The organism is Bacillus cereus group sp. BfR-BA-01311, from assembly GCF_022664295.1.
GTDB lineage: Bacteria > Bacillota > Bacilli > Bacillales > Bacillaceae_G > Bacillus_A > Bacillus_A cereus.
This window is the reverse complement of sequence record NZ_JAKUHC010000005.1, coordinates 57,672-173,014: the sequence shown is the minus strand read 5'-3', so window position 1 is coordinate 173,014 and position 115,343 is coordinate 57,672. Positions and strand designations below refer to the sequence as shown.

The following is a 115,343-nucleotide window of genomic DNA, read 5'->3' as shown; positions in this document are numbered from 1 at the left end:
AGGATGAATATCTATATGCTCTCCATTAAAGAATGGGATACTTACATTACCTGTTGCTTCATTCCACATTTTAAAAAATAACTGCGGATCATCAATTCCTTCTGTAATGCATTTTCTTAAATCTTCTGGTAATCGTCGCTGTTCAGTTTCATATTTTGCTAGTGACTCACGACTCACGGGGATTTCTAAGGAGAGTTGTTCTTGGGTGATTCCCTTTCGTTTTCGTGCCATAGCAACTTCTTTTCCTATGGACATCGTTTACTTCCCCCATTCGTACCTAAAGCATTATTTATTTGTGACAACTTACTATGGTAATTTGTTATTAGACGGATTCTTTAAATGTATTGTAATACTCCGTATTGTTTTCTACCCATTCAGTGTGATTCTCCATCCACTTAAAAAGAAGGTGTGTAGGAATAAGAACCCCGGCTTCACGACATACTGGAAAATCAGAACGGTTTAATAACTCAGATGCTTTGGTACGTTTAATATGTAATAGTTCCATTAATTCTGTAATAGTTAAAAATGGTGGTAATTCTTTCATTGGCTGAAGATGTTCTGTTGCTCTTTGTACTTCTTCTCGGATGATTTGACGAAATGATTCGATATCGAAGTTAATCATTGATATCACCTCCTTATAGGATAAATTGTTCCTTTAAGGAACATCATTTCTCAAAAAAAATTGTCCATTTAAAATTTAAATGCATTCCTATTTTTCGAGCTATTTTTACAGACGGTGTTTTTGTCCCATTTTCAATATGTGTATAATAACTTCTAGATATTTCGCATTTATTTGCAATATCTCGATGAGTAAAACCTCTTACACATCTAAATTCTTTTAACCAATTTCTCATTATGATCACCTCCTCGTTCCTTTAAGGAACATCTTAATGAAATTATACGTTACTAAAAGGAACAAATCAACAGAAAGTTTCCTTTAGGAACATTAATTCAAGTTACTATTAGTAACACAAAAATTCGTTTATAATTAAAAGTAAAATTAAAAAACAATGGTGGTGACTACTTTGAATACGTTTGGTCAAAGACTAAAGTGCTTGCGAGAAGAGAAAAAAAAAGAAAACGCTGCATGGACACAAACATATGTAGCTAATCAACTAGGTGTTGCCCGTACTACATATACAGCATATGAAAATGATACTAAACAACCACCTATGGAAACTATCTTAAAGATAGCAAATCTTTTTTCTGTCTCTACTGATTTTTTAATAGGCAGAGGATCTGACTTCAAACAAACTAGCCCCTCAGACATAGATGCTATCATAAATGATCCAGAATTAGGCCTGTGGTTTAAAGATATTAAAGACGCTTCTTCCGAGAAACGTGCAGAACTGAAAAAATTCTGGGAATTCATTAAATTAAAAGAAGAGGATCGTAAGCCTTAAAAATAAGCAAACCTAAAAACATGCAACTTTAGCCTGTTTTCAGGTTTGCTTATTTAGGTTCTATACATAATTAAACCAAAATATTCCTCATAAACCTATGATAAATATTTTGGTTACAATTAAAATTCACACCAATTTGTATAATCTAATAGACCCTTGTTTAAAAATAGAAAATAAAATATAACCTTTAAAACTATTTATACTTTCGAGCTGCAATTTTTATATTTTCTAATAGTTCTTCTATGCTATACATGCAATAATCAGATAAACTCTTCCTTTCACCATCTACTAAATGTCGATACCAAGTATCTAACATATACCTATACATCTCTTCTAAATCACCAGAAGAATATTCTGCTGTATTTCCCACTGAATTAGTTTGTTTGTAAAAAACTTCGCCAACTACAGGATAATTATCTAGTTTAAAGTTATCATCAATAGATTCTATCGAAATCAGTTCAACTGCTCCCTCATGATTTATCACTAATTGGTTTGTTACTCGGTCATTTGCATTAAATATTAATTTTTCTATATCTTGTTGTGTAAATATTGTTGATGGTTTATAAATCCTCTTTAATCTGATAGATGTATACATACTATTTAATATCTCAAATTGATTAATAAAATTACTATAGTCTTCTTTTATTTTACTTACAAATTCCTTTACCTCCTCCCAATTATAAAACTCCAGATAATTTTCAAACTTATTTTCTCGATTTAATAACATTTCAAGTGTTATTGCGCTTTCTTTTTTTATCTCAAAAGTATATCTTTTAGTTGGATATAAAGTAATTGAAGGAACAATACCAATTTCAATATAATATTTACATTTATCCACAGGAATTTGAGTGTAATTTTCACAAAAATTTAAATTGTACTTCTTAGAGTAATTTAAAATTTGTTTTTTTTCTTCTTCATATCTCGCAACATAAGCTTTTCTTTCTAATTCCTTTTCTTGTTGTTTTATTTTTTCTAACATTACCACTTCTTCAGGATGTTTTTTTCTCCATTCAATCTTATCAATAATACTTTCAATAAATCCCCTAAACTTTTCAGGCGTATTATAAAAATTTTGAAGACCATCATATCCATCTATTCCTAAATTATAAAATGAATATTTAGGAAATATTACATAACTTCCTTTTAATCCTAATGTGATTGATCTACTAGAGGATGGCAACGTCTTTCCTTTAAAATGCCCATAATTAGCATGATAAGGCTCTATATATTTCCCTGGTTCTATTTCTAATAAATATTCTTCAGTTGGGTTACTTGAAATGTCATACTCATAAACCCCACTTGGTGCTATTTCTTCAGTCTCCAAGAATAAATGATTCCACTGAGGATCATCAAAAGTCTCTAAGCTAAGCCTTTTAGGTTTTATAACCCTTGTAATATTATTTAAATTTAATTCTATATAGCCCTTCTGATTAGACAGTTGGCACTCTATTAAATCTAAGCCACCCTTATTAGGTAGAAACACATGATTTAAGAAGCCCAATTTACTAATACTACTTAATACATTTACAATTGTGTCTACTTTTCTCCAACTTAGGCTTTCAGCTTGTGAAGGACATATTTCTTGTATAATAAAATCCCATTCTGCTTTCGAACGTTTTTCGAAATCATCTTTAATTTCAATCCAATTTTCCAAATCCTCATAAAACCTTAACGCATCTTGTCTATTTTGGGGCTCATCAGACGTAGCTGAATTTAATAACAGATGTAGAGTTGTTAAATGAGGATTATTTAAATCTTTGCAATAAGTCTCTAGTGAGATAAAAGAATTATTATAGTTATATTGACCATCAAATCCCTTATAATTGTTTGTAAGTATCATCCATAACGTTTTAGCTAATGAATAAATATCTGCAGGAAAAGGCGTTGCATTTTTCGCATTTCTTTTCATTTCTGGTGCCAACGTAGTCCAAGGTCCTACGGCCTCACGCGTTTTAGTAAGTTCTTCTCCTTCAGGATATTTGACTAGTCCAAAATCACTTAAATACCAAGTTCCATCTAACCAATATATGTTTTCTGGTTTAATATCTCGATGAGCAATTCCTCTTTTATGTAGTTCGATTAATGTCTTACACAGCTCAATTATGCAGTATATTTTCTCCTCGATATCATATTCAACTATCTTATCTTTTAAAGATACAGCTATAGGCATTACATAATACGGTTTATTCTTATAAGTAATTTGATCAATTTCATATATACAATCATCAAGTATAGGAAGTACTCCAGGTATTTCATTCTGAACATTTTTTACCACATTGATTTCATTAATAAATCTTTTTATTCGGGTCTGCTCTCTGAAATTTTTCTTTAAATTTTTTATGTTAACTTTAATAGTTTTTAATGCATAAAATTCACCATCATCTTTCTTTTTGACTTTAAAAACTATTCCATTACCACCGGATCCTATTTTACTAATAATCTCATAGTTTCCTATATAATCACCTGGTCTCATAAAATCACCCACCCAACAAATTGTTTAAATATAGTAATTAGACAAACATAATCAAAAATAATATTAGTTATCAAGTTCCGCTATCTCCAAATTCCTGTTTCATCTTCATAAAAAGGTAAACCTTCTTTTCCCATAGAAATCAGTGTCTCTCTACATAAATTGAAATGTTCCATAACTTATTTTGTTTTATGCTTGTTTTCATTTCCGCACTCTCTCAACCCACTTTACCATATATTTCATTCATCCATTACCGTATCTTAACATTTCATTTCTGACAAGTTATTAAGTCGTAAAATATATTATCTTAATTTTTTATTATGTTTTTATTAAATTATAAATGCCAATCCCCTTCCAAACATCCTTTTTTTATTATATTATAATAAAAAGAACATACGTTCTTTTTTTAAATTTGAATGGAGTGAACTATTTTGTTTCAATCGCAACCCTACTACACAACACAACTTGAAGACTATATCCAGCACTTGTACCAATCCTTATCTATTATTGTTCCCGAGCAAATTGATATGATGGAGATTGCGAAAAAGCTAAACATTTGGCTGTACTTCGCTCCGTTTGGAAGTCATGCAATGGAAAGAAATCAAATAGCTAACTTAGTTATTGATAATCGTATCTCTCAGCAAGAACAATGGGAGGATTTTGGCCATGAGACCTGTCACATCCTATTTCATTCTGGTAATCAATTATTAATGCATCAAATGTTTCTAGATTATCAGGAAGCAAAAGCTAAAAATTTCGCACAACAATTTTGTGTACCTACTTTTATGTTACGAAAGCTTCCTCCCCTACAGTTAAAAGCAAATATAATCTCAGAAAAATTCAATGTAACAACACAGTTTGCTGAAAAAAGGCTCTTACATTATAAAAATCAATTATTAGCAAGTAAATTACAGAACAAAATATCACAATACTTTAATTTTCAAAGATAACGATTCAGGAGGTTTTGAATATGAAAGGAAGTTTTCGTAAACGTGGAAATACGTGGTCTTTTACAATTGATATCGGTATAGATCCGGCCACAGGAAAACGCCAGCAAAAAAGTAAGAGTGGATTTAGAACAAAAAAAGAAGCCCAAAATGCTGCTGCAACGATGATTACAGAGATAGAGAAAGGAATATATTTTGATGACAAACAATTAACTGTTTTAGATGTATGGGAAAAGTTAAAGCCTCTTCGTAAAGCTGAATTAAAAATTACATCTTATGAAAAAGACATGAGCTTAGTTAAGCTCTATATCCTTCCCCCATTTAGTTATAAAAAAATTAAAAGTATTAAGTCCGTAATGATTCAAAGCTACTATGCTGAACTTAAAGAAAAAGGGCTGTCAAATGGTACAATTAGCAATATCCACCGCTGCCTAAGATGCATTTTCAAACACGCTGTAGAATGGGAAATCATACATGATAATATAATGAATAAGGTTAAAAAACCACGTGAAGAGCAAGGTGAGATGAAAACATGGTCTAGCGAAGAATGTAATCGATTCCTCCAGTATTTAAAAGAAAAAAATACCAAGTACCATATGTTCTTCTTACTCGCAATCTATACAGGTATGAGACGCGGAGAATTACTTGCACTAACATGGAAAGATATTGACTTTGATAATAAACGTATCCTGGTTAATAAATCGCTTGTAAAAACAGAAAAAGGACTTTTTAAAGCTGCTACAAAAACTAAGTCTTCAAATAGAAACATTAGTATCTCTTCTTTTGTTATAGAGAAGTTACAATCTTACTATTCCTATAAAAAGAAAGAATTTTTTCGCTGGGGTATACACTTGAATGAAGAGGCCTATATTTTCACTGGCAATACGATACATTCGCCCTTACATATAGATGCTCCCCATCGCTTTTTGAATGATCACTATAAAAAAGCTGGTGTTCCCCGAATTCGTATACACGACTTACGACATACTCACGCTACACTCATGCTTCAGGCTGGAGAACACCCTAAAATCGTACAAGATCGCTTAGGACACTCATCTATTCAAATGACTTTAGACAAGTATAGCCACATCACACAGAACATGCAGCAACAAGCAGCGGAAAACTTCGAGAGCATAATCAAATCTAATGAAAACACCTGATAAAAAATGAAAAGATTTAATGTGAGCAAAATGTGAGCATCGAGGGAAATCACCACTTAAAAACCTTGATATAATAAGGTTTTCCATACTATATCGTTGAATCTTGGGAGAAGAATGAGCAGTTTTAGGGTTGTTTATTTGATAAAATATAAAAAACACAAAAGTGCCAAACCCCTTATACCACAAGGGTTTTGGCACTTTTTAATATCTAAAACAAATTTTATTGAAATAATTATTTTTATAGATTTTCATACTTTTTTATATAGTACGTGAACATATACAGTACAAAAATACACCTTTGTATACACATTTTTAGAAACATCTTACGTTTATCAAACAATAACCAAAAGACGTACCTGCAACCTCATCATATAAATAATAGATATTAAAAAGAGGACACTATAAGCGCCCTCTTCCTTAGGTTTTAAATATGTTCTCCATGATCCATAAACACTTCAATTGCTTCGTTTTGTGGTATGTCTTTTGCATTAGTAAGACCAAAAGTAAAAACAGCGGATAACATCATCATTAATAAGATTGCTTTTTTCATTTTAGCGCCCTTCTTTCTATGCTCTTTTTGTCTGCATCTAAAGCGATGTGCAAATACTTGCTTGCTTTTCTATGATTTTCTGAACCATAGAATATTTCACCTAAAAGAGAAGCATATTCTTTTACCCAATCATATAATTCTTCTTTTTCAAAATACGAAATACCTTCTATAACCACATTTTCTAATTCTTCTTGCGGTACATAGTTATGTACTGCTTTTAAAATTCGGAAATGATGACGATAACATAAGTCGCTAATCTTATAGCCATTCTCAATATATTCATTAGCGATATGACTATAACCTAACTTAAAATGTTCTCTTGCTAAAAGAAACATAGTTTTAGCGTTATTTTCTAATGAATCCTCTAAGTGTTTAATTGCTAACTCTGGCATGTTTTGACTTGCGTATAAAAGTCCTAAATTATGCTTAACTCGTTTAATAAGAAGTTCATCATTAGATTTTTGGAAGGTACCTAGTGCTGAAAGTAAATATTCCTCTGCACTTTCGAATTCATTTAGTCGAATGTGTGCCATTCCTAAAGTATTTAAGCATGCTGCAGTTTTTAATTCATACCCTGGACTAATTGAAAATACTTCATTCGCCTTTGTAGCAAATTGAACTGCTAGGATCGGTTTTAATACGTGATAGTAATGGACTGCAAGCCAATAATTAAATTCAGCTTTTTCAATTTCATCATGCATGTACTCTAAAAACGTTTCAGCTTTTTCAAATTGCATTCTTGCTTCACTATGGTTTGCTTTATTAATAGCGTAAATTGCTTTAAATAAATGATGATAGTACTCTAAAAATGTCTCTGTAGACTCTGGTAAAGGCTCGATTTTGTCCAGAATATCTTTTGTACTATCCATATCCCGAATTAGCAGTTTATACCGTGCATTCAATAAAGCGTAGTAGACTAATATTGTTTGGTCTTCCTTAATATTATTGATTTTATTTGCAATATCTTCTTTTATTTTCTGAGACTGTAATACACGTTGTGAAATCATAGCTTGATACCAGTCGTTTAATAATTTTGTGATTTCTTCTTTAGAAATAATGTCAACACTCATCTACTTCTACCCCCTTTTGTTAAATGTTATCATGACATGCTTGTTTGCATAAATAAGTTTTTGAATATTCTAACTTGAAAAAATTATTTTTGAATATTCATGTTAACAAAATGGTCCCATTTCAAACCAAAAAAGAACACACGTTTGTTTGTAGTGGAGTTAAAAAAACAAAAGTGAGGTATTACATCATGGAATATAACGGCTTTCCTGTAGTACGTGGAAGAGGTATGGTGAAATGGAATCCGTTTGCTTCAATACCGGAGCAATACGAGGAAATACATAGAATGTTTGAGGAACAATATAAAGTACCTAAACCTTTTTTAACACAAGATACTATGGAACGAATAGAAAGAGCGTTAATGCAATCTTTTCACGAGGAAGAAGAAATACATATCTCATACTATCGTGATGGAATGGTGCAAGACATGTACATAAATGTATTACATATTGAACCGATGACGAAAACTATATATTGTACAGATGCTTTTGGTTTGAATACTAAGTTTAAGTTTGATGAATTGGTGAATATAAATTAAAAGAAGCCGCCCGACAGGACTGAAGTGCACCCCAATTGTTAGACACAGCCTAACAATTGGGGTGCACTTCACATATATAGGTGGCTTTTGTACGACAAAAAAAGAGCTCTGCTATACAGCAGAGCAAAAGAAAAATATATAACCCTATAAAAATAATACAAATTATTGATACTTTCAAAAGACGAAATTTAAATTTCCATCACAATAATACCTATGTTTAAGTATGAAACATTCTACCTTCCCTATAGCTATGAATATTCTTATTTTAGAATTCCATAGTATCCAAATAGCTCTTTGAGAAATACCTCAATACCGAACTTCTTCAAAGAATCTTTTCTTTATTCAAAGAGAAGTTCTAAAACTTTTTTCTTATCTTTGTCTCTTCCATAATGAATCAACCTATGACAGTTCGGACATATACTAACTATATTTCCAACAACATCTAAACTATTTTCAAAATCATGTTGCATTCTTAACGGTATTAGATGATGGGCCTCCATATAATTTTTTCGGCTGGCTCCCGATACAAATGTTTCATGTGTGTCATCTATTTCACATTTAAATTCTGCCTGTTTAATAGCTTGTTTAGCTTTTTTCGGATCACGAGGCCATACTTCCCTACCAGATTCCATTTTAGTTTTTTTCGATTTTCCGATTTCTCTTCTTCTGCAATCTTTACTTTACTAAAATCCGAATCAATATTAGTAAATCCTTGTGGTGTATGGTTCAATTTGTAGCCAAAGAAAGCTGCGAATTCGATTGCTTTAATGTTCACAGGTTTTAGGTCCTTAATAAAATAGATGTATTCCCAAGTTTCATCATTATCGTTTGTTTTCTAAATTTTTCTAGCCACATCTGGGTTATGAGTCTTAGCAAAAATTGTCCCGAAAAACTTAAATTCCCCTTTAGAATATGCTAAAATCCCGTCACCCTCTTTTAACTTTTCCCATCTATCAACATTTGAAGAACCAGGAGTTGCTCCCCACATACATACATTCTCATGTAATTCATTATCTTTAAGTTTAGTTACTGTATCGGCATCTAAATCTGCTAAACATGTAGAAATAGGATATGTTTTTTCAATAGTAGCTTCCAAATTTTTTATAGCACTATCTTTACTTGCAGTAAAAAGATATAACATATTTAATTCCACCTTTTTTAAATTTCATTATATTTCTTTTTAGAGTCTCGAGATTTCTCTACTGGATATTTTTTATTATTTTTTCTATTTTGTTTATAATAATCTCTTCTAAGTCAATATCCAATTGATCTGCCAACTCATCTTTCATGTCTTCTTTTTTTGTTTCTACAGCTTCCTCACTGCTTTTCCACTGAAAATTCTCCAACAACTCACTCGCCTCTAAAGAAAGAGAAATAGCTAAATCTTTAGGATTGTGGAACTGCTTCCAGTTCCTATCATCCCGAAATTTTAGGACTTTCTCTAAAATAGTTTGATTCATTTTTTGAATCCCCCAGTTACTTTTCATTGGTAAACTCTTCTATTTATCAGGTAAACTATCATAAAAACGTTCAATGGCCGCTACTAAAACTAAATCTTCTAAATGAGCAGTTTTAGGGTTGTTTATTTTTAAAAACATCAAAAATGCCAAATCCCTTATATCACAAAGGATTTGGCATTTTTAAGTATCTAGAACACTCGCTAAGTTTAAGGAGAACTTAACAGACATGCGTCCGGCATAATGCCATGTCCACACCCAAGAATCGGTTACATAAAATAACGTATCTAACATGGGAAGTCTATTGGTCTTTTCCCCTTATAGTAACACTCTCTTCTACTAAGACCTTTTCTTTCTAGGGCCTACAATTAATTTAATCGCTGTTCTTTCTTCATTATTGATAGAAATCTCTTGAAATGCTGGTACGAAGGCTAAGTCAATACCACTTGGAGCGACGAACCCTCTTGCAATCGCAATTGCTTTAATCGCTTGATTTATAGCTCCAGCCCCAATCGCTTGAATTTCCACATTACCACTTGTTCTTAGTACACCCGCTATTGCACCCGCGACTGAATTTGGGCTTGATTTTGAAGATACCTTTAATATATTTTCCATGTAAGTTGCTCCCTCTATTATTTAATCTCTCTTTCGTTACAATTTTAAATATTTTAGCGTATCTTTAATTACTATTCACACCAAAAACAAACGATGCTTCATATGTACATTATTCTATATTTTCTGACTTCTTCCTGCTCAGCTACGCAAATAAAAAAATAAACTGAATAACCTAATATACATACAGTTAAATGCCATAACTTCACCAAATGATAACATCCATACAGCGAAAGATAATATTGCTGTTTGTCAGACGAAATTAATATAGTAAAGTGAAACTTTAATGAGTGGGGGTTTTGTTCATCCCCACCTAACTTCTTTGCTTTCGCTGAATTTTGAGATGGGAGTCTTACTGCTCGGAAAATAGCGGGATAAACGGTTCCTCGTTACTTCAATCTATTTAGAAATTCCATTTATTTTTCTATCAAATTATGAACCTTATCATCTTCAAAAGGTGTTACAGGTAATACCCAAATACTACATTTCATCATTTGACCACTTTATATTCCACATCTATCTCCTTTTATACTACAAGCATACACGCCAATTGTGATTCACCTTCATAAACTACTATGTGGTTTAAATTTATTAAGAATAGGAGGTAATATATTGGGTTCATACTATCATTCTTCAAACTCGTATAAAAAATGTTCATGTGACCATTCACATAAACGAAGCTGTCCTGCATACGGAACTTTTTGGCAAACTGAATTTATAACTGTTCCTTTTGGCGATCCTTTTCCATTTAATCACGTTGGACCTTTAGCTGGAGGTGTTTCCTTACTAAATCCCACTACTATACACTTTAGACAAGCTGGTGATTATAGAGTTTCGTTCATTTCCAGTATTAATACTACTTTAAATCCTGTATTTCCACATATCCCAGTCATAACCATATTTTTAAATAACAATCCACTTGCTAATAGTCAAGGTGACTTCGCTATTCAAATGAATACTTCATCAAATAACGAATGTCTTCAACTTGTTGGCGAAACGATTGTTACAGTGCCTGCTAATTCAACTCTTCAACTTAGAAATAATAGTGGTTTTAATCGTCAAAGTATTGCAACTTGTGACAATGGTATAAATTCAGTTGAATTAACAGTTACAAAACTAAGTTAATATTATTTCTTTACATTCAGATGCTATTTCAGCATCTTTTTTTATTGAATAACAGTTTTCTTCGACTTTTATTATCTTTCATCACGCAAAAAAGTGCAGAATTCTTTCTAACACAAGATTTCTGCACTTTTTTATTATACTTATTTATTCTTCCTTATTTCTCTACATAAACCGACTTAACAATCGTACGATTATATGATTTTCCTTCTTTATTCATCCCTTTTATATCCATCGTAACGTTATATACTCCCGGTTGTTTTATATCTTTCAAAGCACCTGTAAATGTATTCGTATTAACATTTTGTAATTCATTAAATTCAGAGACTAACTTACCTTCTTTATTAACGACTCTTACTGTTATGGAAAGATCCCCTTTCATTTCAGGTGCTACAGGTGATTTTTTCAGTTTATACTCAGGTTTATTTACTTTAACTTTTGTAGGCATTTGAAGAACAAATGGCGCGCCATCCTTGTAATCGCTTACAACTAAATATGCATCTTTCGACTGCTTCGCCATCATTTTGATTTTCCATTCGCCTACTTCCAATTTATCAAACTTAAATGTTCTAATTGTCGCCCCATTAAAGAAAGATTCGCCTTCACTAGTAGTTATAGCGCTATCTTTATTTGCATAGATTTTTCCTTTTGGAGATACCATTTGTACTTCAACATCAGAAGAAGCAGTTAGTACAGAAACTATTCCTTCAGCCTTTTTATCAACAGAAATACTTTGCTCTATCCACTGATTTTGTGGTAATTCGCCTCCTAAAATATTTTGATTTGAAGTTGTATTTAATTGTTCTAGATTTTCATTTGAACTAGTGCTGGATGCTACTAAAGCTGGTAATCCCACATTTGTCGTACGTAAATATGGTTCAATTCGTGCAAAAACAGCTGATCCTTTTCTTATATTGTCATGATCAAATCTGAAATCTGTAAATAAATGTGTACCGTACGATAGCTTGGCACTCCATTCATTTACTAGTCCATCATTTGAACCGTACGATGATAAATATACCCCACCCATAGATAATGCAGAAAATGTTGGCCCCCAGCTAGTTCCAGTAGCCGTATAGTAACGGTTTAATTTAGCTGCTGGGTTGTTATCTATTATTGAACGAAACTTTGCCATTTCACCTATTTGTAACGAGTACGTACCATCATCTTTTTGACCTAATATAGAAGCAAGCCACCCTGCCCACCAACTATATGACAAATCTGCTAAATTTGAGCCGTGATGCGGTGTAGCAAGTGTAATAACATTTCCAACAAATCGATTCGCACCATATTCAACTAATGCGGCTTGTGTATCAATACCACCTTTACTATGCGCTACAATATTAACTTTTTTACCGAAATGATTATATATTTCTTCCAGTTTTTGTGCTAACAATTTTCCGTTATCCCACTGACTAGCCGAACCTTTCCCCGCAGCATCATACAATTGTATAAACACTGTTTGATAGCCTGCTTTTAAAGCATAATCATACATATCATTTATATCATGATATACTGTCTTTCCATACCAACTATCAGCATTACCATTTCTTCCTTGTACAAAGAGAATTGGCGGTTTATTCTCATCATAATTAGCAGGTTTTTGGCCTAAAAACCATTCTCCAGGTGTGAATACTTCTGTATCAGGAAACCCCTTTCCAAGCTCTTTTACAACTTCTGCCTGTACATTTGTGCTAATCGTTGGAGCCATGATAAAAAATACAATTAGTAAGGCCACACATCTTCTCATCAGTCGCATATTACTCCCCCTATTTTTTTGAAAGAAGGTGTTCTTTATAATATTTTATATTTTCCCTTCCTTAATAATAGCTAATCTTTTATTTTAAAAAGATGTTAGCCCTATTTTTAGAAGGTTACTAGTTGTATACCCTCTTTCTTAACTCTCGTTATTCTCTTTGTTTCTACCTCTTCCTTTTGATAGAATACGACAAAAAAGTTTCTCAATAATTGTTTACTTAGCTACATCCAGATATTTTTCAAATCAATATTGTTTATATAAAGCATACAAATCTTGAAAAAATTTTAGTAAAAAAACATTTTATTACTAGTTAGTTATTTAAAAATATAATAAAGATCTGTACTTTCTTTTCATTAAATACAAACTAATTTTAAAGGAGCTTATATTATAAGACTTTCCTACGATTAAAAATTAAACTGAAATTTCAGAAAAAACAATCACATTTCCAGAAACATATATTATGATAATTTCCGCGCACTTGAATTAACTTTTTAGAAGTACTAACCTATCGGTGAGCAGAAGAAAATTCTGTAAAAAGAAAGGAGAATACTTTATGATGACCAATTTACAAAAGGAGTTTTTTAAACGCTTAAAAATTCCTGCAAAAGAAATAACATTTGATGATTTAGATGAAATTCTCTTAAAAATGGGAATGATTCTCCCCTATGAAAATCTTGATATTATGGCAGGTACTATTAAAAATATCTCAAAAGATAACTTAATAGAAAAGTTACTTATTCAAAAACGAGGTGGACTTTGTTATGAATTAAACTCCTTATTGTATTATTTTTTAATTGATTGTGGGTTTCAAGTATACAAAGTAGCCGGTACTGTTTATGATCTGTACGATAATAAATGGAAACCCGATGATGGTCATGTCATTATCATATTAAGTCATGAGGATAAAGATTATGTTGTGGATGCAGGTTTTGCATCTCATCTCCCTTTACATCCAGTCCCTTTTAACGGAGAAGTCATCTCCTCTCAAACAGGAGAATATCGAATTCGTAAGCGAAATACTCGAAAAGGTACGCATATTTTAGAAATGAGAAAAGGAGCTAACGGGGAATCTACAAGTTTCTTACAATCTGAACCTTCAAACGAATGGAAAATAGGCTATGCTTTCACTGTAGATCCAATAGATGAGAAAAAAGTGAATAACATTCAAAAAGTGATTGTAGAGCATAAAGAATCTCCTTTTAATAAAGGGGCTATCACTTGTAAATTAACTACTTATGGTCACATATCATTAACAAATAAAAATTATACAGAAACCTTTAAAGGCACTAAAAATAAACGACCAATAGAATCTAAAGATTATGCTCGCATTCTTCGTGAATCTTTTGGAATAACGCAAGAGAAATATGTAGGAAAAACACTAGAAAGAGGTTAGTTGACTACAAGTACTTCATAATAAAGCAGATTCTATATTTAGAATCTGCTTTATTTTATACTTTGTTATAAATTAATTTAATTTTGTTGTTACCCTTTAATTTTCAATTATATATTCATCATCATATTTATCGTATTGTAACCCTTTCCCTATCTTTGATTCTGTAACTTGATCTCTTAAAAACGGTGCAGCATCCATTTTGCTAGTTGCAATTTCAATTCCATATTTTTTCGTTAAATAAGCTAACTCTAGTAAAAACCACTCTCTTCGCAATGTAACTGGAATATCAAATGTTTTTCTTTTCATATATAATAGCACCTCTTTTATTTTCATAACTTAAAAACATCACTGGATGCACTTATTAAAACTACCTTTCACCGCTAACATCCAATGAAACATTATAGTATATGCATGTCCATTTCAAACGTGCTATCACAAATATGATATTTAAGTTTACATAATTATATTATGTAATAGTAGAAAAGGAAGGCATGTCCCTTCCCCTTCTACTATAGAGATTTAAATTAAGAACATCTTGGTACACCTAAAGCTAAAAATAAACCTGCTACTCCCGCAGTAATCGGTACTTTTAACGTAATAACATCGTCTACCTTCGTTACTAAAAAGTAAGCATTACCTTCTTGTAATATACAAGTTACCAACAATTGAAATTCCATTCAAATCTCCTCCTTTCAATCGATATACTATAATTTATGAAATCTCTTTCAAAACGTAATAGGAAATATATCTATTTTTCCTTATATACAAAATAAATGTTTATAAGTCTAGTAAAAATATTAACTTTCTAAATTTATATAAAACGTGTAATATCCAATAAGTTCCTATATAATCAATAAGAAGAATCTTACAAATCGAGGTATGAAAATGACGATTTTAAGTAATATTGGTGCAGCTTTATTTTTTATTGCTTTTATTCTTTTAATCTTATGTATTATTTCATTCTTTAAGAAAAATGGAAAAGCAAAACAATATGGACGTCCTACCGTTATTCTTTTTATGATTTCTATTATATTAATAACGGCCAGTACAACAAAATCGGAACACCCCGTCGTCGAGTTTTTTTCTACTTTAAGTTTCATTCTATTTATATTCTTCCTTGTTCTAGCAATCTTATCTGTTATTAAGAAAACAGGTGTAGCGAAAAAACAATTTATTATTACAGCCGTATTATTTGTCATTTTTGTTGCGCTATCAGGTATTTCAGATTCTTCTTCTGAAAAAACGACAGCAACTAGTACAAAAGTTGCTTCTAACAATGAAGAACAGAAAGATAGCGAAAAGAAAAAAGAGGCGGACGAAAAAACTCAAAAGCAAGAAGATGAGAAGCGTCTAGCCGATGAACAAGCTCGTAAGCAAGAGGATGAAAAACGCCAGGCTGATGAACAAGCTCGTAAACAACAAGAGGAACAAAAACGTCAGGCTGGTGAACAAGCTCGTAAACAACAAAAAGAGCAAAAACGCCTAGCTGATGAGCAAGCTCGTAAGCAAGAGGATGAAAAACGCCAGGCTGATGAACAAGCTCGTAAGCAACAAGAAGAGCAAAAAGCACAGCAAGCTCAAACACAACCTGCTTCAGGAAATACTAGTAGTGCATATTACAAAAATTGTGCCGCAGTTAGAGCTGCCGGGAAAGCTCCTCTATATAAAGGACAACCAGGTTATGACTCACATCTTGATCGTGATGGCGATGGAGTTGCATGTGAAAAATAGTAGTAAAAAAGAAGCTTCTAGTAAGCTTCTTTTTTATTATCAGAAACTATTATGACGAATTCCCTCTCCCTCTTCCTTTTATAAAACTCATTTGATTATCCTTAAAATTGACACATTATAAGTGATTTCAATCACCACATTGTTTTTCATTTATTGCTATTCTTAATTTAGATATTACATTCAAACTTTATGGAGGCATTCATATGGAACATACATTTACTGAAACTTCTATTGTCGGTGAGATTGTTACACAATTTCCAAAAGCTAGTAATCTTTTTAAATCATATAGAATAGACTTTTGTTGTGGTGGTAATAAACCACTTATTGATGCAATTGATGAAAGAAATTTATCAGCAACAGAAGTACTTACAGAATTAAATACGCTTTATCATAATACGAAACGATTAAATGAATCTGAAATTGATTGGAAAAATGCTTCTTATCGTGAATTGATTGATTATGTTATAAATAAGCATCATCGCTATTTAAATGAAGAATTACCACAGTTAAGTCCGTATGTGACGAAAGTATTACGCGTCCACGGAGCAAGTCAGCCTCACTTAGCTCAAATTCATAAGCTATTTCACGAATTAAAGATGGAATTAGAACAGCATTTAATTAAAGAAGAAACAGAAGATTTCCCATTAATTTTAGAATTTGAACAAAATCCAATTGACGAAAACTATGTGAAATTACGTAAAATAGTAGATGAGTTGGAAAATGAACATAACCACGCAGGCAACATTATTAAAGAACTTCGTAAAGTTACAAATGACTTTACTCCTCCAGAAGGAGCTTGCGGTACTTATCGACTTGTTTACCAACGTCTTGAAGCGCTAGAGTCTGATTTATTTGAGCACATTCATTTAGAAAATAATATTTTATTTCCACGTGCCATTACGAGAGCATAAATAAAGAGCAGGACATGAGTATACATACTTATGTCCTGCTCTTTCATTTGGTAAAGACTATACACATCCCTCTCGAATAAATCCGAATTTTAACAATTTGTGAATCATTATAAAAATGTGATAAACATCACATCTCTTCCTTTTTTGATTTTCTATAATAAAAACATAATCCTTTGTTCAACATTTCACAGAAAAAGGGGAAACGAAAATGAAAAAACGTTTAGTTATGATCGGAAATGGTATGGCTGGCATACGCTGTATGGAAGAAATATTAAAACATGATAGTGATTCATATGAGATTACTATTTTTGGAGATGAACCTCATCCAAACTACAACCGTATTATGCTCTCTCATGTTTTACAAGGCAAAACAAATATGCAAGATATCATTATGAATGAATACAGTTGGTATGAAGAAAACGAAATAACTTTGTATACAAATGAAAAAGTTCAAAGTATTAACCGAGAAGAAAAAATTATTATTACAGAAAAGAATCGTACTCTTACATATGACAAACTCATTATCGCAACAGGTTCTAGTGCTTTTATTTTGCCTGTAGAAGGTTCCACTCTCCCTGGTGTAACAGGATTTCGAACAATTGAAGATACACAATTTATGATTGATACCGCTAATGAAAAGAAAAAGGCTGTTGTCATTGGTGGTGGGTTACTTGGTTTAGAAGCCGCAAGAGGTCTTATTGACTTAGGGATGGACGTACATGTTGTTCATTTAATGCCAAACTTAATGGAGCAACAACTAGATACGAAAGCAGCTTCTCTTCTGCGCGAAGATTTAGAAGCGCAAGGCATGAAATTTCTAATGGAAAAGAAAACTGTAAAAATTCTTGGTACAGACCATGTTGAGGGCATTCAATTTGAAGATGGTGAAGTTGTAGATTGTGATTTAATCGTAATGGCTGTCGGAATACGCCCAAATACGCAAATAGCAAAAGATGCTGGTTTAATTGTAAATCGCGGTATTGTAGTCAATGACTATATGCTAACAAATGATGAGTCCATTTATGCAGTTGGAGAATGTGCAGAGCATGACGGTATCGCATATGGACTTGTTGCTCCTCTTTATGAACAAGGTGCGATACTAGCAAAACATATAACAAATTTACAAACTGATGGATATTCGGGCAGTATCGTCGGTACGCAATTAAAAGTTGCAGGTTGTGATTTATTCTCTGCTGGTCAAATTTATGAAGATGATCAAACGAAAGCAATATCAATCTTTGATGAATGTAAACGTTCCTATAAAAAAGTATTAATTCGTGATAATAAAGTCGTCGGTATCGTTTTATATGGTGACACAGCTGACGGTACACGTCTCTTTAGCATGTTAAAGAAGGAAGAAGATATACAAGAATATACACCAGCTTCCCTTCTTCACAAAGCTGGTGAAGAAAGTGAATTTGACGTTGCTACAATGAGTGCGGATGACACGATTTGTGGATGTAATGGTGTTACGAAAGGTTCAATCGTTCACGCCATTTTAGAACAAGAGTTAACGACTTTTGAAGAAGTTAAAGGCTGTACGAAAGCCGCAGGTTCTTGTGGTAAATGTCGTCCACTTGTGGAACAAGTTTTATCTCATACACTTGGAGATGCTTTTGATGCCTCAGCGCAATCTGCCGGTATGTGTGGATGTACACCTTTATCCCGTGATGAAGTCGTAGCAGCCATTCACGAGAAAGGCTTAAAATCTCCAAAAGAAGTACGAAATGTTCTTGGTTTTGCACATGAAGACGGCTGTTCGAAATGCCGCCCTGCTTTAAACTACTATTTACGTATGGCGATTCCAGAAGAATATGAAGATGATAAATCGTCCCGTTTCGTTAATGAAAGAATGAATGGTAACATCCAGCACGATGGTACATTCTCTGTTATTCCACGTATGTACGGAGGCGTTACAACAGCTGATGATTTAATGAAAATTGCTGAAGTTGCGAAAAAGTACGATGTTCCTCTTGTGAAAATTACAGGTGCAAGCCGAATCGGCTTATATGGTGTTAAGAAACAAGATTTACCTAACATATGGGCTGACTTACATATGACTTCGGGATATGCATATTCAAAATCGCTTCGTAATGTAAAATCATGTGTTGGTTCTCGCTTCTGCCGTTTCGGTACGAAAGATTCATTAGGACTTGGTATGCTCCTTGAACAATCATTAGAAATGGTAGATACACCTCATAAAATGAAGATGGGTGTAACGGGCTGTCCGCGTAACTGTGCGGAAGTACTGACGAAAGATTTTGGCGTTGTTTGTGTCGAAAATGGATTCCAACTTTATATTGGCGGAAATGGTGGTACAGAAGTACGTGAAGCTGATTTTGTAATGATTGTCCCTACTGAAGATGATGTCCTTCGCATCGCTGCAGCTTACATGCAATATTATCGTGAAACTGGTATTTACGGAGAGCGTACCGCCTACTGGACAGAACGTTTAGGCTTCGATCACATAAAAGAAATACTACAAGATGCAAGTATGGTTACTACGTTAAATGAACGTTTCCAAACAGCTCGTAGAACATATACGGAAGCATGGGGACAAGCACTAGAAACGAAATCATTAAAAGCGATGTATGAAGTAGAAACTGTGAAATAAGGAGCTGTGATCTAAATGATACACACGAAAGAAAAAATAAAAGTTATGCGTGCGGAAGATCTTGCTATTCAAATCGGTAAAGAAGTGCAAATGAAAGGTATGTCTATCGCCCTATTCCGCCTTTCAAATGGCGATATTCGAGCTGTAGAAAATCGTTGTCCTCATAAAAACGGACCGTTAGCAGAAGGGATTGTGTCTGGAGAATTCGTCTTTTGTCCACTGCATGATTGGAAAATCTCACTACTAACAGGTGAAGTTCAAAAACCTGATGACGGCTGTATTCAAACATACGAAGTAGAAGTTATTGACGGTGACATTTATTTATACATGTAATTTTCGAAAGGAAGCCTCCTCTGGCTTCCTTTTAAATAAAAATTGATGAGGTGCAATTATGAACGGATATGTATATTTAGTTGGTGCAGGACCAGGTGATGAAGGGCTTATTACAAAAAAAGCGATAGAGTGTTTAAAACGTGCAGATATTGTTTTATATGACCGTTTACTAAACCCTTTCTTTCTTAGCTATACAAAACAAACATGTGAACTTATGTATTGCGGAAAAATGCCAAAGAATCATATTATGCGACAAGAAATAATTAACGCACACCTTCTTCAATTTGCGAAAGAGGGCAAAATTATTGTCCGATTAAAAGGCGGAGATCCATCTATTTTTGGCCGTGTTGGTGAAGAAGCAGAAACTTTAGCAGCAGCAAATATTCCATATGAAATTGTACCAGGCATTACATCTAGCATCGCCGCTAGTAGCTATGCAGGTATTCCCCTCACCCACCGTGACTACAGTAATAGTGTCACTTTATTAACCGGACATGCAAAAGGTCCCTTAACCGATCATGGAAAATATAATTCATCTCACAATAGCGACACGATTGCCTACTACATGGGTATAAAAAACTTACCTACAATTTGTGAAAACTTACTACAAGCAGGAAAAAAAGAAGATACGCCAGTAGCAGTCATTGAATGGGGTACAACTGGTAAACAGCGCGTTGTCACAGGGACACTGTCTACCATTGTTTCTATTGTCAAAAACGAAAATATTTCTAATCCTTCTATGACAATTGTTGGTGATGTTGTTACTTTGCGGAATCAAATCTCTTGGAAAGAACGTAAACCATTGCACGGCAAGAAAGTTTTATTTGCAGCTGCAACAAATAAAAAAAGCGCAATAAAGCAAAAGTTACAAGAGTCCGGTGCAGAAATATATCAAATTCCAACTTTCAAAAAGAAAGAATACACAGTAACCTCTGAACAAATCAATAAGATTTTTAACGTTGATCGTCTTGTATTTTGTTCCGCTGACAGTGTAGACATCTTAATGCAATCATGCAGTAAATATCATAAAGATATTCGTTCCTTACAGGCAGAACTTCAGTATATGAACCTTTCTATTCAAGAAAAGCTCATGCAATATGGATTGTTCAGTAAACCTGCGCAATTTTCTTCGAATTCAACGATTTATTTAGGACGAAACATTAACCGAATTGCTGTTATTCAAGAAAAAATTGGTGCTGGTTCCTATATGATGACTCATGAGTACACAATTGATCATCGCTTCGATGAAATTCATTCACGTATTCTTTCTGAATTCTCATGGGATAGCATTGTATTTGAAGGTCGTGCTTCTATTGATACGTTTCTAGCAGAAATAAAACGCCTTGGCTTTATCAATATTCTTACTCTCCCATTCTCGTATACCCGACGTTCCAACTTTACACTATGCAAATAAAGTTGGGTTTCATAACGTAGATCATCAATTACAAGAAACTCTTATGAAGAAAGACATGGTGAGACAATGAAAGGAATTGTATATGTTGGACATGGAAGCCGGCTACAAGAAGGTAATGAACAATTCATTCAATTTATTCAATCTGTTATGAAAGAGCGAAACGAAAGAATTCAAAAAATAGCTTTTCTAGAACTAACGACACCTACTATTTCGGATGCAGTTACAGAAACGATAATAGAGGGAGTAACTGAAATAATGATTGTACCTGTTTTATTATTTGCAGCAGCTCACTATAAACGTGATATTCCTTTGGAGATAGCGAAAATGAAAAATCAATATCCACATATCTCATTTTCAGTTGTACAACCTTTTAGTACGCATCCGCATATGGTTGAACTTGTAGTGAAAAGAATACGTGAAACTATGCCAATGCAAGGTAGTAGTGTTTTACTCGTAGGGAGAGGTAGTAGTGATTTTCAGCCGATACATGAGTTACAACAAATCGGAGCAGCTGTCGAACAAAAACTCAGTCTACCAGTATCATGCTCCTTTTTAACGAAAGGAACGCCCTCTTTTACTGCTGAGCTAAAGACTATAACATCAACTGCATCCCATGTATATGTCATGCCCTACCTTCTCTTTACCGGATTATTGCTTCAAAAAATTAAGTTGTATACAAAAAAATACGATCACGTGACGACTTGTAATTGCCTACAGTTTGATACATATATGAAATTAACATTGTTAGAACGAATGGAGGAATGCATATATGTATAACATGTACCCCCTTATGTTTAATCTGCAAAATAAAGTGGTCGTTATCATTGGTGGAGGTAAAATTGCATATCGAAAAGCGTCTGGATTAAAAGATACAGGCGCTTTCGTCACCGTTATTAGCCCCGAGATTTGCGAGGAAATGAAAGAACTTCCTTATATTACTTGGAAGCAAAAAACTTTTAGTAATGATGATATTAAAGATGCTCATCTAATTTATGCAGCTACAAATCAACATGCTGTAAATATGATGGTCAAACAGGCCGCTCATGATTTCCAGTGGGTTAACGTTGTAAGTGATGGTACAGCATCATCGTTTCACACACCTGGCGTTATACGAAATGATGAATATGTTGTCACTATTTCGACTTCAGGTAAGGACCCATCGTTTACGAAGCGTATGAAACAGGAATTAACTTCTGTCCTTCCTAAACTTATAAAAAGACTTTCTCTTACTCATAAAATGTAATCTATCACTTAGCTAAAATAGGAATTAACTGTGAACAAACGTTTTTTAGAGGCGTTTGTTCTTTTTGCTTTAGTTTCGTTTTTTAGGATCAGACAAACAATTGGACAAGAATCTGTGAAGAAAAATAACGGCAACAATTACGGACAAAAAAGCAGTTGCTTGAGAGCAACTGCTTCAATACAGGTTTTATATTGGATATTCATTCAACCAAATTAGCGCTTGTTCATAATCATCAAAAAATCTCACAGATTCTTTCGTATTAGATTGTTGTAAATAATCCATTATCTCCCCCTCTTCAAGGAGAAATGCAATTGCCTTACTGTTATTCAAAATGATTTCATTGAAGAACTTCTCTTTCCATACTTTTTGAACAGAAAAATGATTTGGCGTGTATCCTTTTCTATCCACCAACAATTTGTATTTCCGCCCTTCAGAAATGAATTGCTGACAAACCTGCTCAAAACCATTAAACCATTCATACACATCATCTGTTTTTATATTGCCAACTAGATGGGTAACAATTATATCTCCTGAAACTGTTGTGCTGATATTCTGTTTACTCAACTTGGAATCCCCCTTAGTTACAATTTTGCGGAAAAACCGCATAAAATCAATAAAGAAAAATTTCTTACTTGACACTCCCACCCCACCGCTATCAAACTAAGCTCATGTAACGTCAATTATAAGCGAAATTGTGTCTTTTTTCGCTAAGCTACTTGATTATCAGACATGGTACAATTGTAAACGATACCCAATATATCATAGACTGTTTTCTTCTCATATCTATGGGATTTCCGCCATCATTTACCGCCTCAAATCTATTCGTTTTAACACGTATATTCAAAACAAAATATATGACAAATAAATAACGACAGTTACTGTAATAATGCTGAAAAGTGTTGAAAATAAAACGATTTGTGCATGTAATTCAGGCTCTATTTGATATTCCATAGCAATGGTTGATGTATTTCTTGAAGTAGGAAAAGAACTTGCAATAAATAACGATTGTGCAACAATACCATCGATGTTTAGTATGTATATTACGGCAAGTGCTAATAATGGTCCCATCAGTAACCTTCCAATTAAAGCCCATGTTATGACTCGATGGAAAAAATTAAGCTTAATGTTGGATAATTGTGCCCCTAGCAATATGAGTGCTATTGCAACAAAACCATTCGCAAGCTGATTAAGAGGAATAAAGATAGAATTAGGTATTTGAATTGTAAAAGATTGAAAGAAAACCCCTAATACGAGTGCATGAAATACAGGCAGTCTTAGAAATGATTGAATAATACCTCCGATTGTTTTTGTTGCTGATAGTAAGTTATATATCCCATATGAATAAGTTAAAAGATTCTGGAAAATAACAATAAAAATTTGAATGGAAACCCCCACTGGATTGTGACTGAAAATCAATTGACTTACTGGTAACCCATAATTACCGGAATTCATTAACGAAATGCTATTTTTTAGAGCTGCACTTTCTCCTTTTTCTAACTTTAATATTTTTGAAATGAAATGACTTACTATGATCAGACTCAGACTATAAAGCATTAAATAGTATATTATCTGGAGCAACAAACCTGTTTCTATACGAATATCATATATATTCACAAATACAGCCGCTGGCATTAAGCAATAAGTAATAAGTGTAGATAGCTGCTTTAAGTTAAATTGGAACTTTCTTTGTAAGATTGCACCAATTAGCATCAATATTAATATCGGTAATATTACGTCTAATATAATAAATACAAACATTTAAAACCTCATTCTAAATATATTTTAGTTGGATTAAACGCTTTACTAAATGTGGACACATTTCATTCATCGGAAAACACCCTTAGTTCTCAATAATCAGAAAACTGAAATCGATAATATGAAAATGCTCATCAAAAATTCTTATTTCATTTCCCTCCCCTCTCTTTTCTTTAACATATCAAATATAACTCATAAAGAAAATTATGGATTATTTATACAAATTCATAATTTTATCTTATTGAACTAAACTGTATTCTTTAGTGTAGTACTTTTTTCACAATATCCGTTAGCCTTACCAAAAAATTTGGCCCTAAAAAAATCTGATACTGCAGTTACTATGCGAAGAATACTTACATCAATCCCATACTTGTCGCTTAAACCACCTAACACACCTGATACTTGTTTATCTTGAGTGGACTTATATTTTTTTCATCTAAACATCCCGATTCAATTAAATATTTGCATTCTAAAAATGAGTTCGATCTTTAGAATAGATTTAAGATTTCCTTCACTAATCTACCCTTTAAATGAATAACTTTTGACTTCTATATTTTAAAATAAAATTCCATAAGCCTTCTGTTTTTCATTTTAAAAACACATTCTTATAGAAAACAAGCGTTTATTGAGATATCAATAAAAACATGTTGAAGCCTATTACTAAAAGAACCATCCCAATATACTTTGGGATGGTTCTTTTTCCTTATTAATGATTCTTTAACATCACTAACAATTTCTCTTGGCTATACATCCATACTGTAATGATTAAACAAGCAAGTGCGACTTCTGATAGCGCCATAAATCCAATTGCATAATGACCTGTTAATTGGAATAGTAATGTTAAAATTAGCGGTGGGAAGAATCCTCCTAGTCCACCTAAAGCTGATACGAGACCATTTACAATACCAGCTTGTTCTGAGAAATACATTGGAACGAGTTTGAAGATTGTACCATTACCAATCCCTGCACAAAATGCTACTAGTAAGCAACCAAATGTATACACGTTCATACTTGGCATAAACGATAAAATAATACCTGAAAGTGTTAAACCGATAAATACGAAGATTAATATTTTAAATGGATTAAACTTATCACCGAGCCAACCACCAATCGGGCGCATAATTGTTGCGAGTACGATGAATCCGGCTGTCCGCATACCTGCATCTACTTTCTCTAATCCGAAGTGAGATACTAGAAAGTTTGGTAAGTATACGGTAAATGCGACAAATGATCCGAATGTTAAAAAGTAAAAGATACATAAAAACCAAAGTTTCTCATTTTTATATACACCTTTTATTTGTTCCATTAGTGGTGTATTCACTTTTTTCTCTTTACGATCACCTAATAAAAAGTTCATAAGTGCAAACGCTGCAAGTAAAACTAAATAACATTGTACTGTCGTTCTCCAGCCAACTGAAGTTGCAATGACAGGTGCTAAAAACGAAGTAATTGCTGTTCCGGCGTTACCGACACCGTAAATACCATTTACAAAACCGTGACTCTCTTTCGGAAAGTATTTTGGTAAAGAAGTTACTCCTACAGAGAATACAGCACCACCGATTCCTACAAATAATCCACCAATAATTAAATCCATCATAGAATTGGCAACACTAATATAAAAAACAGGAAATAATAATAGAATAAAACTAATAAAGAATAATTTTCTTGCTCCGAAACGATTCGTCCAATAACCAATTGGAATACGAAGAATAGAGCCTAAAATAACAGGTACTGCTGTGACCATAGAAATTTGTCCCGCAGTTAATGGAATATCCGCTTTAATATAAGGCATTAATGATGATAAAATGACCCATACCATAAAACCGATAATTAGATTAGAAGTTTGTAAGCTTAATTGAAAATTAGGACTTTTCATCCTGTTCCCTCCTATGTATACATAGTTATATTCATTCTCTCCAGCCCAATCACGTCCTAACATCATTAGGCTGAAAAGAATCAACCACCACTTACTGGCGGAATCATTGCTACGACATCACCAATTTGGATGATGTCATCCTCATTTGCGTATTCTTCATTTATCGCGACCATAATCTCGTTTGAAATTGCTATGTTGTATTTCTTAGTGAGGACTTCCTTTAATTCCGCAACCGTAATATTTTCATAGTCTATATGCAAAGCCGGCTTACTTGCTCCTTCTTGCAAATGTGCAAATAATAGTACTTCAATCATATTCTCATCTCCTTTCCAGGCTCGCCATTACCATATGCTGTTTTCTCTAACTAATCACCAATCCATGATTCACCATCTTCCCAAAACTCTTTTTTCCAAATAGGAACAATTTGTTTTATACGCTCCATAATATATTCGTTCGCCTCATATGCAGCTTTCCGATGTAGTGTAGACACAGCGACAACGACAGCAAGATCAGAAATTTGTAATGTACCAATGCGATGTGTAATAGCGACATATGTCCCCGGCCAATTCTCTCCTACTTCAGTGCCAATTCTCTCAAGCTGTTTCTCCGCCATTGTCTTATAAGCTACATACTCTAAACAAAGTGTACGTCGACCTTTCGTAAATTCTCTAACAGTACCAATAAAAGTAGTAACCGCACCACACTCACGACGAATTACTTTGTTTGTAACTTCTTCAATTGAAATAGGTGTATCAATTACTTCATAATACGTATGTGTCATTTTGCACCTCTTATCTTTATATAAGTTAGCAACCTATTTTTCTATTACTTGTATGATCGAAGCGGTTCTTCCCACGGCCACTCACTTCCGTTGTTTGATTCTAATAACAGTACCGAAACAGTTATTCCTGCTTCAAATCCTCTCGTTCCCCCTGGCAAAACGATAAATGCATTCGCTTCTGCAAGTGAAGAAATTGCGCTAGATTTATCTAAACCAACTGGTGTAACTTGTAATTGCCCATCTACAATTTCCACTCTCCCTCTTACAAAACGAGTAAATGGGTTTGCTTTCGGAAAGTCTTTTTGTAAAATTGCCTCTGCACGATATATGTGCGAATCTTCCCTATGCAAGTATTTTCCAATCACTGGTCTAACATATAATTCACAACCGACATAACAAGCAGAAGGATTACCAGATAAACCAAATAGTAATTTTCCTTCTACCTCAGCTACAGTTGTCACACTTCCTGGTCGCATCGCTATTTTGTCAAAAAGTACATTAGCTCGTAATCTCTCATAGATGGCAGGTAAATAGTCATAGTCTCCTACTGAAACACCACCAGTTGTAATTAATATATCAACTTCTTTTATCGCCTTTTTTACAGTGTTATAACACGTCTCAAAATCGTCAGCGAATTGTCCATAATACCGTACAACTCCGCCTGCTCGTTCAATTTGCGCAGCTATCATATAGGAGTTACTATTTCGAATCTTCCCTGTCTTTAATTGTTCATGTACTTCAAGCAGTTCACTTCCTGTCGTTACAATTCCAATAACCGGCTGTTTTACAACGCGTACGGTACTATAACCAAACGTAGCAAGAAGTGCTGCTACTCCAGGATTAATAACAGTCCCTTTTTTCACCAGAATGCTATTTTGTTTTACATCTTCTCCTTTAAAAGAAATGTTATCCCCAGCAACAAAGGAGCGTTTCAATTTCATATAAGTCTTTTCGTTTTCTTCAAATCCTTCCGTTAGCTCTAACATAACTACTGTATTACACCCCGCAGGAATTGCCGCACCTGTCATAATACGGACAGCTTGAAATGCTTTCACATCTTCTGTAAAAACAAAACCTGCTCCAATTTCACCAATCACTTCAAACAGAATGGGATTACTGCTACTTGCTTCTTTCGTATCTTCTGCTCGAATCGCAAACCCGTCGTACGGAGAGCGATCAAAATGCGGGACATCATGATCTGCAATAACATCTTTTCCAAGCGTTCTACCGTAGCTTTCTATAAGAGAAACCTCTTCTGTTTCACCTTGATGAGCATATTTCATTACTCGTGCAACTGCTTCTGCCACTGGAATCGGTATACGTTTTGCTAACATTCTTTTTCACCTCGCTTTAATAAGGGGGAAACTCTCTCTGTTCATCCTATATATTTTGCGTACAATCGTTTTGCTATTTTCACATCATTTGTCCCATGAATAAATGCCCTACCGTCTGTAAATAAAACGAAACGATATTCATCAATTAGAAATGATAGTAAGTACGGCGTTTTTTGGACATGTACAATTTTTTGTAATCTTTTTTGGATTTCGTTTAAATTTAGAACTCTCTTTATTCCTGAACGGATTTGAACTGTATTCCGTCCGCATAGCACCTCCGTTTTCACCTGTGATTCAAATGTTAAACTTGGGTACGTACGTGTATTTCCGCAAGATGGACATGTACTTTTTTTCTGTTTATTTACTTTTAATGAGAGAAATTGATTGTTCCAAATATCAAATGATAACATTGTTCCTCGCAGCGCCTCGAAATCACCCACCAATATTTTCATTGCTTCTGTCACTTGGTGAGCAACGACCATTTGTACAGCTGGCTGAATAATCCCCGCTGTATCACATGTTGTACCGCCCATAGGATGATCCATTAAGCAGCGAAAACATGGTGTTTTTCCTGGAAGAATTGTATACATTACACCATAACTTCCAATGCATCCACCATATATCCAAGGTATATTTTCTTTTTGTGAAATATCATTTATAAGTAGACGCGTATCAAAGTTGTCAGTCGCATCCAATATGAGATCCACTTCTTTCGTTAACTCTTCCATTTCTTGCATTGTGACGTCCGTTACAACTGGTACAATTTCCACATCAGAATTAATCTTTCTTACATGTTCTGCCGTTGCAATTGCTTTCGGTTTACACTGGTGTGCATCTTCTTCTGTATATAACTGTTGCCGTTGTAAATTACTCCATTCAACGTAGTCACGATCAGCAATTGTCAATTTCCCAATTCCCATTCTAACAAGAGCCTCTGCATTTGCAGCTCCTAGTGCACCCGCACCGATTAGGAGCACATGCTTTTCTCTTATTTTTCTTTGTCCCATTTCACCAATTCCAGAAAACAACACTTGTCTTGAATAACGCTCTTGCATAAGAAATCCTCCTTTCACTATCCACCAATGTAAGACATTTCAACTTTTGGACGTTTACTTGCACTCTCAACCGTTCTTTCATCTGAATATCGATCTGTTCTATATCGCCATGTATGTTGTAAAATTTTTAATAGTGAGGCATCAGAAATATTTTCTCGAAGAAGCGTTCGCAAATCCGTTCCTTTTTCTCCAAATAGGCACGTAAAAAACTTACCATCTGCCGAAATACGTGCTCTCGTACAAGAAGAACAAAATGACTCAGAAACAGAAGTAATAAATCCCACTTCTGCATTACTCCCTACATATCGATACAATTTCGCAACCTCTCCAAAGTAACGAGGCTGAGCGGGCTCAATTGGATATACACGATTAATTTTCTCTATTAATTGTTCCTTCGTAACGACTTGCTCAAAGTTCCATCCGTTCGTACTGCCTACATCCATAAACTCAATGAAACGTAACTGTATTTCTTGTTCTTTAAAATAACGAACCATAGGAAGAATTTGACTATCATTCATCCCTTTTTTTACGACCATATTTACCTTTACTTCTAATCCAGCTTCCTTCGCTGCTTCAATTCCTTTCAGTACAGGTTTCGTACTTACATTTCTTCCATTAATTTTTTGGAAGACATGATCCTCTGTTGCATCTAAACTAATATTCACACGCTTTAATCCTGCTTCTTTTAGCGCCTTAGCTTGTTTTGCTAAATGAATTCCGTTTGTTGTGAGTCCAATATCTTGTAAGCCTTCTAGATTTGTAAGTCTTGCAATTAACGTCGATAAGTCTTTACGCAATAAAGGTTCACCGCCAGTAAGCCTAATTTTATTAACTCCCATACTTATAAATAATCTCGCTAACCTTTCTATTTCATCGAACGTTAATAAAAGCTCTTCCTTTAAAAAAGCGTAATCAGGTCCGAACACTTCAGCAGGCATACAGTATGTACACCTAAAATTACAACGATCAATAACTGAAATACGTAAATCTTGAAGTGGCCGCTTTAAAGAATCTTTTATGTTCTCGTGCATCTCTATCCCTTCTTTTCTGCTGCAATCCTTAGTAAGCTTTCATTTTTTTATTTGCCTTTATTATAAAAAAGAAGCTACATATTCAATGTGACTTTTCTCACATCACTTTCCCCATTCAAAAACTTTTCACAAATCCGTTCGTATTTTGTTCACATCTTCAGGCCATACTCTTTACGGTCATTGAAATTTTACATTATTTTTAAAATAGCTCTTGCATTTTCATCATATTTACACTCAAAATAGGAAATGTATTGCTTATAAGAAGAAAGGTGATTGCTGTGGCAAACAGTATGACATTATCTCAAGATTTAAAAGAATTACTTGCATCTGTTGAATATAAAATGCAAATTAAAAAAGGTAGTTTTATTTTTCAGGAAGGTATGGAGGCAACCGAACTCTATATCATCCACTCAGGAAAAGTACAAATTAGTAAACTTAGTGCTGACGGACAAGAACTAACACTTCGAATTTGTTCGGCATACGACATTATTGGAGAATTAACATTGTTCACGGATAATGCGAAGTATTTATTAAATTCAAAATGCCTTGAAGATGTTGAAGTAGGCGTTATAAAGCGTGAAGCGTTAGAAAAAGAATTACTCCAAAAACCAGCTCTTGTATTTGAATTTATGAAATGGATTAGTGAACATTTAAGAAGAATGCAAACGAAGTTCCGAGATTTAGTATTACATGGCAAAAAAGGTGCCCTATATTCTACCCTCATACGAATGACAAATAGTTATGGTGTTTTAAAGGAAAATGGGATTCTCATCGATTTACCATTAACGAATCAAGAACTTGCTAATTTCTGTGCAACTTCACGTGAAAGTGTAAATCGAATGTTAAATGAATTAAAAAAGCAAGGTACAATTTCTATTCATAAAGGAAAGATTACAATACACGATTTACAATTTTTAAAATGTGAAATTGCTTGTGAAGATTGTTCTGCTTCTGTTTGTAGTATTGATTAGCGTCTTATTTAGATACTTATACCTACAAAGAAAGCCGAGGTCTCCAATTAGATCTCGGCTTTCTTTATAAATTACGAAACATATAAAACTAAATTATTTTTTCAGCTCATTAGGAATACGTCTTCTGTAAATTACATAGCTACGGCTTATATACTTAATCGGGGCACTAAATACGTGTACCAGTCTAGTAAATGGCCATACTGCGAAAAGCCCCATTCCCGCAAGAATATGAATTTTAAACCATACTGGTACTTCCATCATATATTCAACTTTCGGTTGGAAAATAAAGAGACTTCGGAACCAAGGGCCAATTGTTGTACGATAATCAAATCCTTTTGAATCGATATTTAAAAATGTTGAAGAAAGTCCTGCTAGCATTACGATAAGTAATAAAATAAGCGCAATATAATCTCCCTTTGTACTCGTTGCAATGATACGTTTTACAGTTAAGCGGCGGTACGTTAATATAATTAAACCGATGATAGAAGCAACACCTGCCGGAAGCCCAAAACTAATTGCTACTACATGATACATATGCTCAGAAATACCTATTGAACGGTATACAGCTTCTGGAATTAAAATCCCCATAACATGACCGCCAATTACGAACATAATCCCAAAGTGAAATAATAGACTTCCGATTCGGAGCATTTTCTTTTCTAATAGTTCACTAGATTTTGATGTCCATCCAAATTGATCATAGTTGTATCTAAAAATATGTCCACCGATAAAGATTGCAAAAATGCTATAGGGAAACAATACCCATAGAAATTGATCCATCATTTTGACAACTCTCCTTTCTAATTTGTCTGTACACCCCATGTATCGATAGCGAGTAAAACAGCCGCAAGAATTGGTTCATACATACTGTCTGCTTCTTTTAATTGAACTTGTAACGCTTGTATGTTTTCCTTGTATTTACTCATAATTGGTTCACTGTCTTGCTCATTTGCATTTGCAAAAAACTCAAGCAATAGCGGTAAATAATCAGGTAATTCTTTATCTGTTACTTCAAAACCTGATTTTTTATAATGCTGCTTTAACTCTAGTAATTCAATCCCTCTTTCTCTTTGTTCACCAGTGTTCATATACGTTAAATACATATTCGTCTTTTTACCAAAATCAAATGTATATACGTAACCATCAATGAGTTGATCGTTCGTTTTATTTAGCGCTTGTTTTATAAATGCTGTAAGTGAAGCTTTAACATCGTCCTGTTCAATCGCTTCCATCTCTTCTTGTAATTCAGTTAAAGTTTCTCTCCACCCGATTTCTGGGTAGGAGAGAAGAAATGAAGAACATGAAAAAGCAGTTTGTAAACTTTGTTTCATATTTTTCCGCCCCCATTATTTAAGAAATTGTCATACAAGAGCCTGGACCACCTGCGAATGATAAACCACAGCTTCCTTGTTCACTATATAAATCTGCAACTTGTTCTCTGTGAGATGTCGGGATAACAAAACGATCTTTATATTTTGCGATAGCAAGAAGACGATACATATCTTCTACATCCTGTTTCGTTAAGCCAAGTTCTTTTAGTACAGCTTCATTTGGTTCTTTATTAATTTGCATTGCTCTCATATGCGTTCGCATAACAGCCATTTTTTTCAATGTAAGACGAATATGTGATTCATCTCCTGCAGTGAGTAAATTCGCTAAATATTGAATTGGAATACGCATATTATCAATAGCAGGGAAAATCTCTTCTGCTTGCCAGTTACTACCTTTTCCCTCCACCATATTCATAATTGGGCTAAGCGGCGGGATATACCAAACCATTGGCATTGTACGATACTCTGGGTGAAGAGGTAGAGCAATTTTCCAATCAATAATCATTTTATAGATTGGTGACTCTTGTGCCGCTTTAATCCATTCTTCAGGAATGCCTTGTTTTTTCGCTTCAGCTGCCACTTCTGGATCATTTGGATCTAGGAAAACAGTAAGCTGAGATTCATATAAATCTTTTTCGTCTTCAACAGACGCTGCTTCTTTTACTTTATCAGCGTCATATAGCATTACCCCAATATATCTGATACGTCCTACACATGTTTCCGAACAAATTGTTGGCATACCAGCCTCAATACGTGGGAAACACATTGTACATTTTTCAGCTTTATTCGTTTGCCAGTTAAAATACACTTTTTTATATGGACAAGATGATACGCAGAATCTCCAAGCACGACATGCATTTTGATCCACAAGTACAATCCCGTCTTCTTCACGTTTATACATTGCACCAGATGGACAAGATGATACGCACGATGGATTCATACAATGTTCGCATATGCGTGGTAAATACATCATAAAGACGTTTTCAAAATCTGTTTTAATTTCTTCTTCCATTTTCTTTACGTTCGGATCTTGTAATCCTGTTATATGTCCGCCTGCTAAATCGTCCTCCCAGTTTGGACCCCATTCAATTTTGTCGATAAATTCGCCTGTAATTGCTGATTTCGGACGAGCAACTGGTTGATGCTTACGCTGTGGGCTATTTGTTAATGTTTCATAATCATAATTCCAAGGTTCAAAGTAATCATCAATTGTTGGTTGATCTGGATTGTGGAAAATGTTCATAAGACGTTTCATTTTCGAACCAGATTTCAGCTGAATTTCACCATTTTTCAATTCCCAGCCGCCTTTATATTTATCCTGATCTTCCCATTGTTTCGGATAACCAATTCCAGGTTTTGTTTCTACGTTATTAAAGTACATATATTCAGCACCTGGACGATTTGTCCAGGTGTTTTTGCACGTTACGCTACAAGTATGGCAGCCGATGCATTTATCTAGGTTCATTACCATTCCGACTTGTGCTTTAATCTTCAAGCCAATCTACCTCCTTCAGTTTGCGAATTACAACGTTTAAATCGCGCTGGTTCCCAGTCGGACCATAATAGTTAAATCCATAGCTTAATTGGCCATATCCACCAATCATATGTGTTGGTTTAACATGAATACGGGTTGGACTATTATGCGTTCCCCCACGGGTGCTTGTTAATTTCGTACCAGGCACGTTAATGTGACGATCTTGCGCATGGTGCATAAATGCCATTCCTCTCGGTATACGATGCGTTACAACAGCACGCGCTACAACAACACCGTTACGATTAAAGCACTCAATCCAATCATTATCTGCAACACCCGCTTCAGCAGCGTCCTCTTTATTCATCCAAACAGTTGGACCACCTCTAAATAGCGTTAACATCGGTAATGAATCGAAGTACATACTATGAATCGACCACTTATTATGCGGTGTTAAATAGTTTAGTGTAATCTCTTTCCCTTCTACTTCAGGGCGTGACTTACGGAACGGTTTATGTTGCAGAATTGGTTTAAATGTTGCCATCGTTTCACCAAATTCTTTCATCATGTCATGGTCTAAGTAGAAAGATTGTCGACCAGTTATCGTTCTCCAAGGGATAAGACGTTCCACATTTGTTGTAAACGGTGAGTAACGGCGTCCACCTTTTTCAGAACCTGTAAAGGCTGGAGAAGTAATTACTGTTTTTGGCTGCGCTGTAATTTGTTCAAATGTGAAGCATTCTTCTTCACGTTCTTCTGCTAAATCACGTAATTTTAGATCTGTTTGTTTTTCAAGTGCTTCCCATGCTTTTACTGCCATATGACCGTTTGTTGTAGAAGATAGTGTTAATACCGCTTCAGCAGCATTGATTGCTTCTTTGATGTCTGGGCAACCTTTCGCGATAGAATCCGTTCGAACAACTCCTAATTTGCTCTTTAATTGCTCATATTCTTTTTCCGCAGACCAAGAGATCCCTTTCGTACCAATCGGTTGTTTTCCGGCATTTGGTCCAAGCGCAGTCATTTTGTCATAAATCGTTTTATAATCTCTTTCGACAACATGAATTTGTGGCATCGTTTTACCCGGGATTGGTTCACATTCACCTTTACTCCAATCTTTAATCTTGCCAAGTGGTTGCGCTAATTCTTGCGGTGTATCATGAAGAAGTGGTGTTGCAACAACTTCTTTCATTGGTTCAAGATCAATTTTCTTCGCTAAATCTGACACAGCTTTAGAAAGTGAAGTGAAAATATCCCAGTCAGAGCGTGCTTCCCACGGTGAACCGATTGCTGGATTAAAAGGATGCACAAATGGATGCATATCTGTACTACTTAAATCATGTTTTTCGTACCAAGTTGAAGCTGGTAAAACGATATCAGAATACAGTGCTGTTCCAGCCATACGGAAATCTAAATTAATGAGTAAATCAAGCTTCCCTTCTGGTGCTTCTTCATGCCACTTAATTTCTTCTGGTCGTAATGAATCACTATCGTCATTCATTAATCCGTTTGTTGTACCTAGTAAATGTTTTAAGAAATATTCGTGCCCTTTACCGGAACTTGAAATTAAGTTCGCACGCCATACGAATAAGTTGCGCGGGAAGTTATTTTTGTTATCTGGATCTTCAATCGCAAATTTCAGTTCTTTTTCTTTTAATTTTTGTGCAACATATTTTCCGATTTCTTCTTGCGTTGTTGCCCCAGCAGCAACAGCTTCTTTATATAATTCAATTCCATTTTTCTCGAATGTTGGATAAGAAGGTAACCAGCCGAGTCGTGCTGCTAATACATTGTAATCACCGTGATGTTGATAACGTGAGTTACCTTCAATTGGTGATGCTAAATGTCCAACAGGTGTATCTTCATAGCGCCATTGATCTGTTACGAAATAGAAGAAAGATGTACCATTTTGTAATTTTGGTGGCCCTTGCCAATCTTTTGCCATCGCGATTGTTTGCCATCCTTCTGCAGGTCGTAACTTTTCTTGGCCAACATAATGCGCCCATCCCCCGCCATTTACTCCTTGTGCCCCAACGAGAAGAACAAGATTTAAAACTGCGCGATAAATCGTATCAGAATTAAACCAATGGTTAATACCAGCTCCGACAATAATCATTGAGCGACCGTTCGTATCAACAGCATTTTTTGCGAACTCACGAGCGATTTGAATAATAAGCTCACGTTTTACTCCTGTCATTTTCTCTTGCCATGCAGGTGTAAACGGTACATCATCATTGAAGTCTTTCGGCTCTTGTCCGCCAAGCCCTCGGTTCACACCATAATTTGCTAACGTTAAGTCGTATACAGTTGTAACAAACACTTCGCCTTCTTCTGTCATAACCTTTTTCACTGGAATTGTACGTTCTAGTACTTTGTTTCCATCATCAGAGAAGTACGGAATTTGTACAGTTCCAATCGATTCTTCCATTCCAAGTAAAGAAAGACGTGGATCAATCTTTTCACCTGTTTCTTCATCTTCTAAACGCAAGTTCCATTTCTTTTCGTTATCCCAACGTGAGCCCATTGTGCCATGAGGTGTTGCAAAATCATTCGTGTTCTCGTTCCAAAGAACAGGTTTCCATTCTCCTAACTTCGTTTCGCGTCCAATATCAGCAGCGTTTAAGAAACGATCAGCAACGAATTGATCTCCTTTTTGTTTCAATGTGACAAAGAAAGGAAAATCAGTATATTGCTTCGCATACTTTGTGAAATATTCCACTTGATTATCTACGTAAAATTCTTGTAAGATCACATGCCCCATTGCCATCGCAAGTGCACCATCTGTACCTTGTTTCACACTAATCCAATCATCTGCAAACTTTGTAGATTCAGCGAAGTCAGGACTGACAGAAACGACTTTCGTTCCTTTATATCGAACCTCTGCTAAAAAGTGAGCATCTGGTGTTCTCGTCATCGGTACATTTGAACCCCATGTCATAATGTAACCAGAGTTATACCAGTCACTACTTTCTGGTACATCTGTTTGATCGCCCCAAATTTGCGGAGAAGCTGGTGGTAAATCTGCGTACCAATCATAGAAACTAAGCATTGGTCCACCCATAAGTTGCATAAAGCGGCTGCCTGCAGCATGACTTAACATCGACATAGCTGGAATTGGTGAAAAACCAACATTTCGGTCTGGACCGTATTTCATTACTGTATATAATAATGAAGCTGAAACGAGTTGTAACACTTCATCCCAATTCACACGAATGAATCCCCCTTTACCACGTGCCTGCTTATACTTTCGTGCTTTTTCAGGGTTTTCCACAATGCTTTTCCAAGCATCTAATGGTGACTCATTATTTTGTAATTCCTCTTGCCACATACTCCATAGAACACCACGTACATACGGATATTTCACACGAAGTGGACTATAAATGTACCAAGAAAAACTTGCTCCACGTGGGCATCCTCGCGGTTCAAAATCTGGCATATCAGGACCTGTCGTTGGATAGTTAAGCTCTTGCCCTTCCCACGTCACAATTCCATCTTTCACATATATATTCCAGCTACATGAACCAGTACAGTTCACGCCGTGTGTAGAACGAATTACTTTATCATGCTGCCAACGCTTTCTGTACACATTTTCCCATTCGCGATCTTCATATGTTTCTTGTGTATGATTATCGTTATAACGATCTATTGGTGAAAAATATTTTAAACGTCTCATTAGTGCTGAAGTTTTTTTCTTCATACTGTTCACTCCTTTAATACGTCTCTCTTACATACCCTTACTATAAGAGAGGTTGTAAAATACAGATGTGACATTTCGCACAGTTCAAGAGATTGTCAAAAATTCAGTAGAAAATAAGTTTGTGAGAAAATCTTGTGTTCCGTTGTGAAGATTATGGTTAATCTTAATTATTAGGAGAATGGTATTTTGAGGTATGGACTATTTTGCAAAAGAAAAAGAGTTTTGATATTATTTCAAAACTGCCATAAGGAAAAGAGTATAAATTGTATGTAAAAATATTTTTCCCAATGTTATTATTTTATATCGAGTCTTATTTTACATAAAACTACAAATCATTATTTACTGTATTGCCCTTAGTTACGGAAACAATTATACTAGATGTAATCGAAATAAATAATCTGAATATTCTCAGAATTTAAGGTAGAAGTTTTACTATCTACATATAGAATTAGAAATATGTCCACTAAATTGATTAGAAAACGATAATAACATTAGGAGGATTACGATGCCCCAGCTTGATTCATTACATCCCACTGTAGAAAAAATAATCAATAATATTGAAAAAATAATGGTCGGAAAACGAAAAGAAACAATCTTAGCTTTGACAGCTCTCTTAGCTGAAGGTCATGTGCTATTAGAAGATGTTCCTGGTGTCGGGAAAACAATGCTAGTACGTGCTCTTTCTAAATCCATTGATGCTGATTATAAGCGAATTCAATTTACACCTGATTTATTGCCGTCAGATGTAACAGGAGTTTCTATTTATAATCCGAAAGAGCTCCAATTTGAGTTCAAGCCTGGACCAATTATGGGGAATTTTGTACTTGCTGATGAAATTAATCGTACATCTCCAAAGACACAATCTGCTTTACTTGAATGTATGGAAGAAGGCAATATTACAATAGATGGCATTACAAGACCTTTACCAAAACCGTTCTTTGTCATGGCTACACAAAATCCGGTCGAATATGAAGGAACATATTCTCTACCAGAAGCTCAGCTCGATCGTTTCTTATTGAAACTAAAAATGGGATATCCTACACCAGAGGAAGAATTTGAAATTTTAAACCGGATGGAAAAAACAAATCCACTCTCTCAATTACAGACCACTACTACAATAGAAGAATTAATTTATTTACAACAAAGCGTACGGGTAGTAAGTATGGACAAAGCAATTAAGCATTACATTGTAAAGCTTGTTAATCAGACTCGTACGTACAGTTCTATACAGTTAGGTGCAAGTCCACGTGGCTCGATTGCTTTAATGAAAGCTTCACAAGCTTATGCATTTATCCATGGCAGGAATTATGTTATTCCAGACGATGTTAAATTTTTAGCTCCTTACGTTTTAGCACATAGACTCATTCTAAAAATGGAAGCAAAATTTGAAGGAATAACTGGCGAACAAGTTATCGCAAAAATCGTTGCACGAACTACCGTGCCTACTCAAAGGACGATGAATCCTTGATGAAACGAATGCTGCGAGCGCTATATCACGTTATGAAGTTATTGCTACTCCCTTTATGTCTAGTCTTAACATTTGTGTACGCTATGCTTCAAGGAGGGTTTGTCAGTTGGTTTTTGTTTTACAGCATAATTCCCATTGCTCTTTATTCGCTACTACTCCCCTTCTACGCTTTACGGGACGCTGAAGTAAAGCGAATAACAAACCAAAATGGATATGTAGTAGGAGAACAATTTGTAAGCACGATTACAATAAAAAGAAAATTTCCTTTTCCCTTACTTTATTTAGTTATAGAAGATGAACTGCCACCACAATTTATAAGTTGTAAACAAACAAAGATGAATAAGGTAGTACTCTTCCCAGGATTGAAACGAAATATTTCGTTTCAATATGTTATTGACACAATCCCTAGAGGCGAGCACACTTTTTCAAGCGTTCGTGTCAAAACTGGCGATTTATTCGGCATGATAGAGAAAGAAGTAACTTTTTCAGTTCCAGATACATTTTTAGTCTATCCCCAGTATGTAGATATAGCATATCGACAATTGGAAAATCATTTCGAACAAGGAGCGCTTTCAGCAAATATAAATTCAGCAAAAGACTCTACAATCTCTGTCGGTGTCAGAGACTATAAACCTGGTGATCGCTTTTCATGGATTGATTGGAAAGCAACTGCACGAACAAACAATATTATGACAAAAGAGTTTGAACAACAGCGCAGCCATAATGTCATGATATTCATAGACAGAACCGAGTCTCCTCTATTCGAATCAGTCGTCACATTTACTGCCTCTATCGTAAGGGCTGTCTTGAAACAAAATTCACCAGCATCATTCGTGTCTATCGGAAAAGAACAAACTATTTTCCCTTTAGACAATGGAGATACGCAGTTACAACAAATCCTTTGTCATTTAGCAAAAGTGCAAGCAGACAGTGTATTCCCGCTCTCCCAGAGTGTAGACATGGAACTAAGAAAAATTTATGAGCCCGTCACGGTTATACTCGTGACCAGTAATCTTTCTCCCGATATTCAAAAGGCGGCTGATTGTGCTGCTATAAGAAATAGAAAATGTATGGTTTTTGTCGTGAAAGAAAAAGCGAATCAACTTTCACACCGAGAAATCAGTATAATAGAAACTCTAAAAAAACGACAAATATTTGTAAACACGGTTTATGAAAACCGGTATACAAACGTGTTTTTTGAGGTGAGCAAATGATAACATTACAAACAAAATACAAGTGGGATACGAACAGATTCTTTATGCATGCATGTGTATTTCTTCTTTTACTAGAATGGCTAAGACCCCTTATAGGTATTACAAATGTAGGTAGATTAGATATTTTCGTAACATTTATAGGAATTTGCTTCGCTCTCTCTTTTTTTCAAACGAGGTGGCAGATTCCAATAAAAATTGTCACAGTCCTATTTATCATTCATTCCCTATATTATAAAAATGCTTTTATAAATCCATCTTGGCTAACAACATTCTTTTCTGATATGTCTCGAAATTCCTCCCTATTTTTCCAAGGGAATTTACTAGATATTTCTCCAGTTTTTCCGACGGTTTTATTTTTTCTCTCATTTTGGTTTTTGAGTTCTTTCACTTCATTTTGGATTATTCATAAAAAACGTGGGTTTCTATTTCTTGTATTGACTATTATTTATATCGCAACTTTTCATAACTTACATTTATACAATGCAAACTACGCTATTATTCGAACTGTTGTCATCGGATTTTTTATGCTTAGTCTTCTTCAAGTAGAACGAATAAAAGAGCGTGAACACTTACAAAATTATGCTAGGGAAATCTCAAAATTACTTAGACCACTTACAATATTTATTGTGTTATTAGCAACCATCGCATACTTTGCTCCAAAATTTGGCCCTCAATGGCCAAACCCAATGGATTTTTTAAAATTCAACACATCTGAAGCAAGTAAAGAACAAAAAGTTTCTACAATTGGGTATGGTTTAGATGACTCGCGATTAGGTGGTCCTTTTAAGGCGGATCCTACAATTGTTTTCACAGCACGAACGCAAAACAAACACTATTGGAGAGTAGAAACAAAAGATTTCTATACAGGAAAAGGCTGGGAAATTTCTGAAAATCCGAAAAAGATTTCTTTTAAAAATAAAAACGACGTCGTAAGCTGGTACGAACAAAATACAAAAACGGAAACGACTGAGGCAACAATTACCATGCAAAAAAGTTACCCTCACCTTACCTATCCAGCAGGATTAGTATCAGTTGAGGCTTCTTCTGATGTATCATACAGTGTTGACCCGTTTTCAGAAAAAATTTATACAATGAATGAAGACTCTTCTACTACTTTACATTCGTATAAAGTAACATATGAGATCCCTGAGTTTTCCATAGAAAACTTGAAAGCTGTAAAAACAAATGAAGGTCAAGAAACAAACCCTTATTTTATGACAAAGTACACACAACTTCCCGAGTCATTACCACAGCGCGTAAAAGACTTGGCTGTCAATCTTACAAATGATAAAGACAACCGATATGATAAAGTATTAGCTATTGAAAATTACTTCACAGACAACTCTTTTACATACGAATCAACGAATGTCTTATTCCCTGCCAAAAGCCAAGATTATGTAGATCAATTCCTTTTCGATACAAAAAGCGGCTACTGTAATAATTTTTCGACGTCTATGATTGTACTACTTCGTTCTGCCGGGATTCCTGCTCGCTGGGTAAAAGGCTATACAGAAGGAACTCTTGACAATACACTTGCCTCTGCAGAAGGTGCGGATGTTTATACAATCACGAACGATAACGCACACTCTTGGGTCGAAGTATATTTCCCAGGATACGGATGGATTCCATTCGAACCAACAAAAGGATTTACCAATCCCTATAATTTTATAAATAATACGCCTGCTCCTATTTCACAAAATAGCGAAGCAAATAATTCTAATAACGAGCAAATACAACAACGAAATAATGAAGCAAAACTTAAAAGTTTAATAGAAAATACAGAAGAAGCTTCTACTAAAAAGGTCACAAATTCTAAAACTAGTTTTTCTTGGTGGTACGTATTCCTCTCTACGATACTAATTAGTATTATAGGATACATTCTCTTCACCACTAGAATGAACTGGATGACATTTCTTATTATTCATTTCTATAAATACCGAAAAAATGATGCTGTTTATCAAAAAGCTTACGGTGCACTTTTAAAACAATTTGCGAGAATTGGCATACCACGGAGTGAAAGTCAAACATTCCGAGAATACGCTCTCCATATCGATACACTTTACAACTCGGCCGATATGCAACAACTTACTGCCAGTTATGAGAACGCTATGTATAAACAGGAGCAGGCTGCAGAAGAATGGAAGAAATCTGTACACTTATGGGAAGTGCTTATGAAAAAAGCAGCTTCTCTACCTAAATCAGATGGCTTTGATACAGTTATTTAATCTTGAAAATGTGAGTTTAAAGAAAACGTCTCAAAGAACTACATTGTTCTTTGAGACGTTTTTTAATAAAGTGAAACTCCTAATTATTCTCCAAGCACCTTCTCAATCTCAACCTCTAAATCTACCGGCTTCGTCTGCGGAGCAAAACGCCCTACTACTTTCCCGTCTTTTCCGATTAAAAACTTCGTAAAATTCCATTTCACTGCTTTCATACCAAGTAAACCTGGTGCTTGTTCTGTCATGTATGTATATAGAGGGTGAGCCTTATCACCTTTCACATCAACCTTTGCAAACATCGGGAAGTTTACACCGTAGTTTAATTCACAAAAACTAGTAATGTCCGCTTCTGTACCTGGTTCTTGTCCCCCGAATTGGTTACAAGGAAATCCGAGTATTTCGAGTCCTTGGTCTTTATATTTATCATATACCTCTTGTAATCCTTTATATTGTGGTGTGAAACCACATTTGCTAGCTACATTGACAATAAGAAGTGCTTTTCCTTTGTAATCTTTTAACGATTTTTCTTCACCTGTAATTGTTTTAGCTGAAAAATCATAAACTGTCATTGTCTTTGCCCCTCTCTTCACTATCATTCTATGTTTATACTATACTACATTCGTGAATATACAGCTCTTATTACGTACTTATAAGTTGTAATGATAGCGCTTTATTTCTGTTCGAAAATTCGACACAAACTACTAGACTTTTATGATGGAAAGTTTTACAATTGAATTGTGAACAAAATGTGACAGTTTATATTCCATTATAAAAGAAAAGGATGGTGTTCATTATGAAAACTGCACAACATGAAACGATTTCAAATCGCGAGTTTTATTTCGTACTATATATGATGTTATTGTATGTTACTGGCTGGGTAATCGATGTAAATGGTTTATTCTTAAGCTCCTACTTTAATTTAGCAGGAGAGATTATGCTTCCATTAGTAGGCGGGATTGTTGGACTGTTCATTATGTCTGTTAATAAACAACAAACGAAATAATAATATTACAAAAAGGCAGAAGACGAGCTTCGTTTTCTGCCTTTTTTCTATTTTAGCGTATAATAAAAACATGCAGTATATAAGGAGTGGTAACTATGAAAAAAGTAGAGCAATTATCTTCTCACCTATATCTTATTGATGATTTCGATTTACAGCATAATGAACGAACAGGTACGTACGTTTTATTAGGTGACGATATTACTTTAATTGAAACTTGTGCAGCCCCTTCTCTTCCGTATATTTTAGACGGCTTACAACAATTACATATTGATTTAAACGATGTTAAAAACATTATCGTTACACATGTGCATTTAGATCACGCTGGCGCAGCTGGTTTAATGATGGAAAAGTGCCCAAATGCTACGTTATATGTGCATTCTCGTGGTGCTCGTCATATGATTGATCCAACAAAACTTATTTTAGGTGCAAAAGCTGTCTACAAAGAAGATTTCGATAAACTCTTTGACCCAATTCTTCCAATTGAAGAAGAACGTGTTCATATTGTACAACATGGTGATATGTTAAAAATTGCAAAAGACCGCACCCTTACATTTTATGATACACCAGGACATGCGAAGCACCATATTAGCATTCACGATTCATTAACAAACGGGATTTTTACTGGCGATACAATTGGAATTTATTATAGAGAACTCGCAGACGTTGATGTAGAGTTATATCTACCATCAACGTCCCCTTCACAATTCCAACCAGATGCGATGATTGCTTCTAAAAATCACATTCAAAGCATGAATGTAGATACTATTTATTTCGGTCATTACGGCGCATCCCCTCATGTTACAGAAGTATACAATCAATTGGAACATTGGCTACCTATTTTCGTTCAGACTGGTAAGGAAGTCTTTGAAAAGTATAATGATTTCGATGAAGCGACTAAAGCTTTACAAACTTTGTTAATGGATAAAATCTCTTCTCATCTTACAAAGTTAAACGTTCCATCAGATCATTCCGTTTATAATATTTTACATCTAGATATAGAAATTAGCGCAATGGGCATTATTGATTATTTCACGAAGCAAAAAAAAGCAAACTCCACTATTAACTAACAGTAAAAGAAGAGATATACAACAGTAGTTATTGTATATCTCTTCTTTTTTTGAATATATTTTGAGTAAAGGATGGTGGAATATAATGCAAAAATTGATGCTATACCTCTGCTTCACATTATTTATCGTCTTATTATTATTTGTAGGAGTAAAAATTCAATTTTATTTAGATACAGATGCACAAGTGAACTTTAACGTTTATCCAAGATTATTCTACTTTACACTCTTCCCTCTTATAGTTGGCATTTTATTACGATTCCTTCAATCTATTAATCGCGAAACGAGTAAACAAAACTGGAGCTTTCAACCGGATAAATTTATTGCTATTACAGTGCCTACACTATTCATTTCCTTTTCCCCAGCACTACTCTTTTCACCACTTGCCGAATACCTACCTTATTTAGTTAATATTATTCTAATAAATACAACTTTTGTTACGATTATTAGTTTAATAGCTGGTTATTCCCTTTTAGATTGTTTTATACAAAAGGATCATGCAACGATGAAAAAATATAATTGAATACTTTATTTAATCGTGCAAGTCAAGGATTGTACTGCCTTGGCTTGTTTTTAGAATACTTATATTCCTGTATAATACAGTTATCGAATGAAATTCGGAGGAATGATACAATGTTTTTTCAATTTTTTCTACTAGCAGTCATTATGTCTTTTATTAGTGGTCGACTAATTGGTACAAAACTAAATCTTGTCAAACAAGCAAGTGCAGCCACTTTAGGTGTTTCACTTACATCAGCTCTGTATTGGTTTTTATATTTACGCTATCAAGATGAATCTGTTGTCGGTGTTGATAGATATTTTTGGCTAGGAAGCTCATTAATTGTATCGATGCTATGTTACCTAGTTTTTGAATTATTTGATCCTATTAGGCGTGGCGAAATGGATGACGTAGTAACGGAAAGCCGAAATCCTATTTCAAAATTCTTCGCTAAAATTGGTAGACAAAAAAGATATATGCGTGTCTCTTCTATTGCAATAAAACACGGAATGGGTAAATATTTAGCTTTAAAGCGCTCGCCAGAAGCAGATCGTAAGCTCGCCACTTCCCTTCGAAATACACTAGAAGAATGCGGCGGTGTATTCATTAAATTCGGACAAGTTTTATCAACTCGCTCTGATTTATTACCACCTGCTTTTATTCACGAGTTATCAAACCTTCAGGAAAATGTAACGCGTTTATCACAAAAACAAGTTGAAGAAATATTGAAAAAGGAACTACATATACCAAAAGATGAAATTTTCAGCTCCTTTGAAATGGAACCGTTAGCTGCCGCCTCTATTGGCCAAGTACATAAAGCGAAGTTGAAAGAAAACGACCAGGATGTCGTCGTTAAACTACTACGTCCTAATATTTCTGAGACAATTAAACGTGACTTAGATATTTTAATTCACTTTTCTTTATGGATTTCCAACAAATCAACTTGGGCTAAAAATATCGGATTTCTTGATTTAGCACATGGCTTCTCTATCGCAATGAAAGAAGAAATTGATTTCAAAATTGAGGCTCGTAACTTCGAACAAGTGTCTGATTCACTAAAAAATAGCGAAACGAAAGTAAAAATACCGAAAGTATATCAAGAATACAGCAATTCAAAAATACTTGTGCTTGAATTTTTAGATGGAGTAAGCGTTAAAAGTGGGTCAGCATTATTAAATGAATTACAAATTGATACGAAAAAAGTACAACGGCAACTCTTTGATTGTATTTTAGAGCAAATTTTCTTTAAAGGTATTTTCCATGCAGACCCTCATCCAGGTAATGTGTATATTCTTCGTGATGGCACTCCTGCATTACTTGATTTCGGTTCTGTTGGACGATTAGGAACACTACAACAAGATGCATTCAAGCGACTACTTATCGGCTTTGAGCGCAAAAATTCATATGTCTTGCTTGATGGATTGCTTCAATTAGTTGAAAAGAAACCAAATGTTGATAAAGAAGGATTAGAACAATCTATCAGTCAATTATTAATCCAAAGTACGTATGGTTCTACAAATGGTTCTGAAGAATTCATTCAGGGGCTATTTCAAATAATCGCTGAGTTTGAATTAGCATTTTATCCAATGGTTGCAGGGGCTTTCCGCTCTCTAATTACGCTAGAAGGAACGATGTTGCAACTAAATCCTGAATTCAATTTAATGGACGAAGCGAAGCGCTTTGCGAAAGATCATGCAGCTAGCTTCATGCCGGTTAACAATTATTCTAGTTTAAAAGAAGCTGCAACAAACGAATTACTCGCTATGTTACCTGCCATGCGACGCATTCCTAGAAAACTAGATGATTTAAGTTCAAAACTAGAAAACGGAGAATTATCCATAAAGGTCGGCTTTTTCTCTGACGAAACAAATGCATCGTTCATTACTACTTTTATCTCACAATTCCTCATTGCATTTATTGGAACTGCATTTGGTGGGATTTCGGTAGGCGTATTGCATTTAGCAAACAATGCGGAAGAGCCAAATGATCAATTTTTAAGTGTCGTTGGTTACGGTGGTTTATTTATAAGTGCGATATTACTTGTAAGAGTAGCTATTCATGCGGTAAGGAAATTTAAGTAATAATAAAATGAGTATGAAATCACGTAGATTTTATACTCGTTTTTTATTGTGAAAATATTCAATATGCACTAGGAAATTTATGTTAAACTAAAGAAAATCGTGCACTATGTCAAAATACATTTCAATCAAGGGAGAATTATTATGTATAGATTTTTTGGATTCTCGTGTCTAATGTTTCTCGCAAGCATATTTTCTTTCTTTATTCTAAGAGGGCCTAATGCAAATTTAACTTTAATTATTTCGATACTAGATATTCTCTCATTACTCGGCATTATTTTTGCGATAGCATCAAAAAATTGGTTATTCGGAATAGTTGGTACTGCATTAAATGGTGTAATACTAGTATTGGTATATTTCTTATTGCTAGCAAAAGGAATAGGTGGTTAATATATTTCCATTTCAATAAGAAAAGCTCAGAGCTTAGGCTATGAGCTTTTCTACTTATCTCACCTTTTCATCTACATACTCCATAAACTGCTCCGCTTTAATAAATCTTTCTTTGTACGCCTCAGGCACTTCTTCTACCGTTATCCCTCCACTCGATTTCGTTTTTACTAATACGGTTTGATGTGACATTAATGCCTCCATATATTGTTCATACTCTTCAGGAGTTAGTACTTCTTTACTAGATTTATGGCCATTTAATTTATCAAAATACGGATGAAGCTCCATTACTACCTTTTTCAATTCCTCTTTTTTAGCTGGTGATAATTGATCATAATCTATATTACCGTTCGAATCTCCGTACACAAGCTTTGCATTAGTTAATTTTTTCAGTTCTTTTGTAAACTCTTCATATTCCTTCGAACCCATTTCATCTTTCGCTTCTGATAATTTTGCATTAAAACGCATGTACGCCTCTAATGTCATCGTACCGGCATGTTTTTTTAAATTCTCGAAAGATCCGTATATACCATCCGCCATAATAGATTGATACGCAAAACCAGTCGTCGGAATTAAAAAAGCCGCTGCAAGCACTCCGGCAATCAGGCGTTTCTTCACCTTACTTCCCCCGCGATTCATTTTGATTTGAACAATTACTTTTTCTTTTAACTCCGGCGGGGCAACAATTCCCTTCGCTTCTTCTCGTATAGATTCTCTAACTCTACAATCTAAACTCATTTCACATTCCCTACCTCTCCTAAAAAAATTTCTTCTACTTGCTCTTTTTGACGTAGTTTCTTTAATGCCGCATGAATTCTAGATTTCACAGTACCAATTGGAATATGTAATATTTGTGCTACTTCTTCTTGTGAATAATCGTGTAAGTATCTTAAGATAATAACTTGTTTCAATTTATACGGTAATTTATGAATAAGTTCAATTAGTTTTTTGTTTGATATTTTACTTACAACATCGTTAGAAAAATCAATTTGCACTGGCTTTCTTTGCTCTTCTGCTTTTTTTATAATTCTTAGTCGCATCCACCTCTTTCTTCTATAAGAATGAATTTGTTTAATCGCAAGCCCAATTAACCAAGGGCGAAATGGCTTCCCGCTATCATATTTACGAAGCGATTCATATAGCTGTATGTATACTTCCTGAACGACATCATCTACATCCGTTTTATCTTCAATTAAAAAATGTGCTGTTTTATATACTTCTTGAATCGTTACATCATACAATTCGCTATACGCTTCTTTATTGCCTGATAAAGTTAATTGAATTAAATGTGCGTAATCTATTTCACCCTTCATATTCCAGCCCTCCTTTGTCTTACACTATATATTGGCAGGTAATTCATATTTCGTTCGATTTTTCCGAAAAAGTTTTTTATATAAATTAATATAATGATCCACTGAGTTCATAAGCTTCACTTATAACCACACATAACTATTATATAATTTTCCAATTTCTGATAAAGATTTAAAATAATTTATATAGTCAAATTTAGGAGGACATATAATGAAAGCTATCGTTGTAACGTCGTTCGGTGGTCCTGAAGTGATGAAATATACAGATTTTGATATACCGGCTATTTCAGAAGATCAAGTTTTAATTCGCGTAGTTGCTACTAGTGTAAATTTCGCTGATATTAAATCACGTTATGGTAAAAAAGGAAATAAAGCACTACCTTTTATTCCAGGTATAGATGCCACTGGTATTGTAGAACGTGTCGGTTCTCATGTGAAAAATATTCACCCTGGACAACGTGTCATTGCTTTTCCTCAAAATGGATCTTACGCAGAATACGTTGTTGCAAATGAAAATCTTACTTTCGTATTACCCCATGAAGTTGACTTTCAAACTGCAGCCGCTTGTCCAATCGTATCTTTTACAAGCTATAATTTACTCGCAAATGTTGCAAGGCTTCAACAAGGTGAATCTGTACTCATTCATGCAGCTGCTGGCGGAATTGGCACTACTGCTATTCAACTTGCTAAACTATTAGAGGCTGGAACAGTTATAGGCACTGTCGGAAGTGAAGCAAAAAAAGAAATTGCTTTAGATGCTGGAGCTGATTATGTAATTTGTCATCAAACTGAAGATTTTGTAGAGAAAGTCAATGAACTGACAAACGGAGAAGGAGTGAATATTATTTTGGACTCTATTTCTGGAACTGTTTCTGAAAGAAGTTTAAACTGCCTTGCTTTTTACGGTCGCCTCGTTCATTTCGGTAATGCTAGCGGTGAAATTGGTAACTTTCAAACGAAAGATTTACATGCAAGTTGCCGCTCTATACTCGGTTTTAGCTTTGGAACCACACGAAAAAAGCGTCCTGAACTGCTCCAAGAAACTGCAAATGAAGTTTTCCGTTATTTGCGTGACGGACGTTTACAAATTAAGGCTACGAAATCTTTTCCACTTCAAGATGCAGGGAAAGCACATGAATGGGTCGAAAGTAGAAAAAGTACAGGAAAAGTAATACTAACTGTTCAGTCCTCTTCCTGAAATGAATACTGGAAACAGAGGTGGCATTCATGGGATCACGAATTATGCATGTTATTATCGCTAACGGTATTGCTGAGAAACTATCTATTCACGATAAGACTTCTTTCTTACTTGGAGCTGTAGCCCCTGATGCTGTTCATTCAAAAAAAGAAAAAGGAACCTCACATTTTTATGCCGGTACAACGAAGAACTATACGAGAAGAATAGATTATGATTCATTTTTTCATAAATATGAATCACATATAGATTCCCCATTTATTTTAGGCTATTATACCCATCTCATTGCCGATGATAATTGGCTAAGTGGATTTTTTCTACCTTGGCTAAAAAATAGAATAGAGAATGACGAAACTATCGCACCCCTGTACTATAACGATTTTAAATTGTTAAATGCAAAGTTGCTTCATCATTACGATCAAGAACAACAGCTTTTCTCTCTTCTCAATCAAGAGGCCCACATTGTGGATATTGAAGAGGTTTCTAAAGAAAACGTTTTAGCTTTTCGAAAGTATCTTTTTGGAGATATGTTGTATCCAAAGCAACATTTGCATGAAGACTTACAGGTATTTACGTTTGACCAAATCGTTGGCTATATTGAGACAGCGATTGAAAAAGGAGTATTTTTTATTAAACAACTCTCTAATGAAAAATCCACTTCAAAAATTTAATCCCCCTCAAATATATTTGAGGGGGATTTTCACATAGCAATATTATTATTGGTTCTTCTCCATAACCGCAAAATAATTCCCTTCGCTATCAGCAAAGTTAAACACTTTACCAGAAGGCATAGTTACCATTTCTCCAACAGTAACATTTTTGTTTGTTAAATCTGTATATAATTGATCAAGATTTTCTGAGAAGAACATTAAGGACGGTGTACCAAGATTCAATTCTGGGCTCATTTTAGAAATAACTTCTTTATTATGTAATATAATGCTCGTTTCTGCACCGCTTTTCGGAGCGATTTCAATCCATCTCATTCCTTGCTTATTATCTTCCTCTGCAACTACATGAAACCCTACCTTTTCCGTCCAAAAATTTACTGCCTCATCTTGATTATTTACATATAACATAATTTGTCCTACTTTATGGATCATTACATTTCCCCCTAATGGTTTTTATATTCTATGTAGCTTTCTACAAATACTATCGTTATTCCTTTTGAGTTGGTATGTACTTCTTTGCAAAATTTATCGACTGACTCATCCCATCCAGTTCATCAAAATAATCATTTCTTTCAATCATGTTATATCCGTCGAATCCAATTTTATCTAATACTTTGAAGAATATATCGAAATCTACTTCACCATTCCCTGCTGCGACTTCAATATACTTACTTGAACGATCACTTTTCACTTCTTTACAATCTTTAATATGAGTTTGTACTATATAATCTTTTAGTAGTAACAAACCTTCTCCCGGATTTTCATTTACATCACTTATTAAATTTGCTGGGTCAAAGTTAACAGCTAGTCCTTTCGAGTTTGCAGTTTCTAAAAATCGTTTTAATACTATTGCTTTTTCAGATCCCGTCTCAATGGCGAAGAATCCTCCAAATCTGAACGCTAAGTCCCCTATTTCATTACAAACACGTAGCATTTTATCATAGTAGGCACTTTTTTCATCATCTGGAACTTTTCCAATATGAGCTGTTATGATCTTTGCCCCAAGCCCCAAACCTCTGTCAGTAATATATTTAAACTGATCTATTGCACTCTCAGCTTCTATTCCCATAATTCCATTTTCTCCAAAACTAATTGCTAATGATGGAATCTTTATTCCATTAAAAGATAAGCTTTTCTTTAAAGCATTCCATTCTACCATTGAGATATTAGCTAAGTTAAAGTTTTTATTCATAGCATATAATTGAATATATTCTAAATCCCATTCCCTTGCTTTTTGTATTCCTTCGTTTACTTCAATATGTTTCGTATTTAAAAACATTCCTAATTTCCTATCCATATGTGTACCTTCTTTTTATTATTTCGTGTCAGTTTAATATTCGACTTTTTTTATATTATTTCCTCGTATAAACCAAATAAATAAACTACCCTTTTTTCGATACTCCCAGTAGAAGCATATATATGATAGGCACATTAAAAACACTAATACAATTCCCATTATCGCTTGTTTACAAACAAAAAAGACGTAACTACAAATAGTTACGCCTTCCCTATCATTTATCTAGGCTTTTTCTTCCCAGTAAATGCTGGTTTCTTTTTCTTTGGTGCTTTCGGTTTCGTTTCTACAAATGATCCCTTGAACATTTCTTGCTTCGTAAATACGATGCCTAGTTTTTTCGCAAATTGTAGTAATTTACGCTCTTCTTGTGGTGTTACAAGAGACACGACAGTTCCTTCTTTACCCATACGTCCAGTACGTCCTGAGCGGTGAATATATTGGTCTACTGTGTCTGGTAACTCTAAATGAATTACGTGTGTTAAATCGTCAATATCGATACCGCGTGCTGCAATATCAGTAGCAAGTAGAATTTCTACTTTCCCTCCGCGGAAAGCACGCATTGTCGCTTCACGCTCTTGTTTACTTGCTTCTGCATGAAGAGCTGCTGCTTTCATTTTACGGAATTTCAATTTCTCAGTAATTTCATCTAAACGGAATGGGTCGTTTAAAAACGCAACTGCTTTTACATCGCCCATATGCATAATTCTTCTTACGTAATCATTTTTTTCGCGTCGCTCACAAATGATATACGTATGCTCAACTAAGCTTTTTGATTCTGCACGTGTTACACGTACTAATTGTGGTTCCACTGCTAAATCACGTGCCGCATCTTCTGCCGCTTTTGTCATTGTCGCCGAGAAGAATACTAATTGACGATCGCGCATCGTTGATTTAATTACATCTTGCACTGCGCCCATCATTTTTTGCTTTACAATTTGATCAAACTCATCAAATACAATTGTTTTTACTTCATGCATTTTTAGCTTTTTCATACGAATTAATTCTAAAATACGGCCTGGTGAACCGACAATTACTCTTGGGTGTTTCTTTAATTTTTCAACTTGGCGCTTAATATCTGCACCACCAATTAAAGATGCACCTGAAATTTCAGTTCCTGCTGTAAACTTTTGAACCTCTTCATGAATTTGCATTACAAGTTCACGTGTTGGCGCTAAAACAACAACTTGTGGCTGTTTTACTTCAGGATTAATTTTATGTAAAAGGGGTAATAAGTACGCTAATGTTTTTCCTGTTCCAGTTGGAGATTCAGCTATAACGTCTTGTCCTTCTAAAATAGTTGGAATCGCTTGTTTTTGAATTTCAGTTAACTCTTTAAAACCAGCCTTCTCCCAAGCTTGTTGTAAAAATGGTTGCATATCTTTTATCATTTGTTTTTCTCCTTTATCTCTATTTTTGAAGAAAATGCTGTATTGTTCGCACCGTTTCTATCATGTGTGAAATAACAGCTATTAAATCATCAACATGGTCTTCTGTAATCGCTTTTTGAAATAGAACCTCTACCTTATTATGATATGAAATCGCTTGCTTATTATATTCGTATGAAACTTTCTGCATAATCATTCTTTCTTTTCCCCATATAGAACGCATTAATGTTTCAATTTCTTCACATTTTACTTCTGGTTGTTCTAACGGGAATGAAAATGCTAGCTTCATCTCACAACCTGGTGTAAACTGAGGCACTTCTAGTATTTCACCAGACAAGTTCTTTGCATCCACAGATAATGAAAATGTTGCTTCTACTAATGGTTCAAACGGTTCTGTTAATTGAAATGAGATATGATATATACGACTTAATGAAGCAAGATCCATCATATCTTTTCGATCTGTTACAAGAATATCTCCATGTAGATCAAAATCATACACAGCACCTTCTACGATTACTTTTAAATTGTCAAAAGCAGTTGGATCAAACATAATTTCCTCCAAAAAACAGGCGCCTTTCGATGGAAAGGCGCCACATGATGTATATATAGTTTACAGATAAACGAGATGAATTACAACCTTTTAGAATAAACCTACTGCTTTTCCATCTTCATTTACATCCATTTGAAGTGCTGCTGGTTGTTTTGGAAGACCTGGCATTGTTAACATTGTACCTGTTAACGCAACGATAAAGCCTGCACCGATCGATGGTTTTAGCTCACGAATTGTAACGATAAAGTCAGATGGACGACCTAATTTTGTTGCATCATCAGAAAGAGAGTATTGTGTTTTCGCCATACAAACTGGTAGATTACTCCAACCTTCTCCTTCATATTGAGCTAATTGCTTACGTGCTTTCGGAGCAAATTCAATATCTTTTGCGCCATATACTTTTTGAGCAATTGTACGAATTTTTTCTTCTAATGGTAATTCTAATTCATAAAGTGGTGCGTAGTTGTTTTCACCTTTTTCGATTTCTTTTAGTACTTTTTCAGCAAGGTCAACTCCCCCTTGGCCACCTTTCTCCCAAACTTCTGTTAAGGATACTGCATAGCCACGCTCATTACACCACTCTTGTAAGTATGTAACTTCTGCATCTGTATCTGTAATGAATTTATTAATTGCAATTACGAAAGGCACACCGAAGCTTTGAATTGTTTCAACATGCTTCTGTAAGTTTTCCATACCTTTTGCTAATGCATCTACATTTTCTTCTTTTAATTGATCTTTTGCAACGCCGCCATGCATTTTAAGCGCACGAATCGTCGCAACAATAACAACTGCTTCTGGTTTAATGCCAGCTGCACGAGCTTTAATATCTAAAAACTTCTCAGCGCCTAAATCAGCACCGAATCCAGCTTCTGTAATAACATAATCACCTAATTTTGCTGCCATTGTTGTAGCGATAACACTGTTACAACCGTGAGCAATATTCGCAAATGGTCCGCCATGAATAATAGCTGGTGTATTTTCTAACGTTTGTACTAAGTTCGGTTTTAATGCGTCTTTTAATAATAGTGTCAAAGCACCTTCTACACCTAAGTCTTTAACCGTTACAGGTTGATTTGCAAAGTTATAAGCAACTACGATGCGAGATAGACGCGCTTTTAAGTCTTGAATATCTGTTGCAAGGCAGAACACGGCCATAATTTCAGATGCTACTGTAATGTCAAAACCGTCTTCACGTGGTACACCTTGTACAGGTCCACCAAGACCAATTACTACGTTACGAAGGGCACGATCATTTAAGTCAACACAGCGTTTCCAAACGATTTTACGCGTATCAATTCCAAGTGTGTTTCCTTGTTGGATATGATTATCAATAAACGCTGCTAATGCGTTATTGGCAGTTGTGATCGCATGGATATCTCCAGTAAAGTGAAGGTTAATGTCTTCCATTGGTACGACTTGTGAAAAACCGCCACCTGCTGCTCCGCCTTTTAATCCCATCGTTGGTCCAAGAGATGGTTCGCGAAGTGCAATTACTGTTTTCTTACCAATTTTGTTAAAAGCTTGACCTAAACCAACTGTTACTGTTGATTTACCTTCTCCAGCTGGAGTTGGGTTAATCGCTGTTACTAAAACAACTTTACCGTCTTCCACATCTTGTAAGCGCTTAAAAATATCAAGAGATAACTTACCTTTATAATGCCCGTATGGCTCTAATTCATCTTCTAAAATATTTAAATCAGCTGCAATTTCTTGAATCTTCTTCATACTCGCTTCTTGTGCGATTTCAATATCGGATTTCACTGTTGTAGTAGTTGTCATATACCCTAGTCCCCCTTTAATTGGTTCTGATGATATTGTATCAGTTTTTTGTATTTTCTGCACTTATTTACCTCCTAAAAATTCTTTCATTTCTTTATACGTTTTTTAACATAAATACCCATAAGAATGTTAACGATTGTTGTAACTCTGTAGGTAGTTGACCTAACATCTTCTCATTTACTCCGCGCTTATATACGCCGATGCCATCTACAACTTTAAAACCTTGTTCTTTCGCTAACTGTTCAAATTCCCAAGGCATCATCGTATTACAAACAACGTCTTTTCCATACAAGCGAGGATAACTGTTCTCTCGTGGCTTTGCTGTCGGTCCTAAAATTGCAATACATGCATATCCATCTTTCTTTAACACACGCTTTATTTCATTTAACGCTCGTAATGGCTCTTCCGTCCATTCTAAAGAATTAATTGCCATAATTGATTCAAATTGCTCATTTTCAAATGGTAATGCAGAAAGATCTCCTTTTATAAAAGATAAATTCGGTCCTTCTCCGCGCTCCTTACCTTTTTGAATCATCACTTCCGATAAATCTACTCCCACTGCTTTATAGCCTGCGCGACTTAATTTATATGTACCGTACCCATCACCACAACCAACATCGAGCACTTGTGCTTCTTTCTTCACGTATTGTTCAAAAAACGGAATAATTGTACTTCTGCTACCACTGTCCCACATCTCTTGACTATTTTGATTCCAAAACTCTGCGCTACTATCCCATTTCTTTTCTGCTGATTCATGCCAATTAAATTTCGTCATACATTCCCCTACCTTCACGCTTTATCACTCATTTCATTCTACATCATTTTCCAAAATTCCTGTTTTATCTTCATAAGGAGATATACATGCTAATGAAGGAATCTTTATTCTCCAATTTTTGCTTTACTTGGGTTTAACTCATACTCATGTTCTTCTCTTTATGAAAGATACTATAGGTACACCCAATTGAAAGAGAGGGATGTACATGCGAAGAAAGAGAAATCATCATTTTAAAAGTGGTGAAAAAAACGAAGAGTATGCAGCTGAAATATCACCAGCTGGCATTCCAATTAGACATAAGCGTAAAGAAATTGCAAATGAGATAGAAGGTACAAATACCGGTGCAATGGTAGGCTATGTCGCTTTATTTCTTTCGTTATTCTCCATTGCTTTTTATCCAGTTACGCTCGGCTCCCTAGCAATTTTAGTTGGCCTATTAGCTGTCAATTTCGGAGCAAGAACACTTGGATATACAGCCATTGGTTTTGGTAGTTTTTCTGTTTTATTCACTTTATTTTATCCGCTTGCTTTGTCAGCGTTTTAAAAAAACACACCAAGTCATACTTGGTGTGTTCATTCATGATACAACATAATATGGCCGCATCCACAACAATGTTTCGCTGTAATTTCTTGAAACACTGGATAATTTTCTTCATCTCGATGCTCAATAAATACTTTTTCAAATCGATACATGTTTGGTGCATATGCCCAATCTTGTTTCGTACGTGCATATAACGTTGAGGAAAAAAACTCCTCACCGCCGCAAACGATACATGTGTTCTTCATCGCTATCCCTCCTATGCTTGTCTTACTTCATCTATATGAACATAAGCATAAAAAAAAGACCTTCTATTACTAGAAAGTCTTCTCTGAAACAAAAAGAAATGTACCAAACATTCCTACTCCGCTATATTCTTTTGAAACACCAGCTTCTGTTTTAAATGTTTGCTTTACAGTCATAAAGAATACACCATTTCGTGCATCTGTACTTTCAAATTGTAGTTTTTCTTTTTTACCATCTACATTTTGCGTGCATTCAAAACTACTCTCATTACAATTCAACGCATACTTATCCTGTACATACACTTTAAAATCTGATTCTTTCGGACAAGTTATAAGTAATATTGCCACGAGAATAATACTTATAATACCCACAATTGTATAATATTTCTTCATTTGTACTCCTTTCAAATGACAAGAAAACTTGACTTCATACGCCAAGTTTTCTTAGTCAACAACCCATTGCCACTCTTGTTCTTTCTTATCAAAAATGAGCCAACCTGTTTCTGTTGCTTCCTCTTTCAATTCATCGATATTATCTAACACCTCATCCGTACTTTCATACGAACCAACTACATATACCGGAATTTCAAGACCTCTTCTTGACTCAATCTTCCCTGCTAGATCTATGTAAAGACCATCTTCCATGAGTGGAATCAGTCCCATAATCAATTCTTTTGAAATCGCTGGGAAAATTTTTGATTTTTGGAAGAAAGAAAAACGTTTCTTACCGAAAGCACCGAGTTTATACGGAATGACTTTACTTAACATTCCTACAAAATCAGCAATTCTACGATAATACACTTTGTTGTACCATCCGTCATCATGTGAAAAATAAACAAATCTATTTTTCAACAGCGGAAAGAATGTTCTTGCAAGTGGTTCTTTTTTGTGAGCCAAATATAATAATTCTGCAATTTCTTTCGGCTCTAATTCATCTAAATCGCTTGCATCATCAAAATCTACCCAACAAAATTCATCAAATTCATCAATCTCTGCTTGAATTAACTTATGTATATTTTCTTCCTCAACATATTCAAATAAAGTATGATAATGAAAATCCGTCCATTCAAAGTTGTGCTTCAAAAGCAACACTTGATGAAGCGGTGAAGGGATGTTACTCGCAAACTCTTTAAACGTAATTCCTGATGTAATAAAACAATGACCTCGACGATTACCATTAATATATATCATATTCTTTACTTGGTCAGATCCTCCAGACAAAGCACCTAGCCACCTTCGTTTTATATGTTTCAATTCTATAGCATATTTTAACATGAAAAATTTTAGAAACATAGAAAAAACTTCAAAAACTATTTACAATTTCATGTGTTTTATTACATAGTGATTACAAGAAAAAACGCCTGCTCATAAGCAGGCGTTTTTAAAGGATTTCATCAGGGTTTTGAGGATGATGATTTCCCTCTTTCTTTTCTTCTTTTTGGAACATCGATTGAATTTTATCAATTGTTTGTGGAGCTAATTCAATCATTTTTTCTGCTAAATGTGTCGCATTTTGTAGATGCAGAATATTTACTCCATCTTTATTCACCACAAGAAATGCTACTGGTGTAATCGAAACACCACCCGCGCTACCGCCACCAAATGCAGGGTTACCGTTCGCTCTTTGTCCATCATTCGTTTGGAAATCAGAACCTCCTGCTCCAAAACCGAACGCTACTTTAGAAACAGTTAACACCACACCACCGTCAGCCGTTTGAACAGGCTCTCCAACAATCGTATTTACATCGACCATTTCTTTTAAATTTTCCATTGCTGCTTTCATTAACCCTTGAATTGGATGATCCACCGTTCATAACCTCCTTTGTCATATCTTTCCTAGTTTTTCCGAAAGTTTGTGAACTAAACATAAAATTTTATATTGATTTCAAAAAACTTAAGTTGTAATATTTAGAAAAATAAAAAAAGAGGTCGATTCGTTATGATGCGAAAATTAACAAAGAAAGATCATGAACAAGTATTCGCTTACCTAAAAGAAGAAGCAGCCCTTAACTTGTTTATTATTGGAGATATTGAAGCTTTCGGTTATGACACAGATTTTCAAGAACTATGGGGCGTATTTAAAGAGAATGGAACATTAAAATCAATTCTACTCCGATTCCACGATTCATTTATACCCTATAGTAAAGAAGAATTTATTACCACTGATTATGAGGCACTTCTTTCCACATATAAGCCGCTTAAACTCTCTGGTAAGTCAACTATTGTAGAAAATTTTGAAACTGCTCCAAGTCTACAATTAGGCGTCAAAAATGAAATGTATTTTTGTGAATGTCTAAATGACAACAACTTACCTAGCACACCAATTCATGAAACAATTAAACTTGCCTCACTAGATGATGTAGAGCGAATTATGCAATTGCGAGGTAACATTGCTGAATTTCCAGTTGTTAATGAATCAGAGAAAATATTAAGACAAGCTCTCAAAACAAATACAGGACGCACATATTATATTGAAAAAGACGGTGCTATCATCGCATCCGCCTCTACTTCCGCTGAAAATTCATTATCCGCTATGGTAGTTGGTGTATGTACACACCCGAATTATCGCGGAAATGGTTACGCTTCACTCATATTACAAAAAATGATCCAAGACTTTACGAAAGAAGGCCGAACACTTTGTTTATTTTATAACAATCCAGCTGCTGGACGAATTTATAAACGACTAGGATTTAAAGACATTGGAATGTGGACGATGTATCGATAATAAGGGGACTCTATAAGCGGAAATAGTTGTAACCTAGCAGTAAAAGCAGATTATACAAAAACTTTACACCGTTATTATGAAAATGGAAAAACTACTTGCGGAGCAATACTCTAACTAAAACATGTTATGTATTCAAACTAAATTCAGACAGATTAACGGCCCCAATTATTGCATTTACTCCAGTAATCGGGGCGTTTATCCTCAAATTCTTTCCACTATATTTATGAAACATTTATTCCACTTATATCGCTATTATCATTACGTGCAAATGCTCTCCTTAATATTACTGCTTCTTATTATACTGTGCTTTAAAATCAATATATTCCTGTTTCGCATCCTGATTATTACCTTGGTGACTATCAAAAGATGTATGTATTTGTGATATATATTCTACTAACTTACCTTCATCATTTCGCTTCTTATAATTTATTACAATACTTACCTCCAATATCTGCTTTGAACCATTTTTAGAATCAATATGCAATGCGATTGATCCACCACCATATTCATCATATTGTATTTTCAACTTATCATTAATGATACTCTGAAACTCTAATTCAGTTAGTTTATATCCCACAGTACTAGGCTGATCAAACTTTTTTATATCACCTCCTGGCTTCATCTTTAGTTTCCCTATCCCTTTTAAACGATCTACAATTAAGTTCACGTATGAAACATCCAGACTTGAATCCGTACTTTGTACCTGTCCATTCTCATAACTAATATTTGTACTATAATTAACTTCTTCTTTATAATTTTTATTATCTACTTCCGAGGTAATTTCTTGTATTGTATTTCCATATAAACTTTTATCTTTCGTATTATATATGCCTTTCGAAGTTTGATAGATTGTTTTACTGTGCTCTCCATCTTCCTTTTGCTCATATGTACTATATATACCTCTTTGTTTCACATACGCATATCCATCATCACTAGCGGACATTACCTTTTTCATGTCACCTTCATCCAAAGCTTTGACAAATGGCTCATACTCTATCTTCGTCTCCCCAAAACCACATCCACTTAATAAACTTGATACTATTAACAGAACTATCATCATCCTAGCTTTCTTCTTTAACTTCATACTGACACCCCGTTGATTTCTCTAGGCATTTTTAGGTTCATTACATTCCCATTTTGATAGTAATATAGTTCACCTTTACTTACCGGTATTTATTAACTCATACAGATTATGTTGAAGATACTTTAATTTTTAATAGCATCGATTTTTATACAATCCTTAATTGTTTATATATTCCGTTCGAATTTTCAGAAAGCAAGACTTATTTTATTTCTTTGGCTTGCTTTTTTTCCTTTTCTTCATAAAGCTTTAGTCTTTTCTGACGTTCCCTTTCGTGTTCCTCCCATGAAATATAAAATGATGGAAATTTAAATCTACAATAGGCTAATAATTGGAACTCTGCTGCGCCTACGGCTACAGAATATAGTATAAGGGTCAATACGGCATACCAACCTATTTGCCCCATCGTATAATCATTATTAATATAAATTAAGATTAAGAGAGTTACTACATATAGTATAGAGGCAATCATTAATAAATCTTTTGTCTTACTAAAAAATGAAACTGAATTTTCCCACTTACTAAATGCGCCTTTGCTAGCTTGCTTAAAGGTATTAATCGTTGTAAAAATATGAATAATAAAAGCTCCTAACAATAATAAGGCTACATAAGTCAATGTAATACGATTATTTGAATAACCAAAAATACTCGAAACAACTACTGTTACAAATCCTATAGTCGCAAGTTGAAGTGCATATAACAATATAACTATAGCTTGTAACTTTTGAAATTTAAAACGGGCTTTGGGAAATAAATATACAATAAGAAAAATGATTTGTAAGCTATACAAACATAACTCTATTTTAATAATTGTTTCATCTAGTAAACTAGGATATACAGACCAACCAAATTTCACTAAACCATAAATTACACCTAACATTATTAATGAGGTATATATGATTGAACCTAATATAAAACCTATAGCAGCCTCAGGACTTAAACGATTTCTACATATTATTTTAAATGCATCTAAATCTTTTTCTTTTATGTTCCACATATAATGACACCACCTTTTCTAAAAACATGTATTAACTCTATTTTTGTAGACAAACTGAGAGTTAATACATGTTTTTGGTATTTCATATTAAACTAGCTTTTTTACTTTTTCTAATAAACATAAAATACAACAGTAACATTGATATTAACCCTATCCTACCGCCCAATCCCCCTCCATATTCTTCTAGATATATGCAAAGAAATATACTACCAATAAAAAATATTATTCCAAAGATAACAATCCACTTCCCCAGAAACTGTGCTACTTTATATAGAATTAAAAGATAAACATGATCCCGACAATAATAGGTACTATTACACTTTCAAATAAACCTTTTTCTGTTTTTACAGTTTTGGGATCTTTATTCAAGATATTACATCCCTCCCTTTACTAGTTAACTTATGAATAATGCATTTATTCTATATAAGTTTACGATTATCATTTACAACTTTCATTTCAGTTTTTGTTTCGCTTTTGTTCTTTCTCTCTTATTCTTTTTCTATTTGCTATAAATTCGTGGCGTTCCTTTTCATGTTGTTCCCACGTAATATTAAATGCTGGAAATTTAAAGCGACAATACACTAATAGGACGAATTCTGCTGATACTACAGCAAATGTATATAATATTATTGTTTGTACAACATAAATTGCCATTTGGCTAAATGTATAATTAAGATTTAAAAAAATTAATATAAGTAGAACCATTACACCAATTGTCATTCCAATCGATAAATATAATTTTGCGTTAGTAAAAAATGAGACGGCTGGTCCTTCCGATTTATATCCTCCATGTTTTGCCTTTTTAAAAACATCAATTGTAGTTACAATGTGAGTACAAAGCGCCCCTAACATTATTAAACCAATATAAACTAACGTTTCATTATTACTTGGAAAATCAAACATTCCTTCAACCATCATAACGATAAATGGTAATGTTGCTAATTGAAAAGAATAAAATAAAGTCACGATGGCTTGGAGTTTCTGTAATTTAAAAGCAACCTTTGAAGACATGAAAATTATTAAAAAAATCAACTCCAAAATGTATAACTTTACCTCAGATCGTACCAAAAATGTTTCAAATGGTGTTAAAGAAATCTTATCACCGTTCAGCAAAACACCTAAAAACATGATGAGCATTGGTATAGAAGTATATGCAAAAACTCCCCCATAAAAAATTCTTATATAATCCGGACTTAATCGATTTCTATTTTCAATTTCAAAAAGACCCATATCTTCTTCTCTTATATTCCACATTCAGTTTTTCACCTTCTATACAGTTTAAATAATTTTCATTCACTAAAATCCCATTACATTCCTAATTTTTCAAGTACATTCATCTTTGTTTAACTAAATTTAGATAATCTTTTATGTATATCATCACTACATTAATTACCGTACATAATCAGAATGCTTTTGATAGTTCAAATAGCCTTCTTTCTCCTCAAAAGCTCTAAATATTCTTCTCTCTTTCACTTAAGCATATTCCTCATACTCTATTTTTGTTTCCCCCGAAACTGCACTCACTTAGTAAAAACGTTACTGTTATCACAATTGTATCGAGATAATATAGCTTTAATTTTATCTTCAGAAAGGTGATAACCTCCCATCAACAATATGCTAGGAGGTTATTACAGTTATTTAAAATTTGTTTTTTATTTTAATGGATTCGATTTTTGCAAATAATAATGTTATTTAATTTGAGCAGCGAATATTAAAAACATACTGCTTAATAACTCGTAATTAAGTCTTCCCCCTCATATCTAGGGTCTTTCTCAACTTTACCATCTTTTGTTTTGATGACTTTTAGTCTACCTAACCACTCTGCTCCGTTATATGTCTCTTCACTTACCCATACATTATGCTTTTTACCATCTACCTCAACTACTAATGTGGGGTGTGTAAACATGAATTCCTTCTCTACATGCCTACCTACAATTTCTGCATTTAATGATGTACCTTCTTCAACTAATTTACTATTTTGATACCCTTCGATAATAGGTAATCCAATAAATACAAAAAATATCAGTCCAAATACGATTACTTTCTTCTTTGTACTCCATTTATTCTTTTCTTTCAATTCTTTCTGTCTCGCTTCTCTTTCTTCGCGTTCATCCAAACTCTCATTTAAAGCATCTTCCCATGCCTTAATTTCCGCTTCGATTTCTGCTTCAGCTCTTGCTAGTTTTTGTAATTGTTCATCGGTTGCTACCATCTCATATGAGTTATCTCCAACCAAACGAATTTCAGTACCATTTTCTTTTACTTTTCGCAAGTCTTTTTCTGTACAATTAAACTCTCGAATGATTTCCCCTTGTGTGTTTACCAATCTAACGTAAATGTTTTTTTCTCCTTCTTCTTAAACATCTGCACTCCCCCTTATTTGTTTCCTATCATAGATAACCCTATTGCAATTAAGAGAAAGAAAACGATAATAAGGAAAGTCTTCCCTTTGCTTACTTGTGTTGTAGAACCTTCCAAGACAGCCCATATAAAAATTGGGAATTCACATAATCTTGCTTCGCTTTCCTCTTTAACTTCATACTGTCACCAGTTACTCTAGGCATTTTTAGTTTCATTACGTTCCCTTATTGTTTCTATCATAAATCCTAAAGCATCCTCAGGACTCCAACGATGTTTACATATCATCTAGAATTTATCTGAATCTTCTTTTACATTCCGCATTCAAGTGTCCCACCTTTAACTACATTCATTTAAATCATGTAGATTAAATATAAAAACCTTCTCATTTTAATGAAAAGAGAAGGTTTTCTTGCTGTTATACATTCATGCCATATTCAAAACTTTCCCTCTTGAAATAACGTATTATAGTTAATCTTTTTAATTTTATTTTCACTATTAATTTAGGCATTTTTACTTTTCTTAAAAAACACCACATATGCAAATAATGACGAGATTAAGAGAAATACACCTGCCCCTATACCCTCATATATTTTAAAATAAACAGCAGCAATTATCACAAATATTGACATTATTATTATTAGAATCATTGTATATTTCACTATAAATTCTAACGCTTTATAGATAGATACTATTGTCCTTTCAAAAAAACTTTTCTCTGTTTCCGAAATATTCCGATTTTTATCCAAAATAACACCTTTCCCTCTTTCCAAATTGACTTTCGAATAAATTTTCCCTTTCAAAATAAGAACAAAGCGAACTGCAGAACGTAACTACTCCCCATACAGATTGACCCAACTGAAAAATCTCATGTCGAACTATTCAATCAATTGCATATAGATTTTAGAATAAAAAAACCTCCTCATTCTAACGAGAAGAGAAGGTTTTATTTATGTTATTTCCCCAAACCCTATTCAAAACTATCTCTTTTATGATATTTCATGATGTTTCCATATGTTAAAAGTCACAAGCTTAAAATATTATTCTTCATTAAATACAGCAATCTTCACTTCAACATACTGTAAAGACTCATCACCGCTAAACACATGATAAATTGGCGAGGCTAAATTCAGGTTATTATCCTCCATATACTGAAGCATTTCACCATATACCTGCTCTGTTAATTTTTCATAATCTCCCGTATATCGTTTCATGAGCATCTCATCAACATAATAATAGCTCCTAAATTGAAGTGTTTCTGATGTTGGAATTTTATCTTCATTTACTGGCATGAATAATTCAACGTACATATTTTCATCAGATGGTATATTTTTCAAAGCATAAAACATCGGACCTTTTACTGTTAAATTCGCTGTTGCAATTTCTGACATAAAATGTTCAATTGCTTCTTCCATATCTTCGTAATGAAAATAGTACTCTTTCGAAACAACATTTGTATATGCAATACTTTGTCCTTCAATTATCATTTTATTGTTTCACCTACTTCTATAATAGGAGCATAAATATCTAGCCACATGTCACCGTATACGTCTAAACATACGTGATAAAAACCGTTATCTAATTTAATATGATGCTGTTCTGCAAACTCATGTATTAAATTATAAGCCTCCTCAATATCACCATCTTCATCAGTAAATCGAACACTTAATGCCTCTTCAATAATTAATCCATCAACGTATTCATATGCAGAATTCTCTCCTAATTTAACACGCTCATTTACTGGAACAGAATACGTATATTCACCGTACTCTGGTTCATTTTCCAATGGCTGATATTTAAAAAGAACGGGACCTACTGCATATATTCCATTATGAACAACTTGATTTCTCAGTGCGATAGCAGGTAATAACCAATCTTCTTTTTTTACAATTTGAGTAATACTAATTAAATTTAAAAGTGATAATGCTTTATATTGAATTTTCATAATAACTACTCCTTTTACTATACTTTCTCTTGGCTATATTTTTTATGTTTCTTCAAATGTCACTTACGCTCTCCTTCATATTCCTTCCACATTATAGTAAATGACGAACATTTAAATCTACTATACTCATTTCCTTTACGCCTTACGTTTTGATTTACCTTTTTTATTTTTCTTTTGATATCTTGGAGACTCTCTTTTATGTTGCTCCCACGATATGTTAAATGAAGGGAATTTAAATCTGCAATACGCTAATAGCTGAAATTCAGCTGCACCGATGGCTATCGTATACATTAAAACAGTACCTACCACATACATAACTAAAAAATCAATCGTATAATCATGTTGAAAACACAACAAAATAAGAAGTATTAATACGTATATTGTAGCTCCCTTTATCACATTTCCTTTTGTTTTAGTAAAAAACGAACTGGACCTTTCATCGCTACTAAACGCTCCTTCACTTGCCTGTTTAAATGTATCAATCGTTGACACAATATGAACAATAACTGCCCCTAAAAATAATAGCCCTGTATATATCCTACCATTTGAATTATCAGCCATTTCAGAAACAATCGAAACTGCAAATAATATTGTTCCGAGTTGAAACGCATAAAGTAATATGACTAGTGTTTGTAATTTTTGAAGTTTAAAACACGCTTTCGGAAATAGAAATATAATTAAAAATATAATTTGAATACTAAATAACACAATTTCGGTCTTAACAATTGTTCTATCAAAAAAATTGTTATAGTAATCCAAACCTCCTACAAGAATAACAAACATAAATATCGAAATATAAAATATTGTTCCAAGCATAAATCCCACAGCACTTTCAGGGCTTAAACGTTGTCTACATGTCATTCTAAATTTATCTAATTCTTCCTCTTTTATATTCCACATCATCCTATATGCACCTCTCGTGTAGTCTAATTACCAAAATACAGTTTTAAGTTTTTCTGTTACCTTTCCAGTTACATTTTTAATTCCTTTTTTAGTAATATCAATGATATTGTCCTTACCACCAAGTGCTTTCCATTTGTAATTCAGTCCCGCCGTAGCAACCACTGCAACACCAGCCCCAACCACAGTACCAAGCGGCGGAAGGAAAAACGATCCTGCTACAGCACCAGCTGCCATCGCTCCAGCATTTGCTCCAATATCTACAGCTGAATCTGTTGCTATATCTACTACATCTTTTAACTGCCAACCATCTTTTCTATCATCTACACCTTGCTTAGCGTCTACAACATTACCTCCAACTGACACAACCGCTCCAAAAATACCTGCTCCTTTCAATATCCCCCCTGCTTTACCCAGGCCTTTAAACGATTCTTTCCATTTCATAGGGTTAATATCCTTTAAGCCGTCTGCCCAAGCGGCTTTAAATGAACTCAGTCCTTTTTTCCCAATCGCGGTAGGCAATCCTTGGTTCACCCGATCCATCCGAAAATCTGCGTAATTTTGAAACTCTGGTAATTTATAAATATTTCTGCGTGCCTTTTTTATTTGTTCCTTTGTTGTTTTCAAACCCTCGAATTTAAATTCTAATTTATCCTTTAAATATTTGAATAAAACGTCATCTTTATTATCCATTTTAAGTATTCTTTCTGCTAAAACCATATCTTCTTTCTTAAGAGTCGATAATGTATATGCCCCTTTACCTTTTCGGCCTTTAGGATCAAAAAGGACTTCCAAACCCAATTTCTTTGTAACATAATGCATACGTATGTAGGCATTTAAAGTAGCCTTAGCTCCCTTGTTCCCAATATCAAACTTAGTCATGCCATCTGCCAATCCCTTAATGATATTTCCAATTGATGTGTCAGCTAATAACTTCCCTATTGAAGCGATAGACAAATTCCCATTATTCACTTTTATTTGTTTCATTCCCTCATCTATCTTACGCATTAATTCATCAAACTCTTGCAGGTCACTTTGCTTACTATTATAAGTCTCTAATTTTTCTAATGTATCACTGATTTCTTTTTGGCTTTTTACAGCGCCTTCAGTGATGCTTGATGATGATGGATACTGAATTGCGACGATGTCACTAATCGTACCTACTGTTTTTTTCGCCTCTTCATTAGAGTGGCTAAATCCCTCACTATATCCATTAACTTTTTTCTTTACATCATCCAAATAACTTCCATGAATTTTTGCATCTGCATCACTGTCAACCTCATTGTTAAACTCCTCTATTGCTTTTTGAAATTGACTTTTTAACATTTCCGTTGTAACTGTAAATCCAGTGATAACAGCTCCATGAACTGTAGATAAATGATTCTTAATAGTATCAGCAGCTTTCCCTTGAAAAGAGTTAATTTGTGTAAAGTCCTCTATTTTTTGCTGCAATGTTTCCAAATGTTGATTTAACTCTTCAGCACTTGAATTAAACCGCTCTTGCAGTTCTTTTACTTCTTGTAACTCTATGATTTTGCTCATATTTTCCCCCTCCTATCCCTTTACATAGCACGGTGAGCTGAACTGTCTTTCAAATCTTTTCCAAGCTTTTCATCTTGCTGAACCATTTCTTGTCCTGTTTGCTGAATTCTACTAATATCCTTTTGTAGTATTTGTTCATATTGCTGCACTTTTTTTGATAACTTTTCAATCGCTTCACAATATTTTTTCAGTTTACTTAAATTCGTACGATGTAACTGCATACCATTAAATTTAGTCTTACCTAAATCACTAGCACCACTTTTCAAATCACTTACTTTCGCATCAAATACCCCTTTATTTAATTTAATTTCCCCCATTTATCATTTCCCCGCCTTCTGTACTTCTACTTGAATACTAGCGTCAACCATTGAAACACTTCTACTTAAAGAAAGAATACTAGACTCACATGTAGCGATTTCTCTTTCAAGCCGCCGTATAGCTTGATCAATGTCTTCTTGCACTCTCCCTAGTTCTCCGATAAACTTCCCTAAATTCGAAATGACTTGTTGTTCATACGTTTCTTTAAAAGTAGTTGCTCTTTGCCCTTTCCAACTACTCTCGTTTATTTCTAAAGACTTAAACTGCTCTTGATTTTGTTTAATTGCTTCAAGATTATTTACAAATTTCCCCTTAGCAGTTATTAGCCTTCGTAGTTTCATTTGTAATTCAGCCAATTGCCCTTGTTGATGACTTATACTACTTAATAAACCAGATTTTTGACTATTTAATTCCTCTATCCCCATGCAAATCCCCCCTTAAATAGTTGGCACTTTAATTCTAGTAGCAAAACGATTTTCAACAAAATACCCTTCAAATGGGTTTAACTTTGTACTACTTAAATCTTTATTAGATACATCGAAGACCATTTGGCCTGATGATTTTCTAAGTAAAATAACATGAGATTGCGTTTTTATTGTTTTTGAAACTAAGTCGTATCGGCTGTCAATTGAATCGACATCACAGCCAATTATGAAGTGGATGCCCATAAATGCACCATTTGTTATTAATTCCGCTAAACTATATATATCGCTTTCTTCTAAATTACTTAAAATATCATTTACATCTGCAATTACGATTACAATCGGCTTAAATTTCTTAATAAATTCTGCCGGGTTCACTGTTTCACTTGATGCTTCCTGCTCCTCTTTAAACGCCGCTTCTCTCGATTTATAAGCGTTTGTAACTTGTTTAATCGTTTTCTCAATTCCTGTTTTTTCAGCTACATATAAAGCAGCGCTCTCTCTATAGTTTGAGAAATTTCGTGTTCTTGTATCAATTAAACCTAGGTCAAAGTGTCCACTGTCTGCTAACTGTTGAAGGAATTGATGAACTACATTTTCAACTTCATCTTTCTTAATTCCCCCTACAACAATATTAGACGCTTCCGTTAAATCTAATTCGAGAGGCGTAACGTTTTCTGTCTCTACACCAAATGTTAGTTTGCCTGCTTCAATAATTTTTCTTGTTTCTGGCCATGCAATAAATTCCTTGTATTCCAGAACTTCAGGTACCATAGGAATTGCTTTCGGTCTTTCTCCATCCCAGAAGGAATCCATCTCTTTTCCTTCAGCTTGTATATTTTCAATTCGAGTAAGGACATCTTCTCCATTTGTCGGTAAAGCTGTTTGGAAGATTGTTGGTTCGTCAATTTTAACTAAACCACGGCCTGCTAATTCTTCAATTTTTAACTCTGTTCTTCCTACAATAGCTCTAGATTCTGCCTCATCTATCATATATATAGCAATTTGTAGTTTAATATTTGTATTTACTTGTACTCTCAATGCATTTTGACGTGTAGCCGTAAGCATTAAATGAATTCCTACCGCTGCCCCTTCACGTACAATTTGTGCAACAATGCGTTCAAAGTCTTCGACAAATCCAGCTTCTCTAACAGCATCATAGTTATCTAACGTAATTAATATTGTTGGTAATACTTCTTTACTAGCTCTCTCATACATTTCAAGACTCGCAACGCCATATTTACTTAGCAATTGCTTTCTATCTTTTAATAGGTCTTCTATGCGACGAAGAAATTTCTCGCATTTTTCAACTTGATCTAATGTAATGAGGTCTGCCACATGCGGTAATGATTTTAATGGCATTAAACCGTTCGTTCCGAAGTCTAATAAATACACATGCAAATGCTCCGGACTATGCTGACGAGCTACATCCATAATGACTGATTGTAAGAATGTTGATTTTCCGTAGCCTGGACTTGAGAAGACCGCTACGTGTCCGTCTTTACTAATATCTAGTGTTAATGGTGTTTGTGATTGTAATTCAGGCTGATCTAGTAGACCAACTGTTGCTTGTAATGGTTTCTTTTCTTTCGTCCATGCTTCTTTGAACTGAATAGCATGAAAGTCTTGTAAATATACGCTTTCTGGAAGTGGTGGTAACCACGGTCTTGCTAACGCTTCAATTTCATTTATTTCTGCGTAATCGTGAATGTAGTCAATAACAGCATCCAGTTCAGATGGTACGCTTATTACTTCTTTACTGCTACCAAGGCCACTTAAATCTTCACTTAATATTTCATATTGTCCTAGATCATTTATTGCATAGATTGTTGCGTCTAAATGTTCTTTATCCTCTTTGTTTTCTACATAGTCTGCTCCGCTCCAGGCTGATTGGAATAGTTCATAAATTTCATTATTCCCAACTTGTAAGTAAGCACGTCCTGGTAATGTAATTTCAGCAGCATCTGGTGTTTTTAAAATTTCATTACTATCTGACGTATTTTGAACTTTTAATGCTAATTTGAATTTCGAGTTACTCCAAATTTGATCATCTACAACACCACTCGGTTTTTGCGTAGCTAATATTAAATGGATTCCGAGCGAACGACCGATACGCGCTGTTGAAACTAACTCTTTCATAAATTCTGGTTGTTCTGACTTCAGTTCCGCGAATTCATCACTAATTAAAAATAGATGCGGCATCGGCTCACTTACTAAGCCTTCTTTATACAGTTTTTGATACTGATTAATATGGTTTACATCATTTTCACCAAATAATCGTTGTCTTTTCTGTAATTCAGCTTTAATTGATGCGAGCGCTCTCATACTTTGTGCTCCATCTAAGTTCGTAATTGTTCCTAATAAATGCGGTAAGTTTTTGAATAAATTCGCCATTCCGCCGCCTTTATAGTCAATTAGTAAAAAGGCTACTTCGTACGGGTGGAAATTGACTGCTAGAGATAAAATATACGATTGTATAATTTCCGATTTACCTGAACCTGTTGTACCTGCTATTAATCCGTGTGGTCCGTGTGCTTTTTCGTGTAAGTTTAAGTTTACGATATCTTCTTTACCACGTAATCCAAGTGGTACAGCTAAAGATTTATGCGCTGCATTTTTCTCCCAACGACTTGTGATATTCAGTTCTTTTACTTTTTCAACGCCGTACATTTCTAAAAATGTTACGCTTTCTGGAATACTATTTTTTAAGTTTTGCAAATGATTTAATGGTGCTAATGCCCGTGAAATATCTTCTAAATTGAATCCTTTTGGCACATGATTTAGTTTAAATTGACGGTTAACAAGTTCTCCTTGCTCTAAGATGATGTTCCCTTGTTTTGCATCTCTTATATCTATTACCGTTTTCACATGCTCCGGTAAACTTTGCATAACATCTTGTACAAATACAAGTGATACACCTAATTGACTCGGATCATCATTAAAGAATTCCATAACAACATGGTCTAATATTAGTTTTTCATCTGTAATGAGAACGACATAGTGCGGTGCAAAGTACATTTTTTCATTAGTAGAACTTTTTTCATCTAGTTTTAATTTTCGTTCTTTCAATATTTGATACAAACTATTTAACACTTGATCACGGCTACGATCATGGTATACAAATCCACGTACATTTATATCGCGAACACTTCCATGAGGTAACCAGCGCATCCAATCCCATTTTTCTTTTTCTTCTTCCGGAAAAATAGTAATAAACTGCAAGTCATAATAACTATGGAATAAAGCCGTTTGTGCAACTAATAATTGTAATTGCTCTAACACTAAAGAGCGTTGACCAATATAACCGACTGGTCCATTCATTAAATCTGTTACAACTGGTACATCTTCCAACGATAGATAACGCTGTCTTAGTTCACGTGCTATATCAATTAATTCATCTTTCGTTTGACTAAATTCTTCTTCATTAAATTGAATTTCAAAACTCGTATTAGCTTGTCCTGTTCCAACGCTAAATGTTAAGAAATCATGATGTAACATTGTTTTTTCATAAATTCGAGGATTTACTTGAACTGCCATATTACGTATTACTTCTACATTTGGATTGTGATAATGTAATGCGTGACGCTGTTTTTCACTTTCTGCATGTAAATCTTTCGTTTTTTGTTTTATATACTCTCTATAGCTTTTATCTCGTTCAACAATATCGACTTTATATTGCTTTAAATTTTTTATATACGATGTGACAGAAACAATGATTGTTACTAATGTCATCGCAATCGATGCGATAATAAACATTCCATATTTCATGAAAATAGCAAGTAATACGGTTACGACAATCATGACAAGTGAAGGTGCAATGATTCTTGCTAAATGCTCCGTTGGTTTTGATGGCATACTTGAAGGCTTTGCAATTGTCATTTTCTCTTCTGGTTCACGGTAAATAATACGTGGTGAACGATGATAGTCTGGATAACCACTTTGATAATTCGTTTCTGATTCTACTAAAATAGGTAACGCAGATTTCACTTTATCTTCTGAAGAAAGTACTTGAATGTCTTCACTACCAATCTCCAATAAAATACCATCAAAATATAATACGTCTCCTGATTCCAACATAACGCTATCTTTTAACTTCGTATAATTATGAAATACATCCCCGCCATACACGTTCACTTTAAAAGAATCGTACAACGTTTCGCGAGATAGCATTAAATCTACACTAGTCCCGGTAATAGAAATATCATCGTAATCGTTTTGACTCACTGTAAGAGAATGTTTCGTTCCAATATCAAACACTTTAGTTGTGCCAACAATAGATATAAAGATTTTCAAGCTCACATCTCTTGTTTTCCCAATCTCAATTTCCTTATTGAATTCTATTAATTGATCCTGTACCATCCAAGCATTTACTTCATTATTCCACTTTAACTCTACTTCTTGTTCTAAACTTGGATTCGTAATATCATTTGTCCACTCTTTTCCAATCGACACTATTGATTGCTCATTTGGATGTAATGTGCACTTATATATTTTGTCTCCATAAGTCAATACTAATAGTTGCTCCATCCGTGTTCACTGCTCCTTTTCAACTGTCTCATCAAGTGCTTACTCTTTTTTCTCCGTGTCCGACAAATTTTTATCGCTTGATGAATTGCCATATTTCTTTTTATATTCATCTAATTGTTGCTCATATGTTTTTAACTTTTGATCACGTTCTTCCCCTGATAAATCTGGATTATTTTTCAGTGATTCAATTTGTTTAACAAGGCCGTACATAATAAGCTGAGGATCATCAAGTGTCTTAGCTAAATCTAATGATTTATCAAAATTACCTTTTCCGTTATACATCCAATACAGCAAATACTTTTCATCACTTTTCAAACTAATGTTTTTCATAATCGATTTCTTTTGAACTTCACCTAGTTTTTCAGCTGTAATGTATGCAAATGCTAACTCATATTTAGATGCAATCGGTAATGATTCAAACTCCTCTTCATTCAATTGCGTAATGACTTTGTCATAATCAGTTGCTATGAAACTTGCATTTGCTTCTAACAATTTATTTTGATAAGGAAATTTTATAAAAGTGAAATATATTAAAGGAGCAGCTAAAATAACTGTCGCCGCTATGAAGGAAAAAGCTAAGTATTTAAATGATTTATAGCTTTTTTTAGGTACTAACTGCATATTTTTTTCTGTTTTTGTTTGTTCCTTCTCAAAGCTGTCATCAAGAAACTGCAGTAATGCATCTAAGCTTTCCATTTGAGCAACGGTCTGTTCAAATGTTGTTTCTTTTGCATCTTTTAGTAACCCAGCATACAAATCATCAAAGTTATGTTTTTGGGAGAATAAAGCAATAATTAGACACTTATATTGTGTTAAAAATTGCTCTTCTAATAATGGGGTTGGCGGAACAATATCTCGAATTCCTCTATGTATAATACTTGGTATTAAATTAGCATTAAAAACTATATTGTCTGGATGTAAAAAGAACGTGATTCGTTTATTTAAATATTTACGAAACTGCGCAACATTCCGAAGTAGTCTTAATTTCTCATTTCTTCCAAAACGGCTAAGATCGTCCCACTTATATAATTTTTTATCTACTTGATATAGAAACGTAAACATATCATCCGTTTCTTCTATTGTTAATGGTACAAATTCAGATGATTCGCCCGTAATTATATCGAATTGACGGAAGTCTTTTATACGTGTTTGAGATTTGGTCATCTCCAATTTCCAATTTTCTTTTTCTATTTGAAATTGATAGTTCATTGCATCAATTTGAATTATTTTTTCCGTCATGTTTATCCTCTTCTCCTTTTCTTTATAACCCGTAATAACTTATTTTCAAATAACTAAAAGTAAAAAATATTCTTTATAAAACTTGCAAAATATCTCCATCTGTTATTTGGTGATCAATTAAACGATCATTATCTGTTAAAACAATTGACTTATTTTTCACTTTAATTACAAAATGTGAACCTTCATGATTATCAATCTTTAGCGTATCTAATAAGTTTTTTAATAAATATTTAATAGATTGATGATTCGGAATACGCAAATCATATGTATTTCCATTCCATTTACTAAAATCTACTGTCACATTGATATGTGTTTGTATTGCCATCACTTTACCTCCAACTTTTACGAAGAACCGTATAAATACCGATGCAAATAAGTAGAATGCCGCCGCCAAATAATAATATTATTGTTATACTAATTGGCTCTTCATTCATTGTTTCATTACTCGCTACTTCATCTGCACTTTTTCTGACAATGTATTCACTGCTAAACAAACTATTTTTCGTATCTTTAACACTATTATTCTCTTTTGGTTTTGTAAAAAGAGAATCTCGCAAAGCTTCCATATCTTTTTGTTCTTTCTTTTTCTTTTTCTCAATTTCTTCTTCTATATCTTTGTTAAATAACTCAATCGATGCTTTATCTAATTCTGTTTCCTTATGTTCCTTTTTATTTTTTTCTTGGTCGCTTTCTTCAAGTCGATCCACTTTAAACTTAATCTTCCCATCATCACCAAGATAACTGTCAGCCGCGCTCCTTATCGGTAGCGCGACAAACAGTAAAAGGATAGAGAGAAATGATAACTTAGCCACTATGCTCCATTGTTTGATCATTTACTTCTTTTTCCTCCCATTTCTTATGCCATACAAATAGATTACTAACCAATCCAATAATGGCAATTACAAACAATACGACAAAAATAACTTTCCCAGTATCTTTACCACTAATAAAATCATTTAGAAAACTTTCTATATACTGAAGCGGTGAGAATTGACGTATCTTTCCGACAGAGGACATTTGATCTACTTTACTTCCAACTGCCTCAGTTAAAAATAGGTACATGCTTAAAAATACTAATAGTATAAACATACCTACCATTTTTATTTGTCGTAATAAGTAGGTTGAGACCAATACAAACGCCATCATAATAAATGTGATGAACGCAATCCATAGTAAACTTTGATCCTGACCGAACTTTAAAAGACGCCCAGAAATGATACCTATACTAATCCCTTCCACAATTGATATACCGAAAGCTACTACTGTAGTTGGTACATTCATATCAATTAATGAGAATTTCTCTTCAAAATGATCTGATTGCATTCGTTTCTTTTCTTGATTCGCAATTGCGTATGCTGTAAATAATGCAACAATGAAACAAGTTAATACAATTAAGTAAGGTGTAAAAGCATTACCTGCTACAATTACTCCATCATTTTGCTTTTGAACTGGACTAGCTAAAAAGTCATATAGCATTTCATTTTGACGATCTCCAATACGGCTATTCGCTAAAATTTTCGTAAAGTTTTTGGAGAATGATTTATCATCTTCCATTTTCTTCGTAAAGTCGTTTAATAATAAATCAGCTTTTGAAACAATTGTCGTTCCGCTGTCTTGAATTTCTTTTGCTTGTCCATTGATTTGATCAAATGTTTTATATACATCGTCTGAAGTTGCTAAACTATGTTTCGAACTTTCGACCAATGACTGACTTTGCATCATTAATGATTTAATACCAGAATCTAACGATAAAACAGCTGTTTGCTCACCAGCATGATTTGTTGTTAATACTTGCTGCTCTTCAACTAGTTTTAAGCTATTCTCACGCCATTTCGCTAAACCTTTTAAATACTCTCCTAAATTTTCATTCATACTAGTTGCTTGTTGCGTCGTTCCATTTAATTTCTCCGCTAGTAGCATAGAATTTTGATCCGCACTAGTAATAGATTGTTGATAAGAGTTTATTTTTTGTTTTAAACCTGACATATCTTGCTTTATTTCTGTAGTAATACTTGATGAAACAAGATTTGAAATTAAATCAATTAAGCTTTGTTTATTTAATACGTAGTACAAAGATTGGTCCGTCGCAATTGCATCTAAACTTCCCTCTTCTAACTTAGGACCTACATCTTTCGTTCTTAAATCAATCCCATAATACATTTCGTAAAGGCTCATTAAACCTTGATAACTTTCGACTGTATCTACTGCTTCTTTTATTAATAAACTAGATATATTTTTTGTTAATACTTCTGCTTTTTGATGTACAACTTGATTCGTTGTACTTTCAATAGTTTTTGAATTGCTACCGTTATCTGTCCCAGTGTCTGGCTTCTCTCCTGTGTCAGGTTTTCCTCCCGTGTCTGGATTTCCTCCTGTATCAGGTTTTCCTCCTGTGTCTGGATTCCCTCCCGTATCAGGTTTTCCTCCTGCATCAGGATTTACACTGTCACCATTATTACTCTGTTCTGTTTTTTGAATAATAGGCGTTTTAGCATTGTGTACTAACGGCATTATGCCATACTGTGATTTATGAACCACATTTTCCACCTTGCTATTTTCAGTTTGTGTTCCTTTATCCTCTTTATTAGGTTCTTCTTTTTCAGGACTAGTTTCTTTTTTATGAGTCCCGCTCAATTCCCACTGCCATGTTACAGGAGAGAAAACATCTATATTGATGTTTGGATCTTTTAACTTCACATCCAAGCTAATCTTTATATCCCCTTCATTACGAGGAGCTATTGTAATTTCTCCTGCTTCGCTTTGAAGAAAGTCACTTGTACGATCCACATCATCAATATGTAAGAATCCTGTACTTCCATCTAGTTTAAATTCTTCTGGAATCTTTATCTTCAAAATTTGCGGAGATTCCATTTTAATTACTTTCGCAGTATCACTAAATGTAATTCCCTCTGTATAAAGTCTATCCTTTACTTCTTTAATTGCGTTTCCTAAAGATATTTTATTTACAGGATCATAATAAAAATTATTTTCTTTATTATATTTTTGTGTAAATTGAATTACATTTTGCAGTTGTAATTTCGTTGTATCTGGCAAATCACTTTGACCGATTTCTTCCATGTTTAAACTAGGTAATTTCGCAATTAAATTCTCGATTTGTTTCTTTATTCGAGCATCTGGTTGTTTCATTAATGTATTTATGAAGATTTCTTGCTTTCCATCATTCGACATTGATTGCTTTAACTTCTTAATTACCGTCTCTTGAATATCACTTTCTAACTTCCCTGCAAGTTCTGTATCATATTCAGACACTTGTTTTTTTACATCTGCTAAATATTTTTGAATCGCTGCAGCATCAGTTAAAATATTCGGTTCTTTCTCTGAAAACGTAAATTGATTTGAAATAATTTTATTAGCGGATTCCAATGCACTTAATTGCTTTAAAGCATCGCCTGTATTCATATCATTCATATATTGATTGAATTGATTTGTGAAATTATTCGCTAACAAATTGTTATCAGTTTGCATTTTTTGAAAGTTATTAAAACCATCTAAGTACGTACTGTTTGATTTATTCCCTTCATCTAACGCTTGACCGAAACCTTTTAAAACATCCTGAAATCCTTTGAAACTATTAACAGAAACACCTGTATAATCTTGTACTGTTTTAAATTGATTTGTGTAATTTGCTAACGGACTATGTATATCTTTTTTATACATAGTTGTTTGAACGTTTCCTTTTTCAATTATTTTACCTATATTATCTTGTGCACCTTGTAGCTTACCGATAATACTCGCAAAATAAACGTCGATTATTTGCTTATTGAAATCTTCTAAAATAACAGAAGCTGTATTTTCTGCCTCAGCTTTCAAATCCTTATTCCCAGTTGCATTTACTTTGTAGTTTAAAGTTAATTTCTCCGGAATCTCTGAATCAATCGCAACTGCTTTCCTAGAAAAATCATTTGGAATAACAATCATCATATTGTAATTATTATTTTTCAATCCATTTTCTGCTACCCCGCGACTAACTACGTACCATTCTTGTTTCGTATTTTTATTTACATTTTTAACAAATTGATCTCCAAACGCTATTTTATTGCCCTCAAATACAGTGCCCTGATCTTCATTTACCAACGCAACTGTCATTTTTGGTGTAGTATTCTCATTAGCTTTCTTAACATTTTGATTTAATGCTAAATAGGAGACCCCTGTTGATAGTACAAGAGCTAAAATAATAAACAACAAGATGCTCCATTTGAAATTTTTCACTACTTATCACTCCTGCGACTGCGAGTCTATCTAATGAAAGACTTCGTATCTTACTCTAGTTTTAAAGTAATTTAGCCATACAACGTATGGTTGCATGGCTAAATTATATATTTCTTTTTATCTGTCTTATTGTAGACCGAAATTACGAGAAAGATCTTCGTCATGTCTAGCAACAGCTTCTGCAGTTTTATTAAGCTGCATATTGATTTCTTGTAATAGCTGTGCGAAGTTTTGTACTTTTGGCTTTAATTGATTGAACTGTTGGTCAAAACCTTCGAAAGCACGACCTTCCCATTCTCCTCTTAATTCATTTTGTAAGTTTTGTAGTTGACGTAAAATGTCCTCAATTTGATTTGCACCTTGTCCATATCGAGTCGCTTTCGATTTAAGCTCCTCTGGTGACATACGAATTTGTCCTGCCATTATTAAATCCCCCTTAAAATTAAAAAATAGTAAAATTAACCAATAATCAATTCTACAAATTGATTATATCAATAATTTAAAAATTTCTAAACAAAAAAATGATATTTTTCCAAAATTTATCTTTTACTATAATAACGATATATTGTATAATACTAATTTATCTGTTTTTAAGCATACTCTATAAATCTACTAAAAAATAAAGGAAAACCATCTATTTTATATATTTATAAGGACTTATTCACTTTAAATTTCAGCGATAAAGTAGCCACTAAATCATTATTTTCTCCCATTGAGACTATAATACTCACTTCAAAGTCATAATTACCTGCCTTTCAACAAACCCAAACTCTTCGTACATCTCTTTTGCAAAATTCCCAGCAAATACATTCAACCGAATTTCTGAATACTTCTCCTTTAATTCCTTAATACCAGCTTCCATCAGTTCTCGCGATAATCCTCTCCCGCGATATTCTGGGAAAACGTACAATTCATATATAAATCCAAGTTTTTCACGAGAAAAATAGTCTGTATTTTCCCCTATTAATATCCATCCCATTACTTTATTTTCTTCTTTAATAATTAAATAGTATGCTCCTTTTTCTACAATCGGCTTTGTAATCTCAATTGCTTTCTCGGTACTTAATTGACAATTCCCTCTCGTCCCTTCAAAAAGCGATTGAGCCGCATATTTTAATATTTCATTGGTCTCTTCTTGATTCGCCTTAATTATCATTTTTCACAACTCCCCTTGAATAATAGGCATTACTATCGCTTGTTCAAGATTCTCCGCTTCCATAACAATTGCCGTTAATCCGTGTTCTGTACTTGTTTCATGGAGCTCTCCCTTTTCCCAAAACACAGCTTGTCCCGCCTCTATCTTTATCTTTTCTTTATTTACTCCACATACATATCCTGTCCCGTCCACAATAAGAAGCAGTTGAGATACAACTGCTTCTTGATAAAGTGAAACTTTAATCAGTGGGGGTTTTATTCATCCCCCACTGATTATTAGTTGAACCAATCGGGCTTTTACGGGCATTTAATCCCCCACCTAGCTTGTTTGCTTTCGCTGAATTTTGAGGCAGGGTTCTTACTGCCCGTTAATGCGGGATAACCGATGATTCCATTCTCGTGTAAATGCATAGCACCGATATGTATATTTCCTTGATGGTTTAATATTTTTGACATGATGAAATTAGATTGAAATACTGATAGGTGTTTTCCTACTTTTTCACTAAAATCAAAAATTTTTATTACTAGTCCTCCTTATACGTATAAAACCATCCTTACTGTCTGCATCATATGTCCTTCAAAGTCTTCTTCAAATTGCTCTAATTCCGCAAAACCTTTCGCTTCATAAAAGCGTTTTCCTTTTTCATTTGCTGCTTCTACATGTATGTACAATTTCCGTATCCCATTTAATGCTTTAATTCCTTTTTGTAATAAAGCACTTCCGATCCCTTTTCCTTGCTGATCTGGTAACAAATAAATCGCACCTAATTCCGCTTCATTTTGTAGTCTAACAGGTGAAAAGTTCGCAAACCCTATTACTTCTCCTTCTTCTTCCGCAACGAATAAATGCGTATTTTTAAGACGATATTTCATTTTTTCATCAGAATATGCCTCGTCTAAAAAACTGTCTTGAATTTCTCTTGGAATAATGCCTTCATATGTATCATGCCAAGCTATTTTTGCTACTGATTGTACAGCATGAATATCTTCTTGCTTCATTTCTCTAATTATATATGTCATCTCGATGTCTCCATTCTCTTTAAATTATATTCTGCTAATATACTAGAAGAAATGGCAGAACCATTTTCATAATTCACCTTAATTAATTTTAATTTCTCAATTGAAGCTGTTACAAAATCAAATTTCTCATAAATATATTTCATTACACTTAAAAACTGCTTTGTCTGTAATCTATTTGCAATTGTACAATGCGGTACCCATTTTCCCGGTACGTAATATGAATTTGGGTTGTCATGAAAAGTTTTAAAATAATCATGATAAGAATGATGAAGTTTTAACAATTCATTGGTAACAGTCGGCGCTAGAAAGACCGTTCCATTAGTAGGAAAAATTCCAACAGAAGGAAAAGTTACTACATCCATATTTTCTTGAATAGCTATAAACTCCTCTAGTTTCTCCGTATACAAATGAACATCTAACTCATTATAATCAGCTAACGTAATATGAGGTTCTACTCCAGCTAGTTGATTTGTTCCGATTACATTTGTTAATTCATTTTGCAGTTCTGTAATTTTATGAGTAAACACACGATCAAATGTAGCAATAATAGCGTACAATCTTTCTCACCCCTTCGTTACACATAGCGCTTCCCATTCTTCACGAATCATGCCCATTCGAATAGAATCATAGTATGTTCCGTTATAATAACGACACTTTCGCATTCTACCTTCTAAGCTCATTCCTATTTTCTCCGCTACTTTCATCATTCGTTCATTACCAGACCAAGTCGTGAGCCCTACTCTACCAATTTCCATCTTTTCAAATAATAAATCTCGATATAACGTTAACGCTTCTGTACCGTAGCCACCATTCCAGTAAGTTGGATTATAAATAACAATTCCCATCTCCAACCAACGCGTCGGTTTATGCTCCCAATAAAATCCGACCGTCCCTATAATTTGACCGTTATTTTCTATAATTAAATTTGACAGTGGTTCTTCTTGCAAACGAGTTTGCATCTTCTCTTTATAGGAAGAGTATTCTTGCATTGAGAACGGGAAATATGGCGCATCCCATTTCTTCCATTCTGGGCTTTCTTCTTTAAATATGATATTCCATAATGTTTTTATATCCGATTCTTCTATTGTACGAATTGTAACTTTCTTCCCCTTTAATACAACGTTTTGCATAATTCCCTCCTGCATTCCTCTTTATTTCATATATAATTATAATATTTTTTCAGAAAAATCAAAACTAATATCATTTATTATATTGTATAATTTTGTTATTAGATACCAATTATTGATTTAGAAAGCTGGTGATTCAGTGAATAATCGATTTAGTATTGCTTTATTTCTTACTATTATTATGACAAATATTATTCTCTATTTCTTCTTACCATCAAGTATTGTTACGAAATGGGACTTTAATGGAACGCCTACATCAACAATGGATAAAAGCACTTTTGTAATCGTAAATATAATTATATGTTCCTTCTTATTCTTTGTATTTTTAGCTTTATCTAAAGCAGCGAGTAACCAGAAATTTCTCCATTGGATCGGCAACACAATGTTACTATTCTTATTTTTTGTCGATATTGTCATCGCCCTCATCGCTCTTGGCTTTTCACTTCCTCTTGATCATTTCATATTTTTAGCATTAGGGCTTTTATTTATATTAATAGGTTATTTCAGTTCCAAAATTGATACGACTAAATCAACCGTTTCATTAGAATGGAATGATAAGCACCTTGAAAAAAGAGCTTCAAATATTAGTAGTATTTCAATGATGATAGCAGGTATTTTTTTAGCGATACTTCCTTTCATCGTTTCTGCTCCCTATAGAGGTTATGCTATACTAGCAATTCTTTTAGGAATGACGCTTATCATTCTGCCGAGTACGATTTATTTACTTATTAAAGACAGCAAGCAATCTACTCCTTTAAAAAAATAGGAGGTTATATCCCTCCTATTTCAGCTTAATGTTTTATTTTTCACTTTTTCTATCTCAACTAAAATCCCTTTCTCTATCCAACCCTCTACGCCATCTTTTTTAATTAAATCATATCCTGAACAGCTACCATCAATGAGAGAAACGATATCTCCCTTCCTAACGCTTATTTGCGCACAAGAAATATCGGTTTTCACTGTATATTCACCTGACTCAAGTTGTTTCATATATTCATTTTTTACAGTGAGTAAATTATTCGTTTCCTTTTGTTTACATACGGTGTAGTCTTGCATCTTCTCGATAGGCTCTATGTAATAATACGGATATGTCACTCCGCCCTGCATTTCTGAATTCGCATTAAAATCCGCTATTACTTCATACTCTGGAAAATAGTCTACATATGTATAAAAAAACGTATCGCCCGTTTGTTTCCTCTGAATAATAAATACGTTTAATTGCCCTGCTTCTTTAATTGCATTTCCTCCATCAATTGCAATAATTTTTTTCTCCTTATCAATAACTGGATTGTTAGACGGTGCTTCTTCAGAATAGTTCACGACAGGCCAATGACCAACTATTACATACTTATTTGCTTTATGTGATTTATTAAAAAACTGTGGCATTGCTATCGCATTTTTGCGCTCTGTTTCTTTCCAATCTACTCTATCTTCTAGACCGGCATGCACAAAAATATAATCTTCTGTTTCAATCGCTGTTGGCAACTCTGTTAGCCAATATAGTTCTTGTGAAAATTCACTTAACAATGCTTCTTTCACTTCACGAATTGAAGTGCCCTCATGAACTGAAAAACCTAATCGCTCTAGCCATTCATTAAAAATCGAGTGCTTTCTCATACATAAATAATTAATAAGATCAGGATTTTCATTTAGAAGAGCATCAACTAAAACTTCACAATTCCCTTCAACAACGTGAACCTTTGAATTGTTCTTTACAAGATTCATAACGTAGTTTACTACGCCTACGCTATCTCGTCCTTTCTCGCAAAGATCTCCATTAATAATTAAATAATCTTCATCTTTAAAGTTAACTTTATGTAGTGCTTCTTTTAAAAGATTTAATTCTCCATGAATATCAGATATGACGATAACTCTAGCATCATTAGGGATTGATAGTTTCTTTATTTTTTTCAAGTATAAGCGCTCCAATCATTCTCTTTATTAAATTAAAACAATTCGACAAAATACACTATATAACCTTTTCAAATACATATACCATAACTTACAACCTATTTACGGTTTAATAATAACTTAAAAAATAAGAAGAAGCTGTTCCCAATTTTTGCGGGACAACTTCTTCTTATTTTTTATAATTCTTTATGAAAAGAATAACTCACCTTATCATACCCTTCTCTTTCATAAAAACGATGAGCATCAATTCTTGAAAATGCTGACGTGAGGGCGATAGACTCACATTCGTTTTCCTTTCCCCAGTTCTCTATATACGAAAGTAATACTTTCCCATGTCTTTTTGAACGATGTGCTTCTGCTGTTACAAGGTCATATACGAAAACGTGTTTCTTATTATAAAAGTTCGTACAAATTGCTACACCTGCAAGGCTAACAACTTCATCATCCTCATTACGCAACGAAAATAGTTTATAATTTTCTTCTTTCATATTTCGAAATAAAGAGCTTGTTTCCTCTTTTGAAAGTTTCGTTCTTAATTGCTGTAAAACAGGTAACACTTCATGTAATTGCTCTTCTGTTACTACTTCTTTAACATTCATTTTTAACTCTCCCTTAACTATTTAAATAATTTTCTAAATGTTATATCATTATTATAGAAAGCAACTGCCCTTTACTTAAGTGGCAGTTTAAGTGTTTTTTATAAGGCCAGTTTTAAAGGAGAGTTTTATATGGATTTTACTATCCCATTGCAATTACAAAGTAACACACCTATTTACTTGCAAATTTACGAATATATAAAAGCTGAAATTATACAAGGGACTATTTCTGTTGGCACACGTCTACCCTCACACAGAAATTTAGCATCACAACTTAATATTAGCCGCATTACTGTTGAATCAGCTTATCAACAGTTATTAGCTGAAGGTTATGCAGAAAGTAAACCGAAACGTGGTATTTTTGTAGCAAATTTCGATATTGACGTTATCCCAAATAAAAAACGAAATGCAGCAAAGAAGACGAACAATTTGATAGAAGAAAAATTTGAATATGATTGTAGCCAAGGGCTTATTGATCAAAATGCATTTCCGATTACAAATTGGAAACGAGCATTACAAGAATCCATACTTACATACGAAAATGCACTATTTGCTAAAGAAGATCCTCAAGGTGAACTCGCTCTTCGAGAGCATATATCAACATATTTATATCATTCTCGCGGTGTACATTCTTCACCTGATCAAATTGTGATCGGCGCCGGAACACAGCCACTTCTCTGGCTACTACTTCAACTGCTTGGCCCTACAAAAGAATACGGCATTGAAAACCCTGGATTTCACCGTATACACGCAATTATTAAAAGCTGTGATAGACAAATTCATCCCATACCATTGGATGAAAAAGGGATTGATATTTCTAGTTTATACAATACAAATTCCAATGTCGCATACGTTACACCATCACACCAATTTCCACTCGGGATTATTATGCCTTTATCTAGAAGATTAGAATTGTTAAAGTGGGCTAATGATTGCAATGGATACATTATTGAAGATGACTATGACGGAGAGTTTCGCTACGCTGGTAAGCCAATTCCTTCTTTACAAAGTCTTGATTCAAATGAACGCGTTATTTATATGGGAACTTTCTCAAAATCTTTTTTACCTTCTTTACGAATGGGATATATTGTTTTACCACCACATCTTTTAAAAACATATCAAGAACTGCATGGAATTTTCAAACAAACAGTCGCTACAATACAACAACTTGCTTTTGCTAACTTTATACAAAACGGGAATTGGGAACGTCACCTTAATCGGAGTCGTACACTATATAAAAGAAAACATCATACGTTAGTAAAATCCATTACGAAAGAAATGGGGGCTAATGTTCAAATTCTTGGCGAACAGTCCGGACTTCATATTGTTTTATGTGTAAATAACAGTATGAATGAAAATGAACTGATTGAATCCGCTAAAAAACAAAGCGTTAAATTATACCCACTTTCTCCATATGATTTCGTGAATGATTTACGTAAGGAATCATACGTATTACTCGGCTTTGGTAGTATTCCGGAAAATAAAATTGAAACGTTGGCTACATTATTGAAAGATGCTTGGTTTCCTAGTTGCAAGGAAACTTGTTAACAGTGGGTTTAACTTGTAACATGTTAACAATTCAACAAAATAAAAAAGAAGGCTGTTCCAAAATAACTTTTTGGACAGCCTTCTTCTAGTTATTCACCTGACCTAGCTTTCCTTCCCGGACGTTTCACACCAGTCGTTTCTGTTGAATAGGAAGCTTCAATTATAGCCGTTGGATCTACAGAGAGAACGAGATCTTTCATTTTCGGATAAATGAATCGGTTTGTAATGCAATAAATGATTCTCTTATGCTCCCCTAAAAAACCACCTTCTCCATGTAGATACGTAACAGATAGTTGCAATTCTTTCATAAGTAAATCGCCTATTTCTTTATTCTTACTAGAAATAATCATAACGCTCTTACCTTGATTAATACCATCTAGTATAAAATCAATCATCTTCGTAACAATATAGAAAATTGCTAACGAGAACATCGCTTGTTCGATTGAAAATAAAATAGCAACAAAGATGAAAATAACTGCATTTACTGCAAGTAAAAATGTACTAATCGGTACATTAAAGTGTTTATTCATCCAAACTGCTAACATTTCTGAACCGTCAATTGCTCCACCCATTTTAACAACAATCCCAACACCAATTCCAAACAGTACTCCACCATAAAGTACAATTAATAACTCAGAAGTCGTAATTGCTGGAAATGGTTTTAAATAAATTAATCCGAGTGTTGTAACTACATTCGCATAAGATGTACGGATAAAAAACTTCTTTCCCATTACTTTTGCAGTAAATAATAAAATTGGGATATTAATTCCTAAGAACACACCATAAAGCGGCAATCCTGCGACTTTATTTGCCATAATAGCAATAGCCGTTACCCCGCCATCTACTAATCCATTAGGTGCTAAAATAAGCTCTAATGAACCTGCTACTATAATTGAGCCAATTGTTAATAATACGTATTCAAATACTTTCTTCATTCATTACCCCCAAAACTTATATATTTTCTTAGTATTATTTTAACGTAATTTTACTACTAATTCAAAGGTATCGATTTATATACAGAAAAGTTTCACCTTTATCGCTATTTTTATGTAATACATGTAACGCGTAATACTAAAAACACACTTACAAATTAAAAGTAAGTGTGTTTTTAACATCTATTTAATCTTTACGTACGGCTTCATTTTTAATTTGAATATTTCCTCAACTGCCCTTTGATATCCACCAGCATTTCTAAGCGACTCTCCCACTTTACGACTATTTTCCTTAAACGTCACATCATCCATTACTTTCTTTACAGTCTCACGTAACAATTCAGAAGTTAACTCGTTACGATTAAGTGTTATGCCTGCCCCTACTTCAGTCAATCGTTTTGCAACGAATGGCTGATCTCCTGTTACCGGAATTACAACTAATGGAACACCGTAATATAACGCTTCACTCGAACTATTCATACCACCATGTGTCACGAATACATCAGCATGCTGTAAAACTTCTAATTGCGGGACATAATTATACAACTTAAAGTTTTTCGGGATATTTTCAAATTGACTTATATTTATCTTCTTACCAACGACTAATACGACTGTCGCATCAACATCTTTAAACGCTTCAAAACATTTTTCATACAAAGCAGGTTGTTCATTAAAAACTGTTCCCATAGAAATGAAAATCACTTTTTCATTTTTTAAATCTTCGGTAGGAAAACTCCCCACTTCTTTTCGAGTAGCAATTGATGGACCTACAAATTTATACGATTCATCAAATACCTCTGAACGTGGCTGATATTCTTTTGAAGTATATACAATCGTAATATCACCAGGATGGTTCATAATATCATACATACTATTACATTTCATTCCATACTGCTTATTCCACCTTTCCATTCCCGCTAAACAAGATTGATATAATGGATCCATTTCATCTACTTGTCTCGATTCTTGCTCATCATGAAAATTAATGTACTGATTAACAGCAAACGTTGTACAGGATGAAACGCTTGGTAATTGTAAAATATTCGCTATAATACGTCCTACTGGAAAATGATTATCATATATTAAATAATCATATTTTTCCTCTTTTGTTTCTTCTACAATTTGAGTAACAATACGCTCTGATGCTTCAATCATATGAGATAGCATCGTCAAAGGGCTCCCACCTTCATTTACTCGTTCCATAATATTAATTTGAGAGAGAAAATTCTCAAACACTCGGAATTCCGCACCTGTTGCTTCAACCTTCTTTCTATAATCTTCAATACAATAAGAAACAACTGTTTCCCCTCGCTGAATTAACTCACTTACAACAGCTAAAGTCGGATTAATATGACCTTCCCCAGGAAAATTTATTACGAGTACATTTGCCATAACATTCTCTCCTATCCAATTAATATAATAAAATTAACAATTAATTATATTAATTAATTTAAGTCTATTATAAATGAATGCATTCTACTTCTTCATGCTTTTCTCTTCATTTTATTATTGAGAAATATTTTCTATAGTCTACATTATTGTGATTCACAATCTTATAAATGAATGCTTAATTTTACTTTTACTCTTCATAGATTTAAAGATACGAGTCTTACATTCAAGTATTACCACCATTATTTTTAGACAATTCATACAAAAATAGAGAAATATAATATTTTTAATGAGTTTTCACTATAAATGTAAGTATACTGTCTATCTTTTTATCTTTATCCTCATAACACATCATCTGTTATATAATGAATTTATGGAATTTACAGAAAAAGGAGTCTTTTCATGTTACAACAACTATTCAATTCACCTATTCTATCCGTTCAAGCCTTGCACCCAGGTTATGAAGATCATGCAAGTGATGTTTTTCTCGTTCAAACAGAAGATACAGAAGTTATCGTTCGTGCTTCTAAAATGAATGAAGAACCAAATAATGATTTTTGGTGGGGATGTAAAAATCTATTTGGAATTGATCCAAGGAACGTCCATCATTTAGAAACTGTACATACATTGCTGCAAGAACATACGAATCTTCCTATCCCAACAATATTAGAAAAACATGTTTTAAATAGCCGTGAATTTGTGGTGGTCGAAAAGTTAGTAGGTAACACAGTTCAATCTTTTATCGAGCAACCAGATTCTATTTTATTCAGCCTAGGAAAAGGACTTGCAGAAATACATAAATTTAAAGCCGATTTCATAGGAAATCCGTCAGGCACGTTCCAAGTTCCACTAGATGAATTCCAATCACATATTTTAAACGTGAGTAAAGAGCTTGTGAATATGTTTTATTCCGATGATGAAAGCATAAAAAATGCATTCCCTACCTTTGAATCACAACTTTCTTCCCTGTCCGTACCAAAGGAATCTACACTCGTCTTAATTGATATGGATCCTACTCAATTTTTATCTGACGGTACAACTATTACGGGTTTAGTAGATAGTGAAGCTTACGCTGTTGCTCCGCGAGAACTTGATTTTATCGGACTAGAATATGTACTTACCGAAAAAGAAGCACATGCCTTTAAAAGTGGTTACGAAACAATTATGTCTATTCCTCACTTAGAAGAATATAGACAGCCTTATCGTTATTTATACCGACTGTTATCTGTGCAAGGTAATGTGGAATTAAAAAAATGGTTAAGTCACCCATCCTATTTTTAAATACGAATGAGAGGGAGTATACAATGGCTATTCAGAAAAAGCGTTCTGTAACAGAAAGTGAAATACAGCAAATGAAGGATTTGACTTATATTTGTGGGCAACAAGACAATCTTGATTACTCTTCAGATTTACATATCAACTTTTTAAAAAATCGAAATGAAGATTATATAAACGATTTTCTTCTTTATAACGGTACTCAATTAATTGGCGCTTTAAATATGTATGATTTCGAAAGACCAACAAAGCTTGAACTAATAGGCTTTGTACATCCTCATTTTAGAAAACAACGTTTCGGAACTATCCTTTTACAAACTGCAATGAAAGAAATACAAAATAGAGAGACAGATGAAGCTCTTCTTATTATTAATGGGGATTCTATTTCTGGGAATGAATTTGTAAAACATATGAAGTTACCATATTTATATAGTGAATATAGTATGGAGTGCAAAACAAACGAAATTCAAAAAACAACAGATAATAATATACAGCTTACTCTTGCAACTTCAGAATCACTTCTTGATCTTATTAAAATTTCTAGTAAAGCTTTTGGTGATTCAGTAGAAAATACGACTGCATGGTTACAAAAAATGATGAATTCATCTTCCCATCAAGTTTACAGTGCCCTTATTGCTGAAAAAGTGATAGGAACAATTACAGTTTCTAAACAAGAGCAATCTACTACACTATCAGGATTCGCCGTTCATCCTTCTTATCAAGGTAAAGGATACGGAAAAGATATTCTTTGTAATATAGTACATACCCTTATTACAGAAGGAGTTTCAACAATTGAATTAGACGTCGAAACGAAAAATATCCACGCTTTAAAACTATATACACAATGTGGTTTTGAAATTAAAACGAGGCATGACTATTATAATTTAATGAATATTTAGGTGAATATATATGTTAAAAAAACAATTTATTCTAATTATGATATTTTAGCAGACATCTATAATGAACATTGGGGACATTTTGTTGAATCCTCCTACCCAGCCTCGTTTTACAAGATGCTCTTCTCTACTCTCGTATATTAGATCTTTGTTACGGGACTGGTCATCTTACTAGGAAACTACTTGATAATAATTTTGTAGTAACTGGTATAGATGGTTCTACTCAAATGATTGAGTATGCACGTAAAAATGCACCAGATGCAACCTTTATCGTCGATGACGCTCGCTATTTCAATATAAATGAGCAATTCCACTACGTCATCTCTGCCGGTGATAGTTTAATTTAGATGAACTAAAAAGTGTGTTTCACAAAGTTTACTCCGTATTACATAACGAGGGTATATTCGCATTTGATATGAATAAAAAAAATAAAAAAACTGAATCGAAATGATTCAGTTTTTTCTTAATATATTTACAACTGCAGTTGTTTCGTCATTTTCTTTATAGACACGCGGAATTCTTCTATCTAGCATACATGTAACTTCATAGTTTATTGTACCTAACATATCCGCTATTTCTTCTACTGCGATATTTTCTTCACCTTGTTTACCGTAGAATACTACTTCGTCTCCTACTTGTACTGGCATCGCTTTTGAAACATCCAACATTAACTGATCCATACAAACACGGCCAATAACAGGTACTCGAACCCCGTTAATTAACGCATAGCCTTTATTAGATAATTGACGATTATAACCATCAGCATAACCAATTGGTACAGTCGCAATCCATTCTTCACCAGTTGTTACATACGTATTCCCATAACTTACACCACGATTCTTCTTCGCATGTTTAATATGAGCTACTTTTGATTTTAACGACAACGCAGGCTGTAAAGAAACGACTGAATGATCCACTTCTTTTGACGGATACATACCGTACACTCCTATTCCAACGCGTACCATATTTTGAAATGTGTTACTTAATTCCATTGATCCCGCACTATTTGAACTATGAATATATGGTATTTGAATTCCTAATTCTTTCGCTGTATTAACAGCTTTTTCAAATAAACTTGTTTGCATATTCGTATATGATTTATCGATTTCATCTGCCGTAGAGTAATGCGTAAATATCCCTACTACCTCTACATACTCCATACGGTTTAATTCTTCTAAAAATGGTTTAACTTCTTCTTCTTGTAAACCGATACGACTCATTCCTGTATCAATTTTCACTTGAATTTGTACTTTCTTTTGAAGACGGTTTGCAATTTCATTTATACCATGTAAATCTTCTACTCTATAAACAGTCATCATAACGTCATATTGAATTACATCTTCTACAGCCGCTACTGGTGTGTATCCTAAAATTAAAATCGGCACAGTAATTCCTGCTTCTCTTAATTCTATTGCTTCATCTACAAATGCAACTGCAAGTTGATGTATTCCTGCTTCAATTGCAGCTTTGGCAACTTCAACTGCCCCATGGCCATACCCATTCGCTTTTACAGCAGCCATCATCTTAATTTCTTCATCATTTACATGTTTTTTAAATTCTTTTACATTATGTTTTACAGCATTTAAGTCAATTTCTACAATTGTATCTCTTCCATATTTCAAACTCATTGGTCTAACTCCTAACTCAATAATTGCATTCCATTCTATTTCACGTTTCATATGACCTTTTACAATATAATACTTTTCATTATGCTAGTCAAACTACTAGAATTTTCGGAATTTTGAGTATGATATAATATCCTCAAGAAACTATTATATACGGAGACGAGGAGAATTACAATGTTTGTTCAATCTGCATTGCATCAACTAAAAGTTGCTATTGATACTTCTATTGATATGCTTAACCAATATAGTGAAAACGATTTAAAAATACAACCGATTCACTCAAAACGATCATTATTTGAAATGTGTGCACATCTTTCTCTTATTTGTCATGCTGATTTACTCATTTTAAATGGTATTCCAGAAAAAGAATTACATACCTTTTATATAGAACGTACCCCCGTAACAGTTGCTCACATGCAACAAACGATGATTGAAGGTTACAACCTTCTCTCTAAAACATTTCTTTCCTACTCCCAAATAGAATTAGCAGAAGTTATGACTGCCTATTGGGGTATTTCTTATTCGCGCTTTGAATGGTTACTTGAAATCGTTGCACACTTTTATCATCATCGTGGACAAATTCATATTTTATTATGCGAGCATATGAAAGATCCTCGCATTCCTTTATTTGAGTGATTTTCCACTCATTCATTAATTATAAATAGAGAAGCTACAAAACCAATAAAAAGTATCATTCCTAATTTCCCCTCCTAATTGACCTACAAGAGAAACTAAAGACGGAACGGATATAGCAATACCTATTACAAAACAGACACTCATCATTACAAGTAGAGATAGATACGAAACAAAGCCCATTGAACTTAGACTAAAAATAGCAATCAACAATCCTCCTTGAAGAACTTTCCTTACTTCAAACCTCTTTGTTAAACGACCTGCAAGTGGTGACAGCAACATACCAAACAGCCCTGTTAAGCGAAAATAAAGGATTTGTTCTGCAGTTAAATTGTAAGTAGGAGAGCTCAAATAATTCCCTAAAACAGTATACATATTAACAAAAGCCATTAATAAAACAGGATTTTTCACACTGACTAACTATTAGTTTTAAATAATGCGCAACTTCTTTAAGGCATAAGAAATTCCGCCTTCACTCGCCTTCGTTGTAACGAAATCAGCCCTTCTCTTCAACTCCTCTCCACCATTTCCCATCGCAACTCCTAATCCTACATACTGCAACATCTCAATATCATTTCCACCATCGCCAAAAGCAATGGCTTCTAATTTACTAATGTTTAAATGTTCCAATACTTTTTGAATTGCAGTTAGCTTCGATACTTTACTATCTTCCAATACATTTATAACGTAACCATGAAAACGCTCAAACGTAAGTGCTGGATATCTTTCAATGAATTTTTGAGCTTCTGTATCATCAGCATACAGACATATGCAATACATCTCATCTGATAAGTTTCTATCTTTGTCAGGATACTGCTCTAAATTTAAGGTTTCATTTAACGCTCGCATGACACGTTCATCTTTGGAAGCAATATTATTCATTGCAAATTCTTCTGTAAAGTAAGAAACACTGTGACCATGTAATTCAGCAAAATTTGAAATATCATGAACGATTTCGCTTGAAAGTACTGATTTATGTATAACTTCTTTCCCACATTTTATATGTGCACCATTTGCTGAAATAAACGTATTTATACCTAGTTCCTTAAATTGTGAGCATAAACTATATGGTCTTCCAGTTGTAACAACTACGTGAATTCCTTTATCTATTAATCTTTGTACCGCTTCTTTTGTACTTTCGTGCATGCTTCTATCAATCTCACTTAATAACGTACCGTCAACATCGAAAAATACAATTTTGTACATAAGTCTTTACATCCCGTCCAAATGATTCGTATCATTAATGAAATGCACCGTTTTTTGTTCACCCTCAATTTCAATTAAACTTATTCCCGTATCTCCCATTTTGAAATAGTAGTCCATTGAAATTGGCATTTTGAAAAATGCACGTAATAGACTATTAATTACGCCCCCATGGGCAACAATTGCAATTCGGTCATATGTATTCTCTGTCAAGATTTTAGAAAAGATTCCTTCTATTCTCATTCGAAACTCAATAAACGATTCCCCGTTTTCAAAACGATCATGAAGAAACTTTGGCTCTGGATATTTCTTTGCTTCTTCAAATGATAAGCCTGCTTGCACTCCATTATTAAACTCCATTAATTCCTCTTCTAATTGAATTGGACAACCAATTGCTTCTGCTAATGTTTCACCCGTTTCACGAGCGCGTTTTAATGTGCTTGCCCAAATGAAATCTGGTGCAAAATCTTTTTTCACTTTCTGTACAAGTCTTTGTACTTGTTGTCTCCCTTTGTCAGTTAACTCAAAATCAGCTCGACCTTCATGCACATGTAAAATATCAGCTTCTGATTCTCCGTGGCGTATTAGTAGTATTTGCATGTTTCTCTCTCCCTTTATTTAACATTCATAAAATTCCATTATATCACATTTTAAGATTCCAAAATAAAAAAGGAACGGTCTCCCGTCCCTCATCCATTCACTTTTTCCGCATCATTCCAATAATATTTACTAAACGCTTCTGTTAACACATCAATTGTGTTATATAATTCATCTAACGTATTATCAACACCACCAACTTCAATTAACATCGCATTTTTCGATAAATCTTGGTTATAAACGCCATTTCCATCTTTTTTATACTTTGGAAAAATCCCTCTACTTAATCCGTAATAGTTTTCATCTAAATAACTATTGATCGCTCTTGCAATTTTTTCATTTTCAGCACGGCCTTCATTTTCCATCCCAATTATAAAATATAATCTTGCATACGATTTTCCGTTAATTACTTTTGTTGTTACTTTCTTACGCTGATCGTCACGGTGTATATCAATCGGAAACGCAATTTTATTATTTTGTGCTAATGCTTCTTTTACATATTCATGAGACGCTTTATATGACTGATACCATACCCACTTTTTACTCGCTAATAAATCACCCATATTCGTTTTATCATGAACTACCGGAATTCCTTGTCCTTCAAGTTGCTCTTTCATACGTTTCCCTAGTAAAGACACATTTACATCTGGGCTAGATGGATCAGTTGCCCCTGGTAATAATGGAAAGAAGGATTCCCAGCTATGTGTATGATAAATATATACTGCACTTTCACCTTTTTTCGCTCCGTTCTTTTTCTGAACCGGATTATTCTTTTCCGCTTCTGTAACTTTATCTTTTGCTATTTCCCGTTCTTTCGTTACTTCTTCAATCGGTACACTAGATTCATTTGGGATATTTGTCAAGTTTGTCCCTTCCCCAGCTACGATAATATTAGAATAATACTTTGACATACCAGGTACTTCTTTACCGACGAATGTTCTTAAATCTTTAATTTTCAAATCTGTCGCGATAGAGAACATTAAATTCCCAACTGACTCTCTTTTATTCTTCTTAAAATAATCAAATCCGTAATAGCGATTCTCACTTTCTATCATTTGAACAAAACCTTGCATCGATACTTTTCCAAACCATTGATTTGCATAATTCGATTTCATTGTATGTAAAAATGACGTCAAAATCGACGCTATCATAATTACTATTAGCGCATATAAAAGGAGTAACGAAATCAGCTTCTTCCCATGTATTCGAGTTGCATACTTTTTCACTGCATCACCTTCTTTATACATGGATATGTACAAGCTTTTCAGAATATACGCACAAAAAAAAGAGAAATGGTATACCATTTCTCTTCCTCACTTTTATTGTTCTTTTCCTGTATCATTTGAAGGTAGTTTCTTCGCTTGTTTTTCTTTAAATATTTCTCCAATTGCCCCAAGAGTACCAAGTGTTTCAATTGCATTAGACGGAATAAAGACTTTATTTGCTGGTCCTTTTGCAACTTCAGCTAATGACTCAAATGATTTGTAAGCAAGTATACGCTCATCCAAATTCGCTTCACGAAGCAATTCAATACGATTTTGTTCTGCTTTTGCAATTTCTTCAATTGCTCGTGCTTCCCCTTGTGCTTCTAATTCTTTTGCTTCTTTTATACCTTCAGCTTCGCGAATACGTGCTTCTTTATCCCCTTCAGCCATCAAGATTTTACTTTGCTTTTCTCCTTCAGCGCGAAGGACTTTATCTTGTTTTGCTGCTTCAGCTTCTAAAATAATCGCACGTTTATTACGCTCAGCCTTCATTTGTTTTTCCATTGATGCTTGCACATCTTTTGGCGGGTTAATATCAACAACTTCGACACGTTCAATACGTACGCCCCATTTTTCTGTTGCTTCATCAAGCGCTAAGCGGATTTCTGTTGAAATTTTTTCACGACCAGATAACGTTTCATCCAGTTCCATTTTACCGATGATTTGACGCATCGTTGCTGAAGTAATATTACGAACACCATATTCATAGTTTGAAATACCATATGTCGCAAGTTCTGGTTCAACAATTTGATAGAAAATAATTGTATCAATTTCTACTTGAACATTATCTTTCGTAATTACCTTTTGCGGTGGTACATTCGTTTGTTGAATGCGTAAGTCATGATATACACGAACACGATCTACAATTGGTATTAAAATATTTAACCCTGGGTGCATTATACGTTGAAACTTACCAAATCTTTCAACTACCCCAACTTTTTGCTGAGGAATAATTTTAATTGTTAATGCGATAAATGTAACTACAATTAGTGCGAATATAATCGTTAACGTTAATGCTACCATATTTATTCACTCTCCTTTTTCACTTGTAATATAGTACTATGCCTCTTTATAACAACGACTTTTTCTCCAGCATCAATTGAAGAATCTGCAATAGCTGTCCAAGTATCTCCATCCACCTTCACAATACCATTCGCTTCATTTGTAATCGCTTGCATAACAATCCCTCTTTTACCAACAAGCATATCTACTGTATCAGTAAAACCTTTTGCTTCTCGAAAGTTTTTTGAAATTCTTTTCGTAAAGAATGTCAAAGTTAAACTTACAATTGCACCAACAGTAACTTGTAACAGTAGTGCATCAGGAGCAAACAAAGCAATAAGACCTCCGACAACAGCTCCAATTCCAAGCCAAAGCATGTAAAATGTAATCGACAACATTTCCGCGATAAATAAAATACCAGCTATTATAAACCAAATTACCCAAGCAGCCATATGCAACCCTCACTTTCTTTCTCATTTTCTATATGTATATGAAGAAAAGAATGGTTTATCCGCCCTTTCTTACACTTGGGCGTTTGCTACAAGCTATTGTACATATTCACTGTTACAATGATCATTAATATAATACTATATCAATATATTCTTCATTATACATGAAAATCCCTTTCAAAAAGTGACAAAAAATTAAATTCTTTAAAAATTTTAATTTTTAAATTATAATTATTCTAATTACTAAATACTATTTTTTATAGAGGTGATATTCTTATTGAGAAACCTGTCACTAATCTACTATTTAGGTTCCAAAATATGCATTACTCTCGCTGACATCGTATATGTAATGATTATTACAACTCATATTTATATAGCAACTAAATCAGCTACTATTACTGCTCTTTTTCCATTATTACAAGTTATCACAAATTTAATTGCTAACATCTCTGCACCACTTATAATAAATCGTTTTCCATCTTATACGTTGTTATATATGCTCCAATGGCTGAAAACAGTCTTTTTACTATTATTAATGATTTTGTTCCCGGTCTCATCCACAAACATTATAGCTCTATTAACTTTTATTTTTGTCATTTCATTATGTAGTGGGTGGAGTGCTCCATTATTATACGGTATTCTTCCGCACCTTACACCGAAAGAAAAATTAGTAAAAGTAAATAGTATCTTTTCCTTTTCAACACAAATTGTGCAAGCCGTTGCTTATTCATTTACGAGTATTGTCGTTCTTCTCATTGGCGCTACTTCTACACTCATGATTAATAACATTTTGATGATTTTCGGATGCATTGCATTACATTTTTCATTACGTTCCATACATACTGAAAGAATAGCAGATTCCCCCTCTTCCAAAAGTACTGTTTTATTGGAAGGGTGGAAACTCCTATTTCAAAATCCTTCCCTCCGTACCGTTACATATATGGACTTAATTGAAACTTTCGCAGGGACAATATGGATTGGTGCTATTACGATGGCATACGTTACGACTATCCTTCATAAAGGCGAAGAATGGTGGGGATATATTAATACAAGTTATTATGTTGGCACGTTAATTGGTGGTCTATTGGCATGGAAAATGAGTTCCTATATTCAAAACAATTTAATACGATCTATGTCGATTGGCTCTCTTATATTTAGCATTCTTACATTTTTATATGGTATGACAAGCAGCGGATTTATTGCGCTTTTTCTATGTGTTCTAATGGGACCATGTTATCAAATTAGAGATATTTCCCAAACGACTGTTTTACAATCAAGTGTCGCCCCTGCTTTATTATCAAAAATGTATACCGCACATGGCGCACTTCTTTCAACAGCCTCTGGACTATCTATGCTTAGTGTTGGCATTATTACTGATATGTTCGGTGTTCGTACAATTTATATCATCGCTTCTATTCTTATTTTATGTTCCGCTTGTTTATCTTTTAGTTTATTAAAATATCATAAGACAGAGCAGAACGATATTTCACTTTAATCACTAAAACAAAAAGGACAGGGATTCCTGTCCTCTTTGTTTATTCTATTCATGATAAGTTGGGGATTTTTCTATGCTTTGTCGCTTGTTCAAAAGCATAAGCTAATTTAATTAATATCCCTTCACTAAAGGCAGTGCTTGCAATGGTAATTCCAAAAGGTCTCCCGCTTTCCATATACCCTGCTGGTATTGCTATAGACGGATAACCCGCTTTCGCACATATAGTAGAACCTATATAGGAAGGAAACAGTATCGCATCAAGATTATATTTTTCCAATGCAAAATCAATGCCTTGTTCTTGAGAAAAATATATATCTTCTAATCTCGCATTTAAATACTCTGGATTTCGTAACGTATTAGGAAAATCTTTTCTTCCCTCTAACTTAGTTTGTCCATATTTTAAAGCTCTTTCTGCTATGTTTTTATTAAACTCCATTAACTGCGAAATAGAATGTACCGGAATAGTAGAAGGTAATTTAGAAAGATAGTTATCTAAACTGTGCTTCAGTTCATAAAGCGGAACCCCCCAACTCCATTCTCTATGAAAAGAAGGAATATCAATATTTTCTACTACTGTCGCTCCTTCATTACGTAATACTTGGATCGTTTCCTTAAACAAGATTTCATCATACTCACCATTTTCGTAATAATCTTTTGGTGCATCGTTAAACACACCAATCTTCGCTCCATTTAAACCATTTGCATCAAGGTAAGATGTATAATCCCGATATGCCCTATTTTCACTTTTTCGAGTAACTACATCTTTCTCATCCACTCCAGTTAAACTCCCTAGCAAAATAGCAGCATCTGTTACCGTTCTAGCAAACGGTCCAGCTGTATCTTGCGAATAAGTAAATGGAATAATTCCTCTACGACTAATTAAACCAACAGTCGGTTTAATACCTACTACAGAATTTTGAACAGCGGGGCTCAAAATAGAAGCATCGGTTTCTGTCCCAACAGATACTACTGTAAAGTTAGCGGCAACTGCTATCGCAGATCCTGTACTAGATCCGCCAACAAACATATGGTCCTTGCCCGTTCCGTATGGATTGATTGTTTGACCACCTCTTGCACTATATCCAGCCCACATTTCAAAAGACATTGCATTTGCTAATTCTGTCATATTCGTTTTTCCAATTATCACTGTCCCTGCTTCTCGCAGTTTAGTAACGAGAAATGCATCTTCACTGCTTATATTTTGTTCTAGAGCTATTGTACCTGCACTTGTATGCATGGAGTCATTCGTTTCAATATTATCCTTAAGCAAAACAGGTATTCCATGCAATGGTCCCCTTACGCCTCTTGTCTTTCTTTCATAATCTAACGCTTCTGCAATAAAAATAGCATCTGGATTGATTTCTAAAATTGAATTAATTTTCGGTCCATCTTGATCATACTTTGCGATTCTATAGAGATAATACATTACTAGCTCTTTTGAAGTTAGCTTTCCAGATTCCATTTCATTTTGAATATCTTGAATTGTTAATTCCTTTTTTAAGATTGGATTAAACTGAATTTCCATTTATATTCTCCCTTATATGAACTTTTTTAGCGTATAACCCTTACTTTTTCAATTTTTCACCTCAACACATCCTAAATTAATATCCCTTTAAAGAAATTCAATTTCCTTATTTAAACACCTTTAATTTCCCGAAAAATAAAAAAAGTCTGAAACGGATTAACCTTCGCTTCAGACTCTTACATTACTGGGCATATACTTCATCTAACAAATATAAAAACTCACCTTGTTTCCCAGCTAATTCAGGGCATTTTGCAATATCAACCCATTCGTAGCAAAATACTAATCCTTTATCTTCCTCACCAGCACTTACAATATATTCCCAAGTATCCTTTACATCTGTTAGTAAAGTAACATGGAAAAAGTGGCGTTTTTCATATTCCTGTTTTTCTTTCATATGTATAATGTAATCTGCTAAAAAACGTTCTATGCATAAATGACGCAATCCGGATTCTTCCTGTACTTCACGCAATATAGCCGCTTCTAACGTTTCACCTTCATCAACCGTTCCTCCTGGCACTTGAATACCAGCTTCATGTATATCACGATGTTTAAAAACAAGTAATTGCATAACCCCCTCTTTTTCTCTTGTAATATATGCATGTACTTTTTTCTTATATAACATCGTCATTATACGTCTCTCCCCTCAATCATTTACTCTGTTACTTCTTCAAGCGTCAGTTGATTATCATACAAATATGTAGCTTGTGGATTTCCCACATACCTTACGTGCCATGGTTCATACCGATAGCCCGTAATCGTTTCTTTCGCTTTTGTGTATCGAATCACAAAACCAAATTTATGGGCATTTTCAGAAAGCCACTGACCTTCTTTCGTTTCCCCAAAAACCGTCTCTAACTGAAATTTAGCAGATTGAGACGTAATATCCATAGCTAATCCAGTTTGATGCTCACTTGTGCCAGGAACCGCGCTAGACATTGCTGTTTTTGCTTCCCCATCTTGTTTTTTATACATCGTATTTAATGCTTTTTGTCGATCAAAGGATCTAAATCCAGAAACTGCAAAAAGGAAAATATGCTCGTTGTCAGCCTGCTGAAACATATCCTCAAGCGCCCTCGCTGCCTCTTTTCTCATCTTTTTCTTTTCTTGATCACCTTCACTAGAATAGCGCACTTTCGGAATAACTAAATCTGGCGGTCTATACCCATCTGGTAAACGCCTACTTTTATTCACAAGTACAAGCATTGAATTCGGATTATTAATTACCGCAATATCCCCATCCATATTAGCAATCGTTTCTTTCGCTTTTGGAAATATGCTATTTACACTTACTTCCCGCGCCTGCTTATCCTTATACATTTTATAATTGATTCCTGCTACTCCAACAATAATTATTGCAGCTACAATACCAAGTAGTGCCCATCTTTTTTTCATATAACGACCTCTTATTTTAATAATTTGGCCATTTCATACTCATCGATGCACTTTCCATCGATAATAGAGCAGCTTTTTTGACACCTTCTTTCTCAAATCCAGCTTTTTTATATAGTGTCTGAGCTCTTGTATTGTGGGCCATTACTGTTAATTCTAAACGCCATACATCATGTAATTTTGCCCACTTCTCAACCTCTTTAAACAATCTCGTCCCAATACCTCGCCCGTTATACTCTTGCAAAATACCAATTACAATGGTTGCCACATGTCTCTTTCTTTGAATGTTATTTCCATTCACTAATATAAAACCTACTATCCTCTCATCTTCAACTGCTACAAATATTGTTGCATATTCATTTTCTATAAATCGATCGATTATTTTTTCTTGTTGCTCAGCTGTAGTTTTTCTTTCTCCTGGTTCATATAACATAAACTTCGTTTCTTCATCTAATTGCTTACTTAATTGTAAAAATGATGCTGCATCTTCTATTTCGATCTCTCTAATCACTTCAATCACCCTACCAGTTTCATAATAAAAAGTTTTCCTTATAAAAAGATTTTCTCTACTTTCTCGAAAATCCCTTTGTAAATCTCCTACTATAAATTGACAAATTTCGATATTACTATAACAACGACAAATTATGTCTATTCTGTGACATCTCACCATTACAAAGAAAAAACGCAAGCATTACACTTACGTTTTTCCAAGATTGAAGTGAGCTAATAATTATCGATAGATGTCCTGGCTAATTCACGTTTCACTTTATCCATTCACTTTTTCTGCCTGCCAAAAATATTCACCAAATGCTTTAGCAAGTGCATCAATTGATCGATTCAATTCTTCCTCCGTATTATCTACACCGCCAACTTCTATTAATATCGCTTGTCCTGATAGGTCTTGATTATAGATTCCATTTCCTGTCTGGAACCCTTTTTGAATGACCCCACGACTCACTCCTGGATATTTCTTATTAATCGCCTCATGTAAAGCTGTCGCTAATTGTAAGTTTTTTTCATAGTTTTTATTTCCTTTCCCTACTACAAATGCAAGCTTTGCATATGATTTATCTCCAATTGTTTTTGTCGTTACATTCTTTCGGGCACTATCACGATGCAAATCAAAAAAGTATTGAAGATCTTTATTTCCAGCCATAGCTTGCTGCACAATTTCTCGTGACATTTTATACGAACTATTACTATTTAAACCTTTACTTATTAACTTTTGACCAACATCACTCTTATCGTTAGTAGCTCCAATCCCTTCACCTTCTAGTTGTTCACGGAAACGGTCTCCTAATATAGAAATATTCGATACAGAACTCGTTGCTTTATTCGGATTCGGGTCATTCGTTAAGTTAAGTAAAGGTAAATAAGATTCCCAGCTATGTGTATGATAAATAAACGCAACTTGTCTCTTTCCAGTCGTTTGGGACGGCTTTTTTTTCTCTTTATTCGTATCTTGTTTAGGTGCTTGTCCAGTTCCACTAGTCCGTTCCTTCACTACTTCTTCAAGAGGAACACTCGACTCTATCGGTAAGTTAGAATAATTTGTACCCTCACCTGCAATAACAATTTCTGTATCGTACTTACCGAACCCGGGGAGCTCTTTCCCGACAAAACTGCGTACATCATTAAAGCGAATATTTGTAGCCATAGAAAAGAGAAAAGAAGAAATTGAAAAATCTTGATTCAAATTTCGATACTCCTGTGTAAAATAATGATTCTCTTTTCCAAGTACATACATGTAACCATTCATCGATAACTCATTTAACCAATTATATAAATACGTTGACTTTGTCTCTTTCATAGAGGTTACCATCAGACTAATAAGAAAAAAAGTCGCTAGCACTGTAGTAATAACAAATAAAACTAACTTACGCATATTTGTAAACTTCATAAAAAAAAAGCCCCGATTCATACTATCACCTCTCTATTTCAAGTTATGTACAAGCCCTAGAGAATAGACCGTTAAAATTTCGGCTATATTGTTAATGAGGTGAAATGAATTGAAGCTATTAATAGGAATATTACCAATCGCTCTATCATTCATTTTTTATTTGTCCGCTAAGCAACCAAAAATCTCTATTGTGCTACATATTTCTGCGTACTTGGCACTATATGTACTTGGTACAATTATTTCCATTTATATATACGATGTTTTAATACAAGATTTAGTTTTCATGACGAGCATTCATGGAATTTTACTGAATCCATTTTTCCTTATTGCAGGAGCGTATATAGGAACATACACTTTGTACCTACTTTTGTCTCACATTATTATGAAAATAAAAAATGGAGCGTAATGAAATGCAACCACCATTTATCTGTCATACATGCAAAAAAAGAATTGTGAGAAAGAAAGACCTTATTACAGCCACATGGTACTTCCGCTTTTATTTATTCCACAGTGATTGTTTTAAACGACAGCAAGTGTTTATCTCACGATTTCTCCCTGTGAATACACTTTTCAATTTCTTTCTTATTATATATGGACTTATTTTTGGCAGTATTCTTATGATTACAGAACCATCTATTATTTGGCTGACTTTCTTTTTTCCCATTTTTTATCGGTTTCTTTCTTATTATTATGTTGAACGTTTTTTCTCTACATAACGCGCAGACTGACCTCTCGGAATACTTAAACATTCCCACTCATTTTCTTTTAACATCTTCCCAATGTAAATAATCTGACCAATATGCAATGCATAATGAGAAATTTGCCTTTCAATTGCTTGCATGACAGTATGTGCTTCACCGCGAATGTATACCGTCTTCAATAAGTGTTCCGGCGTTAAAGTATTTATCGTATTAAAAACATATTTCCATCCTTCTTGCCAAGCTATAAGGGCTTCTTCTTTTGAATGATAGCATCCCTCAAATTCACCATCTCGATTACGATCTGTTTTTTCACCATCAGACGTTAAAAAATCCGTCCATCTAGAACGCATATTACCGTGCAGATGCTTAATAATAATCGCTATACTATTTGTTTCTTCATGAGAAGACCATTGTATTTGTTCATATGATAATTGAGAAAGTGCCAGTTCTCCTTGTTTCTTTATTGCTTTAAAGTTCGAAATCGCACATTGTAAATATTCTCGTCCGATATCCATATTAGTTCCTACCTTCACCCTAGCTAATTTTCGTTCCATTTGGCAATTCCATATTAGGCTGAAGCAACACAACATCATCAGCTTCAGGAACGCCGCCAAGCACAAGCACTTCTGATTTGAATCCAGCTACACGCTTCGGTGGAAAGTTTACAACAGCAACGATTTGTTGACCGATTAACTCTTCTGGCCTATACCTTTTCGTAATTTGAGCACTTGACTGCTTTATCCCGATTTCTCCAAAATCTATTGCTAGTTTAATCGCTGGTACTCTCGCTTCTTTAAATTCCTCTGCATGTATTACAGTTCCAATTCTCAAATCCAAATTTAAAAAATCTTCAAAATTAGCCATTTATCATTCCTCCCAAGTTATTACTTAGACAAAATACAAAAATCCCCTTCAAAAAAAGAAAGGTGCCTAAGCACCTTTCTTTTGTAATTCACTTGATTCATTTGATTTATAGAAGAAGAAACCGAGAATCCCGCCAATACATGATGGAATTAACCATCCGATTCCTTCGTTATATAACGGTAACATTTGTAGTACATTAGAAATCGCGTCAATTTTAATTTTCGCACTTTCTAAACCGTTAAAGAAACTAATTAACAATGCACCTAAAATAGCTCCAATATAAATTGTATTACGCTTCCCAATCCACTTATGGAAATACGAAAGTACGATTAATACAATTGCAACTGGATAAATGATCATTAACACAGGTAATGTTACTGCGATTAATTGTGTTAAACCTAGGTTAGATACAATTAAACTAAATACACATACCATTGTTACAATCGTTTTATGCGAAAGTTTTGGGAATAAGTTTGTAAAGAAACCTGCACACGCAGATGTTAACCCAACAGAAGTTGTTAAACAAGCGAGTATAATAACAAGCCCTAATAAAATTTTACCACTCGTCCCATATAGCTCATTTACAACATTCGTTAAAATAAGGCCACCGTTTTCTGAGATACCAAGTGATGTACTTGTTGAACCAAGATAAGCAAGTGATAAATAAATTAACGTTAAACCAAGTACAGCAATAATACCTGATACTACTGTTATTTTTGCAATTTGACTACTCTCTTTTATCCCTTTAGAGCGGATAACTTGTACAACGACAATTCCGAATACGAGCGCGCTAATTGCATCCATCGTTAAATATCCTTGAATAAATCCACCAAAGAAAGCATTTTCTTTGTAAGCAGCTAACGGCGCAGCTGGCTCTCCAATTGGATCAATAATTGCCTTTCCGACAATAACAGCGACAATTAATACTAATAATGGTGTAAGAAACTTTCCGAACCAATCTACTAATTTAGATGGATTTAATGATAAATACCACGTTATTCCGAAGAAAACTATCGTGAAAAGAAATAGCATGTACCACTCTGAAACCATTGCCTCTGATAAAAACGGCTTCATACCCATTTCAAACGAAACAGCTCCAGTACGAGGAATCGCGAAAAATGGTCCAATTGCTAAATAACTAATCAATGGGAAAATAAACGCAAATATAGGGTGGACTCTAGAAGATAGCGCTTTCAAGTCCCCCTCTACAAACGCGACAGCTGTTACAGCTAGTAGGGGTAATCCGACTCCCGTTACAAGGAATCCTATTGTAGCAATCCAAACATTCTCTCCTGCTTGTTGACCTAAAACTGGCGGAAAAATTAAATTTCCTGCTCCTAAAAATAATGCAAATAGCATTAAACCAATTGCTACCGTATCACCTGGCCTTAAACGTCCCTTCATGCTCTTTATTTGCATAGCACTTTTTCATTGTTTATCTCTATATTTTACAATATGCTATGCATCCTCCTCTCTGCTCAAGATGATAAAATATGCCCCTTACAAAGCAGTGTCTTTCTCCATAATTTCTCCATTCCCCTTATTTTTACTCTAATCATTAATACAATTGTTATTTTGAATTTTGATTTTTTTGAATTTTTAAATCATTAGAGTGTTATTACGTGGAGTATAGTTGTCAGACCTCTTTGTTTTTATCACACATATAGTAACATATTTAGTTGCAAAATAAAAACATATTTTCAAATTGATTTTTTTGAAAATCAAAATTATCTACATTTTTTATTCTCTTACACAAATATTGTTACAATCTCACTTATTACCCTATCGTTATTTCCAAATAACTTTACACACGTAACATAACAAAAGCCATCCATAAAGATGGCTTTTGTTATGTTACTCTATCGTTTCAACTTCACGTGGATTTTTCATCTCTTCCACATACACAACTCTAAATCCGTGATCTTCTAAATCTTTCAATAATGTCTCTAATTCACCGTCGTTAAACTCTTCTCCTAATGTAAACATAATTCTACGAACTAATAAGGCATCATTATCAAAAGTCATCAAACTTTGAATACCAGTATATTTCTTTAAAACTGTCGATAATTTTTGGATTGCTCCATTATAGTCTTGCGTTCCAATCATGACAGAGTATTTACTAGAGTGAACACCCCATGCATCCTCTAATAACTCAAAAACTTTTTTATGCGTTAAAATTCCAAGGAAAACCCCTTTTTCGTCAACTACTGATAAATAAGGCAATTTTTTTATTGTAAAAAATACTTTAAAGAAAGATGAATCTTCTCTCACAAATCCTTCTTTATCATTTAATAATTGTATTACACTCTCATCAAGTGATCCTTTATATTCTAAAATATCTACTTTATATATATTTCCTAAAAATTTCTCTTTTCTTTCATCTAAAACTGGTACACAACGATACCCGGTTTTATTTAAATGCTCTAACGCTTCCCCAATCGTAATCGAACTTGAGCACAGTAAAACTTCCCTTTTCGGCACGTAATTCCCTTTAATCCTCATAAAAAGCCTCCTTATGTTAAAATACTTTCTGTGCCATAACTATATTATATTTTCAGAAAAAAATAAATAATTTATTTTATTTTTCTGAAAATTATTCATTTTCTTGTCATAATTTATTCATGAATCCTTCACTTGTATATTTTTGCTATCAAATCTTCTCTCTGAATTACTAAATGAAAAATATATTGTAACTTCTTTCAAAAAAAGCTAAAATAAGAATAAGAATTTTCTGAATATTCTAAGAGTAGGTGGTTATATGTCCTTATTACGCTCACATATATGTAAATTTATAATTGGTGTTATTTTTATTTTTGCCATAAGTCCTATTCCAGCTCTTTTTATTACACACAATTACTCTTATCAAAATGGATTTATTAGCATTTTTCAAAACTTCGCACAGCTTTCTTCTATATCAATTCCAAAGGTTGATTGGATGCATGAATCTATCTTTTTCTCAGCAAACCAAATGATACATACTTCTAATCATTCAACTCCATTATTCCCTTACATATGGGAAATATATTTTATATCGATTGTTCGTTTTACTTTTACCCTTGCGATCGGATTTTTCATAAGTTTGGGTATCGGCCATTTATTTTTCAAAGTACCTAACTCGTTTAAAAAGTTTACTACTGTATTGAAATGGATACCTTACTCTTTTTGCACTGTAGTATTACAATGTTCAGTCTTATTACTACTTCTATACATCGCACAATTTATAAACCTTCCTTACTACTCATCATTTATCATCGTATGTAGTACTTCCATGATTATCGTTATGCAAGCAGTAAAAAAATGGATTCCTTTCTTAAAAAACACAAATGAATATGAAATAAAACATGATTCTTTTCTTGTAGACACATTGTTTTTAGCGCTTACTTCAAATCATAAATCAATTTTAGGTTCCATTATTCTTTCATTCGTTTTTATGGAATGCGTTTTTCATGCAAATGGCCTGTTACAATTTATCGTTCAATTTGGCGGAAATTCACCCATAATTGTTACAATCGGCTTATTACTACTCTATATCCCATATAGCATACTTTCTTTCCTTCAAACACTATGGACCACAAACTACTCCAAGCAACAGTCATACACTTTAACGAGAAGTGTTCCAAAACCTTAATTTAAAATAACCCTCTATAATCTAAAAGTAGGGGGTTATTCCTTTTGTATAGCGGACAAAATAACAGCAAATTCAAAAACTATTACAGAAACATACCAATATTTGCCCTTTTCCTTTGACTATTCTTTTCATTTGGATTTATTATAAAAGTATAACATAATTGCAGGAGGTGACATCTTTATTCCAAACCTTGGAATGGAGAACACACTTGGACATATTAAATATTTTTCTCATCTTTGTACTTATTCTTATTTCTGGCTTTTTCGTTGCATCAGAATTCGCTGTTGTAAAAGTACGAAAAAGTCGAATTGACCAACTTGCAAATGAAGGTAATAAACAAGCTTTAGCTGCAAGAAGCGTCCTATCTAATTTAGATGTTTATTTATCAGCTTGTCAGCTCGGAATTACAATCACTTCTTTAGGACTTGGTTGGCTTGGTGAACCGACTGTGGAACATATACTACGACCGCTCTTTGAAAAAATTAATATTACTGGAACAATGGCTAACACTTTATCTTTTGTTATTGCTTTTAGTGTTATTACATTTTTCCACGTTGTATTAGGTGAATTAGTTCCAAAGTCTTTCGCAATTCAAAAAGCAGAAGCAATCACACTCAAATTTGCAAGACCGCTTATTTTATTTGATAAAATTATGTATCCATTCATTTGGCTACTCAATAGTACAGCTATATTTTTCACAAAACTACTCGGATTAGAACCTGCGAAGGAAAGTGAACTTGCTCATTCTGAAGAGGAATTGCGACTCATTTTAGGTGAAAGTTTTAAAAGCGGTGAAATAAACCAAACCGAATATAAATATGTAAATAACATTTTTGAATTTGATGATCGAGTTGCGAAAGAAATTATGGTTCCTCGTACCGAAATGATTTGCTTGTCTACTGAAAATACGTTAGAAGAAAATATGGATATCGTCGCTACTGAAAAATATACACGCTATCCAATCATTGAAAAAGATAAAGATGATATCATTGGGATGATCAATACGAAAGAAGTATTCCATGATCAAACGAAAGGTATTTATAAACCACTTGAATCTTATATACATCCTGTTCTAACTGTATTTGAAACAGTTCCAATTCGTAAAACGTTAGTCCACCTTCAAAAAAATCGCGTTCAGATGGCAATCGTTATGGATGAATATGGTGGTACTGCCGGACTTTTAACGATGGAAGATATTCTTGAAGAAATCATTGGAGAAATTCAAGATGAATTCGATGCTGATGAATCACCTATGATTGAAAAGCGTACACCTAAGCTTACTGTTTTAGATGGAAAGGTGCTTATTTCTGAAGTAAATGATATGTTTGGCCTACATATTGATGATAGTGATTTAGATACAATCGGAGGATGGCTTCTCTCTCAAGCAGTTGACTTAAATATTGAAGCTGGTTATTTCATTGAATATGCTGGTTTTCAATTTAAAGTATTAGAACTTGATGGACATCAAGTCAAAAAAGTTGCTGTACATAAACTAGATATTAAAAAGGAGCTATAAAGTGACTGTTTTATTAACAATTTGTATCATTGCCTGTTTCATTGTTTCATTTCTTGCATTTATTTATCCAATTATCCCTGGCATACTAGCTGTATGGGCTGGATATTTGATTTACCATTTCGGTATAAATGGAGGAGAATTAACAACTTCTTTTTGGATTATTCAAGTCATTTTCACTTTTTTCATTTTCGTTGCTGATTTTATTGCAAATGGATATTTCTTAAAAAAATACGGTAGTTCTAAATGGGGCGAACGTGTCGGAATGATTTCTATCATTGTCGGATCGTTCTTCTTCCCACCATTCGGACTTATTATCATACCGTTCTTATCAGTATTTATAACCGAACTAGTACATAAAAAAGCGCCAAAAGATGCCTTTCTAGTTGGAGTCGCTACTGTAGTTGGTTTTTTAAGCAGTACAGTAGCGAAAGCAATTCTCCAAATCATTATGATTATCATCTTCGTATGTTATATCATCTTTTAACCATCCTGACTTCGGGATGGTTTTTTAATATGCAATACCTACTCGACTATTTTCATATATGTTTTTCTTACATAGATCCCATGCAAAGTGTGCTGTATCACCCACTGTAATTTTCACTCCACCTTCTGGCAGTATATCTCTTTCAGTTCGATATACCTCTGTCACATCACCGTCTATTAAATGTGTCGGACAAACGACGGTCCAATATAGATTACTATTACTAAGTGCCTCATATGCAGCTAAATGATCTTCCGCTGCCGTTGTCGTTTTCCTTTTTGATTCCGTTGATTGAAAACGATATAAATTTAGATCTGTTCTTGCTTGTAAAATACCAGCTGTTCCTATTGTTATGATCCTACGAACCCCTTCTTCTTCCATTTGCTTAATAATTTGTGGCATACTCTTCGCTAATGTTCCATTTTGATCCGTTCCAAGTGCACTAATTACTATATCGCTTCCTTTTATCACTTTATTTATATCATTTTCGTTCAATACATTACCTTCTATCACTCGTAACCTTTCATGTTGTATTTCTATTCTATTTAAATCACGCGCTAATGCAGTCACTTCAGCTGAATCCTTTAATGCTAAATTAATTATGTTTGAACCTACTCGTCCTGTTGCTCCCAATATACATACTTTCATTTGTTTTCCCCCTCTTTCATTCTCTTTCTATTTTTCAATAATCTCAATCAATTTACAACAAAAAAGCTTCCTCATATATAAGAGGAAGCTTTATTATTACTTTATTTCTTTTCTTTAGAATCAGTAGACTTCTCGGTTCCGCTTGTTTCTTTATCCTTTTTGTCTTCTTGTTGTGTTGTTGTGTCGTCTTCTTTCTTCTTGTCCTCACCTTTACTACAACCTACCATTAATAAAGAACTTGCAAGTGCCATAGCAGTTAATGATTTAACCCATTTGTTCATTTGCGTTTCCTCCTTGTGATAGAATATGTACAACCTCATATTACTCTCTATTTTTAAAGGAGAGATTGAAAAACAGTAAATATACGGTAAATTTTTGTAAATTTTCTGATAACAAAAACCTAATTTTAATTTATATATTTCATTTCCAATCGATACACAATAAAACTAGTTTTTTTCTCTCAATGGACGTAAAAAAACTAAGGCGCATACCATTTCGCCTTAGTTTCTCATGCAAACTTTTCATTTTCATATAGATGTGTAATCTTATATTCCTTCTTCATAACATATTGCCACACACTATAAGCATAACGGTTCATTTTCAAGAAACAATTTTCCAAAAATGAGCGAAACTCTGGATTAGCAACTTCCACTGCAACTTGAGCAAACTTTAAAGCTAACCGTTTTAAATGCGAAATATAACAAGTTGCAATATAAATATCTCCTGTATATTTACTATCGGTTTCCTTTTCCATTTCATGAAAATGAAATGCAATCGGTTCACAAGTTATATGCTGTACATTCTCTCCTTCTTGAAAATTCACTTGTTCATTATAAGCTTGCAACATATATGGTAAGTGATGCTGTAATAGCTCCTTTAATTCTCCGTCTCTTACTTCTCCTGTATACTCCCCAACCTTATTTATAAGCATATAACTATACCTCATTAATTCTTTCATACAATCCATGAAAGTGCCCCCCTTCTTTTTGTCTATATGCTATAAATATGATGCTATAACATTTGCTATTCTTGCTAAAAACCAATCCCATTTACTTATTTTCTCAAAATCTTCTTCCGAAAATCTTTTTGATTTATGAAAGTCTTCTTTTAATCGGTTCCATACGTCCGCTGTTACTCCCTTATCATAGATAATACAATTAGACTCCGTATTTAAATAAAAACTTCTATTATCAAAGTTTGCGGTACCAATATCAACAATTTCCCCATCAATGATTGTTACTTTCCCATGAAAAAAACCATTCTGATATTGATAAATCTCCGCTCCAGCATGTAACATATCTTTCAAATATGGATAGGCAGCTTGTTTTAACAATACGGCATCACTTTTAAATGGCACGAGAATTTTTACATTAACACCACGATTTAATGCAGCTTTTAACTCTTTCACCATTTCTTTACTTGGTACAAAATATGGTGTAGCGATAATTAAAGACTTTTTAGACTTTTTTAAAAGTGCCCCATACTTTTCCCATAAGCCTTTTCCATTTGAAAATAAATATTGATATTTCACATTCCCTAATGTAGGTATACTTTCATGTATAGGCATTTTTTCTCCTGTATCTTCTTTCCAATCTTCGGCGAATTTTCTTTCCATATCCGCTGCACCCTCACCATGGATGCGCACGTGATAATCACGCCATGGCCCAAACTTTGGATTTTGTCCAAGGTACTCCTTTCCGATATTAAAGCCACCGACGTATGATACCTTTCCATCTATCGTAACAATACGTCTATGATTCCGTTGATGCAAAGAATAGAACAAATTTTTCAGCTTCGGTTTTTTACTAAATGTAAACTTCACATCGTTTTCCTTTAATCGGCTAATTACCTTTTTCTTCAGCTTATATCCACCTATCCGATCGACTGACAATTTCACTTCTACTCCGCTAGATGCTTTTTTCTCTAATAACTGTAAAAACTCTTCGCTTATTTCATCTTTTCCTACAATATAAAAATGGATATATATATACTTTTCTGCATCGTTTATATCCTCAAATAATTTTCTATATAACTCTTCACCGTTCGTATATAGTTGAAATTCACCTAATCGAACTTTTCCTAATTCATATTCACTAGCCATTTCCTTCCCCATTTCCACATCGATGTTCATCCAAATGAATACACCTATTAAACAAAGGATTATAGCGAAAAAGCGCTTCATGGATAAATTCCTTTCTCCACTTACTGTTATTTCTATATCTTCCCTTTTTTATTACATTATCATTCAAGAAAATATGTCATTGCATGATATATGTCCATATCAAACAATAGCTCATTTGCATATTGTATGTTGTATCTTAAAATAAAAGGAGGAAATAACAATGGGCTTCGCACATGGTAATGGATTTGCGCTATTAGTCGTATTATTTATCCTCTTAATCATCGTCGGTGCTGCTTGCTTCTGCTAAGTAGCTACTGTCATATGATATGTGGATGAAAAAACTATAAAAGCGGACACCTATTTTTAGGTGTCCGCTTTTCATTTTAAAACCATTTCCGACTGCTATAGTAACTTAAATAGCTAAATATTCATCTCAAAAGGTTAACAATGTGGCTACTTTCTT

121 protein-coding genes and 6 pseudogenes (2 of these 127 cut by a window edge) are annotated in these 115,343 nt (G+C 34.0%); 39 read left to right on the top strand and 88 right to left on the bottom strand.

All coding sequences use genetic code 11. The features are described from left to right. The 3 genes from MR136_RS14060 to MR136_RS14050 form a co-directional block, all read right to left on the bottom strand. Positions 1–255 carry the 5' end (the start) of a helix-turn-helix domain-containing protein gene (locus MR136_RS14060; RefSeq protein ID WP_078420693.1) on the bottom strand. Its footprint begins 261 nt before the window's first position, so 255 of the gene's 516 nt are visible here — the first part of the coding sequence; it begins with the start codon at positions 253–255; its stop codon lies beyond the left edge, outside the window. 67 nt (positions 256–322) lie between these two features. Next, positions 323–622, bottom strand: coding sequence for a MerR family transcriptional regulator (locus tag MR136_RS14055; protein ID WP_078420694.1), 300 nt, complete (start codon positions 620–622; stop codon positions 323–325). Positions 623–665: 43 nt separating this feature from the next. Then, entirely contained in the window at positions 666–854 is a 189-nt protein-coding gene (locus tag MR136_RS14050; protein WP_078420695.1) for a helix-turn-helix transcriptional regulator, read from the bottom strand. Between the two features lie 171 nt (positions 855–1,025). Between MR136_RS14050 and MR136_RS14045 the strand changes: the two genes are divergently transcribed. Further along, positions 1,026–1,403 (top strand): helix-turn-helix domain-containing protein, encoded by a 378-nt coding sequence (locus MR136_RS14045; RefSeq protein WP_078420696.1) that lies wholly within the window; start codon positions 1,026–1,028, stop codon positions 1,401–1,403. 193 nt (positions 1,404–1,596) lie between these two features. On the opposite strand, the gene MR136_RS14040 is transcribed toward MR136_RS14045, so the two are convergent. Continuing rightward, the gene (locus MR136_RS14040; RefSeq protein ID WP_078420697.1) at positions 1,597–3,876 is read right to left on the bottom strand and encodes a protein kinase domain-containing protein; all 2,280 of its coding nucleotides are present in this window, start codon (positions 3,874–3,876) and stop codon (positions 1,597–1,599) included. A 428-nt stretch (positions 3,877–4,304) separates the two neighbouring features. Here MR136_RS14040 and MR136_RS14035 point away from each other — a divergent pair, with 428 nt between their 5' ends. Both MR136_RS14035 and MR136_RS14030 read left to right on the top strand, forming a co-directional pair. Continuing rightward, on the top strand, positions 4,305–4,823 hold the full coding sequence (locus MR136_RS14035) for an ImmA/IrrE family metallo-endopeptidase (RefSeq protein ID WP_078420698.1): 519 nt from the start codon (positions 4,305–4,307) through the stop codon (positions 4,821–4,823). Between the two features lie 20 nt (positions 4,824–4,843). Next, positions 4,844–5,980, top strand: a complete 1,137-nt coding sequence (locus tag MR136_RS14030) for a site-specific integrase (protein ID WP_078420699.1) — start codon at positions 4,844–4,846, stop codon at positions 5,978–5,980. A gap of 424 nt (positions 5,981–6,404) precedes the next feature. Here MR136_RS14030 and MR136_RS14025 read toward each other — a convergent pair whose 3' ends face one another. Next, a complete protein-coding gene (locus tag MR136_RS14025; RefSeq protein ID WP_000709201.1) occupies positions 6,405–6,530 on the bottom strand; it encodes an aspartate phosphatase in 126 nt (41 codons plus the stop codon). After that, positions 6,527–7,600 (bottom strand): response regulator aspartate phosphatase, encoded by a 1,074-nt coding sequence (locus tag MR136_RS14020; protein WP_000109855.1) that lies wholly within the window; start codon positions 7,598–7,600, stop codon positions 6,527–6,529. Before MR136_RS14020 ends, MR136_RS14025 begins: the two co-directional genes overlap by 4 nt. A gap of 188 nt (positions 7,601–7,788) precedes the next feature. Between MR136_RS14020 and MR136_RS14015 the strand changes: the two genes are divergently transcribed. After that, positions 7,789–8,136, top strand: a complete 348-nt coding sequence (locus MR136_RS14015) for a YolD-like family protein (protein WP_000456182.1) — start codon at positions 7,789–7,791, stop codon at positions 8,134–8,136. 338 nt (positions 8,137–8,474) lie between these two features. On the opposite strand, the gene MR136_RS14010 is transcribed toward MR136_RS14015, so the two are convergent. From MR136_RS14010 to MR136_RS13990, 5 genes are all read right to left on the bottom strand, one after another. Beyond that, positions 8,475–8,606: a hypothetical protein gene (locus MR136_RS14010; protein ID WP_002197704.1), complete on the bottom strand. Its 132-nt coding sequence runs from the start codon at positions 8,604–8,606 to the stop codon at positions 8,475–8,477. A 77-nt stretch (positions 8,607–8,683) separates the two neighbouring features. Beyond that, on the bottom strand, positions 8,684–8,911 hold the full coding sequence (locus MR136_RS14005; RefSeq protein ID WP_242259518.1) for a hypothetical protein: 228 nt from the start codon (positions 8,909–8,911) through the stop codon (positions 8,684–8,686). A gap of 60 nt (positions 8,912–8,971) precedes the next feature. Then, entirely contained in the window at positions 8,972–9,277 is a 306-nt protein-coding gene (locus MR136_RS14000) for a hypothetical protein (RefSeq protein ID WP_000966109.1), read from the bottom strand. A 58-nt stretch (positions 9,278–9,335) separates the two neighbouring features. Beyond that, entirely contained in the window at positions 9,336–9,623 is a 288-nt protein-coding gene (locus MR136_RS13995; protein ID WP_002025705.1) for a nucleoside triphosphate pyrophosphohydrolase family protein, read from the bottom strand. 309 nt (positions 9,624–9,932) lie between these two features. After that, entirely contained in the window at positions 9,933–10,208 is a 276-nt protein-coding gene (locus MR136_RS13990) for a stage V sporulation protein S (protein WP_000427801.1), read from the bottom strand. 609 nt (positions 10,209–10,817) lie between these two features. On the opposite strand from MR136_RS13990, the gene MR136_RS13985 reads away from it, so the two are divergent. Continuing rightward, positions 10,818–11,330, top strand: coding sequence for a hypothetical protein (locus MR136_RS13985; protein WP_000536147.1), 513 nt, complete (start codon positions 10,818–10,820; stop codon positions 11,328–11,330). A gap of 154 nt (positions 11,331–11,484) precedes the next feature. On the opposite strand, the gene MR136_RS13980 is transcribed toward MR136_RS13985, so the two are convergent. Next, complete coding sequence (locus MR136_RS13980) at positions 11,485–13,086, bottom strand: esterase/lipase family protein (protein WP_242259493.1); 1,602 nt, start codon at positions 13,084–13,086, stop codon at positions 11,485–11,487. Between the two features lie 553 nt (positions 13,087–13,639). Here MR136_RS13980 and MR136_RS13975 point away from each other — a divergent pair. Next, on the top strand, positions 13,640–14,479 hold the full coding sequence (locus MR136_RS13975; protein WP_000988903.1) for an arylamine N-acetyltransferase family protein: 840 nt from the start codon (positions 13,640–13,642) through the stop codon (positions 14,477–14,479). A gap of 96 nt (positions 14,480–14,575) precedes the next feature. On the opposite strand, the gene MR136_RS13970 is transcribed toward MR136_RS13975, so the two are convergent. Both MR136_RS13970 and exsG read right to left on the bottom strand, forming a co-directional pair. Continuing rightward, positions 14,576–14,785, bottom strand: coding sequence for a hypothetical protein (locus MR136_RS13970; protein ID WP_000824197.1), 210 nt, complete (start codon positions 14,783–14,785; stop codon positions 14,576–14,578). 218 nt (positions 14,786–15,003) lie between these two features. Further along, positions 15,004–15,156: an exosporium protein ExsG gene (gene exsG / locus MR136_RS13965; RefSeq protein WP_000395679.1), complete on the bottom strand. Its 153-nt coding sequence runs from the start codon at positions 15,154–15,156 to the stop codon at positions 15,004–15,006. Between the two features lie 208 nt (positions 15,157–15,364). On the opposite strand from exsG, the gene MR136_RS13960 reads away from it, so the two are divergent. From MR136_RS13960 to MR136_RS13930, 7 genes and pseudogenes are all read left to right on the top strand, one after another. After that, positions 15,365–16,210, top strand: coding sequence for an excalibur calcium-binding domain-containing protein (locus MR136_RS13960; RefSeq protein WP_242259492.1), 846 nt, complete (start codon positions 15,365–15,367; stop codon positions 16,208–16,210). Positions 16,211–16,413: 203 nt separating this feature from the next. Then, positions 16,414–17,121, top strand: coding sequence for an iron-sulfur cluster repair di-iron protein (ric, locus tag MR136_RS13955; protein WP_017673375.1), 708 nt, complete (start codon positions 16,414–16,416; stop codon positions 17,119–17,121). A gap of 208 nt (positions 17,122–17,329) precedes the next feature. Next, entirely contained in the window at positions 17,330–19,735 is a 2,406-nt protein-coding gene (gene nirB / locus MR136_RS13950) for an NADPH-nitrite reductase large subunit (RefSeq protein WP_242259491.1), read from the top strand. 15 nt (positions 19,736–19,750) lie between these two features. Beyond that, a complete protein-coding gene (gene nirD / locus MR136_RS13945; RefSeq protein WP_000581982.1) occupies positions 19,751–20,068 on the top strand; it encodes a nitrite reductase small subunit NirD in 318 nt (105 codons plus the stop codon). A gap of 58 nt (positions 20,069–20,126) precedes the next feature. After that, a pseudogene (locus MR136_RS13940) lies at positions 20,127–21,552 on the top strand (uroporphyrin-III C-methyltransferase). Beyond that, entirely contained in the window at positions 21,549–22,259 is a 711-nt protein-coding gene (locus MR136_RS13935) for a sirohydrochlorin chelatase (protein WP_000676478.1), read from the top strand. Before MR136_RS13940 ends, MR136_RS13935 begins: the two are co-directional and overlap by 4 nt. Then, a complete protein-coding gene (locus MR136_RS13930) occupies positions 22,252–22,725 on the top strand; it encodes a precorrin-2 dehydrogenase (RefSeq protein ID WP_242259490.1) in 474 nt (157 codons plus the stop codon). The genes MR136_RS13935 and MR136_RS13930 overlap by 8 nt, the downstream gene beginning before the upstream one ends. 186 nt (positions 22,726–22,911) lie before the next feature. Here MR136_RS13930 and MR136_RS13925 read toward each other — a convergent pair whose 3' ends face one another. From MR136_RS13925 to moaA, 9 genes and pseudogenes are all read right to left on the bottom strand, one after another. Then, on the bottom strand, positions 22,912–23,331 hold the full coding sequence (locus tag MR136_RS13925) for an STAS/SEC14 domain-containing protein (RefSeq protein WP_073339619.1): 420 nt from the start codon (positions 23,329–23,331) through the stop codon (positions 22,912–22,914). Between the two features lie 234 nt (positions 23,332–23,565). Further along, positions 23,566–24,483, bottom strand: coding sequence for an AEC family transporter (locus MR136_RS13920; protein ID WP_000497498.1), 918 nt, complete (start codon positions 24,481–24,483; stop codon positions 23,566–23,568). A 300-nt stretch (positions 24,484–24,783) separates the two neighbouring features. After that, positions 24,784–24,912: pseudogene (locus MR136_RS13915) on the bottom strand (PspC domain-containing protein); the annotation flags it as partial. A 274-nt stretch (positions 24,913–25,186) separates the two neighbouring features. Beyond that, positions 25,187–26,356, bottom strand: a complete 1,170-nt coding sequence (gene narK, locus MR136_RS13910; RefSeq protein ID WP_000841841.1) for a nitrate transporter NarK — start codon at positions 26,354–26,356, stop codon at positions 25,187–25,189. 80 nt (positions 26,357–26,436) lie between these two features. Next, the gene (gene moaD / locus MR136_RS13905) at positions 26,437–26,670 is read right to left on the bottom strand and encodes a molybdopterin converting factor subunit 1 (RefSeq protein ID WP_000573692.1); all 234 of its coding nucleotides are present in this window, start codon (positions 26,668–26,670) and stop codon (positions 26,437–26,439) included. Positions 26,671–26,720: 50 nt separating this feature from the next. After that, positions 26,721–27,137 (bottom strand): molybdenum cofactor biosynthesis protein MoaE, encoded by a 417-nt coding sequence (locus tag MR136_RS13900; RefSeq protein ID WP_242259489.1) that lies wholly within the window; start codon positions 27,135–27,137, stop codon positions 26,721–26,723. Between the two features lie 44 nt (positions 27,138–27,181). After that, entirely contained in the window at positions 27,182–28,471 is a 1,290-nt protein-coding gene (locus MR136_RS13895) for a molybdopterin molybdotransferase MoeA (protein ID WP_242259488.1), read from the bottom strand. A 41-nt stretch (positions 28,472–28,512) separates the two neighbouring features. Then, positions 28,513–29,526: a molybdopterin-synthase adenylyltransferase MoeB gene (locus MR136_RS13890; RefSeq protein ID WP_242259487.1), complete on the bottom strand. Its 1,014-nt coding sequence runs from the start codon at positions 29,524–29,526 to the stop codon at positions 28,513–28,515. A 17-nt stretch (positions 29,527–29,543) separates the two neighbouring features. After that, complete coding sequence (moaA, locus tag MR136_RS13885; RefSeq protein WP_242259486.1) at positions 29,544–30,557, bottom strand: GTP 3',8-cyclase MoaA; 1,014 nt, start codon at positions 30,555–30,557, stop codon at positions 29,544–29,546. A 278-nt stretch (positions 30,558–30,835) separates the two neighbouring features. Between moaA and MR136_RS13880 the strand changes: the two genes are divergently transcribed. After that, positions 30,836–31,528: a Crp/Fnr family transcriptional regulator gene (locus tag MR136_RS13880; protein ID WP_000013859.1), complete on the top strand. Its 693-nt coding sequence runs from the start codon at positions 30,836–30,838 to the stop codon at positions 31,526–31,528. A gap of 93 nt (positions 31,529–31,621) precedes the next feature. On the opposite strand, the gene narI is transcribed toward MR136_RS13880, so the two are convergent. Genes narI through MR136_RS13860 form a run of 4 tightly spaced genes read right to left on the bottom strand, consistent with a single transcriptional unit; the run spans position 31,622 to position 38,027 of the window. After that, positions 31,622–32,311, bottom strand: coding sequence for a respiratory nitrate reductase subunit gamma (gene narI, locus MR136_RS13875; RefSeq protein WP_103622856.1), 690 nt, complete (start codon positions 32,309–32,311; stop codon positions 31,622–31,624). Between the two features lie 17 nt (positions 32,312–32,328). Then, positions 32,329–32,859, bottom strand: coding sequence for a nitrate reductase molybdenum cofactor assembly chaperone (gene narJ / locus MR136_RS13870; protein WP_063536185.1), 531 nt, complete (start codon positions 32,857–32,859; stop codon positions 32,329–32,331). A gap of 19 nt (positions 32,860–32,878) precedes the next feature. Continuing rightward, on the bottom strand, positions 32,879–34,354 hold the full coding sequence (gene narH / locus MR136_RS13865) for a nitrate reductase subunit beta (RefSeq protein WP_061457102.1): 1,476 nt from the start codon (positions 34,352–34,354) through the stop codon (positions 32,879–32,881). Then, complete coding sequence (locus tag MR136_RS13860; protein ID WP_242259485.1) at positions 34,344–38,027, bottom strand: nitrate reductase subunit alpha; 3,684 nt, start codon at positions 38,025–38,027, stop codon at positions 34,344–34,346. Before MR136_RS13860 ends, narH begins: the two co-directional genes overlap by 11 nt. Before the next feature lie 505 nt (positions 38,028–38,532). On the opposite strand from MR136_RS13860, the gene MR136_RS13855 reads away from it, so the two are divergent. From MR136_RS13855 to MR136_RS13845, 3 genes are read left to right on the top strand one after another with little or no spacing between them, the layout of a single operon-like run. Next, the gene (locus tag MR136_RS13855) at positions 38,533–39,495 is read left to right on the top strand and encodes an AAA family ATPase (protein WP_242259484.1); all 963 of its coding nucleotides are present in this window, start codon (positions 38,533–38,535) and stop codon (positions 39,493–39,495) included. Then, positions 39,495–40,709 (top strand): DUF58 domain-containing protein, encoded by a 1,215-nt coding sequence (locus MR136_RS13850; RefSeq protein ID WP_242259483.1) that lies wholly within the window; start codon positions 39,495–39,497, stop codon positions 40,707–40,709. Before MR136_RS13855 ends, MR136_RS13850 begins: the two co-directional genes overlap by 1 nt. Further along, complete coding sequence (locus MR136_RS13845) at positions 40,706–42,934, top strand: transglutaminase TgpA family protein (protein WP_242259482.1); 2,229 nt, start codon at positions 40,706–40,708, stop codon at positions 42,932–42,934. The genes MR136_RS13850 and MR136_RS13845 overlap by 4 nt, the downstream gene beginning before the upstream one ends. Positions 42,935–43,017: 83 nt before the next feature. Here MR136_RS13845 and bsaA read toward each other — a convergent pair whose 3' ends face one another. Next, the gene (gene bsaA, locus MR136_RS13840; protein WP_000219440.1) at positions 43,018–43,500 is read right to left on the bottom strand and encodes a glutathione peroxidase; all 483 of its coding nucleotides are present in this window, start codon (positions 43,498–43,500) and stop codon (positions 43,018–43,020) included. Positions 43,501–43,724: 224 nt separating this feature from the next. On the opposite strand from bsaA, the gene MR136_RS13835 reads away from it, so the two are divergent. The 5 genes from MR136_RS13835 (at position 43,725) to MR136_RS13815 (ending at position 47,965) form a co-directional block, all read left to right on the top strand. Further along, positions 43,725–43,934: a DUF3925 domain-containing protein gene (locus MR136_RS13835; RefSeq protein ID WP_000844985.1), complete on the top strand. Its 210-nt coding sequence runs from the start codon at positions 43,725–43,727 to the stop codon at positions 43,932–43,934. Between the two features lie 95 nt (positions 43,935–44,029). Continuing rightward, a complete protein-coding gene (locus MR136_RS13830; protein WP_242259481.1) occupies positions 44,030–45,001 on the top strand; it encodes an MBL fold metallo-hydrolase in 972 nt (323 codons plus the stop codon). 85 nt (positions 45,002–45,086) lie between these two features. Continuing rightward, a complete protein-coding gene (locus MR136_RS13825; protein ID WP_001170913.1) occupies positions 45,087–45,521 on the top strand; it encodes a hypothetical protein in 435 nt (144 codons plus the stop codon). Positions 45,522–45,631: 110 nt separating this feature from the next. Then, positions 45,632–47,578 (top strand): ABC1 kinase family protein, encoded by a 1,947-nt coding sequence (locus MR136_RS13820; protein WP_000466007.1) that lies wholly within the window; start codon positions 45,632–45,634, stop codon positions 47,576–47,578. Positions 47,579–47,719: 141 nt separating this feature from the next. After that, positions 47,720–47,965 carry a hypothetical protein gene (locus MR136_RS13815; protein ID WP_000285540.1) on the top strand — a complete coding sequence of 82 codons (246 nt, stop codon included), beginning with the start codon at positions 47,720–47,722 and terminating at the stop codon, positions 47,963–47,965. 54 nt (positions 47,966–48,019) lie between these two features. On the opposite strand, the gene MR136_RS13810 is transcribed toward MR136_RS13815, so the two are convergent. Both MR136_RS13810 and MR136_RS13805 read right to left on the bottom strand, forming a co-directional pair. Beyond that, positions 48,020–48,700: a DUF3600 domain-containing protein gene (locus MR136_RS13810; RefSeq protein WP_088352120.1), complete on the bottom strand. Its 681-nt coding sequence runs from the start codon at positions 48,698–48,700 to the stop codon at positions 48,020–48,022. Beyond that, on the bottom strand, positions 48,697–49,275 hold the full coding sequence (locus MR136_RS13805) for a sigma-70 family RNA polymerase sigma factor (RefSeq protein WP_000675557.1): 579 nt from the start codon (positions 49,273–49,275) through the stop codon (positions 48,697–48,699). The genes MR136_RS13810 and MR136_RS13805 overlap by 4 nt, the downstream gene beginning before the upstream one ends. Positions 49,276–49,483: 208 nt before the next feature. Between MR136_RS13805 and MR136_RS13800 the strand changes: the two genes are divergently transcribed. Continuing rightward, positions 49,484–50,470: a quinone oxidoreductase family protein gene (locus tag MR136_RS13800; protein ID WP_242259480.1), complete on the top strand. Its 987-nt coding sequence runs from the start codon at positions 49,484–49,486 to the stop codon at positions 50,468–50,470. A 29-nt stretch (positions 50,471–50,499) separates the two neighbouring features. Next, complete coding sequence (locus tag MR136_RS13795) at positions 50,500–51,138, top strand: zinc dependent phospholipase C family protein (protein ID WP_119683238.1); 639 nt, start codon at positions 50,500–50,502, stop codon at positions 51,136–51,138. Positions 51,139–51,183: 45 nt separating this feature from the next. Here MR136_RS13795 and MR136_RS13790 read toward each other — a convergent pair whose 3' ends face one another. The 6 genes from MR136_RS13790 to MR136_RS13765 form a co-directional block, all read right to left on the bottom strand. Then, positions 51,184–51,567, bottom strand: a complete 384-nt coding sequence (locus tag MR136_RS13790) for a VOC family protein (RefSeq protein WP_000581467.1) — start codon at positions 51,565–51,567, stop codon at positions 51,184–51,186. Between the two features lie 55 nt (positions 51,568–51,622). Next, positions 51,623–52,432 carry a sugar phosphate isomerase/epimerase family protein gene (locus MR136_RS13785; protein WP_119683237.1) on the bottom strand — a complete coding sequence of 270 codons (810 nt, stop codon included), beginning with the start codon at positions 52,430–52,432 and terminating at the stop codon, positions 51,623–51,625. Between the two features lie 218 nt (positions 52,433–52,650). After that, a complete protein-coding gene (locus tag MR136_RS13780) occupies positions 52,651–53,820 on the bottom strand; it encodes a DEAD/DEAH box helicase (protein ID WP_000588614.1) in 1,170 nt (389 codons plus the stop codon). Between the two features lie 19 nt (positions 53,821–53,839). Next, positions 53,840–54,367, bottom strand: a complete 528-nt coding sequence (locus MR136_RS13775; protein WP_000460219.1) for a hypothetical protein — start codon at positions 54,365–54,367, stop codon at positions 53,840–53,842. 90 nt (positions 54,368–54,457) lie between these two features. After that, positions 54,458–56,146, bottom strand: coding sequence for a formate--tetrahydrofolate ligase (locus MR136_RS13770; RefSeq protein WP_255795588.1), 1,689 nt, complete (start codon positions 56,144–56,146; stop codon positions 54,458–54,460). A gap of 94 nt (positions 56,147–56,240) precedes the next feature. Further along, on the bottom strand, positions 56,241–56,921 hold the full coding sequence (locus MR136_RS13765) for a class I SAM-dependent methyltransferase (RefSeq protein ID WP_000160044.1): 681 nt from the start codon (positions 56,919–56,921) through the stop codon (positions 56,241–56,243). Between the two features lie 205 nt (positions 56,922–57,126). On the opposite strand from MR136_RS13765, the gene MR136_RS13760 reads away from it, so the two are divergent. Next, a complete protein-coding gene (locus MR136_RS13760) occupies positions 57,127–57,465 on the top strand; it encodes a hypothetical protein (protein WP_001253200.1) in 339 nt (112 codons plus the stop codon). A gap of 29 nt (positions 57,466–57,494) precedes the next feature. On the opposite strand, the gene MR136_RS13755 is transcribed toward MR136_RS13760, so the two are convergent. From MR136_RS13755 to ytfJ, 4 genes are all read right to left on the bottom strand, one after another. Beyond that, positions 57,495–57,707, bottom strand: a complete 213-nt coding sequence (locus MR136_RS13755) for a hypothetical protein (protein ID WP_000798747.1) — start codon at positions 57,705–57,707, stop codon at positions 57,495–57,497. A gap of 69 nt (positions 57,708–57,776) precedes the next feature. Continuing rightward, on the bottom strand, positions 57,777–58,097 hold the full coding sequence (locus MR136_RS13750; protein WP_000761174.1) for a hypothetical protein: 321 nt from the start codon (positions 58,095–58,097) through the stop codon (positions 57,777–57,779). A gap of 51 nt (positions 58,098–58,148) precedes the next feature. Further along, a complete protein-coding gene (locus MR136_RS13745; protein WP_000014087.1) occupies positions 58,149–58,925 on the bottom strand; it encodes an oxalate:formate antiporter in 777 nt (258 codons plus the stop codon). Positions 58,926–59,085: 160 nt separating this feature from the next. Next, positions 59,086–59,511, bottom strand: a complete 426-nt coding sequence (gene ytfJ / locus MR136_RS13740; protein WP_000349991.1) for a GerW family sporulation protein — start codon at positions 59,509–59,511, stop codon at positions 59,086–59,088. 132 nt (positions 59,512–59,643) lie between these two features. Between ytfJ and MR136_RS13735 the strand changes: the two genes are divergently transcribed. Then, on the top strand, positions 59,644–60,429 hold the full coding sequence (locus MR136_RS13735) for a GNAT family N-acetyltransferase (RefSeq protein ID WP_153582322.1): 786 nt from the start codon (positions 59,644–59,646) through the stop codon (positions 60,427–60,429). Positions 60,430–60,712: 283 nt separating this feature from the next. On the opposite strand, the gene MR136_RS13730 is transcribed toward MR136_RS13735, so the two are convergent. The 23 genes and pseudogenes from MR136_RS13730 to MR136_RS13625 all read right to left on the bottom strand — a co-directional run bounded on the left by MR136_RS13730 (position 60,713) and on the right by MR136_RS13625 (position 83,293). Next, the gene (locus MR136_RS13730) at positions 60,713–61,513 is read right to left on the bottom strand and encodes a DUF3952 domain-containing protein (protein ID WP_370658442.1); all 801 of its coding nucleotides are present in this window, start codon (positions 61,511–61,513) and stop codon (positions 60,713–60,715) included. A 199-nt stretch (positions 61,514–61,712) separates the two neighbouring features. Beyond that, positions 61,713–62,507: a hypothetical protein gene (locus MR136_RS13725; RefSeq protein WP_242259478.1), complete on the bottom strand. Its 795-nt coding sequence runs from the start codon at positions 62,505–62,507 to the stop codon at positions 61,713–61,715. 82 nt (positions 62,508–62,589) lie between these two features. Beyond that, positions 62,590–62,876 (bottom strand): annotated as a pseudogene (locus MR136_RS28585) (hypothetical protein). 87 nt (positions 62,877–62,963) lie between these two features. Continuing rightward, on the bottom strand, positions 62,964–63,761 hold the full coding sequence (locus MR136_RS13720) for a hypothetical protein (RefSeq protein WP_242259477.1): 798 nt from the start codon (positions 63,759–63,761) through the stop codon (positions 62,964–62,966). A gap of 472 nt (positions 63,762–64,233) precedes the next feature. Beyond that, a complete protein-coding gene (locus MR136_RS13715) occupies positions 64,234–64,779 on the bottom strand; it encodes a hypothetical protein (RefSeq protein WP_242259476.1) in 546 nt (181 codons plus the stop codon). 589 nt (positions 64,780–65,368) lie between these two features. Beyond that, positions 65,369–65,614 (bottom strand): hypothetical protein, encoded by a 246-nt coding sequence (locus MR136_RS28580; protein ID WP_025921923.1) that lies wholly within the window; start codon positions 65,612–65,614, stop codon positions 65,369–65,371. A gap of 291 nt (positions 65,615–65,905) precedes the next feature. Beyond that, a complete protein-coding gene (locus MR136_RS13710; protein ID WP_000582718.1) occupies positions 65,906–66,352 on the bottom strand; it encodes a DUF5085 family protein in 447 nt (148 codons plus the stop codon). Continuing rightward, positions 66,349–66,810: a DUF5085 family protein gene (locus MR136_RS13705; RefSeq protein ID WP_000701784.1), complete on the bottom strand. Its 462-nt coding sequence runs from the start codon at positions 66,808–66,810 to the stop codon at positions 66,349–66,351. Before MR136_RS13705 ends, MR136_RS13710 begins: the two co-directional genes overlap by 4 nt. A gap of 135 nt (positions 66,811–66,945) precedes the next feature. Next, complete coding sequence (locus tag MR136_RS13700) at positions 66,946–67,710, bottom strand: hypothetical protein (protein WP_025921922.1); 765 nt, start codon at positions 67,708–67,710, stop codon at positions 66,946–66,948. Positions 67,711–67,740: 30 nt separating this feature from the next. Next, positions 67,741–69,252: a T7SS effector LXG polymorphic toxin gene (locus tag MR136_RS13695; protein WP_000034620.1), complete on the bottom strand. Its 1,512-nt coding sequence runs from the start codon at positions 69,250–69,252 to the stop codon at positions 67,741–67,743. Between the two features lie 20 nt (positions 69,253–69,272). Continuing rightward, positions 69,273–69,569, bottom strand: coding sequence for a TIGR04197 family type VII secretion effector (locus tag MR136_RS13690; protein WP_000503886.1), 297 nt, complete (start codon positions 69,567–69,569; stop codon positions 69,273–69,275). Between the two features lie 3 nt (positions 69,570–69,572). Continuing rightward, complete coding sequence (locus tag MR136_RS13685; RefSeq protein ID WP_000510565.1) at positions 69,573–69,995, bottom strand: YwqH-like family protein; 423 nt, start codon at positions 69,993–69,995, stop codon at positions 69,573–69,575. Positions 69,996–70,007: 12 nt separating this feature from the next. Next, positions 70,008–74,519: a type VII secretion protein EssC gene (gene essC / locus MR136_RS13680; protein WP_242259475.1), complete on the bottom strand. Its 4,512-nt coding sequence runs from the start codon at positions 74,517–74,519 to the stop codon at positions 70,008–70,010. Between the two features lie 39 nt (positions 74,520–74,558). Continuing rightward, positions 74,559–75,758 carry a type VII secretion protein EssB gene (gene essB / locus MR136_RS13675; protein ID WP_242259474.1) on the bottom strand — a complete coding sequence of 400 codons (1,200 nt, stop codon included), beginning with the start codon at positions 75,756–75,758 and terminating at the stop codon, positions 74,559–74,561. 73 nt (positions 75,759–75,831) lie between these two features. Further along, complete coding sequence (locus tag MR136_RS13670) at positions 75,832–76,083, bottom strand: EsaB/YukD family protein (protein WP_001007571.1); 252 nt, start codon at positions 76,081–76,083, stop codon at positions 75,832–75,834. Positions 76,084–76,087: 4 nt separating this feature from the next. Beyond that, positions 76,088–76,591 (bottom strand): type VII secretion protein EssA, encoded by a 504-nt coding sequence (essA, locus tag MR136_RS13665; protein WP_000595655.1) that lies wholly within the window; start codon positions 76,589–76,591, stop codon positions 76,088–76,090. After that, entirely contained in the window at positions 76,563–79,988 is a 3,426-nt protein-coding gene (gene esaA / locus MR136_RS13660) for a type VII secretion protein EsaA (RefSeq protein ID WP_242259473.1), read from the bottom strand. The genes essA and esaA overlap by 29 nt, the downstream gene beginning before the upstream one ends. 126 nt (positions 79,989–80,114) lie before the next feature. Continuing rightward, positions 80,115–80,411: a WXG100 family type VII secretion target gene (locus tag MR136_RS13655; RefSeq protein ID WP_000918601.1), complete on the bottom strand. Its 297-nt coding sequence runs from the start codon at positions 80,409–80,411 to the stop codon at positions 80,115–80,117. A gap of 304 nt (positions 80,412–80,715) precedes the next feature. Further along, positions 80,716–81,144, bottom strand: a complete 429-nt coding sequence (locus MR136_RS13650; protein ID WP_000584253.1) for a GNAT family N-acetyltransferase — start codon at positions 81,142–81,144, stop codon at positions 80,716–80,718. A 3-nt stretch (positions 81,145–81,147) separates the two neighbouring features. Continuing rightward, positions 81,148–81,665, bottom strand: a pseudogene (locus tag MR136_RS28575) (cupin). A 12-nt stretch (positions 81,666–81,677) separates the two neighbouring features. Beyond that, a complete protein-coding gene (locus tag MR136_RS13635; protein WP_000221048.1) occupies positions 81,678–82,163 on the bottom strand; it encodes a GNAT family N-acetyltransferase in 486 nt (161 codons plus the stop codon). After that, positions 82,160–82,720 (bottom strand): 2'-5' RNA ligase family protein, encoded by a 561-nt coding sequence (locus MR136_RS13630; RefSeq protein ID WP_119683226.1) that lies wholly within the window; start codon positions 82,718–82,720, stop codon positions 82,160–82,162. The genes MR136_RS13635 and MR136_RS13630 overlap by 4 nt, the downstream gene beginning before the upstream one ends. Positions 82,721–82,726: 6 nt before the next feature. Continuing rightward, positions 82,727–83,293 (bottom strand): GNAT family N-acetyltransferase, encoded by a 567-nt coding sequence (locus MR136_RS13625; protein WP_001181857.1) that lies wholly within the window; start codon positions 83,291–83,293, stop codon positions 82,727–82,729. A 136-nt stretch (positions 83,294–83,429) separates the two neighbouring features. Between MR136_RS13625 and MR136_RS13620 the strand changes: the two genes are divergently transcribed. After that, positions 83,430–84,056 (top strand): DUF1648 domain-containing protein, encoded by a 627-nt coding sequence (locus tag MR136_RS13620; protein ID WP_088338348.1) that lies wholly within the window; start codon positions 83,430–83,432, stop codon positions 84,054–84,056. A gap of 20 nt (positions 84,057–84,076) precedes the next feature. Here MR136_RS13620 and MR136_RS13615 read toward each other — a convergent pair whose 3' ends face one another. Both MR136_RS13615 and MR136_RS13610 read right to left on the bottom strand, forming a co-directional pair. Further along, positions 84,077–85,204, bottom strand: coding sequence for a metallophosphoesterase (locus MR136_RS13615; RefSeq protein WP_242259472.1), 1,128 nt, complete (start codon positions 85,202–85,204; stop codon positions 84,077–84,079). A gap of 173 nt (positions 85,205–85,377) precedes the next feature. Continuing rightward, a complete protein-coding gene (locus tag MR136_RS13610; RefSeq protein ID WP_017673179.1) occupies positions 85,378–85,800 on the bottom strand; it encodes a GNAT family N-acetyltransferase in 423 nt (140 codons plus the stop codon). Positions 85,801–85,929: 129 nt separating this feature from the next. On the opposite strand from MR136_RS13610, the gene pdxR reads away from it, so the two are divergent. After that, positions 85,930–87,345 carry a MocR-like pyridoxine biosynthesis transcription factor PdxR gene (pdxR, locus tag MR136_RS13605; protein ID WP_242259471.1) on the top strand — a complete coding sequence of 472 codons (1,416 nt, stop codon included), beginning with the start codon at positions 85,930–85,932 and terminating at the stop codon, positions 87,343–87,345. Positions 87,346–87,434: 89 nt separating this feature from the next. Here the strand turns inward: pdxR and MR136_RS13600 are convergent, their stop codons facing one another. Then, entirely contained in the window at positions 87,435–88,280 is an 846-nt protein-coding gene (locus MR136_RS13600; protein WP_000755128.1) for a YitT family protein, read from the bottom strand. A gap of 180 nt (positions 88,281–88,460) precedes the next feature. Then, a complete protein-coding gene (locus MR136_RS13595) occupies positions 88,461–89,669 on the bottom strand; it encodes a macrolide family glycosyltransferase (protein WP_000024494.1) in 1,209 nt (402 codons plus the stop codon). Positions 89,670–90,068: 399 nt separating this feature from the next. Here MR136_RS13595 and MR136_RS13590 point away from each other — a divergent pair, with 399 nt between their 5' ends. From MR136_RS13590 to MR136_RS13580, 3 genes and pseudogenes are all read left to right on the top strand, one after another. Beyond that, complete coding sequence (locus MR136_RS13590; RefSeq protein ID WP_000941374.1) at positions 90,069–90,947, top strand: nitrate reductase; 879 nt, start codon at positions 90,069–90,071, stop codon at positions 90,945–90,947. Positions 90,948–90,970: 23 nt separating this feature from the next. Continuing rightward, on the top strand, positions 90,971–91,840 hold the full coding sequence (locus MR136_RS13585) for a GNAT family N-acetyltransferase (RefSeq protein WP_224201367.1): 870 nt from the start codon (positions 90,971–90,973) through the stop codon (positions 91,838–91,840). Between the two features lie 6 nt (positions 91,841–91,846). Further along, positions 91,847–92,258: pseudogene (locus MR136_RS13580) on the top strand (class I SAM-dependent methyltransferase); the annotation flags it as partial. Positions 92,259–92,289: 31 nt separating this feature from the next. On the opposite strand, the gene alr reads toward MR136_RS13580, so the two are convergent. Continuing rightward, the gene (gene alr / locus MR136_RS13575) at positions 92,290–93,465 is read right to left on the bottom strand and encodes an alanine racemase (protein ID WP_002182683.1); all 1,176 of its coding nucleotides are present in this window, start codon (positions 93,463–93,465) and stop codon (positions 92,290–92,292) included. 171 nt (positions 93,466–93,636) lie between these two features. Between alr and MR136_RS13570 the strand changes: the two genes are divergently transcribed. After that, complete coding sequence (locus MR136_RS13570; RefSeq protein WP_000497990.1) at positions 93,637–94,098, top strand: DinB family protein; 462 nt, start codon at positions 93,637–93,639, stop codon at positions 94,096–94,098. A gap of 15 nt (positions 94,099–94,113) precedes the next feature. Here the strand turns inward: MR136_RS13570 and MR136_RS13565 are convergent, their stop codons facing one another. The 6 genes from MR136_RS13565 to MR136_RS13540 form a co-directional block, all read right to left on the bottom strand. Then, a complete protein-coding gene (locus tag MR136_RS13565; protein ID WP_332283527.1) occupies positions 94,114–94,485 on the bottom strand; it encodes an MFS transporter in 372 nt (123 codons plus the stop codon). A gap of 39 nt (positions 94,486–94,524) precedes the next feature. Continuing rightward, positions 94,525–95,301: a Cof-type HAD-IIB family hydrolase gene (locus tag MR136_RS13560; protein ID WP_242259470.1), complete on the bottom strand. Its 777-nt coding sequence runs from the start codon at positions 95,299–95,301 to the stop codon at positions 94,525–94,527. 6 nt (positions 95,302–95,307) lie between these two features. Then, positions 95,308–95,898 (bottom strand): histidine phosphatase family protein, encoded by a 591-nt coding sequence (locus tag MR136_RS13555; RefSeq protein WP_001166435.1) that lies wholly within the window; start codon positions 95,896–95,898, stop codon positions 95,308–95,310. Between the two features lie 89 nt (positions 95,899–95,987). Then, the gene (spoIIP, locus tag MR136_RS13550) at positions 95,988–97,199 is read right to left on the bottom strand and encodes a stage II sporulation protein P (protein ID WP_319006068.1); all 1,212 of its coding nucleotides are present in this window, start codon (positions 97,197–97,199) and stop codon (positions 95,988–95,990) included. A gap of 15 nt (positions 97,200–97,214) precedes the next feature. Next, on the bottom strand, positions 97,215–98,183 hold the full coding sequence (locus MR136_RS13545) for an SPFH domain-containing protein (protein WP_000226252.1): 969 nt from the start codon (positions 98,181–98,183) through the stop codon (positions 97,215–97,217). Positions 98,184–98,185: 2 nt separating this feature from the next. After that, the gene (locus MR136_RS13540) at positions 98,186–98,614 is read right to left on the bottom strand and encodes an NfeD family protein (protein WP_000741976.1); all 429 of its coding nucleotides are present in this window, start codon (positions 98,612–98,614) and stop codon (positions 98,186–98,188) included. Positions 98,615–98,888: 274 nt separating this feature from the next. Between MR136_RS13540 and MR136_RS13535 the strand changes: the two genes are divergently transcribed. Then, positions 98,889–100,106: an MFS transporter gene (locus MR136_RS13535; protein WP_242259469.1), complete on the top strand. Its 1,218-nt coding sequence runs from the start codon at positions 98,889–98,891 to the stop codon at positions 100,104–100,106. 49 nt (positions 100,107–100,155) lie between these two features. Here the strand turns inward: MR136_RS13535 and MR136_RS13530 are convergent, their stop codons facing one another. From MR136_RS13530 to spoIIP (MR136_RS13510), 5 genes and pseudogenes are all read right to left on the bottom strand, one after another. Then, positions 100,156–101,631, bottom strand: a complete 1,476-nt coding sequence (locus MR136_RS13530; protein WP_242259468.1) for an amidase family protein — start codon at positions 101,629–101,631, stop codon at positions 100,156–100,158. A 181-nt stretch (positions 101,632–101,812) separates the two neighbouring features. Next, the gene (locus MR136_RS13525) at positions 101,813–102,259 is read right to left on the bottom strand and encodes an NUDIX hydrolase (RefSeq protein WP_088351432.1); all 447 of its coding nucleotides are present in this window, start codon (positions 102,257–102,259) and stop codon (positions 101,813–101,815) included. A gap of 23 nt (positions 102,260–102,282) precedes the next feature. Continuing rightward, positions 102,283–103,023, bottom strand: coding sequence for a M15 family metallopeptidase (locus MR136_RS13520; protein ID WP_088351431.1), 741 nt, complete (start codon positions 103,021–103,023; stop codon positions 102,283–102,285). A gap of 11 nt (positions 103,024–103,034) precedes the next feature. Continuing rightward, a pseudogene (locus tag MR136_RS13515) lies at positions 103,035–103,531 on the bottom strand (GNAT family N-acetyltransferase). 255 nt (positions 103,532–103,786) lie between these two features. Further along, positions 103,787–104,941, bottom strand: coding sequence for a stage II sporulation protein P (gene spoIIP, locus MR136_RS13510; protein ID WP_242259467.1), 1,155 nt, complete (start codon positions 104,939–104,941; stop codon positions 103,787–103,789). Positions 104,942–105,029: 88 nt separating this feature from the next. Here spoIIP (MR136_RS13510) and MR136_RS13505 point away from each other — a divergent pair, with 88 nt between their 5' ends. Both MR136_RS13505 and MR136_RS13500 read left to right on the top strand, forming a co-directional pair. Then, the gene (locus MR136_RS13505; RefSeq protein ID WP_242259466.1) at positions 105,030–105,326 is read left to right on the top strand and encodes a hypothetical protein; all 297 of its coding nucleotides are present in this window, start codon (positions 105,030–105,032) and stop codon (positions 105,324–105,326) included. Positions 105,327–105,330: 4 nt separating this feature from the next. Further along, positions 105,331–105,636 carry a hypothetical protein gene (locus MR136_RS13500; protein ID WP_002164560.1) on the top strand — a complete coding sequence of 102 codons (306 nt, stop codon included), beginning with the start codon at positions 105,331–105,333 and terminating at the stop codon, positions 105,634–105,636. Here MR136_RS13500 and MR136_RS13495 read toward each other — a convergent pair. The 4 genes from MR136_RS13495 to cbpA all read right to left on the bottom strand — a co-directional run bounded on the left by MR136_RS13495 (position 105,609) and on the right by cbpA (position 108,987). Next, on the bottom strand, positions 105,609–106,175 hold the full coding sequence (locus MR136_RS13495; protein WP_242259465.1) for a DUF1572 domain-containing protein: 567 nt from the start codon (positions 106,173–106,175) through the stop codon (positions 105,609–105,611). The two genes, MR136_RS13500 and MR136_RS13495, sit on opposite strands and share 28 nt — an antisense overlap. Beyond that, positions 106,156–106,485: a chaperone CsaA gene (csaA, locus tag MR136_RS13490; RefSeq protein ID WP_001263014.1), complete on the bottom strand. Its 330-nt coding sequence runs from the start codon at positions 106,483–106,485 to the stop codon at positions 106,156–106,158. The genes MR136_RS13495 and csaA overlap by 20 nt, the downstream gene beginning before the upstream one ends. 66 nt (positions 106,486–106,551) lie before the next feature. Then, entirely contained in the window at positions 106,552–107,889 is a 1,338-nt protein-coding gene (gene brnQ4, locus MR136_RS13485) for a branched-chain amino acid transport system II carrier protein BrnQ4 (RefSeq protein ID WP_011110049.1), read from the bottom strand. A 450-nt stretch (positions 107,890–108,339) separates the two neighbouring features. Then, a complete protein-coding gene (gene cbpA / locus MR136_RS13480) occupies positions 108,340–108,987 on the bottom strand; it encodes a cyclic di-AMP binding protein CbpA (protein WP_242259463.1) in 648 nt (215 codons plus the stop codon). Positions 108,988–109,243: 256 nt separating this feature from the next. Between cbpA and MR136_RS13475 the strand changes: the two genes are divergently transcribed. The 3 genes from MR136_RS13475 to MR136_RS13465 all read left to right on the top strand — a co-directional run bounded on the left by MR136_RS13475 (position 109,244) and on the right by MR136_RS13465 (position 112,113). Continuing rightward, entirely contained in the window at positions 109,244–110,113 is an 870-nt protein-coding gene (locus tag MR136_RS13475) for a hypothetical protein (RefSeq protein ID WP_000055265.1), read from the top strand. A 208-nt stretch (positions 110,114–110,321) separates the two neighbouring features. After that, a complete protein-coding gene (locus tag MR136_RS13470; protein WP_000353737.1) occupies positions 110,322–111,629 on the top strand; it encodes a hemolysin family protein in 1,308 nt (435 codons plus the stop codon). A gap of 1 nt (position 111,630) precedes the next feature. Then, positions 111,631–112,113 (top strand): DUF456 domain-containing protein, encoded by a 483-nt coding sequence (locus tag MR136_RS13465; RefSeq protein WP_000217332.1) that lies wholly within the window; start codon positions 111,631–111,633, stop codon positions 112,111–112,113. Positions 112,114–112,137: 24 nt separating this feature from the next. Here MR136_RS13465 and MR136_RS13460 read toward each other — a convergent pair whose 3' ends face one another. The 4 genes from MR136_RS13460 to cls form a co-directional block, all read right to left on the bottom strand. Beyond that, positions 112,138–112,758, bottom strand: a complete 621-nt coding sequence (locus MR136_RS13460; protein ID WP_000861657.1) for an NAD(P)-dependent oxidoreductase — start codon at positions 112,756–112,758, stop codon at positions 112,138–112,140. Positions 112,759–112,859: 101 nt separating this feature from the next. Continuing rightward, the gene (locus MR136_RS13455) at positions 112,860–113,039 is read right to left on the bottom strand and encodes a hypothetical protein (RefSeq protein WP_001045960.1); all 180 of its coding nucleotides are present in this window, start codon (positions 113,037–113,039) and stop codon (positions 112,860–112,862) included. 227 nt (positions 113,040–113,266) lie between these two features. Then, positions 113,267–113,725, bottom strand: coding sequence for a spore coat protein (locus tag MR136_RS13450; RefSeq protein WP_061457089.1), 459 nt, complete (start codon positions 113,723–113,725; stop codon positions 113,267–113,269). 30 nt (positions 113,726–113,755) lie between these two features. After that, positions 113,756–114,940: a cardiolipin synthase gene (gene cls / locus MR136_RS13445; protein ID WP_242259462.1), complete on the bottom strand. Its 1,185-nt coding sequence runs from the start codon at positions 114,938–114,940 to the stop codon at positions 113,756–113,758. Positions 114,941–115,100: 160 nt separating this feature from the next. Between cls and MR136_RS13440 the strand changes: the two genes are divergently transcribed. Continuing rightward, positions 115,101–115,187, top strand: a complete 87-nt coding sequence (locus MR136_RS13440; protein WP_000505094.1) for a YjcZ family sporulation protein — start codon at positions 115,101–115,103, stop codon at positions 115,185–115,187. Positions 115,188–115,313: 126 nt separating this feature from the next. Here MR136_RS13440 and MR136_RS13435 read toward each other — a convergent pair whose 3' ends face one another. Next, positions 115,314–115,343: the 3' portion of an acyl-CoA thioesterase gene (locus MR136_RS13435; RefSeq protein ID WP_053564687.1), read on the bottom strand. Its footprint extends 477 nt past the window's final position; only the last 30 of its 507 coding nucleotides appear in the window; its start codon lies beyond the right edge, outside the window; the stop codon is at positions 115,314–115,316.

What these genes read in the sequence shown, in the direction of transcription:
- MR136_RS13805 (WP_000675557.1), bottom strand. Translation starts at nt 49,275, where the DNA reads ATGAAGGGTGAAATAGATTACGCACATTTAATTCAATTAACTTTATCA.
- MR136_RS13500 (WP_002164560.1), top strand. Translation starts at nt 105,331, where the DNA reads ATGCAACCACCATTTATCTGTCATACATGCAAAAAAAGAATTGTGAGA.
- MR136_RS13850 (WP_242259483.1), top strand. Translation starts at nt 39,495, where the DNA reads ATGAAACGAATGCTGCGAGCGCTATATCACGTTATGAAGTTATTGCTA.
- MR136_RS13960 (WP_242259492.1), top strand. Translation starts at nt 15,365, where the DNA reads ATGACGATTTTAAGTAATATTGGTGCAGCTTTATTTTTTATTGCTTTT.
- MR136_RS13495 (WP_242259465.1), bottom strand. Translation starts at nt 106,175, where the DNA reads ATGGAACGAAAATTAGCTAGGGTGAAGGTAGGAACTAATATGGATATC.
- MR136_RS13720 (WP_242259477.1), bottom strand. Translation starts at nt 63,761, where the DNA reads ATGTGGAATATAAGAGAAGAAGATATGGGTCTTTTTGAAATTGAAAAT.
- MR136_RS13690 (WP_000503886.1), bottom strand. Translation starts at nt 69,569, where the DNA reads ATGGGGGAAATTAAATTAAATAAAGGGGTATTTGATGCGAAAGTAAGT.
- MR136_RS13895 (WP_242259488.1), bottom strand. Translation starts at nt 28,471, where the DNA reads ATGTTAGCAAAACGTATACCGATTCCAGTGGCAGAAGCAGTTGCACGA.
- MR136_RS13570 (WP_000497990.1), top strand. Translation starts at nt 93,637, where the DNA reads ATGTTTGTTCAATCTGCATTGCATCAACTAAAAGTTGCTATTGATACT.
- brnQ4 (WP_011110049.1), bottom strand. Translation starts at nt 107,889, where the DNA reads ATGAAGGGACGTTTAAGGCCAGGTGATACGGTAGCAATTGGTTTAATG.
- MR136_RS13925 (WP_073339619.1), bottom strand. Translation starts at nt 23,331, where the DNA reads ATGCGGTTTTTCCGCAAAATTGTAACTAAGGGGGATTCCAAGTTGAGT.
- narI (WP_103622856.1), bottom strand. Translation starts at nt 32,311, where the DNA reads ATGATGGATCAATTTCTATGGGTATTGTTTCCCTATAGCATTTTTGCA.
- MR136_RS13760 (WP_001253200.1), top strand. Translation starts at nt 57,127, where the DNA reads ATGCGAAGAAAGAGAAATCATCATTTTAAAAGTGGTGAAAAAAACGAA.
- MR136_RS13890 (WP_242259487.1), bottom strand. Translation starts at nt 29,526, where the DNA reads ATGCAAGAGCGTTATTCAAGACAAGTGTTGTTTTCTGGAATTGGTGAA.
- narJ (WP_063536185.1), bottom strand. Translation starts at nt 32,859, where the DNA reads ATGAAACAAAGTTTACAAACTGCTTTTTCATGTTCTTCATTTCTTCTC.
- MR136_RS13525 (WP_088351432.1), bottom strand. Translation starts at nt 102,259, where the DNA reads ATGACGATGTTATATAAGAAAAAAGTACATGCATATATTACAAGAGAA.
- MR136_RS13700 (WP_025921922.1), bottom strand. Translation starts at nt 67,710, where the DNA reads ATGTGGAATATAAAAGAGGAAGAATTAGATAAATTTAGAATGACATGT.
- MR136_RS13730 (WP_370658442.1), bottom strand. Translation starts at nt 61,513, where the DNA reads ATGAAGTTAAAGAAGAAAGCTAGGATGATGATAGTTCTGTTAATAGTA.
- MR136_RS13765 (WP_000160044.1), bottom strand. Translation starts at nt 56,921, where the DNA reads ATGACGAAATTTAATTGGCATGAATCAGCAGAAAAGAAATGGGATAGT.
- moaD (WP_000573692.1), bottom strand. Translation starts at nt 26,670, where the DNA reads ATGATTGAAGTACTATTATTTGCACATTTGCAAGAAGGAGCAAGTAAG.
- MR136_RS13750 (WP_000761174.1), bottom strand. Translation starts at nt 58,097, where the DNA reads ATGAAGAAATATTATACAATTGTGGGTATTATAAGTATTATTCTCGTG.
- MR136_RS13455 (WP_001045960.1), bottom strand. Translation starts at nt 113,039, where the DNA reads ATGAACAAATGGGTTAAATCATTAACTGCTATGGCACTTGCAAGTTCT.
- cbpA (WP_242259463.1), bottom strand. Translation starts at nt 108,987, where the DNA reads ATGAGGATTAAAGGGAATTACGTGCCGAAAAGGGAAGTTTTACTGTGC.
- MR136_RS13655 (WP_000918601.1), bottom strand. Translation starts at nt 80,411, where the DNA reads ATGGCAGGACAAATTCGTATGTCACCAGAGGAGCTTAAATCGAAAGCG.
- MR136_RS14040 (WP_078420697.1), bottom strand. Translation starts at nt 3,876, where the DNA reads ATGAGACCAGGTGATTATATAGGAAACTATGAGATTATTAGTAAAATA.
- MR136_RS13460 (WP_000861657.1), bottom strand. Translation starts at nt 112,758, where the DNA reads ATGAAAGTATGTATATTGGGAGCAACAGGACGAGTAGGTTCAAACATA.
- MR136_RS13610 (WP_017673179.1), bottom strand. Translation starts at nt 85,800, where the DNA reads ATGAATGTTAAAGAAGTAGTAACAGAAGAGCAATTACATGAAGTGTTA.
- MR136_RS14025 (WP_000709201.1), bottom strand. Translation starts at nt 6,530, where the DNA reads ATGAAAAAAGCAATCTTATTAATGATGATGTTATCCGCTGTTTTTACT.
- pdxR (WP_242259471.1), top strand. Translation starts at nt 85,930, where the DNA reads ATGGATTTTACTATCCCATTGCAATTACAAAGTAACACACCTATTTAC.
- MR136_RS13530 (WP_242259468.1), bottom strand. Translation starts at nt 101,631, where the DNA reads ATGGAAATTCAGTTTAATCCAATCTTAAAAAAGGAATTAACAATTCAA.
- MR136_RS13590 (WP_000941374.1), top strand. Translation starts at nt 90,069, where the DNA reads ATGTTACAACAACTATTCAATTCACCTATTCTATCCGTTCAAGCCTTG.
- MR136_RS13935 (WP_000676478.1), top strand. Translation starts at nt 21,549, where the DNA reads ATGAAAGGAATTGTATATGTTGGACATGGAAGCCGGCTACAAGAAGGT.
- MR136_RS13845 (WP_242259482.1), top strand. Translation starts at nt 40,706, where the DNA reads ATGATAACATTACAAACAAAATACAAGTGGGATACGAACAGATTCTTT.
- spoIIP (WP_242259467.1), bottom strand. Translation starts at nt 104,941, where the DNA reads ATGAATCGGGGCTTTTTTTTTATGAAGTTTACAAATATGCGTAAGTTA.
- MR136_RS13555 (WP_001166435.1), bottom strand. Translation starts at nt 95,898, where the DNA reads ATGCAAATACTACTAATACGCCACGGAGAATCAGAAGCTGATATTTTA.
- MR136_RS14015 (WP_000456182.1), top strand. Translation starts at nt 7,789, where the DNA reads ATGGAATATAACGGCTTTCCTGTAGTACGTGGAAGAGGTATGGTGAAA.
- MR136_RS13635 (WP_000221048.1), bottom strand. Translation starts at nt 82,163, where the DNA reads ATGACATATATAATTAGAGAAATGAAGCAAGAAGATATTCATGCTGTA.
- MR136_RS13695 (WP_000034620.1), bottom strand. Translation starts at nt 69,252, where the DNA reads ATGAGCAAAATCATAGAGTTACAAGAAGTAAAAGAACTGCAAGAGCGG.
- MR136_RS13995 (WP_002025705.1), bottom strand. Translation starts at nt 9,623, where the DNA reads ATGAAAAGTAACTGGGGGATTCAAAAAATGAATCAAACTATTTTAGAG.
- ric (WP_017673375.1), top strand. Translation starts at nt 16,414, where the DNA reads ATGGAACATACATTTACTGAAACTTCTATTGTCGGTGAGATTGTTACA.
- MR136_RS13815 (WP_000285540.1), top strand. Translation starts at nt 47,720, where the DNA reads ATGTATAGATTTTTTGGATTCTCGTGTCTAATGTTTCTCGCAAGCATA.
- MR136_RS13560 (WP_242259470.1), bottom strand. Translation starts at nt 95,301, where the DNA reads ATGTACAAAATTGTATTTTTCGATGTTGACGGTACGTTATTAAGTGAG.
- MR136_RS13685 (WP_000510565.1), bottom strand. Translation starts at nt 69,995, where the DNA reads ATGGGGATAGAGGAATTAAATAGTCAAAAATCTGGTTTATTAAGTAGT.
- MR136_RS13545 (WP_000226252.1), bottom strand. Translation starts at nt 98,183, where the DNA reads ATGGTAGCATTAACGTTAACGATTATATTCGCACTAATTGTAGTTACA.
- MR136_RS13800 (WP_242259480.1), top strand. Translation starts at nt 49,484, where the DNA reads ATGAAAGCTATCGTTGTAACGTCGTTCGGTGGTCCTGAAGTGATGAAA.
- MR136_RS13725 (WP_242259478.1), bottom strand. Translation starts at nt 62,507, where the DNA reads ATGTGGAACATAAAAGAAAAAGATTTAGATGCATTTAAAATAATATGT.
- MR136_RS13810 (WP_088352120.1), bottom strand. Translation starts at nt 48,700, where the DNA reads ATGAGTTTAGATTGTAGAGTTAGAGAATCTATACGAGAAGAAGCGAAG.
- MR136_RS14020 (WP_000109855.1), bottom strand. Translation starts at nt 7,600, where the DNA reads ATGAGTGTTGACATTATTTCTAAAGAAGAAATCACAAAATTATTAAAC.
- MR136_RS13780 (WP_000588614.1), bottom strand. Translation starts at nt 53,820, where the DNA reads ATGATAAAAGATATGCAACCATTTTTACAACAAGCTTGGGAGAAGGCT.
- MR136_RS13775 (WP_000460219.1), bottom strand. Translation starts at nt 54,367, where the DNA reads ATGTTTGATCCAACTGCTTTTGACAATTTAAAAGTAATCGTAGAAGGT.
- essA (WP_000595655.1), bottom strand. Translation starts at nt 76,591, where the DNA reads ATGATCAAACAATGGAGCATAGTGGCTAAGTTATCATTTCTCTCTATC.
- narK (WP_000841841.1), bottom strand. Translation starts at nt 26,356, where the DNA reads ATGAAAAGTCCTAATTTTCAATTAAGCTTACAAACTTCTAATCTAATT.
- MR136_RS14050 (WP_078420695.1), bottom strand. Translation starts at nt 854, where the DNA reads ATGAGAAATTGGTTAAAAGAATTTAGATGTGTAAGAGGTTTTACTCAT.
- spoIIP (WP_319006068.1), bottom strand. Translation starts at nt 97,199, where the DNA reads ATGGTATACCATTTCTCTTTTTTTTGTGCGTATATTCTGAAAAGCTTG.
- MR136_RS13785 (WP_119683237.1), bottom strand. Translation starts at nt 52,432, where the DNA reads ATGGATAGGAAATTAGGAATGTTTTTAAATACGAAACATATTGAAGTA.
- MR136_RS13450 (WP_061457089.1), bottom strand. Translation starts at nt 113,725, where the DNA reads ATGGATTGTATGAAAGAATTAATGAGGTATAGTTATATGCTTATAAAT.
- MR136_RS13625 (WP_001181857.1), bottom strand. Translation starts at nt 83,293, where the DNA reads ATGCAAAACGTTGTATTAAAGGGGAAGAAAGTTACAATTCGTACAATA.
- MR136_RS14000 (WP_000966109.1), bottom strand. Translation starts at nt 9,277, where the DNA reads ATGTTATATCTTTTTACTGCAAGTAAAGATAGTGCTATAAAAAATTTG.
- MR136_RS13600 (WP_000755128.1), bottom strand. Translation starts at nt 88,280, where the DNA reads ATGAAGAAAGTATTTGAATACGTATTATTAACAATTGGCTCAATTATA.
- moaA (WP_242259486.1), bottom strand. Translation starts at nt 30,557, where the DNA reads ATGCACGAGAACATAAAAGATTCTTTAAAGCGGCCACTTCAAGATTTA.
- MR136_RS13930 (WP_242259490.1), top strand. Translation starts at nt 22,252, where the DNA reads ATGTATAACATGTACCCCCTTATGTTTAATCTGCAAAATAAAGTGGTC.
- essB (WP_242259474.1), bottom strand. Translation starts at nt 75,758, where the DNA reads ATGACGGAAAAAATAATTCAAATTGATGCAATGAACTATCAATTTCAA.
- MR136_RS13520 (WP_088351431.1), bottom strand. Translation starts at nt 103,023, where the DNA reads ATGAAAAAAAGATGGGCACTACTTGGTATTGTAGCTGCAATAATTATT.
- MR136_RS13980 (WP_242259493.1), bottom strand. Translation starts at nt 13,086, where the DNA reads ATGCGACTGATGAGAAGATGTGTGGCCTTACTAATTGTATTTTTTATC.
- MR136_RS13790 (WP_000581467.1), bottom strand. Translation starts at nt 51,567, where the DNA reads ATGATCCATAAAGTAGGACAAATTATGTTATATGTAAATAATCAAGAT.
- MR136_RS14030 (WP_078420699.1), top strand. Translation starts at nt 4,844, where the DNA reads ATGAAAGGAAGTTTTCGTAAACGTGGAAATACGTGGTCTTTTACAATT.
- MR136_RS14055 (WP_078420694.1), bottom strand. Translation starts at nt 622, where the DNA reads ATGATTAACTTCGATATCGAATCATTTCGTCAAATCATCCGAGAAGAA.
- MR136_RS13475 (WP_000055265.1), top strand. Translation starts at nt 109,244, where the DNA reads ATGTCCTTATTACGCTCACATATATGTAAATTTATAATTGGTGTTATT.
- MR136_RS13835 (WP_000844985.1), top strand. Translation starts at nt 43,725, where the DNA reads ATGAAAACTGCACAACATGAAACGATTTCAAATCGCGAGTTTTATTTC.
- MR136_RS13540 (WP_000741976.1), bottom strand. Translation starts at nt 98,614, where the DNA reads ATGGCTGCTTGGGTAATTTGGTTTATAATAGCTGGTATTTTATTTATC.
- essC (WP_242259475.1), bottom strand. Translation starts at nt 74,519, where the DNA reads ATGGAGCAACTATTAGTATTGACTTATGGAGACAAAATATATAAGTGC.
- MR136_RS13670 (WP_001007571.1), bottom strand. Translation starts at nt 76,083, where the DNA reads ATGGCAATACAAACACATATCAATGTGACAGTAGATTTTAGTAAATGG.
- MR136_RS13900 (WP_242259489.1), bottom strand. Translation starts at nt 27,137, where the DNA reads ATGACACATACGTATTATGAAGTAATTGATACACCTATTTCAATTGAA.
- MR136_RS13595 (WP_000024494.1), bottom strand. Translation starts at nt 89,669, where the DNA reads ATGGCAAATGTACTCGTAATAAATTTTCCTGGGGAAGGTCATATTAAT.
- MR136_RS13990 (WP_000427801.1), bottom strand. Translation starts at nt 10,208, where the DNA reads ATGGAAAATATATTAAAGGTATCTTCAAAATCAAGCCCAAATTCAGTC.
- MR136_RS13975 (WP_000988903.1), top strand. Translation starts at nt 13,640, where the DNA reads ATGATGACCAATTTACAAAAGGAGTTTTTTAAACGCTTAAAAATTCCT.
- MR136_RS13830 (WP_242259481.1), top strand. Translation starts at nt 44,030, where the DNA reads ATGAAAAAAGTAGAGCAATTATCTTCTCACCTATATCTTATTGATGAT.
- MR136_RS13755 (WP_000798747.1), bottom strand. Translation starts at nt 57,707, where the DNA reads ATGAAGAACACATGTATCGTTTGCGGCGGTGAGGAGTTTTTTTCCTCA.
- alr (WP_002182683.1), bottom strand. Translation starts at nt 93,465, where the DNA reads ATGAGTTTGAAATATGGAAGAGATACAATTGTAGAAATTGACTTAAAT.
- bsaA (WP_000219440.1), bottom strand. Translation starts at nt 43,500, where the DNA reads ATGACAGTTTATGATTTTTCAGCTAAAACAATTACAGGTGAAGAAAAA.
- MR136_RS13585 (WP_224201367.1), top strand. Translation starts at nt 90,971, where the DNA reads ATGGCTATTCAGAAAAAGCGTTCTGTAACAGAAAGTGAAATACAGCAA.
- MR136_RS13920 (WP_000497498.1), bottom strand. Translation starts at nt 24,483, where the DNA reads ATGTTTGTATTTATTATATTAGACGTAATATTACCGATATTAATATTG.
- MR136_RS13795 (WP_119683238.1), top strand. Translation starts at nt 50,500, where the DNA reads ATGGGATCACGAATTATGCATGTTATTATCGCTAACGGTATTGCTGAG.
- MR136_RS13650 (WP_000584253.1), bottom strand. Translation starts at nt 81,144, where the DNA reads ATGATAATTAAGGCGAATCAAGAAGAGACCAATGAAATATTAAAATAT.
- MR136_RS13735 (WP_153582322.1), top strand. Translation starts at nt 59,644, where the DNA reads ATGATGCGAAAATTAACAAAGAAAGATCATGAACAAGTATTCGCTTAC.
- nirB (WP_242259491.1), top strand. Translation starts at nt 17,330, where the DNA reads ATGAAAAAACGTTTAGTTATGATCGGAAATGGTATGGCTGGCATACGC.
- csaA (WP_001263014.1), bottom strand. Translation starts at nt 106,485, where the DNA reads ATGGCTAATTTTGAAGATTTTTTAAATTTGGATTTGAGAATTGGAACT.
- MR136_RS13440 (WP_000505094.1), top strand. Translation starts at nt 115,101, where the DNA reads ATGGGCTTCGCACATGGTAATGGATTTGCGCTATTAGTCGTATTATTT.
- nirD (WP_000581982.1), top strand. Translation starts at nt 19,751, where the DNA reads ATGATACACACGAAAGAAAAAATAAAAGTTATGCGTGCGGAAGATCTT.
- cls (WP_242259462.1), bottom strand. Translation starts at nt 114,940, where the DNA reads ATGAAGCGCTTTTTCGCTATAATCCTTTGTTTAATAGGTGTATTCATT.
- MR136_RS13710 (WP_000582718.1), bottom strand. Translation starts at nt 66,352, where the DNA reads ATGATAATTGAAGGACAAAGTATTGCATATACAAATGTTGTTTCGAAA.
- MR136_RS13770 (WP_255795588.1), bottom strand. Translation starts at nt 56,146, where the DNA reads ATGACAACTACTACAACAGTGAAATCCGATATTGAAATCGCACAAGAA.
- MR136_RS13705 (WP_000701784.1), bottom strand. Translation starts at nt 66,810, where the DNA reads ATGAAAATTCAATATAAAGCATTATCACTTTTAAATTTAATTAGTATT.
- MR136_RS13860 (WP_242259485.1), bottom strand. Translation starts at nt 38,027, where the DNA reads ATGAAGAAAAAAACTTCAGCACTAATGAGACGTTTAAAATATTTTTCA.
- MR136_RS13565 (WP_332283527.1), bottom strand. Translation starts at nt 94,485, where the DNA reads ATGGCTTTTGTTAATATGTATACTGTTTTAGGGAATTATTTGAGCTCT.
- MR136_RS14010 (WP_002197704.1), bottom strand. Translation starts at nt 8,606, where the DNA reads ATGCAACATGATTTTGAAAATAGTTTAGATGTTGTTGGAAATATAGTT.
- MR136_RS13970 (WP_000824197.1), bottom strand. Translation starts at nt 14,785, where the DNA reads ATGAAAAGAAAAACATTTGATATTCCAGTTACATTGCGAAGAGAGTGG.
- MR136_RS13820 (WP_000466007.1), top strand. Translation starts at nt 45,632, where the DNA reads ATGTTTTTTCAATTTTTTCTACTAGCAGTCATTATGTCTTTTATTAGT.
- exsG (WP_000395679.1), bottom strand. Translation starts at nt 15,156, where the DNA reads ATGGAATTTCAATTGTTGGTAACTTGTATATTACAAGAAGGTAATGCT.
- MR136_RS13825 (WP_001170913.1), top strand. Translation starts at nt 45,087, where the DNA reads ATGCAAAAATTGATGCTATACCTCTGCTTCACATTATTTATCGTCTTA.
- MR136_RS13855 (WP_242259484.1), top strand. Translation starts at nt 38,533, where the DNA reads ATGCCCCAGCTTGATTCATTACATCCCACTGTAGAAAAAATAATCAAT.